95 protein-coding genes and 1 tRNA gene (1 of these 96 running past the window's edge) are annotated in these 115,343 nt (G+C 59.4%); 60 read left to right on the top strand and 36 right to left on the bottom strand.

What is annotated here, in order from left to right; all coding sequences use genetic code 11:
* Positions 1-80: 80 nt before the first annotated feature.
* Positions 81-1,481, bottom strand: a complete 1,401-nt coding sequence (locus LRL22_RS14750) for a DEAD/DEAH box helicase (RefSeq protein WP_270905685.1) — start codon at positions 1,479-1,481, stop codon at positions 81-83.
* A 358-nt stretch (positions 1,482-1,839) separates the two neighbouring features.
* Between LRL22_RS14750 and LRL22_RS14755 the strand changes: the two genes are divergently transcribed.
* On the top strand, positions 1,840-2,670 hold the full coding sequence (locus LRL22_RS14755) for a substrate-binding periplasmic protein (RefSeq protein WP_270905686.1): 831 nt from the start codon (positions 1,840-1,842) through the stop codon (positions 2,668-2,670).
* Between the two features lie 111 nt (positions 2,671-2,781).
* Here LRL22_RS14755 and aroC read toward each other — a convergent pair whose 3' ends face one another.
* Positions 2,782-3,870 carry a chorismate synthase gene (aroC, locus tag LRL22_RS14760; RefSeq protein WP_270905687.1) on the bottom strand — a complete coding sequence of 363 codons (1,089 nt, stop codon included), beginning with the start codon at positions 3,868-3,870 and terminating at the stop codon, positions 2,782-2,784.
* Positions 3,871-3,882: 12 nt separating this feature from the next.
* The gene (prmB, locus tag LRL22_RS14765; RefSeq protein ID WP_058051987.1) at positions 3,883-4,818 is read right to left on the bottom strand and encodes a 50S ribosomal protein L3 N(5)-glutamine methyltransferase; all 936 of its coding nucleotides are present in this window, start codon (positions 4,816-4,818) and stop codon (positions 3,883-3,885) included.
* Positions 4,819-4,900: 82 nt separating this feature from the next.
* Between prmB and smrB the strand changes: the two genes are divergently transcribed.
* A complete protein-coding gene (smrB, locus tag LRL22_RS14770) occupies positions 4,901-5,425 on the top strand; it encodes an endonuclease SmrB (RefSeq protein WP_005333198.1) in 525 nt (174 codons plus the stop codon).
* Between the two features lie 57 nt (positions 5,426-5,482).
* A complete protein-coding gene (locus tag LRL22_RS14775) occupies positions 5,483-6,778 on the top strand; it encodes a sensor domain-containing diguanylate cyclase (RefSeq protein WP_042083013.1) in 1,296 nt (431 codons plus the stop codon).
* A 127-nt stretch (positions 6,779-6,905) separates the two neighbouring features.
* On the opposite strand, the gene LRL22_RS14780 is transcribed toward LRL22_RS14775, so the two are convergent.
* From LRL22_RS14780 to LRL22_RS14795, 4 genes are all read right to left on the bottom strand, one after another.
* Entirely contained in the window at positions 6,906-7,508 is a 603-nt protein-coding gene (locus LRL22_RS14780) for a histidine phosphatase family protein (protein ID WP_270905688.1), read from the bottom strand.
* Positions 7,509-7,539: 31 nt separating this feature from the next.
* Entirely contained in the window at positions 7,540-7,926 is a 387-nt protein-coding gene (locus LRL22_RS14785) for a GFA family protein (protein ID WP_042083008.1), read from the bottom strand.
* A gap of 468 nt (positions 7,927-8,394) precedes the next feature.
* Complete coding sequence (locus LRL22_RS14790; protein ID WP_081042913.1) at positions 8,395-9,858, bottom strand: chitinase; 1,464 nt, start codon at positions 9,856-9,858, stop codon at positions 8,395-8,397.
* A gap of 308 nt (positions 9,859-10,166) precedes the next feature.
* Positions 10,167-11,387 (bottom strand): methyltransferase, encoded by a 1,221-nt coding sequence (locus tag LRL22_RS14795; RefSeq protein WP_270905689.1) that lies wholly within the window; start codon positions 11,385-11,387, stop codon positions 10,167-10,169.
* A gap of 184 nt (positions 11,388-11,571) precedes the next feature.
* On the opposite strand from LRL22_RS14795, the gene LRL22_RS14800 reads away from it, so the two are divergent.
* A complete protein-coding gene (locus LRL22_RS14800; RefSeq protein WP_270905690.1) occupies positions 11,572-12,150 on the top strand; it encodes a PhnA domain-containing protein in 579 nt (192 codons plus the stop codon).
* Between the two features lie 204 nt (positions 12,151-12,354).
* On the opposite strand, the gene LRL22_RS14805 is transcribed toward LRL22_RS14800, so the two are convergent.
* Complete coding sequence (locus tag LRL22_RS14805) at positions 12,355-13,881, bottom strand: fumarate hydratase (RefSeq protein WP_270905691.1); 1,527 nt, start codon at positions 13,879-13,881, stop codon at positions 12,355-12,357.
* A 294-nt stretch (positions 13,882-14,175) separates the two neighbouring features.
* On the opposite strand from LRL22_RS14805, the gene pabB reads away from it, so the two are divergent.
* The 3 genes from pabB (at position 14,176) to LRL22_RS14820 (ending at position 17,583) form a co-directional block, all read left to right on the top strand.
* Positions 14,176-15,459 (top strand): aminodeoxychorismate synthase component I, encoded by a 1,284-nt coding sequence (gene pabB, locus LRL22_RS14810; protein ID WP_270905692.1) that lies wholly within the window; start codon positions 14,176-14,178, stop codon positions 15,457-15,459.
* A gap of 42 nt (positions 15,460-15,501) precedes the next feature.
* Positions 15,502-16,068: a CoA pyrophosphatase gene (locus LRL22_RS14815; RefSeq protein WP_270905693.1), complete on the top strand. Its 567-nt coding sequence runs from the start codon at positions 15,502-15,504 to the stop codon at positions 16,066-16,068.
* 216 nt (positions 16,069-16,284) lie between these two features.
* The gene (locus LRL22_RS14820) at positions 16,285-17,583 is read left to right on the top strand and encodes a serine/threonine transporter (protein ID WP_005351750.1); all 1,299 of its coding nucleotides are present in this window, start codon (positions 16,285-16,287) and stop codon (positions 17,581-17,583) included.
* A gap of 551 nt (positions 17,584-18,134) precedes the next feature.
* Here the strand turns inward: LRL22_RS14820 and sstT are convergent.
* Positions 18,135-19,385, bottom strand: a complete 1,251-nt coding sequence (gene sstT, locus LRL22_RS14825; protein ID WP_158110031.1) for a serine/threonine transporter SstT — start codon at positions 19,383-19,385, stop codon at positions 18,135-18,137.
* 355 nt (positions 19,386-19,740) lie between these two features.
* On the opposite strand from sstT, the gene LRL22_RS14830 reads away from it, so the two are divergent.
* The 4 genes from LRL22_RS14830 to LRL22_RS14845 all read left to right on the top strand — a co-directional run bounded on the left by LRL22_RS14830 (position 19,741) and on the right by LRL22_RS14845 (position 26,996).
* Positions 19,741-21,657 carry a RecQ family ATP-dependent DNA helicase gene (locus LRL22_RS14830; protein WP_270905694.1) on the top strand — a complete coding sequence of 639 codons (1,917 nt, stop codon included), beginning with the start codon at positions 19,741-19,743 and terminating at the stop codon, positions 21,655-21,657.
* A 591-nt stretch (positions 21,658-22,248) separates the two neighbouring features.
* Positions 22,249-24,171, top strand: a complete 1,923-nt coding sequence (locus LRL22_RS14835) for a PrkA family serine protein kinase (RefSeq protein WP_033113275.1) — start codon at positions 22,249-22,251, stop codon at positions 24,169-24,171.
* A 23-nt stretch (positions 24,172-24,194) separates the two neighbouring features.
* The gene (locus tag LRL22_RS14840; protein WP_058058196.1) at positions 24,195-25,466 is read left to right on the top strand and encodes a YeaH/YhbH family protein; all 1,272 of its coding nucleotides are present in this window, start codon (positions 24,195-24,197) and stop codon (positions 25,464-25,466) included.
* 9 nt (positions 25,467-25,475) lie between these two features.
* On the top strand, positions 25,476-26,996 hold the full coding sequence (locus LRL22_RS14845; RefSeq protein ID WP_040065652.1) for a SpoVR family protein: 1,521 nt from the start codon (positions 25,476-25,478) through the stop codon (positions 26,994-26,996).
* A 168-nt stretch (positions 26,997-27,164) separates the two neighbouring features.
* Here the strand turns inward: LRL22_RS14845 and fadJ are convergent, their stop codons facing one another.
* Together fadJ and fadI are read right to left on the bottom strand one after the other, a co-directional pair.
* Complete coding sequence (fadJ, locus tag LRL22_RS14850; RefSeq protein WP_270905695.1) at positions 27,165-29,312, bottom strand: fatty acid oxidation complex subunit alpha FadJ; 2,148 nt, start codon at positions 29,310-29,312, stop codon at positions 27,165-27,167.
* A complete protein-coding gene (fadI, locus tag LRL22_RS14855) occupies positions 29,312-30,622 on the bottom strand; it encodes an acetyl-CoA C-acyltransferase FadI (RefSeq protein ID WP_069526868.1) in 1,311 nt (436 codons plus the stop codon). Before fadI ends, fadJ begins: the two co-directional genes overlap by 1 nt.
* A 182-nt stretch (positions 30,623-30,804) precedes the next feature.
* On the opposite strand from fadI, the gene LRL22_RS14860 reads away from it, so the two are divergent.
* The 11 genes from LRL22_RS14860 (at position 30,805) to LRL22_RS14910 (ending at position 43,069) form a co-directional block, all read left to right on the top strand.
* The gene (locus LRL22_RS14860; RefSeq protein ID WP_270905696.1) at positions 30,805-31,755 is read left to right on the top strand and encodes an AAA family ATPase; all 951 of its coding nucleotides are present in this window, start codon (positions 30,805-30,807) and stop codon (positions 31,753-31,755) included.
* The gene (locus tag LRL22_RS14865; RefSeq protein ID WP_270905697.1) at positions 31,746-32,648 is read left to right on the top strand and encodes a DUF58 domain-containing protein; all 903 of its coding nucleotides are present in this window, start codon (positions 31,746-31,748) and stop codon (positions 32,646-32,648) included. Before LRL22_RS14860 ends, LRL22_RS14865 begins: the two co-directional genes overlap by 10 nt.
* Entirely contained in the window at positions 32,633-33,172 is a 540-nt protein-coding gene (locus LRL22_RS14870; protein WP_270905698.1) for a DUF4381 domain-containing protein, read from the top strand. Before LRL22_RS14865 ends, LRL22_RS14870 begins: the two co-directional genes overlap by 16 nt.
* Positions 33,169-34,161: a VWA domain-containing protein gene (locus LRL22_RS14875; RefSeq protein ID WP_270905699.1), complete on the top strand. Its 993-nt coding sequence runs from the start codon at positions 33,169-33,171 to the stop codon at positions 34,159-34,161. The genes LRL22_RS14870 and LRL22_RS14875 overlap by 4 nt, the downstream gene beginning before the upstream one ends.
* Positions 34,152-35,603, top strand: coding sequence for a VWA domain-containing protein (locus LRL22_RS14880; protein ID WP_270905700.1), 1,452 nt, complete (start codon positions 34,152-34,154; stop codon positions 35,601-35,603). The genes LRL22_RS14875 and LRL22_RS14880 overlap by 10 nt, the downstream gene beginning before the upstream one ends.
* Before the next feature lie 20 nt (positions 35,604-35,623).
* Complete coding sequence (locus LRL22_RS14885; protein ID WP_336296651.1) at positions 35,624-37,135, top strand: BatD family protein; 1,512 nt, start codon at positions 35,624-35,626, stop codon at positions 37,133-37,135.
* A gap of 13 nt (positions 37,136-37,148) precedes the next feature.
* Positions 37,149-37,748: a sigma-70 family RNA polymerase sigma factor gene (locus LRL22_RS14890; protein ID WP_005333245.1), complete on the top strand. Its 600-nt coding sequence runs from the start codon at positions 37,149-37,151 to the stop codon at positions 37,746-37,748.
* Positions 37,741-38,520, top strand: a complete 780-nt coding sequence (locus tag LRL22_RS14895; RefSeq protein WP_270905702.1) for a DUF3379 domain-containing protein — start codon at positions 37,741-37,743, stop codon at positions 38,518-38,520. The genes LRL22_RS14890 and LRL22_RS14895 overlap by 8 nt, the downstream gene beginning before the upstream one ends.
* Positions 38,521-38,922: 402 nt before the next feature.
* On the top strand, positions 38,923-40,209 hold the full coding sequence (locus tag LRL22_RS14900; protein ID WP_236562604.1) for an outer membrane protein transport protein: 1,287 nt from the start codon (positions 38,923-38,925) through the stop codon (positions 40,207-40,209).
* Between the two features lie 252 nt (positions 40,210-40,461).
* Positions 40,462-41,730: an OmpP1/FadL family transporter gene (locus LRL22_RS14905; protein WP_270905703.1), complete on the top strand. Its 1,269-nt coding sequence runs from the start codon at positions 40,462-40,464 to the stop codon at positions 41,728-41,730.
* 115 nt (positions 41,731-41,845) lie between these two features.
* Positions 41,846-43,069, top strand: coding sequence for an EAL and HDOD domain-containing protein (locus tag LRL22_RS14910; protein WP_005333249.1), 1,224 nt, complete (start codon positions 41,846-41,848; stop codon positions 43,067-43,069).
* On the opposite strand, the gene LRL22_RS14915 is transcribed toward LRL22_RS14910, so the two are convergent.
* Positions 43,066-44,241, bottom strand: a complete 1,176-nt coding sequence (locus tag LRL22_RS14915; RefSeq protein WP_270905704.1) for a thiolase family protein — start codon at positions 44,239-44,241, stop codon at positions 43,066-43,068. The two genes, LRL22_RS14910 and LRL22_RS14915, sit on opposite strands and share 4 nt — an antisense overlap.
* A 122-nt stretch (positions 44,242-44,363) precedes the next feature.
* Here LRL22_RS14915 and LRL22_RS14920 point away from each other — a divergent pair, with 122 nt between their 5' ends.
* Positions 44,364-44,756 carry a MerR family transcriptional regulator gene (locus tag LRL22_RS14920; protein ID WP_005360322.1) on the top strand — a complete coding sequence of 131 codons (393 nt, stop codon included), beginning with the start codon at positions 44,364-44,366 and terminating at the stop codon, positions 44,754-44,756.
* A 106-nt stretch (positions 44,757-44,862) separates the two neighbouring features.
* Here the strand turns inward: LRL22_RS14920 and rplY are convergent, their stop codons facing one another.
* From rplY to LRL22_RS14945, 5 genes are all read right to left on the bottom strand, one after another.
* The gene (gene rplY / locus LRL22_RS14925) at positions 44,863-45,150 is read right to left on the bottom strand and encodes a 50S ribosomal protein L25 (protein WP_005333252.1); all 288 of its coding nucleotides are present in this window, start codon (positions 45,148-45,150) and stop codon (positions 44,863-44,865) included.
* Between the two features lie 116 nt (positions 45,151-45,266).
* A complete protein-coding gene (locus tag LRL22_RS14930) occupies positions 45,267-46,154 on the bottom strand; it encodes a hypothetical protein (RefSeq protein WP_270905705.1) in 888 nt (295 codons plus the stop codon).
* Between the two features lie 95 nt (positions 46,155-46,249).
* Entirely contained in the window at positions 46,250-50,149 is a 3,900-nt protein-coding gene (hrpA, locus tag LRL22_RS14935; RefSeq protein ID WP_270905706.1) for an ATP-dependent RNA helicase HrpA, read from the bottom strand.
* Positions 50,150-50,389: 240 nt separating this feature from the next.
* Positions 50,390-50,812, bottom strand: a complete 423-nt coding sequence (locus LRL22_RS14940; RefSeq protein WP_005333273.1) for a CBS domain-containing protein — start codon at positions 50,810-50,812, stop codon at positions 50,390-50,392.
* A 120-nt stretch (positions 50,813-50,932) separates the two neighbouring features.
* Positions 50,933-52,210: an HD-GYP domain-containing protein gene (locus LRL22_RS14945; protein ID WP_270905707.1), complete on the bottom strand. Its 1,278-nt coding sequence runs from the start codon at positions 52,208-52,210 to the stop codon at positions 50,933-50,935.
* Positions 52,211-53,056: 846 nt separating this feature from the next.
* Between LRL22_RS14945 and LRL22_RS14950 the strand changes: the two genes are divergently transcribed.
* The 8 genes from LRL22_RS14950 (at position 53,057) to LRL22_RS14985 (ending at position 62,463) form a co-directional block, all read left to right on the top strand.
* Positions 53,057-54,595, top strand: coding sequence for an arylsulfatase (locus LRL22_RS14950; RefSeq protein WP_223849303.1), 1,539 nt, complete (start codon positions 53,057-53,059; stop codon positions 54,593-54,595).
* Between the two features lie 144 nt (positions 54,596-54,739).
* The gene (locus LRL22_RS14955; RefSeq protein ID WP_270905708.1) at positions 54,740-55,717 is read left to right on the top strand and encodes an AAA family ATPase; all 978 of its coding nucleotides are present in this window, start codon (positions 54,740-54,742) and stop codon (positions 55,715-55,717) included.
* Between the two features lie 8 nt (positions 55,718-55,725).
* The gene (locus LRL22_RS14960; RefSeq protein ID WP_270905709.1) at positions 55,726-56,709 is read left to right on the top strand and encodes a DUF58 domain-containing protein; all 984 of its coding nucleotides are present in this window, start codon (positions 55,726-55,728) and stop codon (positions 56,707-56,709) included.
* Positions 56,709-57,230: a DUF4381 family protein gene (locus LRL22_RS14965; RefSeq protein ID WP_270905710.1), complete on the top strand. Its 522-nt coding sequence runs from the start codon at positions 56,709-56,711 to the stop codon at positions 57,228-57,230. Before LRL22_RS14960 ends, LRL22_RS14965 begins: the two co-directional genes overlap by 1 nt.
* Complete coding sequence (locus LRL22_RS14970) at positions 57,223-58,266, top strand: vWA domain-containing protein (protein ID WP_270905711.1); 1,044 nt, start codon at positions 57,223-57,225, stop codon at positions 58,264-58,266. The genes LRL22_RS14965 and LRL22_RS14970 overlap by 8 nt, the downstream gene beginning before the upstream one ends.
* Positions 58,263-59,993, top strand: coding sequence for a VWA domain-containing protein (locus LRL22_RS14975; protein ID WP_270905712.1), 1,731 nt, complete (start codon positions 58,263-58,265; stop codon positions 59,991-59,993). Before LRL22_RS14970 ends, LRL22_RS14975 begins: the two co-directional genes overlap by 4 nt.
* The gene (locus tag LRL22_RS14980) at positions 59,974-61,341 is read left to right on the top strand and encodes a BatD family protein (protein WP_270905713.1); all 1,368 of its coding nucleotides are present in this window, start codon (positions 59,974-59,976) and stop codon (positions 61,339-61,341) included. Before LRL22_RS14975 ends, LRL22_RS14980 begins: the two co-directional genes overlap by 20 nt.
* Positions 61,342-61,527: 186 nt before the next feature.
* Complete coding sequence (locus LRL22_RS14985; protein WP_270905714.1) at positions 61,528-62,463, top strand: LysR family transcriptional regulator; 936 nt, start codon at positions 61,528-61,530, stop codon at positions 62,461-62,463.
* On the opposite strand, the gene LRL22_RS14990 is transcribed toward LRL22_RS14985, so the two are convergent.
* From LRL22_RS14990 to LRL22_RS15000, 3 genes are read right to left on the bottom strand one after another with little or no spacing between them, the layout of a single operon-like run.
* Entirely contained in the window at positions 62,460-63,260 is an 801-nt protein-coding gene (locus LRL22_RS14990) for a formylglycine-generating enzyme family protein (RefSeq protein ID WP_270905715.1), read from the bottom strand. The two genes, LRL22_RS14985 and LRL22_RS14990, sit on opposite strands and share 4 nt — an antisense overlap.
* Positions 63,261-63,294: 34 nt before the next feature.
* Positions 63,295-64,410, bottom strand: a complete 1,116-nt coding sequence (locus LRL22_RS14995; protein WP_270905716.1) for a tetratricopeptide repeat protein — start codon at positions 64,408-64,410, stop codon at positions 63,295-63,297.
* Between the two features lie 3 nt (positions 64,411-64,413).
* Positions 64,414-65,727 (bottom strand): anaerobic sulfatase maturase, encoded by a 1,314-nt coding sequence (locus tag LRL22_RS15000; RefSeq protein WP_270905717.1) that lies wholly within the window; start codon positions 65,725-65,727, stop codon positions 64,414-64,416.
* A gap of 340 nt (positions 65,728-66,067) precedes the next feature.
* On the opposite strand from LRL22_RS15000, the gene sbcB reads away from it, so the two are divergent.
* Positions 66,068-67,495, top strand: a complete 1,428-nt coding sequence (gene sbcB, locus LRL22_RS15005; RefSeq protein WP_270905718.1) for an exodeoxyribonuclease I — start codon at positions 66,068-66,070, stop codon at positions 67,493-67,495.
* 155 nt (positions 67,496-67,650) lie between these two features.
* Entirely contained in the window at positions 67,651-68,151 is a 501-nt protein-coding gene (locus LRL22_RS15010) for a hypothetical protein (protein ID WP_005360277.1), read from the top strand.
* A 65-nt stretch (positions 68,152-68,216) separates the two neighbouring features.
* Here the strand turns inward: LRL22_RS15010 and LRL22_RS15015 are convergent, their stop codons facing one another.
* Positions 68,217-69,926 (bottom strand): glycoside hydrolase family 36 protein, encoded by a 1,710-nt coding sequence (locus LRL22_RS15015; protein ID WP_270905719.1) that lies wholly within the window; start codon positions 69,924-69,926, stop codon positions 68,217-68,219.
* Between the two features lie 160 nt (positions 69,927-70,086).
* Between LRL22_RS15015 and LRL22_RS15020 the strand changes: the two genes are divergently transcribed.
* From LRL22_RS15020 to cdd, 3 genes are all read left to right on the top strand, one after another.
* A complete protein-coding gene (locus LRL22_RS15020; protein ID WP_270905720.1) occupies positions 70,087-70,443 on the top strand; it encodes a CidA/LrgA family protein in 357 nt (118 codons plus the stop codon).
* Entirely contained in the window at positions 70,440-71,126 is a 687-nt protein-coding gene (locus LRL22_RS15025; protein ID WP_108541154.1) for an LrgB family protein, read from the top strand. The genes LRL22_RS15020 and LRL22_RS15025 overlap by 4 nt, the downstream gene beginning before the upstream one ends.
* A 208-nt stretch (positions 71,127-71,334) precedes the next feature.
* On the top strand, positions 71,335-72,219 hold the full coding sequence (gene cdd, locus LRL22_RS15030; RefSeq protein WP_005345271.1) for a cytidine deaminase: 885 nt from the start codon (positions 71,335-71,337) through the stop codon (positions 72,217-72,219).
* Between the two features lie 132 nt (positions 72,220-72,351).
* Here cdd and LRL22_RS15035 read toward each other — a convergent pair whose 3' ends face one another.
* On the bottom strand, positions 72,352-73,737 hold the full coding sequence (locus LRL22_RS15035; protein ID WP_270905721.1) for a tryptophanase: 1,386 nt from the start codon (positions 73,735-73,737) through the stop codon (positions 72,352-72,354).
* A 460-nt stretch (positions 73,738-74,197) separates the two neighbouring features.
* On the opposite strand from LRL22_RS15035, the gene LRL22_RS15040 reads away from it, so the two are divergent.
* The 4 genes from LRL22_RS15040 to asd all read left to right on the top strand — a co-directional run bounded on the left by LRL22_RS15040 (position 74,198) and on the right by asd (position 78,822).
* On the top strand, positions 74,198-74,362 hold the full coding sequence (locus LRL22_RS15040; RefSeq protein WP_270905722.1) for a DUF2256 domain-containing protein: 165 nt from the start codon (positions 74,198-74,200) through the stop codon (positions 74,360-74,362).
* Complete coding sequence (locus LRL22_RS15045; protein ID WP_270905723.1) at positions 74,362-75,882, top strand: cryptochrome/photolyase family protein; 1,521 nt, start codon at positions 74,362-74,364, stop codon at positions 75,880-75,882. Before LRL22_RS15040 ends, LRL22_RS15045 begins: the two co-directional genes overlap by 1 nt.
* A 157-nt stretch (positions 75,883-76,039) precedes the next feature.
* Positions 76,040-77,347: a D-amino acid dehydrogenase gene (locus LRL22_RS15050; protein ID WP_336296652.1), complete on the top strand. Its 1,308-nt coding sequence runs from the start codon at positions 76,040-76,042 to the stop codon at positions 77,345-77,347.
* A 362-nt stretch (positions 77,348-77,709) separates the two neighbouring features.
* Entirely contained in the window at positions 77,710-78,822 is a 1,113-nt protein-coding gene (gene asd / locus LRL22_RS15055; RefSeq protein WP_005345266.1) for an aspartate-semialdehyde dehydrogenase, read from the top strand.
* Between the two features lie 101 nt (positions 78,823-78,923).
* Here the strand turns inward: asd and fdhD are convergent, their stop codons facing one another.
* From fdhD to LRL22_RS15080, 5 genes are all read right to left on the bottom strand, one after another.
* The gene (fdhD, locus tag LRL22_RS15060; RefSeq protein ID WP_270905725.1) at positions 78,924-79,793 is read right to left on the bottom strand and encodes a formate dehydrogenase accessory sulfurtransferase FdhD; all 870 of its coding nucleotides are present in this window, start codon (positions 79,791-79,793) and stop codon (positions 78,924-78,926) included.
* Complete coding sequence (locus LRL22_RS15065; RefSeq protein WP_041207586.1) at positions 79,790-81,907, bottom strand: sigma 54-interacting transcriptional regulator; 2,118 nt, start codon at positions 81,905-81,907, stop codon at positions 79,790-79,792. The genes fdhD and LRL22_RS15065 overlap by 4 nt, the downstream gene beginning before the upstream one ends.
* A 419-nt stretch (positions 81,908-82,326) precedes the next feature.
* A complete protein-coding gene (locus LRL22_RS15070) occupies positions 82,327-82,569 on the bottom strand; it encodes a hypothetical protein (protein ID WP_270905726.1) in 243 nt (80 codons plus the stop codon).
* A 252-nt stretch (positions 82,570-82,821) separates the two neighbouring features.
* The gene (gene fdhF, locus LRL22_RS15075; protein WP_081376060.1) at positions 82,822-84,966 is read right to left on the bottom strand and encodes a formate dehydrogenase subunit alpha; all 2,145 of its coding nucleotides are present in this window, start codon (positions 84,964-84,966) and stop codon (positions 82,822-82,824) included.
* 46 nt (positions 84,967-85,012) lie between these two features.
* Positions 85,013-85,612: a 4Fe-4S dicluster domain-containing protein gene (locus LRL22_RS15080; protein ID WP_270905727.1), complete on the bottom strand. Its 600-nt coding sequence runs from the start codon at positions 85,610-85,612 to the stop codon at positions 85,013-85,015.
* Positions 85,613-85,813: 201 nt separating this feature from the next.
* Between LRL22_RS15080 and LRL22_RS15085 the strand changes: the two genes are divergently transcribed.
* The 19 genes from LRL22_RS15085 (at position 85,814) to hypA (ending at position 107,348) form a co-directional block, all read left to right on the top strand.
* Positions 85,814-86,095 (top strand): hypothetical protein, encoded by a 282-nt coding sequence (locus LRL22_RS15085; protein ID WP_270905728.1) that lies wholly within the window; start codon positions 85,814-85,816, stop codon positions 86,093-86,095.
* A gap of 167 nt (positions 86,096-86,262) precedes the next feature.
* Positions 86,263-87,714: an AAA family ATPase gene (locus LRL22_RS15090; RefSeq protein ID WP_270905729.1), complete on the top strand. Its 1,452-nt coding sequence runs from the start codon at positions 86,263-86,265 to the stop codon at positions 87,712-87,714.
* Positions 87,715-88,233: 519 nt separating this feature from the next.
* Positions 88,234-90,102, top strand: a complete 1,869-nt coding sequence (kup, locus tag LRL22_RS15095) for a low affinity potassium transporter Kup (RefSeq protein WP_024944982.1) — start codon at positions 88,234-88,236, stop codon at positions 90,100-90,102.
* Between the two features lie 480 nt (positions 90,103-90,582).
* Positions 90,583-91,248, top strand: a complete 666-nt coding sequence (locus tag LRL22_RS15100) for a 4Fe-4S dicluster domain-containing protein (protein ID WP_270905730.1) — start codon at positions 90,583-90,585, stop codon at positions 91,246-91,248.
* Entirely contained in the window at positions 91,248-93,131 is a 1,884-nt protein-coding gene (gene hyfB / locus LRL22_RS15105) for a hydrogenase 4 subunit B (protein ID WP_270905731.1), read from the top strand. The genes LRL22_RS15100 and hyfB overlap by 1 nt, the downstream gene beginning before the upstream one ends.
* A 1-nt stretch (position 93,132) precedes the next feature.
* Positions 93,133-94,086: a respiratory chain complex I subunit 1 family protein gene (locus LRL22_RS15110; RefSeq protein ID WP_270905732.1), complete on the top strand. Its 954-nt coding sequence runs from the start codon at positions 93,133-93,135 to the stop codon at positions 94,084-94,086.
* A gap of 80 nt (positions 94,087-94,166) precedes the next feature.
* Positions 94,167-95,885 (top strand): hydrogenase large subunit, encoded by a 1,719-nt coding sequence (locus LRL22_RS15115; protein WP_270905733.1) that lies wholly within the window; start codon positions 94,167-94,169, stop codon positions 95,883-95,885.
* Between the two features lie 9 nt (positions 95,886-95,894).
* Positions 95,895-96,452 (top strand): formate hydrogenlyase complex iron-sulfur subunit, encoded by a 558-nt coding sequence (locus tag LRL22_RS15120; protein ID WP_005345227.1) that lies wholly within the window; start codon positions 95,895-95,897, stop codon positions 96,450-96,452.
* On the top strand, positions 96,452-97,267 hold the full coding sequence (locus LRL22_RS15125; RefSeq protein ID WP_270905734.1) for an NADH-quinone oxidoreductase subunit B family protein: 816 nt from the start codon (positions 96,452-96,454) through the stop codon (positions 97,265-97,267). Before LRL22_RS15120 ends, LRL22_RS15125 begins: the two co-directional genes overlap by 1 nt.
* Positions 97,260-97,673: a formate hydrogenlyase maturation HycH family protein gene (locus LRL22_RS15130; protein WP_270905735.1), complete on the top strand. Its 414-nt coding sequence runs from the start codon at positions 97,260-97,262 to the stop codon at positions 97,671-97,673. Before LRL22_RS15125 ends, LRL22_RS15130 begins: the two co-directional genes overlap by 8 nt.
* Positions 97,673-98,164 (top strand): hydrogenase maturation peptidase HycI, encoded by a 492-nt coding sequence (hycI, locus tag LRL22_RS15135; RefSeq protein WP_270905736.1) that lies wholly within the window; start codon positions 97,673-97,675, stop codon positions 98,162-98,164. Before LRL22_RS15130 ends, hycI begins: the two co-directional genes overlap by 1 nt.
* Positions 98,165-98,377: 213 nt before the next feature.
* A tRNA-Sec gene (locus LRL22_RS15140) sits at positions 98,378-98,469 on the top strand.
* 314 nt (positions 98,470-98,783) lie between these two features.
* Positions 98,784-100,238, top strand: coding sequence for an L-seryl-tRNA(Sec) selenium transferase (gene selA, locus LRL22_RS15145; RefSeq protein ID WP_270905737.1), 1,455 nt, complete (start codon positions 98,784-98,786; stop codon positions 100,236-100,238).
* A 4-nt stretch (positions 100,239-100,242) separates the two neighbouring features.
* Positions 100,243-102,138 carry a selenocysteine-specific translation elongation factor gene (selB, locus tag LRL22_RS15150; protein ID WP_270905738.1) on the top strand — a complete coding sequence of 632 codons (1,896 nt, stop codon included), beginning with the start codon at positions 100,243-100,245 and terminating at the stop codon, positions 102,136-102,138.
* Positions 102,135-104,573, top strand: coding sequence for a carbamoyltransferase HypF (gene hypF, locus LRL22_RS15155; protein ID WP_270905739.1), 2,439 nt, complete (start codon positions 102,135-102,137; stop codon positions 104,571-104,573). Before selB ends, hypF begins: the two co-directional genes overlap by 4 nt.
* Before the next feature lie 5 nt (positions 104,574-104,578).
* The gene (locus LRL22_RS15160; protein WP_017784111.1) at positions 104,579-104,830 is read left to right on the top strand and encodes a HypC/HybG/HupF family hydrogenase formation chaperone; all 252 of its coding nucleotides are present in this window, start codon (positions 104,579-104,581) and stop codon (positions 104,828-104,830) included.
* Positions 104,824-105,936, top strand: coding sequence for a hydrogenase formation protein HypD (hypD, locus tag LRL22_RS15165; RefSeq protein WP_270905740.1), 1,113 nt, complete (start codon positions 104,824-104,826; stop codon positions 105,934-105,936). Before LRL22_RS15160 ends, hypD begins: the two co-directional genes overlap by 7 nt.
* On the top strand, positions 105,933-106,937 hold the full coding sequence (hypE, locus tag LRL22_RS15170; RefSeq protein WP_270905741.1) for a hydrogenase expression/formation protein HypE: 1,005 nt from the start codon (positions 105,933-105,935) through the stop codon (positions 106,935-106,937). Before hypD ends, hypE begins: the two co-directional genes overlap by 4 nt.
* Positions 106,938-107,006: 69 nt before the next feature.
* The gene (gene hypA / locus LRL22_RS15175; RefSeq protein WP_270905742.1) at positions 107,007-107,348 is read left to right on the top strand and encodes a hydrogenase maturation nickel metallochaperone HypA; all 342 of its coding nucleotides are present in this window, start codon (positions 107,007-107,009) and stop codon (positions 107,346-107,348) included.
* On the opposite strand, the gene LRL22_RS15180 is transcribed toward hypA, so the two are convergent.
* The gene (locus LRL22_RS15180; protein ID WP_270905743.1) at positions 107,326-107,700 is read right to left on the bottom strand and encodes a hypothetical protein; all 375 of its coding nucleotides are present in this window, start codon (positions 107,698-107,700) and stop codon (positions 107,326-107,328) included. The genes hypA and LRL22_RS15180 overlap by 23 nt on opposite strands.
* On the opposite strand from LRL22_RS15180, the gene hypB reads away from it, so the two are divergent.
* Positions 107,581-108,465, top strand: coding sequence for a hydrogenase nickel incorporation protein HypB (gene hypB, locus LRL22_RS15185; RefSeq protein WP_270905764.1), 885 nt, complete (start codon positions 107,581-107,583; stop codon positions 108,463-108,465). The two genes, LRL22_RS15180 and hypB, sit on opposite strands and share 120 nt — an antisense overlap.
* Before the next feature lie 351 nt (positions 108,466-108,816).
* Here the strand turns inward: hypB and LRL22_RS15190 are convergent, their stop codons facing one another.
* From LRL22_RS15190 to hybC, 8 genes are all read right to left on the bottom strand, one after another.
* Complete coding sequence (locus LRL22_RS15190) at positions 108,817-109,458, bottom strand: ATP-binding cassette domain-containing protein (RefSeq protein ID WP_270905744.1); 642 nt, start codon at positions 109,456-109,458, stop codon at positions 108,817-108,819.
* Complete coding sequence (locus LRL22_RS15195; protein WP_270905745.1) at positions 109,458-110,246, bottom strand: ATP-binding cassette domain-containing protein; 789 nt, start codon at positions 110,244-110,246, stop codon at positions 109,458-109,460. The genes LRL22_RS15190 and LRL22_RS15195 overlap by 1 nt, the downstream gene beginning before the upstream one ends.
* Positions 110,240-111,055, bottom strand: a complete 816-nt coding sequence (locus LRL22_RS15200; protein ID WP_270905746.1) for an ABC transporter permease — start codon at positions 111,053-111,055, stop codon at positions 110,240-110,242. The genes LRL22_RS15195 and LRL22_RS15200 overlap by 7 nt, the downstream gene beginning before the upstream one ends.
* Entirely contained in the window at positions 111,045-112,055 is a 1,011-nt protein-coding gene (locus LRL22_RS15205) for an ABC transporter permease (protein ID WP_270905747.1), read from the bottom strand. Before LRL22_RS15205 ends, LRL22_RS15200 begins: the two co-directional genes overlap by 11 nt.
* Entirely contained in the window at positions 112,040-113,650 is a 1,611-nt protein-coding gene (locus LRL22_RS15210; RefSeq protein WP_270905748.1) for an ABC transporter substrate-binding protein, read from the bottom strand. Before LRL22_RS15210 ends, LRL22_RS15205 begins: the two co-directional genes overlap by 16 nt.
* 131 nt (positions 113,651-113,781) lie before the next feature.
* On the bottom strand, positions 113,782-114,297 hold the full coding sequence (gene hybE / locus LRL22_RS15215) for a hydrogenase-2 assembly chaperone (protein ID WP_270905749.1): 516 nt from the start codon (positions 114,295-114,297) through the stop codon (positions 113,782-113,784).
* Entirely contained in the window at positions 114,279-114,809 is a 531-nt protein-coding gene (locus tag LRL22_RS15220) for a HyaD/HybD family hydrogenase maturation endopeptidase (protein WP_042053838.1), read from the bottom strand. Before LRL22_RS15220 ends, hybE begins: the two co-directional genes overlap by 19 nt.
* Positions 114,809-115,343: the 3' end of a hydrogenase 2 large subunit gene (hybC, locus tag LRL22_RS15225; RefSeq protein ID WP_270905750.1), read on the bottom strand. It continues 1,169 nt past the right edge of the window; 535 of the gene's 1,704 nt are visible here — the last part of the coding sequence; its start codon lies off the right edge, out of view; its stop codon occupies positions 114,809-114,811. Before hybC ends, LRL22_RS15220 begins: the two co-directional genes overlap by 1 nt.

The raw sequence follows: 115,343 nt of genomic DNA on the forward strand, positions 1-115,343 counted from the left end.
TGAAAAAACAAAAAGCCCTGCCAGATTGGCAGGGCTTTTTAGATCAACCGATCAGCTGGGGAGAGAGGCTCCCGAGCCGCTTACTGGTTGTGGGTAGAGCGACGGGGGCGACGGGCCTGAGCCGGTTTGCCAGCGCCATCAGCCGGACGCTGACCACCTTGCGGCTTGGGCTTGCCACCGTTACCGGTACGTGTACCACCCGCATTGCCATTGGAGGCTGAACGACCGGCGCCTTGACGCTGGCCTTGACCTTGCTGACGCGGCGCACGGCGCTGCTCACTCGGATCGCGCGGCTCTTTGCGCAGCGGCGCGCCGATACCACGGGCGATGTTGTCGAGGGTCTCACGGGAGGCTTCAAAACCAGCCACCTGCTCGCAGGGGATGTTCTGCTTGGTCAGACGCTCGATGGCTTTGATCAGTTTGCCTTCATCGGCCGCAACCAGGGAGATGGCGTGACCGGCCGCGCCGGCACGACCGGTACGACCGATACGGTGCACGTAATCTTCCGCCACGTTCGGCAGCTCGAAGTTCACTACCTGCGGCAGCTTGTCGATATCGAGGCCACGGGCCGCAATGTCGGTCGCCACCATCACGCGCACACTGCCATCCTTGAAACCGGCCAGCGCGCGGGTACGGGCGCCCTGGCTCTTGTTGCCGTGAATGGCGGCAGCACTGATGCCGTCTTTTTCAAGCTTCTCGGCAACGCGGTTGGCGATGTGCTTGGTACGGGTAAAGACCAGCACCTGCTGCCAGTTGTTGCTGGAGATCAGGTGGCTCAGCAGGGCAATCTTGTTGGCCTTGTCGCACGGGTGCACCAGCTGCTCGATACGCTCGGCGGTACTGTTGCGCGGGGCAACTTCAATGACAGCCGGGTTGTCCAGCAGGCCAGTGGCCAGCTCGCGAATTTCATCGGCGAAGGTGGCGGAGAAGAGCAGGTTCTGGCGCTTCTTCGGCAGCAGGGTCAGGATGCGGCGGATGTCGCGGATAAAGCCCATGTCGAGCATGCGATCCGCTTCGTCCAGTACCAGGATCTCCACCTCGTCAAACTTGACGGCGTTCTGGTTGTAGAGATCGATCAGACGGCCCGGACAGGCCACCAGCACGTCCAGACCACGGCGAGTCGCCATCATCTGCGGGTTGATGCTCACGCCACCGAATACCACGTGGCTGCGCAGGGGCAGATGCTTGCCATAGTTGCGCACGCTCTCGCCCACCTGGGCGGCCAGCTCGCGCGTCGGGGTCAGTACCAGCGCACGGACGCGGTTCGGAGAGACCTTGCGCTTGCTCTCCATCAGACGTTGCAGCATCGGCAGGGTAAAGCCTGCGGTCTTGCCGGTCCCTGTTTGGGCCGCCGCCATCAGATCGCGGCCAGCCAGAACGGCGGGGATCGCTTGTTGCTGAATGGGAGACGGGGTGTCGTAGCCTTGTTCGGCAACGGCACGCAACAAGGGTTCGGCCAGACCGAGGGAAGTAAAACTCATAGTTACCTGCTAGGGATAGGGGCGCCGACAATCCGGGATGGGGCTCCTCTGCTGAGCCGATGCCATCTCGCCAGACTCGGGCCTGTTGAGAACACAACGATTTCCCCGGGGAGCAGAGCAAAGGGGAAAGAATAGGGGCGCAGTCTAACGGAGTTGTGCCGGATAAACGAGAAAAATGTGATGCTCATCCCAGCACGCACAGAAAAGCCCTCTGCTCTCCACCGAATAATCCCGTTGACCAGTGAAGCACGCACCACACTATTAACTGATAACTTATTACCTGTCCCGCCATCGTGATGCGCGGGTCGCAGGCGCACGGGATAGCAGAGAACAAAAAGCAGAATAACGAGGTTAAGCTATGAGCACGCAATATCGTCCCCACGGCAACTGGCAGGCCAAGCTCTGCCTGCTGCTGCTTTTGCTGACCCCTTCCCTGCAGGCCAGTCAGACCCTGACCGTGGCCTGGAGCCACTGGCCCCCCTTCAGTCAAATCAACAACCGGGGTGAGCTGGACGGGCTGGATGTCAGCCTGACTCGCCAGATCCTCACCCAGGCGGGCTTTGCCCCCAAATTTCGTGAGATCCCCTGGGCGCGGGCACTCCATCTGGTGGAGCACGATCAGCTGGATGTGGCGATGGCCGCACTACCACTACCGGAGCGGCAGAAGTATGCCCGCTTCTCTGCACCCTATCGCCAGAGCGCCTATGTGCTGTTGAGTAATAACCCGATTCCAGGCCATCAGGATCGCTGGGGAAAGCTCGATACCTTGTCCAAACTGTGCCACAACAAGGATCTCAAAATTGGCAAACTGCGCGGTACTCGCCCCATTCATCAAATGGACGAGTGTCCTGCCCTCAAGGGGGCGACCGAGTACAATGCCGATGATCGACTAATCGAACTGCTGCTGGCCCGCCGTCTCGATGGCATCATTATGGAGTGGCAATATGCACGCTATCGGCTCTCCCAATTGGGCGCCGAGGGGTTTATCAGTTGTCAGCTGTTGCTGCACCATCAGCCGGTCAGCCTGATGTTTGCCAAAAACAGCATGAGCGAAGAGCAGATCCTCAAAGTCAACGAGGCCATTCATGCCTTGCCCAAACCCCACAACAAGTTCTCGCCTCCCAGGTGTCGCCTCAATGCCGATCCGGGCGCCGCGGATCTGCTGACCCGCACCCTCCGCAAGCAGTGACGGGATAAGCCGCCACCTGAAATAGCAAAGGCGACCCGAAGGTCGCCTTTTTGGTATTGTCGAACTTGTTCCCCGAACAGGGAGCGATCAGTCGATGAGCAGCAATAGCGATCAGCGCAGCTGCGGGGTATGGGTCAACACCCCCTGATTCTGGGCGCGATGGCGCAGCAGGTGATCCATCAACACCAGCGCCAGCATGGCTTCGGCGATGGGTACGGCGCGAATGCCGACACAAGGATCGTGACGACCCTTGGTGATCATCTCGATGGCCTCGCCTTCGGTATTGATGGTCTTGCCCGGCACAGTGATGCTGGAAGTCGGTTTGAGCGCCATGCTCACCACGATATCCTGACCCGACGAGATCCCACCCAGAATGCCGCCCGCATGGTTGCTGGCAAAGCCTGACGGGGTCATCTCGTCACGATGCTCGGAGCCTTTTTGCTCCACTACCGCAAAGCCGTCACCGATCTCCACCCCTTTCACCGCATTGATGCCCATCATGGCGTGGGCAATGTCGGCATCGAGACGATCAAACACCGGCTCACCGAGACCCACCGGCACATTGCGCGCAATGACCTGCACCTTGGCACCGATACTGTTGCCCTCTTTTTTCAGGTCACGCATGTATTGATCGAGCTCTTCCAGCTTGCCCGCATCGGGGAAGAAGAAGGGATTCTGCTCGATCTGCACCGCGTCAAACGCCTCAGCCTTGATGGGGCCGAGCTGGGAGAGAAAACCGGTGATCTCAATGCCATGCACCTGTTTGAGGTACTTCTTGGCAATGGCACCCGCAGCCACCCGCATCGCGGTCTCGCGTGCCGAGGAGCGACCACCGCCGCGATAGTCCCGCTGACCATACTTCTGGTGGTAGGTGTAGTCAGCGTGACCCGGCCGGAACAGATCCTTGATGTCGGAGTAATCCTTGGAGCGCTGATCGGTGTTCTCGATGAGCAGCCCGATGGAGGTGCCGGTGGTCTTGCCCTCAAACACTCCTGAGAGGATCTTCACCTCATCCGGCTCACGGCGAGGCGTGGTGTAGCGGGAAGTGCCCGGCTTGCGCCGATCCAGATCCCCCTGCAGATCCGCTTCGCTTATCTCCAGCCCCGGCGGGCAGCCATCGACCACGGCGCCCAGCGCCAGGCCGTGGCTCTCGCCAAAGGTAGTGACCCGAAAGAGTTGACCAAAACTGTTCCCTGCCATGCGCGCTCCTGCTTAGTTCTTGTAGATGGCGAAATGATCCTGATACTGCACCAGCTCGTCACGGGTCATCACAAAGACGCCGTGACCGCCGTTTTCGAATTCAACCCAGGTAAAGGGGATCTCGGGGAACTGGGCTTCCAGATGGATCATGCTGTTGCCCACTTCGACCACCAGCACACCGTTATCCTTGAGGAAATCTGCCGCATGGGCCAGCAGACGCTTGGTCAGCTTGAGACCATCGGAGCCGGACGCCAGCGCCAGCTCGGGCTCGTGACGGAACTCGTCCGGCAGATCCGACATATCTTCGGAGTCCACATAAGGCGGGTTGGAGACGATGAGATCGTACTTGTCGCCCGCCGGCAGATCGCGGAACAGATCGGAGCGGATCGGAATGACCTGCTGCTCCAGCCCGTGATCGTTGATATTGCGCTCGGCCACGTTCAGCGCATCAACGCTGATATCAATGGCATCCACTTCCGCTTCCGGGAACTCGTGGGCCATGATGATGGCGATGCAACCGGAGCCAGTGCACAAGTCCATGATCCGGGTCGGTTCATGTTTGAGGAAGGGTGCGAAACGGTTGGCCACCATCTCGGCAATGGGGGAACGGGGAATGAGCACCCGCTCGTCCACGTAGAACTCCCAACCGGCATACCAGGCCTTGTTGGTCAGGTAGGCGGCCGGTACCCGCTCCTGTACGCGGCGGATAATCAGCTCGGCGATGCGGTGACGCTCGCTGCTGGTCAGACGGGAGTGGCGCATCGCCGGGTCTACATCCGGTGGCAGATGTAACGCGGGCAGTACCAGCTGCACAGCTTCATCCCAGGCGTTGTCGGTTCCATGACCGTAAAAAATCCCGGCGTCGTTGAAACGACTCATGGCCCAACGCAACATGTCCTGGATGGTGTGCATCTCGGCAACCACCTCATCGATAAATATCTTGTCCAAATCCACCTCCAAGTCGAGTAATATCCGGCCCGAGCCCCGTTTACGTTGCGGGCAAGACGCATACCTAATACATGAGCATCTGATGAAAAAAACGCCCTCACCGACAGACGAGGAAACCCTGCTGTTCCGCGATGCGATAAAAGGTACCCGGAAAATCAAGCAAGATACCATAAGGGCCGAGTTACGCCCGGTCAAGCAGAAACGCGAATTGCGCGAAACCCGCGAAAAGCTTGGGGTTGACCACTATTTCAGCGATGAGTATCAGCCCCATCTCGACGATGATGGGCCGACCCGTTACGTGCGGGAAGATGTGTCAAAATTTGAGCTGAAAAAGCTCAAGCGGGGCATTTATCCGCCGGAGATCTATCTCGATCTGCACGGCATGAACCAGCAGCAGGCAAAACAGGAGCTGGCGGCCCTGCTCACCCTCTGCCAGAAAGAGAACATTCACGTCGCCTCGGTGATGCACGGTATCGGCAAACATATTCTCAAGCAGCGCATTCCCAGCTGGCTGGCCCAGCACCCCAATGTTCGCGCCTTCCATCAGGCTCCCCGCGAATGGGGCGGCGACAGCGCCATTCTGGTGTTGCTGGATATCGAAGAGTAGTTAGCCAAACGACCACACTATACTGAATATCAATATGTTATTCGCCGTGGAGGTCGCATGTTTACACAGGGTTCCCATGCCGACATAAAGTCATCTCTCGACGCCATCGGCGCCGCCGTGGCGGTGTTCAGCCTCGACAAGGATGATCACTTTGTGCTGGTCTCTGCCAACGATACCTTTGCCAAGGCGTTCGAGCTGGATGTCCTTGGCAGCATTGGCAAACAGCTGAGCGAGATGTTTCCCCGCTACATCACCAATACCATCGAGCCGCCAATGCACGAGTGTGTGCGCATGCAGACAGGGCTCGAGAGCGAGCTGCCAATCGACAGCCTCTCGCGCACCAGTTGGTGGCGCTTTATTCTCTCCCCAATCATCCCCGAGCAAGCCCGGATCAACCGGATCATCGTCACCGCCATCGACATCACCGCCAGGATGCAGCTGGAAGAGGCGCTCACCACCAGTCGCCGTCGCTTCGAAGCGGTGGTCAACTCCGCCTATGACGGCATCATCAGTGTCAGCAGCGAATCACGCATCGAGCTTATCAATACCGCCGCCTGCGAGATGTTCGGGATCGACGAGAGTTATCTCGGCAAGCGGCTGGAAACCCTGCTGCCACAGCGTTTTCGCGCCAATCACGAGACCTATTTCAAAGCCTTCAGCAGCTCCCCCATCAATTCGCGCCCGATGCACGCCCGCGCCTCGGTGATGGGTCTGCGCCGAGACGGCAGCGAATTTCCGCTGGAGGTGACCATCGCCAAGATCAATCTGGGCCCGACCACCGAGATGACCGCCATCTTGCGGGATATCTCGGAGCGAGCCCGACTGGTGGAGGAGTTGAAGGTCGCCGCCACCACGGATCCCCTCACCGGCATTGCCAACCGGCGCCGCTTCAACGAGCTGGTCAACGCCGAGATGCAGCGCTGTCAGCGTTTTGGCCATACCATGAGCCTGCTGCTGATCGATATCGACCACTTCAAGGAAGTCAACGACACCTTTGGCCATCAGCAGGGAGATCTGGCGATCCTGAGTCTGGTGAAACGGATCAGCAAACAGCTGCGGGAGGTGGACATGCTGGGTCGCTGGGGTGGCGAGGAGTTTATCGTACTGCTACCGGAAACCTCCCTCGAGCTCGCCTGGGCCAGCGCCGAGCGGATCAGGCTAGCCATCGAATCCCAGCACCATGCACTGGACGGGGCTCTTGAGATCTCCCTCACCATCAGTATCGGGATCAGCGCCAGCAAGGGCAGCCATGACACTGTAGAGAAGATGGTTAGACGAGCCGACACCGCCCTCTATTTGGCCAAGAAACAGGGGCGCAACTGCTGCCGCAAAGAGGAACCGGAGCCGACCTGATGGCGCACGCCCCTGCCCTCTGGTGACACTGCTAACCTTTGCCTGCAGAGATAACCAACCGCAACGTACACAAAAAGCAGCGCTACTCTCTTCGGTAGCGCTTTTTTTCGTCCTGCTTTTGGTGGACTCAAGCATCAAGGGGACGGCTAAAGCGCAGTGGGTCACCATCAGCCAGAGAGAGCCTCACCGACAGCATGCCGCCGTTGGGCAATTGCCACTCGAAGAAGTCATCAAATCCGGCAATCGTTACGGCGCGGATCACCTTGGCGACTACACCATGTGCCACTAGCAGTATCCGCTCCCCTTGCATGGTCGAAGCAAGTTCCGTGAGTCCCTGCGAGACCCGGGCAATCACCTCATCAATGGTTTCACCACCGGGAGGAGCGTCAGCCCAGCGCCGGGTGATATTGCGCGCCCACAGTTCGGGATAGCGATCCCTCGCTTCTGCCTGCGTCAGCCCTTCAAACAGGCCGACATCCCGTTCACGAAAGGCCGGCACAAGCTCCACAGGCAATCCCAACTGACGAGACAAGATGGTAGCGCTCTCCCTTGTTCGAAGCAGAGGGGATGCCAGCAACCGATCAAACGGCTGCTGTGCCACAGCCACCTTCTCAGCCAGACAAGAGATCTGGCGCACGCCATCGTCATTGAGCCCGATATCCAGCGCGCCCTGATACCGTCCTTCCGCATTGGCTTGCGTCTCGCCATGGCGGATAACTACCAGCTCCATGCCAACCTCCTTTGTTGGGGCTACCTTGGTTTTACTTCCCTTTACGATAACGGGGATGCTCGTCCTGGATCGACAACCAGGGCAGCTGGCTGTCAGTATGGATGTGATAGGTTGGCGCAATAGCCTCTGGATTATCGAGAGAGGCGATAGCCAACGTGAGATAGTCAGGGTACTGGGTGCTGCGATACGTGAGGGTGGAGCCACACTCGGCGCAAAATCCCCGTCGGATAAAATCTGAAGACGCATACTCGGTCGGTTTGCCGCATAACCACTGCACCTGTTCGGCGTGAAAGTCCATCCAGGCCCCGACCGGTGCCCCCGTGGTGCGCTGGCAATCCCGACAGTGACAAAAATCGGCCGCAAAAGGTGCAGTCAGCATCTCATAACGGATCGCCCCGCAATGACAACCCCCCTTCATCTCTCCCCCTCGTTGCAATTTTGCACAAGCCAAAGAGATTACCAATATAAACCTGCCGTTTACATCTATTTTCTCAAGGGAATAAGCGACAATGTACCGAGATAAAGCTGAGTGATATAGCAAGACCTCACCATTTCAGGTGATAAATGACAGTTTACCAATAGAGAAGATACTCCTCATATTCTCAATGAGATGTTTCATTTTATGGTGGAAAATGAATTCGCAAGTAACGCACTACGCTCATCATAAGACGCTAGTTTATGGTGGCTAACGAACCTGAATATAAACTTTATTCTTAACTTTGATTCAACACTATTTCATTTCAATTTTCAGATAGAAACTCACCTTATCAGTTAGAACATAAGCACCATTAAAAACACAAGATAATATTCAGTAATGCACTGTTGATAATTAACGAGGAGAAGGAGTTATCCGCCCTCTCCTCTTTGGGAGTGAAATTACGCCATCTTATTTGGCAGGAACTACAACCCAGGGGCCGCCTTTGGCGGGATCATCCCCCTGTGTCCACCATTTGGCCTGATAGACGGCTCCCTTGTAGCTCACCTTGCTGCCCGCGGTGTAGACCTTGGTCGCTTCCCATGCCGGGTTGCCACCGATGGGGGGTTCGCTCGGATCGACCGGCGGTGGAGTCAGTTTGTCCACGATCCGCACTTTCGGCCAGTTGGCGTGGGAGCCGTAGAAGTTGGTCACGCACTTCTCGTAGTCACCCGGCACCAGCGCAGAATAAGCGGTCTGAAAGCCCACCAGCTCGCACTCGAAGGAGTAACCGCCCGGGCGATCCGGATAGTACTTCCAGTTGCCATCCCAGTTGGTGTAGAGCACGTCGGTAGCGCCGTTGAGATTGAGACTGCCATAGGGAGTCTGCTGCCAGCAGGTGTTCTTCTCATCCGCCTTGATCGGGATCTGGTAGTGGTTGGCCAGCCCTTCCCAGTAGCGGATACGATTGACCGGCTGCCCCTTGTCCTTGTTCTGCTCGCCACACTCGATGCCGCCGTTGATGACGTTGATGGTGGTGCCAAAACCATAGCCGATACCGGCGTCAGCTTCCCGTTTGGAGGGTACCCAGGTGCGATCAATCACGTGCAACATGGCCGGTTTCGGGGCCTGCGGGGTGAGGAAGAACCAGATGGCAGAAGCGAGGTTGAGCCAGGAGTCCGCCACCAGCCCCGGGTTGTTGAGCAGCACAGAGGCATCGCCATCGAACATCGCCTCGGAGAAGGCGCCGTAGTTGAAGTGGTAAGAAAGCTGCTTGGCGCCGCGGCCGAAATACCCCTGACCCGTGCTGCAAGGCCACTTCTTGTTCTGCCAGTCGTTCTGGCCACAGCCGGTGGTATAGCCGGTCTGTCCCTCTGACCAGCCCATCTCCCGCACATGCACCAGCGCCTGTTGCCACTCCTCCAGCCCCAGCGGGTTATCGGAGACGTTCTCCTTGGCAATATGGCCACCGGTCTCCTGAGAGAAGTGGGCAAAGGCCGTCACAATAGATTTTTTACAGATCGCATCAGAATCACGCCCGTCAGTATATTCACCACAGAACGCAGGGAATTTACCAATGGCTCGCAAGAAGCGGACATAAGTATATTCCGGCGCTGCCATCTGGGTTAAATATTCCCATTCAGATTGGGGAAATACCCGTTCAACCCGTTTTACGTTGTCAGGATTGCTTGCCAAACCCGGTTCAATGGCATCAACGATTTTATTGGACCGAGTGGCCAATGCCTTGGCCCATATTGCATACATGGGATTGGCCGTCTTGGCTTTTTCCATGGCTGCCAGATCCGGGGCCGCAATGACATATCCTCCCGCATTTTGCGGATCGGGTTGAATATTCATGGCTGCACTCATTGCGGCATAGCTTGGCAATGCGCAGGCGGCAGCGATCAGCCAGGCACAACGCTTGGGTTTGAACATGTTTATCGTCCTTGTTTGAATTAATGCGTTCCAAGAGTAGGTGTTTCAACAACTAAATTCACGATGAGAATTAAGAAATAAGCAGAATTTGTGAGCCATTTCACCTTGTGATATTCAGTGCAGCTGAAACAAAGGAAAAGAACCCAAACGAAAACGTCAGAGCATGATCTGTCGCCCATTTTTAGAACAGTTGAGACGGCCAGGTGGCCTGCCATACGATCATTGTTCGTGATGAAAAAAAATGGCTGACAGGCTCAACCTGTCAGCCATCATCAATGTTCAAGAAAAATGCTCAAAATAGCCGGATGTCAGGCACGCACGGCACGGATCAGGATATTGCGCGGGGTCAGGGGTTTGGCACAAAACTCCCCCACTTCGACCCGATAGCCCTGCTCTTGCAAAAAGAGCGCGCGATCCAGCGCCAGCCAGATCTCGAGGGGACGGCGAAACAGGTGGCGCACCAGCTCCATGCGGGCGACATCACCAAAGCGGCGCTCCCCGTGTTCCAACCAGGCGGGATAGTCGAGCCCTGTTGGCAGCACAATCCCTTTGCGCTCGGCAGCCCAGCCGCAGAATGCCTCAAACGTGCCGGTCAGCAGGCTCTTTTGCATATTGGGCACCGGCAGATACTCATCCACCCCGCGCACCTGACGCTGCAGGCAGTCAAACCCGAGCCGCCACACCACTTCCTGCTCTCGCAGGCGGGCGATCCGCGCACCGCCAGTCACCGTCTCCTGTAGCGGCAACTTGAGATCCGCCTTGCTCAACACCAGCTCGCTGGCGCTGGCCGCGGCTGACAGCGGGCGATAGTGGCTGGTACGGATCAGGTGGTAACAACAGGGAGAGATGGTCACTCCGCGGGCACCGCGCTCGGCCACCCGCTCCAGCAGATGGGTGTGCAGCTCGCCGCAGGCATGGAGTGCCATGGCGTGATGTTCGGGGGCGATCAGCACCGCCGATTCGGGTGCAAAGACATCGGCGCAGGTAAAGGTCATATTGGCACCATCCCGCTCGGCCAGCAGCCGACCATCGTCACAAAGCTGATCTTGCAACTCCAGACTGAGGATCGGAGCCTGTCGATGAAGTGATACCAGCCGCCCAAGGTGGCCCTTACCGGCACACCACTCCAGATAGGGGCCCTGATGGGCAGGCAGACAGGCGGTGAACGACTCGATCTGGGCCTGCTTGCGCCCCGGCATATGCAGTGCCATCTCCTTGCTGCAAGTGATGGGCTGCGGGGTAAACGGGGCAAGCTGGCTGAGTTGCTGCAGCTCGGCTCCCTCGGCAATCCAGGGGGCAAGCAGCGTGCTGAGTGCATCCATATCCGCATCGAGCTCTGCCAACTGGCCGAGCGTCAGCCCATTGAGCAGCGCAGCCAGTTCGGGCGCCTCATCGGCAAAGGCCATGGTCAAATGATGATATGGCTGATATTGCCACCAGCGTCGGTTGCGGGTGAGCAGTCGATCCAGTTGTTGAAAACGTTGAGCCAGCACGAATGCCCCTGCCTTGCAGTCAAAAAGGAGGCTCATTCTAGCGATCCCGCTTCAAATTGCACTCTCAATACCTGACGATCAGCGCCACGCAACAGCACAGCCAACCTTGTGAGCCAGGGCAGACCTGACAAAGTGCGGGGTTTTATGCTATATTCCGCCCCCTCTTTCACGCGCCCCGCCCAACGCGGGTCGCTTTACCACTAGCTATGGGACCAACAACATGACCATCAACGCCATTCTGCAAGCGCGCGCGGGCGCCAAGTGTGAACTGTGCAGCGCCGAGCAGGCGCTGACCGCCTTCGTGGTGCCTCACTCCCCCGCCAGCGACGATGATCACAGCGTTGCTATCTGTGACACCTGCCGTGGTCAGCTGGAACAACCGGATACCCTGGTGGTCAACCACTGGCGTTGCCTGAGTGACAGCATGTGGAGCCAGGTGCCTGCGGTGCAGGTGATGGCATGGCGCCAGCTGAAAGCACTCTCCGGCAAGGGTGAAGTGTGGGCTCAGGATCTGCTGGACATGATGTACATGGAAGACGAAGCCAAGGCCTGGGCTGAAGCTGGTATTGCTGACGAAGATGACGACAGCGTACCGACCGTTGACTCCAACGGCGCCGTGCTGCAAGAGGGCGACTCCGTTACCCTGATCAAGGATCTGGACGTGAAAGGCGCCGGTTTCACCGCCAAGCGCGGCACCCTGGTCAAGGGCATCCGTCTGACCAACAACCCGCTCCATATCGAAGGCAAGGTCAACGGCGTGCAGATCGTACTGGTTGCTACCTACCTGAAAAAGGCCTAAGCCAAGGGCGATTGCTCTGCTGTCTGCTGCCAGAGCACAAGCACAACGGAAAAAGGATGGCGTCACGCCATCCTTTTTTATACCCGCTTGCCGCAAACGGCCAACTTGAGCCCATAACAGGCCAGCCAAAGCAAAAAGGCGCATCCGGATGGACGCGCCTTCTTTACAGGGCCGATACCGTTAACCGGCAGCGGAAACGGTCACTCAGGAGGAGAGTTTGCCATCCAGCTCGGCAATCTTGGCCGACCAGTAGGCCGGGCCGGTTTCGTGGATATTGTTACCCTCGGAGTCGACCGCTACGGTCACCGGCATATCTTCCACTTCAAACTCGTAGATCGCTTCCATGCCGAGATCGGCAAAGGCCACCACGCGCGCCTTCTTGATGGCCTTGGCCACCAGATAAGCGGCGCCACCAACGGCCATCAGATAGACGGCCTTGTGCTGCTTGATGCTCTCAACGGTTTTCGGGCCCCGCTCGGATTTGCCGATCATGCCGATAAGGCCGGTTTCACCCAGCATCATGTCGGTGAACTTGTCCATCCGGGTAGAGGTGGTGGGACCTGCCGGGCCGACCACTTCGTCGCGCACCGCATCGACCGGGCCAACGTAATAGATGAAGCGGTTGGTGAAATCAACCCCTTCCGGCAGCCCTTCGCCATTTTTCAGCATGTCGGCGATACGCTTGTGGGCGGCGTCGCGACCGGTGAGGATCTTGCCGGAGAGCAGCACGGTATCACCGCTCTTCCAACTTGCCAGTTCGGCCTTGGTGATGCCATCGACGTTGACGCGGCGCACGTTGCCACCCGCTTCACGGGTGATCTCCGGCCAGTCGCTCAGTCTCGGCGGTGTCAGTTCGGCGGGGCCTGAACCATCCAGCTCGAAGTGAACGTGGCGGGTCGCGGCGCAGTTGGGGATCATCACCACCGGCTTGGAGGCGGCATGAGTCGGCGCAGATTTCACCTTCACATCCAGCACGGTCGTGAGGCCGCCCAGCCCCTGGGCACCGATCCCCAACTTGTTGACCTTGTCGTAGAGCTCGACCCGCAGCTTCTCTTCGGTGGTTTGCGGGCCACGGGCGATCAGCTCCTGAATGTCGATGTGCTCCATCAGGGCCTCTTTGGCCAGCACCGCCGCTTTCTCGGCGGTACCGCCGATGCCGATGCCCAGCATGCCGGGTGGGCACCAGCCTGCGCCCATGGTCGGCACGGTTTTCAGTACCCACTCGACGATATCGTCAGAGGGGTTGAGCATCACCATCTTGGATTTGTTCTCGGAGCCGCCGCCTTTGGCCGCGATGCTCACTTCTACCTTGTTGCCGGGGATCATGTCGATATGCACCACGGCAGGGGCGTTGTCTTTGGTGTTTTTGCGACTGCCGGCCGGATCGGCCAGCACGGAGGCGCGCAGCGGGTTGTCAGGATTGGTGTAGGCACGACGGGTCCCTTCGTCTACCATCTCCTGCACCGTCATGTCGCTGTCCCACTGGACTTGCATGCCAATTTTGACGAAACAGGTCACGATGCCGGTGTCCTGGCAGAGCGGACGATGACCTTCGGCGGACATGCGGGAGTTGATCAGGATCTGGGCAAGCGCATCTTTGGCGGCCGGGTTGGCCTCACGGTCATACGCCGCTTTGGCAGCCTGAACAAAATCCAACGGGTGGTAATAGGAGATGTACTGGAGGGCATCTGCGATAGAATCGATGAAATCCTGTTTTTTTATAATGCTCATATCATCCTCACTGGTCCTTGTCTCTGCCACAGAGCAGGGCAAGGGCTTCCATATGATGGGCCGTGCTGACGTGCTGGCTAAAAACTATCAACCAGCAAAAAACGAACGACACGGCAGTTTTTTCTTAAGTCACCGACACCTATGATACGCTTGCCCACCAGCACCGACTAGGGTTCGGGAACCAAACTGTTGCCTGTGTAACATAAAATGACGCCAACACTTCATATCCATCATCTAGACCATAGTGCTGAACTCCATCAGCTTTTTGCACGCCTGCAACATCAGCCGTGGGCCATGTTGCTGGAATCGGCGGGGCCACTCGGCGCCGATAACGGCTTTGATATCATCACTGCCGATCCGCTGGCGACCCTCGAAACCCGTGGCCAGGTTACCACTCTGCGTGTCGGGGTGAATATCAGCAAACACAGCGAAGATCCCCTCACCCTGCTGGCCCATACCCAGCAACAGCTGCTGGGGGAGCTGGAACTGTGTGCCACTCAGCTGCCCTTTATTGGTGGCGCCCTCGGCCTGTTTGGCTATGATCTCGGCCGCCGCTTCGAGCGACTGCCAGTGCAGGCTGCCGCCGATATCGCGGTGCCGGACATGGCGGTGGGCATCTACGACTGGGCGCTGCTGCGCAATGTGGCGACCGGCGACTGGCAACTGGTGCACTGGGGGGATGAAGCGGGACTTGCCAAGCGGCTGGCCTGGCTTGAACAGCAGCAGACCAAACCGGCCCCCGCTTTTGCCTTGCAGGGGTCGTGGCAGAGCAATATGAGCCGCGCCGAGTATGGCGAGAAATTTGCCCGCATTCAGGCATATCTCGCCGCGGGGGATTGCTACCAGATCAACCTGACCCAGCGTTTCAGCGCCCCCTATCAGGGGGATGAGTGGCAGGCCTATTGCCTGCTGGCAACCGCCAACAAGGCCCCCTTCTCAGCCTTTATCCGTTTGCCTGAGAGCGCGCTGCTGAGCCTCTCCCCCGAGCGCTTCCTGCTGCTCGATGGCCGCCATATCGAAACCAAACCCATCAAAGGCACTCGCCCTCGCCACCCTGATCCGGCCACCGATCGGCAAGTCGCGCGGGAGCTGGCGCAGGCCGACAAGGACAGATCAGAGAATCTGATGATCGTTGATCTGCTGCGCAACGATATCGGTCGGGTCAGCCGGCCTGGCTCGGTCAGCGTGCCTCATCTCTTTGCGGTGGAGTCGTTTCCGGCGGTACATCATCTGGTCTCCACCATCCACGGTGAGCTGGATGCACGCTGGCAAGGGGTCGATCTGCTGCGGGCCTGTTTCCCGGGTGGCTCCATCACCGGCGCACCCAAGATCCGGGCTATGGAGATCATCGAAGAGCTGGAACCCCAGCGTCGCAACGCCTATTGCGGCAGCATCGGCTACCTCAGCCAGCATGGCCGGATGGATACCAGCATCTGCATTCGCACTTTGATTGCCGAAGCGGGTCGCCTGCACTGCTGGGCCGGTGGCGGCATCATCGCCGACTCCGATGCCGACAGCGAATATCAGGAGACCTATGACAAGGTCGCCCGCATCCTACCGCCGCTGTCGGCGCTTTAACCCTCCCCACTGTCAGGTCAACGCACAGGAGAGCTCCCCGCCATGGATCGCCACGAACTGCTGACCCGCTTCCAGTTGCAGCGACCCGCCCCGGCCCATCGCCTCGCCATTGGCGGGCTCAGTCCAGCGGCGGTGTTGATCCCGGTGGTGATGCGCGACGAGGGGCTCAGCGTGTTATTGACCCGGCGCAGCCCCCGGCTGCGTCATCATGGGGGGCAGATCAGCTTCCCCGGCGGGCGACAGGATCCCGGCGACGAGAACCTGATTGCCACGGCGCTGCGGGAGACCGAAGAGGAGCTCGGCATTCCGGCCCGACTTATTGAAGTGATCGGCACCCTCAACCCGCTCAATACGGTGTCACGATTCGAGGTGCTGCCGGTGCTGGGGCTGCTCGATGGCAACTATCCCCTCATTCTGAGTCCGAATGAGGTGGATCACGCCTTTGAAGTGCCGCTGACCCATCTGCTGGATCGGCGTAACCACATCCCCCTGACCCTTTACAGAGGGGGGAAAGCACACACCATCTACTGGATCCCCTGGCAACAGCACTTTATCTGGGGGGCTACCGCCAGCATGATCAACCAGCTAGCCCAGCATCTCGCAAAATAACAATTTCCCCACATTTGACTGAGCGAGATTTAATCATTAACACTAAAATAACGTGCTAATTGATAAACAATAATTGAATTTTTCTTGTTTTGATCACATTTCCATAAGAAAGTGCGGTTTTTCGTGCCGTAAAGATGAATTTGATCAACATTTTTGATTAGAAAAACCGTATCCTTGCGCCGACTTAATAAGAACCACACATTCGGGGTGAGATAGATGTCAAACACAGTCACTGGCACGCAGGGAGTTGCGGCGTCAACAGAGCAAGGGATCCGCTCTACTCAAACCACTCGTTGGGAAAAACGCGACTCTACCTGGGTCATCAGTCTGTTCGGGACCGCGGTTGGTGCGGGTATCCTGTTCCTGCCGATCAACGCGGGTATGGGCGGTTTCTGGCCGCTGGTCGTCATGGCGCTGCTGGTAGGTCCCATGACCTATCTGGCCCACCGTGGTCTGGCCCGCTTCGTGCTCTCCTCCAAAAAGCCAAACGCAGACATCACCGAAGTGGTGGAAGAGCACTTTGGCGTGGGTGCCGGTAAATTAATCACCCTGCTCTACTTCTTCGCCATCTACCCCATCGTGCTGATCTACGGCGTGGGCATCACCAACACCGTGGAAAGCTTCATGGTCAACCAGCTGCAGATGAGTGCCCCGCCGCGCTGGATCCTTTCCATCGTGCTGATCATGGGCATGATGTCGGTGATGCTGGCCGGTGAAAAGCTGATGCTGAAAGTGACCGAGCTGCTGGTTTATCCGTTGATCGCCATTCTGGCCGGTATCTCTTTGTACCTGATCCCGGACTGGACCGGTGCCGCGCTGGAGCAAGTGCCCTCTGCCAAGGATTTCGCCACTACCCTGTGGCTGACCATCCCGGTACTGGTTTTCTCCTTCAACCACAGCCCAGCTATCTCCAGCTTCTCCCTGGCTCAGCGCCGCGACCACGGTGATCAGGCTGTCGAGAAAGCCGATGCCATCCTCAAGCGTACCGCCATGGTGCTGCTGGGCTTCGTGATGTTCTTCGTCTTCTCCTGCGTTATGAGCCTGACACCGGCTCAGCTGGCAGAAGCCAAGGCTCAGAACATCGCCGTGCTCTCCTATCTGGCTAACCAGCATGCCAGCCCCATCATCTCCTACTTCGGTCCGTTGGTTGCGTTCGTAGCCATCGTATCCTCCTTCTTCGGCCACTATCTGGGTGCCCGTGAAGGCCTGAAGGGGATGATCGTTCAGAACATGCGCAAGTCTGGCAAAGAGCCGAACGCCAAGAAAGTCGAGATGTTCATCATCGCCTTCTTCATCCTGACCCTGTGGGGCACTGCCATTGCCAACCCCTCCATCCTGGGCATGATTGAATCCTTGGGCGGCCCGATCATCGCCACCATCCTGTTCATCATGCCGATGTACGCCATCAAGCGCGTACCGGCCATGGCGAAATATCAGGGCCATATCAGCAACGTATTTGTCGCTGTGATGGGGATGATCGCCATCTCCGCCATCCTCTATCAGCTGGTCGGTTAATCCCCCACCTGCCACTGATAGCAAAAAGCCAGCCGAACACTCGGCTGGCTTTTTTTTCTCTGCAATCTGTGCCTCCGCGATTGCCCTGCTCTCCTTATTACTCCCCCCACCTTGTTGGATATCTGCATGCTCACAAGCACCATGACTGAGCACGTCGGGTATCAACATGATTAACCCCCCATGCCCGCAGCTCAATATCGCCAACACGTTTACTCCCCCTCACCAAACCATGATGGCGTATCTGATAGGACGGGTTCATCTGCCGCAGCCAGCCACCTCCATTCTTCTGTGATGCTGTGATTGTCTTGAAGATCTGGGGTAAGCCATAGCAACCGGCTGTTAGCAGAACAGACAAAGATGTGTAACGCACAACAGAAGGAGGAAGCACGACTCAAAGGGATAAAGATAAGGCAGCGCCCTGGACAAGGGCGACAGAATGTCCGGCACATCAGCCAATGAGATTGATCAAGGAGGAAAAGAGAGCAAAGCCAACAATAAAAAGCGCCCTCCGAAGAGGGCGCAAGTGTGTTGCGAAACTGAGCGTTACGAGATCAGGCTTCGCGGCTCGGTATCGGAGCCACATCCAGCAAGGTTTCATCTTCGGCCATGCAAGCTGCGGCAGTGAACAGCACGTCGGTGGAGCTGTTAAGGGCTGTCTCGGCAGAATCCTGAAGTACGCCGATGATAAAGCCGACAGCCACCACCTGCATGGCGATGTCGTTGCTGATACCAAACAGGCTGCACGCCAGCGGGATCAGCAGCAAGGAGCCACCGGCGACACCGGACGCGCCACAGGCACTGACGGTGGCAACCACGGAAAGCAGCACGGCCGTTGCCATGTCCACTTCCATCCCCAGGGTATGTACCGCCGCCATGGCGAGCACAGTGATGGTGATGGCCGCACCGGCCATATTGATGGTGGCACCCAGCGGGATGGAGACCGCGTAGGTATCTTTGGGCAAGCGCAGTTTTTCACACAGCGCCATGTTGACCGGGATGTTGGCGGCAGAGCTGCGAGTAAAGAAGGCTGTCACGCCGCTCTCTTTGAGGCAGGTAAGCACCAGCGGATAAGGGTTGCGCTTGATCTTCCAGAAGACGATCAACGGGTTGACCACAAAGGCGATAAACAGCATGCAGCCGATCAGCACCACCAGCAGTTGAGCATAGCCAAACAGGGCGTCAAAGCCGGTCTCTGCCAGCGTGGAGGCAACCAGACCCAGGATCCCGAGCGGAGCACAGCGGATCACCGCTTTCACGATGGCGGAGACACCGTGAGACAGGTCAGTGATGAGCGCCTTGGTGCTCTCGTTGGCATGGCGCATAGCGATACCCAGACCGATGGCCCACGCCAGGATCCCGATATAGTTGGCATCCATCAGCGCCTTGACCGGGTTGGTCACCACGTTGAACAGCAGGGTCTGCAGCACCTCGGTGATCCCGCCTGGCGGGGTGATCTCGGCAGTATTGGCCACCAGATGGAGGTTGGAGGGAAACAGGAAGCTGGCAATCACCGCGACCACGGCCGCAGAGAAGGTACCAAACAGATAGAGCAGCAGGATCGGTCGCATATTGGTCTTCTGACCCTGCTTGTGACCAATGATGGCCGCCATCACCAGTACGAATACCAGCAGCGGGGCTACTGCTTTCAGTGCGCCAACGAACAGACTGCCGAGCAGACCAGCCGTTTTCGCCCACTCGGGGGCAAACATCGCCAGCAAGATACCGAATACCAGACCAACCAGGATCTGGCTGACCAGACTGGTGCTATTGACCAGCCGAAGGAGGGGGTGTTGTTGTGTCATCAAAAAAGTCCCTAAGCACCGTAGTGCATGAATCATGAGTCCTGTCTGCAACCACTCATCGGGAGACCCCTGTCGCCCGAATGTGGTGTCTGTGGCCAGCCTTCTGTCGGGCCGATCCGCCAGTCACCGGATTGCATGACGGAATATCCCATTCGCCATCTTTTTTTTCCAGAGACTCACCAAAAAATATCCCGTTTCCATCACAAAAAACCGCAACAAAACCTTAACCACAGCGCAACCACCCATTTTTGTACGTTTTATCGACACTCTCTGCCCTTACCCTCACGACCATTCCTGTGTCACCCGTGACCGGCGTCGCTGTGCTATCATCCCCGATTTGCCGCGGAGCCTTGCCATGATCCCATCCCTGCTCAACCAATATTTTGGTTTCTCCGCACTCAGGCCAGGTCAGGAGGCGGTGATCAGCCGGGTGCTGGCAGGTCAGAGTGCCGCAGCCATCTTTCCCACCGGCTCCGGCAAGTCCCTCTGTTATCAACTGCCTGCCCTCGCCCTGCCTCACCTGACCCTGGTTATCTCGCCGCTGCTGGCGCTGATGCACGATCAACTCGCCTTCCTCAAAAGCAAGGGAATAAGCGCCGCTACCCTCGACTCGAGCCAGAGCCCGGAGGAGAGCCGACGAGTGATACAACAGGCGCTGGATGGCCAGCTCAAGATCCTGATGATTTCGGTGGAACGGCTCAAAAACGAGCGTTTTCGCCGCTTTATCCAGCAAGTGCCGCTCTCGTTGCTGGTCGTCGATGAGGCGCACTGTATCTCGGAGTGGGGCCACAACTTTCGCCCCGACTACCTCAAGCTGCCGAGCTATCGCCATGACCTGAAGATCCCGCAGGTATTGCTGCTGACCGCTACCGCCACGCCGGCGGTGATTCAGGATATGCAGACCAAATTCGGCATCGCGCCAGAGGGGGTCGTGGTCACCGGTTTCTACCGCCCCAATCTTGATCTGGCGGTCATTCCCCTGGCGCCCGACGCGCGGGATGGCTGGCTCGCGCAGGAGTTGGCCAACGATCCGGCGGCCCCCACCATCGTCTACGTCACCTTGCAACACACCGCCGAAGCCTGTGCCGAGCAACTCGTTAGAGAAGGGATCAACGCCCGTGCCTATCATGCCGGACTCGACTCGGCGCTGCGCAGCCAGATCCAGCACGACTTCATGGCGGGCAAGGTGGCTTGCATCGTCGCTACCATCGCCTTTGGCATGGGGATCGACAAAGCGGATATCCGGCGAGTCATTCACTACGATCTGCCCAAATCCATCGAGAACTACAGCCAGGAGATTGGCCGCGCCGGACGGGATGGCCAGCCATCGCACTGTATTGTGCTGGCCAACCAGAGCCAGCTGCCGGTGCTGGAGAACTTCGTCTACGGCGATACGCCGGATTTGAGTGCCATCCTCCAGCTCCTTGCCATCATCAAGCAGAGCGGGAACGAGTGGGAATTCACCCTGCTGCGCCTATCCAACGACACCAATATACGCCAGTTGCCCCTTAAAACCCTGCTGGTCTATCTGGAGATGGCGGGCATCATCACCCCGGCCTACAGCTACTACGCAGATTACCGCTTCAAGTTTGTGCTGGATAAAGGCGAGATAGTGAGCCGCTTCAATCCGGAACGCCGCCAGTTTCTGGAGCAGCTGTTCGCCTGTGCCCCGCAAGCCCGCAGTTGGTGCACCATGGACTTTGACGCCCTCTGGCAGGGCTATCAGGGGGAGCGACAGCGGGCGGTTGCGGCGCTCGACTACCTGCAGCAGCAAGGCTGGATCGAGCTTGAAAGCAAGCAGATGACCGAGGTCTACCGGATCACCCGTCAGGAATGGGACAACGAGCAGGAAGCAAATGCCCTGCATGCCCTGTTCCTGCAAAAAGAGCAGAGCGAGCTGGCCAGACTGCAAGCCATGCTCGACTTTTTCACCTCGGATGAGTGCCTGAGTCACCGCCTCGCACGCTATTTTGCCGATGAGGTGGCGCCGGTTCATTGTGGCCACTGTTCGGTTTGTCGCGGCGAGGTGGCACATCTTCCTCCCCTGCCCCAACTGACCATGCCAAACGAGGCGGGGATCCGCGCCTGGTGCGATCCGCTCATTGCCAAGACAGGTTCGGTGGATGCTCGTGTTCTGGCCCGTTTTTTGTGTGGTATCGCCACACCGCTGACCAGCCGGGTCAAGGCCAAATCGCTGGCAGGCGCAGGCCAGTTGGCCGCCCACCCGTTTGCCCGCGTCCTGGCGGCAGTGCAACAAGCCTACCCTTGCTAGATGAGTTCTGGCGGCGTCAATAGCCACCAGCAGAAACAAGCGTTTACAGACACAGAAAAAGAAGACCCTCGCGGTTGCGAGGGTCAAGCCAACGGAAACGTGCTTAAACAGAGCTTGGTGAGGCAACAGTCAACTCTCTTGCTAAAGCGTCTTGCTGCTCACACATCGCCAATCTATGGCACTCAAAATGTAGCGTCAATGTAAAAATTAGAGTCCAAACTCCAAACAAAGCAATTTACGTTGACGCTCATGTAATGGTATTTCTATTCATAACCCCGCCAACCCGCAGCCCCATTGCCTTTCGTCAAACCCCTTAATCTTTTCGCAATAAGTTCCCTCTTTCCCATAAACATTTATTTTTTATGTCTTTGACATTTACCTCACTATCGTGGCAAAAATAATTTAACAGTCAGTAACATAGCGGTGTTGTTGACTGACCCTCCCCGCACAAGGATCGGGCAGGTTTCTTCAGAATTTAACCTATCAACCGTGATGGATTACTGGAGTCTGTTGACTAGGCTTTAAAAGCGCACAACACAAAAGCAGTCATCCACTTTTTTCAGGGTAAGCGACTATAACGAGGGCAAAGTTATGGGCATATTCGAGCATTACCAACAGCGATATGAAAAAGCGAGAGAAGAGGAATATACCATTCAGGAGTTCCTGGATATGTGTAAGCAGGACAAAGCCTGCTACGCCTCTGCCGCCGAACGTCTGCTGACCGCCATCGGTGAGCCAGAAATGGTAGACACCTCAGCCAACCCCAGACTGAGCCGACTCTTCTCCAACCGTGTCGTGGCACGCTATCCCGCCTTCAAAGATTTCTACGGGATGGAAGAGGCCATCGAACAGATCGTCTCCTACCTCAAACACTCCGCCCAGGGGCTGGAGGAGAAGAAACAGATCCTCTATCTGCTGGGCCCCGTTGGCGGCGGTAAATCATCGCTGGCAGAGAAACTCAAATCCCTGATGCAGAAGGTGCCCATCTATCGCATCAAGGGCTCACCGGTCAACGATCACCCCTTCTGCCTGTTCGATATCGAAGAGGATGGTGAGATCCTGGAAAAAGAGTACGGCATCCCACGCCGCTACCTGCGTCCCATCATGTCCCCCTGGGTGGCCAAACGCCTGCACGAGTTTGGCGGCGACATCACCAAGTTCAAGGTGGAGAAGGTCAACCCCTCCATCCTCGACCAGATCGCCATCGCCAAAACGGAACCCGGTGATGACAACAACCAGGACATCTCCTCACTGGTCGGCAAGGTCGACATCCGCATGCTGGAGCACTTCGCCCAGGATGACGCCGATGCCTACTCCTACTCAGGTGCGCTGTGTAAAGCGAACCAGGGGGTGATGGAGTTTGTGGAGATGTTCAAGGCCCCCATCAAGGTGCTGCACCCGCTGCTGACAGCAACTCAGGAGGGGAACTACAACGGTACCGAAGGGCTCTCCGCCCTCCCCTTTGACGGCATTCTGCTGGCCCACTCCAACGAATCCGAGTGGCAGCAGTTCCGCAACAACAAGAACAACGAAGCTTTCCTCGACCGGGTCTACATCGTCAAGGTGCCTTACTGCCTGCGCGTCTCGGAAGAGGTGAAGATCTACGAGAAGCTGCTGGTCAATAGCGAACTGACCGAGGCCAAATGCGCCCCGGGTACCCTCGAACTGCTGGGCCAGTTCTCGGTGTTGTCACGGCTGAAAGAGCCGGAAAACTCCAGCATCTATTCCAAGATGCGGGTCTATGATGGCGAAAGCCTGAAAGACACCGATCCCAAGGCGAAGAGCTATCAGGAGTATCGCGACTACGCCGGTGTGGACGAGGGGATGAATGGTCTCTCAACCCGCTTCGCGTTCAAGATCCTCTCCCGCGTCTTCAACTTCGACCATGCGGAAGTGGCCGCCAACCCGGTGCATCTCTTCTATGTGCTGGAGCAGCAGATCGAGCGCGAGCAGTTCCCGCAAGAGCTGCACGATCGCTACCTTGAGTTCATCAAGGGCTATCTGACCCCGCGCTATGTGGAGTTCATCGGCAAGGAGATCCAGACCGCCTATCTCGAGTCCTACTCCGAGTACGGTCAGAACATCTTTGATCGCTACGTCACCTACGCCGACTTCTGGATCCAGGATCAGGAGTACCGTGACCCCGAAACCGGCCAGCTGTTTGACAGAGCGTCCCTCAACAGCGAGCTGGAGAAAATTGAAAAACCCGCCGGGATCAGCAACCCGAAAGATTTCCGTAACGAAATCGTCAACTTCGTGCTGCGTGCCCGGGCCAACAATGCAGGCCGTAACCCCAACTGGACCAGTTACGAGAAGCTGCGCACCGTGATCGAGAAAAAGATGTTCTCCAACACGGAAGAGCTGCTGCCGGTTATCTCCTTCAACAGCAAAACCTCGGCCGAGGAGCAGAAGAAGCACGATAACTTTGTCGAACGGATGATGGAGAAAGGCTACACCCGTAAACAGGTGCGACTGCTCTCCGAATGGTATCTCAGGGTACGCAAGTCATCCTGACCCTGACTGTTCAAGGGGGAGTTATGGCGCATTTTATCGACCGCAGGCTCAACGGCAAAAACAAAAGCGCTGTCAATCGGCAGCGCTTCATCCGCCGCTACAAGAAGCAGATAAAACAAGCGGTCTCGGATGCTGTCTCCAAGCGCAGCATTCAGGACGTAGACAAGGGCGAGAGCATCAGCATCCCGACCAAGGATATCGGCGAGCCCCATTTTCATCAGGGGCACGGTGGTAAACGGGAGATGGTGCATCCCGGCAATGACCAGTTCGTCTCCGGCGACAAGATTGACCGTCCCAAAGGAGGGGGCGGCGGACAGGGTTCCGGCGAGGGACAGGCATCCAATCAGGGTGAAGGGGCCGATGATTTCGTGTTCCAGATCTCCAAGGATGAGTATCTCGATCTGCTGTTTGAAGATCTGGAGTTGCCCAGGCTACAGAAAACCCAGCTCAATCAGCTAATGGAGGTGAAAACCTATCGGGCGGGCTACACCTCCAACGGGGTGCCCGCCAACATCAACGTGGTGCGTTCCCTGCAAAATTCGCTGGCGCGTCGCATGGCGTTGCAAGCTGGCAAGAAACGCCAGTTGCATGAACTGGAAGATAGGCTGGCCCTGCTGGCCGCCGATCCCAACGAGCACTTTGCAGAAATCGCCCTGCTCGAGAAGGAGATCCGCGAGCTGAAGCGGCGGATCGATGCGGTTCCGTTTATCGACACCTTCGATCTCAAGTTCAACAACTTCGTCAAACGGCCCGTTCCCTCCAGCCAGGCGGTGATGTTCTGCCTGATGGACGTCTCGGGCTCCATGGATCAGGCCACCAAGGAGATGGCCAAGCGTTTCTATATCCTGCTCTATCTGTTCCTGAGCCGGACCTACAAAAACGTCGAGGTGGTCTATATCCGCCACCACACCCAGGCCAAGGAGGTGGACGAGCACGAGTTCTTCTACTCCCAGGAGACTGGCGGCACCATCGTCTCCAGCGCCCTCAAGATGATGAACGACATCATCAACGAGCGTTACCCCGCCAACCAGTGGAACATCTATGCGGCGCAGGCGTCGGATGGAGACAACTGGGCTGATGACTCACCGCAGTGCAGGGAGATCCTGGCGCGGGACATCATGCCAAGGGTGAGGTACTACTCCTACATCGAGATCACTACCCGTGCCCACCAGACCCTGTGGCACGAATATGAGTCGGTAGCCAGCCAGTTCCCCCACTTTGCGATGGAGCACATTCGCAAGGTCGAGGATATCTATCCGGTGTTCCGCGAGCTGTTCAAGAAACAAGCGGCGTGAGGAGGTCACATGATCGAAACTGAAAAACGTGTAGCGCCACTGGATGACGGACCAGACTGGAACTTCGATCTGCTGGAGACCTATCACCAGGAGATCGCCCGGGTCGCCCGTTTCTACAAGCTGGATACCTACCCCAACCAGATCGAGGTGATCACCGCCGAGCAGATGATGGATGCTTACTCCAGCGTTGGCATGCCCATCGGCTACCAGCACTGGTCGTTCGGCAAGCGCTTTATCCATACCGAGCGCAACTACAAGCGCGGCCAGATGGGGCTGGCCTACGAGATCGTCATCAACTCCGATCCCTGTATAGCCTACCTGATGGAGGAGAACACCATGCCGATGCAGGCACTGGTGATGGCCCACGCCTGCTACGGTCACAACTCCTTCTTCAAGAATAACTACCTGTTCAAGGCCTGGACCGATGCCTCCTCCATCATCGACTACCTGTTGTTCGCCAAGAACTACATCACCCAGTGTGAAGAGAAGCATGGCATCGAGGCGGTGGAACAGCTGCTCGACTCCTGCCATGCCCTGATGAACTTCGGGGTCGATCGCTACAAGCGGCCCCAGAAGATCTCGATGGCCGAGGAGAAGCGGCGCCAGAAGGCGCGGGAAGATTATCTGCAGACTCAGGTCAATGAGCTGTGGCGTACCCTGCCCAAGCAGCATAAAGCGGCTGGCGTGGAGGACAGGCGCTACCCCGCAGAGCCCCAGGAGAACATTCTCTACTTCATCGAGAAGAATGCCCCCTTGCTGGAGCCCTGGCAGCGGGAAGTGGTGCGCATAGTGCGCAAGATAAGTCAGTATTTCTATCCACAAAAGCAGACCCAGGTGATGAACGAGGGATGGGCCACCTTCTGGCACTACACCATCCTCAATCACCTCTATGACGAGGGCAAGCTGAGCGATCGCTTCATGATGGAGGTGCTGCACAGCCACACCAACGTGGTCTATCAACCGGCTTACAACAGTCGCTACTACTCGGGGATCAACCCTTATGCGCTGGGGTTTGCCATGTTTACCGACCTGCGCCGCATCTGCGAGAACCCGACCGAGGAAGATAGATACTGGTTCCCCGACTATGCCGGCAGCAACTGGGTCGATACCCTCCACTTTGCCATGCAGAACTTCAAGGACGAGAGCTTCATCAGCCAGTTCTTAAGCCCCAAAGTGATGCGCGACATGAAGCTGTTCGCCATTGATGACGACGATCTGAAGAACTACCTGAAGGTCTCCGCTATCCACAATGACGAGGGGTACCGTCAGGTGCGCAACACCCTGTCAGCTCAATACAATCTCAGCAATCTGGAGCCCAATATTCAGGTCTACAACGTCGCCGTGAAGGGGGATCGATCCCTCACCCTGCGCTATGTGCCCCACAACCGCATCCCCCTTGGCGACTCACGCCATGAGGTGCTCAAACACCTCCATCAGCTGTGGGGGTTTGATGTAGTGCTGGAGCAGGATAACGGCGAGCTGCCGCCCGATATCATAGGTCGTTGCCCGGAGCGCAAACCGGGGATCTGACCCGTGACCCGATATCTCGACGGCCCACTTCGGTGGGCCGTTTTTTAATCGGTTGCTTCTGCCAGCATGAGCGCTGCCCAAGCCGTACAACCCGAACAAACCACAACATAGAAGGAGGCCCGCATGGTGTGCGGGCCTCTTTGCCTTGCGGTCACTCTGCAGCGATTATCAGTAGAAGGTCTGCTGCTCCGCGGCCATCGCCTTGAGGCGGGCACAGGGGGCAAACCGGTCGCCGTGGCGCTTCTGGTAATACTCCAGACGACCAACCAGATGATCGATCCCGAGTGTATCCATATAGCGGAACGGACCGCCGAGGAACGGCGGGAAGCCGATGCCGAAGATGGCCCCGATATCGCCATCACGGGCCGAGGCCACCACACCGCTATCCAGCGCCATCGCCGCTTCGTTGAGCATCAGTAGCACGCAGCGCTCGGCGATTTCCTGACGAGCCAGCTTGGCAGACGGCTTGATGCCGAGCACGCCATAGACGCTCTCGTCCACCATCTTCTTGCCCTCTTTGCCAGTCAGCTTGTTGCGCGGTGCCGCCTTGCCATAGAGGTAGAAGCCCTTTCCGTTCTTGCGCCCCTTGCGATCGTTTTGCAGCAGCTTGTCGAAAGCCTTGGGTGCCTGGAACTGTTCGCCACCCAGCTCTTTCTCGAGGATGGGGGAGATCTTGGCCCCCACATCGATCCCCACCTCGTCGAGCAAAGTGATGGGGCCAACCGGGAAGCCAAAGTCCAGCAGTGCGCTATCCAGCACTTCTACCGGCTCCCCTTCCAACACTAGACGAGCAGCTTCGTTCATGTAGGGAGCGAGGATGCGGTTGACGTAGAAACCGGCTTCATCCTTCACTACGATGGGGGTTTTGCCCTGGGCGCGGGCAAAGGCCAGAGTGGTGGCGACCGTCTCGGCACTGGTACCAGCGTGGGGGATGATCTCCGCCAGCGGCATCTTGTCCACCGGACTGAAGTAGTGCAGCCCCACGACTCGCTCCGGGTGCGCCGCCTCTGCCGCAATCTGGTTGATGGGCAGGGAAGAGGTGTTGGAGGCAAACACTGTGTGCTCACCGCACTCACGTTCCACGTCCTTCACCATCTGGTGTTTGAGGTTGAGATCTTCAAACACCGCCTCCACCACCATGTCCACCCGGTGGAACCCAGAGTAGTCGAGGGTGCCGGTCAGCAGGCTCATCTGCTTTTCCAATTCGCTGCGCAAGATGTGACGACGCTTGAGCTTCTTGGCCAGAATGTCATAGCTGTAGCGCATGGCATTGCCAATCCCGGCGCTTGCCACATCCTTGATCCGCACCGGCACGCCCGCCTTGGTGGCAGTGACGAATGCTATGCCGCCCCCCATCAGACCACCGCCCAGCACGGCCGCGTGGCCCACCTTGCGCGGCTCGGCCCCCTGATAGGTGACCTCTTTCTTCATCTCGGTGGTGGCAAAGAAGATGGAACGCAGGGCGGCAGACTCGGCAGTCATCACCAGCTCGCCAAAGTGGCGGGATTCAGCGGCCAGGCCGGCCTTCATCCCCTCCTCCACGCCAATGCGCACCACCTCGAGGATCCGCTCCGGTGCCGGATAGTTGCCGCGGGTCTTGGCTTTCACCCCCTTGCTGGCCTGATCGAACAGCACCTTGCGACCCAGCTTGTTGGTCTCCAGCACCTTGCCCTGCAGATCCCGTTTCAACTGATGGCGCGGTTTGCCCTTCTTGGCCAGCTTGATGGCAGCATCCAGCAAGATTGACGGCGGCACCACATCGTCCACCAGCCCCAGTTTTTTGGCTTGTTTGGCCCGGACCTGCTTGCCTGTCAGCATCAGATCCAGCGCCTTGGCCACCCCGATGAGGCGCGGCAGACGCTGGGTACCGCCAGAGCCCGGCAGCAAACCGAGCTGAACTTCCGGCAATCCCAGCACAGATTTGCCATGATCGGTCACCACCCGACCATGACAGGCCAGCGCCAGCTCCAACCCGCCACCGAGGCAGGGGCCATGAATGGCGGCGATCACCGGAATGGTCAGCCCCTCGATCTCGGCGAAAATCTCCTGCCCTTCCCGAGACAGGGTCTCGGCATCCTTGGCACTGGTGCAGGCGGCCAGCATGGTGATGTCAGCTCCGGCGATGAAGGAGTCCTTCTTGCCGGAGGTGATCACCAGCCCGATCAAATCCTTGTTGCGTTTCACCTCGGCCAGCACGGTGCGGATCTCCTCCACAAAGGCGGCTTTCAGGGTATTCATGCTCTCGCCCGGCACATCCATGGTGAGAATGCCGATGCCATCATGGCGAACATCCAGGGAAAAAGTCTTAGCGCTCATTATTCAACCTCCAACACCATAGCCACGCCCAATCCACCCGCCGCACAGGCGGTGTTGAGCCCCAGTCCCCCACCGCGACGACGCAGCTCATGCAAGGTCTGGGTGATCATCCGCGCACCGGTCGCGGCAAAGGGGTGGCCATAGGCCAGCGAACCGCCGAGGACGTTGAACTTCTCCATGTCCACCTCGCCGATGGCCTGATCGCGGCCCAGCTTGTCACGGGCAAACTCGTGGCTGGCAAACATCTTGAGGTTGGCCAGCGTCTGGGCGGCAAAGGCTTCGTGCATGTCGATCAGGGTCAGATCGCTGAGCGTGATGCCGGCTCTGTCCAGCGCCAGCGGCGTGGCATAGGAGGGGCCCATCAGCATGTCTTGCCAGACATCGATGGCCGAGAAGGCGAAGCTGCGGATATAGCCAAGCGGTTCGAGGCCAAGCTCTTTCGCCCGACCTTCCCGCATCAACAGCACGGCAGCAGCGCCATCGGTCAGCGGGGTGGCATTGGCAGCAGTGACTGTGCCATGAACCCGGTCAAACACCGGCTTGAGCTTGGCGTAACTCGCCAGATCCGAGCTCTCACGGATATTGTTGTCCCGCTCCAGCGGTGATTTGTAGGGCGGCACATGGGCGGTAAACACCTCGCCGCTGAGCTTGCCATCAGCCCAAGCCTGTGCGGCCAGAGTGTGGGAGCGATGAGCCAGCGCATCTTGCGCCTCGCGGCTGATCTGGTGGCTCTTGGCCATCTGCTCGGCGGTCTGTCCCATGGAGAGACCGGTCGAATATTCCGCCACCGCAGGCGGCACCGGCAGCAGATCCTTGACCCGCAACTGGCGCAAAATGTTGAAGCGCTGCTGCAGATTGCGCGCCTTGTTGAGATCCACCAGGGCGCGGGCCAGCTTCTTGCTCACCCCGATAGGCAGCACGGAGGAGGAGTCCGCACCACCAGCGATGGCGATGTCTACCGTACCGGCCATGATGGATTCGGTGACGTTTGCCACCGCCTGAAAACTGGTGGCGCAGGCGCGGGAGACGCTATAGGCATCGGTATTGACGCTCATGCCGGTACCGAGCACGATCTCGCGAGCAATGTTGGGGGCTTCCGGCATCTGAACCACCTGACCAAACACCAGCTGGTCGATAAGCTTGGGATCGAGATCGGTACGGGCAAGCATCTCGCTCACCACCAGTTTGCCGAGATCGACTGCTGGCACGCCATGAAAGGCGGTGGCCTGCTTGGCAAAGGGGGTACGCAGCCCCGCCACGACGGCAATCCGTTCGCCCTGGCGAGTCGTCAGTTTCAATGGCTGTTTCATCCTGGCTCCTTGGTTTAAAAGGCAGAGGTCTGACCTCATTGCGCCACATCTTAACAATCCAATCACAAGTTTCATACAGCTGATTGAAACTAAATTAAGCACGGCAAGGCCCCTTTGCTCGCCCTTGGGGAGCAACTGGAGTATAAAAAGATCAACTTCCATAAAAACAACGGGTTTATCGCATGGCAGCGGCGGAGTTCAGAGCGCTTAGGGACTATCTTGGCAGTCAGATCCTGGGGCAGGAGGAGCTAATTGAAGGGCTCCTGATTGCCCTGTTATGTGAAGGACATGTGTTAATCGAAGGGGCTCCCGGGCTGGCCAAAACCCGCGCCGTCAAGGCGCTCGCTGGCGTCGTCGAAGGGCGCTTTGCCCGTATCCAGTTTACCCCCGACCTGCTTCCTGCCGATCTCACCGGCAGCGAGGTGTTTCACCCGCAGGATGCCAGTTTTGTTTTCCAGCCAGGCCCCCTCTTCAACCATCTGGTGCTGGCAGACGAGATCAACCGGGCACCGGCCAAAGTGCAATCAGCACTACTTGAAGCCATGGCTGAACACCAGATAACCGTGGGCAAAAAGAGCTGGCGGCTGCCGCCTCTCTTTATGGTGGCCGCCACCCAGAATCCCATCGAGCAGGAGGGAACCTATCCCCTGCCGGAGGCCCAGCTCGACCGCTTTCTGCTCAAGCTGATGGTGGATTACCCGAGCCCCACTATGGAGCTCGCCATCTTGCAGCTCAACGCCAGCGGCGAACAGCTCGGTGCGGCGCCGGTGACCCTGAGCCAGACCACCTTGCAACGTGCCCGCAGCGAAGTGCTGGCGGTGACAATGCAAAGCAGACTGGAGCACTATCTGGTGGAGCTGGTCTGCGCCACCCGCCCGGGCAGCGGTCTTTGCCCTGCCCTTGAGCCATTGATTGCCGTAGGGGCCAGTCCCCGCGCCACACTTGGGCTGGCTCGCTCCGCCCTCGCCCGCGCCTGGCTTGCCGGACGAGATTATGTGCTGCCGGAAGATATCCAGCTGCAAGCCTATCCGGTGCTGCGCCACCGCCTTATACCCAGCTATCAGGCACTGGCCGACAATCTTGATAATGACATCCTGATCGCCCAACTGCTGGATCAGGTGCCATGTCCCTAACGCCGGACCTCCATCCCGATATCGCCCTGTCGCTGCCACGGCTGCTCAATATCCGGCTCTGGGCCAAGGCCAGGAAGCCACTTCACGCAGGCAGAAGCAGCAGCGAACGCGGCAAACTGGGCCGCTCTCCCGGACTCACGTTTCGGGAGCTGCGCGCCTATCAGGCTGGTGACGAGGTACGCCATATCGACTGGCGAGTGACCGCACGCCTCGGTCGTCCCTATACCCGCCTCTATAGCGAGGAGCTCGATCAGGCGCACTGGCTGCTGCTCGATCTCTCTCCTGCCATGTATTTCGGCTCCACGCTGCAGCTCAAGGCGCGTCTGGGGTGCGAGCTGGCAGCAGCCCTGATTTGGCAAGGTGAGAAGCAGCACAACACCCTGATCTGCCACGAGCTTATCCCCCATCACCAGAGCCAGCGCGGCAGCGTGCTGCCCCTGCTCGAATCCCTCTGCCATCACTATCAGCAAGGGCTGGCCCGCCGGGCGCTTTCTCACTCTCTGGCCGACACCTTGTCCGGCGTGAAGCTGCCTCACGGTGCCAAGCTGACGATCATCACCGATCACAGACCCTGCGAGTCGGCGCTCTGTCAGCAATTGCAACTGCTCTCCCACCGCCACGATATTCACTATTGGCAGATCCGTGACCCCCTCGAGGCAGCCCTTCCCCCTGATGGCCAGCTGCCAGTGGCCATCGATCGGCCTGGGCAGCACTATCAGGGCTGGCTGGATGGAGGCCATGCCGGTTTCTCCCAGCGCTACCGGCATGCCGCCGAGCAGCAGCTGGCCCACGGCAAGCAGTTGCTGTTGCCATTGGTGCAGCGCCTCTATCTGCTCGATAACAGCCAGACGCTGCAACAGCAGTGGCAGGAGGGGTTATGTCATCAGGGATGAGCTCGCCCGCCGAACTCGACAGCGCCAGTCCCGCCTCCGAGGCCATCACTCCGCCGCTGGCCGCCCTGATGCGAGACATCCACCCGGGGCCGGATCTAATTGAACAGAGTCTTGACCCCAGAGTGCAGGCGCTATTGTGGCTATTGATCACAGGGTTATTACTGCTGCTGATCGTCCTGATTGCCAAGAGGGTGATACGTTACCGCCGCTGGTGTCGCCAGCTGGAAGGAGATCCGGCGCTGCTGGCGGCACGCATACAGGAGGCCCTGCGTCATGAAGCACTGCAACGCTGGCCCGAGGCGCGCCAGCTACAGGGAGAGGCGTGGCTCGCCTTCGTCGATCGTCACGGTGGCAGCGATTTTAGCCAGTTCTCGTCTCACTGGAGCAGTTGGCTCTATGGCAGCCAGAACCCGACTAGCGAGCAGTGCGAACAGCTTCAGCAACATTATCGCCGTTGGGGTCAAACCCTCCTCTTCCAGCTCTCCCCCCGCTCGAGGCGTAAAACCGCGCGGAGGCATTCATGATCCTGGCCTGGCCCTGGTTTGCGCTGGCGCTGGTGCTGCCCTTGCTGGTGCGCTTCGGCTTGCCACCCCTGCGCCGCGGCTATCTGGCTCACCCCGGGTTTGCGCTATTGCGTCCTCAGGCCGGATTGCCGCTCTGGCGCGCCATACTGCTCTGGTGCGCTCTTATTCTTGCCCTCTGCCGCCCCCAGTGGTGGGGAGAACCGGTTATCCAATATGAAGGGAGTCGGGATCTGCTGCTGGCGGTGGATCTGTCAGACAGCATGCGCACCCCTGATATGCTCGATAACGGTGAGCAACAAGCACGCTTGACGGCGGTGCGCCTGCAGATCAAGGCGCTGATTGCCAAACGGGCCGGAGACAGGGTGGGCCTCATCGTATTTGCCGATCACGCCTACCTGCTCTCTCCCCTCACTCAGGAGATCCCGGCGCTGTTGACCTTGAGCGACGAGCTCGATTTTGATCTGGTCGGCCGAACCACCGCCCTTGGCGAAGCCATCCAGCTGGCACGTCAGCATGGGGATCCTGGTCGCCCCACCGCCCTGCTGCTGGTCACTGATGGCCGCAATACCGCAGGCAATGCCGACCCGCTGCAGGAGGCCAAACTCGCCGCGGCACAGGGAATACGGATCTACACGCTGGGGGTCGGAGCCGATCCCGATACCTTTATCCAACCCTATGATGAGGCGGGCAGCGGTCAGGCCGATCCCAGCAGCGAACTAGACGAGCCGCTCCTGAAAGAGCTGGCCGAGACAGGCCAGGGGCGTTACTTTCGGGCACGCACCCAAAGCGATCTCGATGCCATCAACGCGACTCTCAATGCCCTTGAACCTGCCCCCATGCCCGTTGCCCACTACCAGCCGGTGATCGAGCTCTACCCCTGGCCGTTGGCACTGCTTTGTGGCCTGCTGCTTCTGCCGTCAGGGCGCGGCAGGCTGGAGTTTCGCATGGTGCGTAGCTGGCTGACACGAGGTGCACGCAGATGGATCTGATCTTGCTCCGCCCCCTGTGGCTGATCGCACTCATCCCCTGGCTCTGGCAAGGGTGGCGCCGTCGCCGCCAGCCCCCGCTGCTCGCACCTGCTATGCAGGCTTATCTGCTGCCAGCATCTCGTCCTCAGCGCCCCTGGCTCTGGCTGGCAACCCTGCCCGTCATTTTGGCCCTGAGTGGTCCCGCACTGCACGGCGAGCTGCAACAGCAGCCTGCGGCGCCGCTCGATATCTGGCTGCTCGACTTGTCACGCTCGATGACCGCCACCGACCTCAAACCGGATCGGGCGACCCGGGTCAGATGGCAGTTGCAGCAGCTGCTGAGCCGCGCCAAGGGCGAGCGTATTGCGCTGATCCTCTACGCAGGCGACGCCTACCTCGCCATGCCGCCAACCCGTGATCATCAGGCCCTTTCGCTGCTACTGCCCGACTTGCGCCCCGATATCATGCCGCTGCAGGGCAGCAACCCGGCACTGGCGGTGGAACTTGCCATGAAGCAGCTCGCCTCTGGAGAACAAGCGCGTCTACTGCTGATCACCGACGACCTCACCCAGAATCAGATGGCCCAAATCGCTGCTCTGTGGCCCTGCCAACAACGCCTTCTCTGCCGCGACACCCAGTCAGCACGCCTCGATATTCTGCTCGCCAGCAGCGGCCAACCGGCCCCCATGCCCGCCATTCCGGCCAATGAGTTGGGGTTTGCCGCCCGCATGCCCGCGCAGTTGCCCGCCCCCGATAGTCAGGCCATAGCCGCACTGGCCAATCGCCTCGGCGGTGAGCTGCAGTGGCTTGGCAGCGACATCCCTCGCTTTGCGCCGCTGCCCACGACCACCTCGGCCCTAACCCCGGCACCACTGGATCTTGGCCCCTGGCTGCTGATCCCCTTGTTACCACTGGCCTTGCTGGCCAGAGTCGGCGCCCGGTTGATGATGGCGCTGATGGTGGGAGCTCAGCTGCTTGCGCCACAAGATCTGCAAGCAACAGAGAGGGGGGATCTGCAAGCGATGCAGGATTATCAACAGGGAAATTTTCAACAGGCCGCCCGCACTTTCGACGATCCGATCTGGCGCGGCAACGCCTGGTATCGGGCCGGAGCCTACCGACAAGCCATCGCAGCCTATCAGGAAGCGACGAGCGTCACCGCCCACTACAACCGCGGCAATGCCCTGCTGCAACTGGGGGAGTTTGCGGCCGCCAAGGAGGCCTATCTGGCGGCCCTGGCACTGGATCCCGGCCATGAAGATGCGCTCTATAACCTCTCTCTGTTACAGGGTGGAGCGACCGCCGCTCCCGATACCAGCAATAGCAAACAGCCCGAACCATCGGCAGCTCAGCAGGCAGCAACAATGCCCTTGCCACCCTCTCCCCCAGTGTTGCTGCTGGAGCAGCGACTGCGCAAAGAGGCGCTGCGCAGAGACCTTATCAAGGTGGAGGAGCCCTGGTGACGCAGGCTGGATGGGGGCTGTTGCTCGCACTCGCGAGTCAACTTTGCTGGGCTTTGCCCCCTAGGGCAGAGCTGCTGCCGGGGGCTGACCCCAGCGATTGGCTGCTGATCATCGAAGCGGATGGCGAGCGCCAGATCAACGAACTGGAGATCACCCCATTACTGCGCCAGTTTGCAGTAGGCAGAGTGACCATGAGCCGGGTCACGACCCCGGTACAACAACTGACTCGCTGGCAGATCCCGCTGCACCAGAGCAACTCCCCCGCAAATACAGAGGTGGTGATTGCCCCGCTCAAGCTGGGAAATGAGTTCACCCCCTCGCTCACCCTACCATTGAGAGAGGTGAAAACAGCGGCGCTGCCACAGCCCGAGGCACCCTCGCCCCTTGAGATGCAGGCCAGCCTTGATCATCAGGGCCCGCTCTATCCCGGCCAGCCGGTGATCTACCGGCTGACACTGTGGCTGCCTACCAGCATGCAAAACCCGGCCCTGAGCGAGCTCAGCTCTGCCCACTTCACTATCCGTCGCCTCGGTAGCGACGAGTGGATCGCCCCCGCTCAGGCTGGTCTGCCCGGCAGGCTCACCCGCAGCTGGCTTATTCAGGCAAAAGCGCCGGGACTCTGGTACCTCGACTCACCCCGCTTGCAGGGGCAGCTCACGCAGCAAGGGAACAAGCCGCAAAAACTCTCGGCCCGCGCGGCACCACTCGAGGTTCGGGTCGACAAAGCCCCCGCCACGCCGGTGGCCACCCGGCTGACCCTGAGCCAGCGGCTTGAACCGGCCACCATGGGGGAAGTGGGTGAACCGCTGATCCGGATCCTCACCCTGACCATGGAGAATGGTGACAGCGGCCAGATACAGCTTGCCCCCCTGATGGCCCATCAACAGCCAAGCGGCATACAGGCACATCCCGATGGCGAGCAACAGCAGGAGCGTTACCGAGATGGCAAGCTGCTGTTTGAGCGACAGTGGCGCCAGACTCTGGTTGCGGAGCAGAGCGGTGACTACCAGCTGCCCCCCATTGATCTACCCTGGTTTAATACCCAAAGCGGCCGGATTGAGCAGGCCAGCCTGCCCGCCATCACGCTAACGTTTCAGACAACGACAAATCGGCAACCTGATCAGCAGACATCGCAGGTGGCACTGCGAGAGAGCCTTTGGTGGGTCGTGCTGGCCATAACGCTGCGTGCGCTATGGCGCCACTGGCCCCGCTGGCGCGCCTTCTATCAACTGCAACGTGCCCTTGCCCGACACCAGCCGGACGCTAGTCGCAAGGCACTGATCCGATGGGCGACCTTGCGCTGGCAGGTCTCCTATTATCAATTAGGCCAGTTGCCCGACGCTGGGCATAATCGGCTCGGCAACGCACTCGCCGCACTCGAGCGAGCCTGTTTTGCACGACGCTCTTCTGGCCCGCCCATCGAGTGGTGCGCTCTGGCGCGTACCCTCAGGGCTGATGAAACGGACGGTATTGCGCATCTGATTTACCTGCTGGCGCACGGGAGTTCCCGCTCCCGCCGCTACGCGCCCTGACAAGGATTGCCCTATGGCACTGCTGTTTTTTAGAAAAAAACGTGCTCAGCAGCATATTGGTGGAAATGATCCGGCCACTTCGCCGGTCTCTGATCCCATGGCTGACAAACAAACCAAATTTGAAGCACTGGTTCATGCTCTGCATGGCGATCTCTACCGGTATGCCTACTGGCTGACCCGCGATCCCAACGTAGCGGAAGATCTGGTGCAAGAGACCTTCCTGCGTGCCTGGAAGGCTATCGACACCCTGCAGGATGACAAGGCAGCCAAAGGGTGGCTGATCACCATCCTCAGACGGGAGAACGCCCGCCGCTTTGAACGCAAACAGCTGGAGCTGGTGGATCTCGACGATCACCCTCAACCCCAGCACGATGCGCTGCACAGCGAGCAGGAGATGGAGAACGAGTGGTTGCACCGTCACATCGCCCGGTTGCCCGAGGAGTATCAGGAGCCACTGCTGCTGCAAGTCGTGGGAGGATTCAGTGGTGAGGAGATTGCCGAGATGCTCGGCCTCAACAAGAACACCGTCATGACCCGACTGTTTCGCGCCCGCAACCAGATCAAGGAGGCGATGGAGCAGAAGAACCAAGCAAGAGGACACGGACATGGATGAACTCGAATTTCGCCGCAACGCCATGATCCAGCCCAACGATAAACTGCCGGATTTTCTCAAAGCCGCTGACGCCAGCCAGGCCAATCGGAACTATCTCGACGAGATGAAGCAGTTCGACAGAAGCCTCAAGCGCACCATGCAGGTAGAGGTTCCCGCCGGACTGGCCGAACGGATCCTGCTCAGGCAAGCCATGCTGCAAGACAGCGACGCGCAAGATGAGATGCCGCCATCCCGACCCCTTGGCACGGCGCCAGTCAAGCTCCGGACATCAACATCCTGGCGCCAGATCGCCCTGGCTGCATCGGTCGCCTTCCTGCTGGGAATGAGCACCCGCTGGATCACGCTGCCAGAAACGGCTCCTGCGGCCCTCTCCCTCGCACAGGTGGCGATGGCTCATGTCTATGGCGAAGAACCCTTTATTGAAGGTGTCGATGAGCAGGTCAATCTGCATAACATCAATGCCAAGATGGAGAAGTATGGCGCCACCTTAAGCGGGATGGATGGGCTCAAGGTGACCTATGTCAATCACTGCTCGTTTTATCAGGGACCGGCCTTGCACATGGTGATCCAGGGAAAGATGGGGCCAGTCACTCTCTTTTTAGTGCCCAAACATGTGCCATTAACCCTGCAACAGGCCACCTTTGAAGATGGCACCCTCAAAGGGGAGATCGTCCAGCTCAAAGGCGCCAATATGGTACTGATTGGCGAGATGAGAGAGCCACTTGCCCCCGTTGCCAACGCCCTGCAGTCACGTCTGCAGTGGGACATTTAACATCGCTGGTTAACAACCTCAGATCCATCCTCAATAGCAGGCGGCGGTCACGAGCCGCTGCCTGTTCCCTCCCTGTTTACTCCCCTTTGTCACTCATTTGCCTCAAGATTTCGAAAAATTGACAAAATTATTTTTGTGACGGAGATCGGCAATCCAGGTCAATATTCCGCCTTTAGACCCTGAAAATGATGAATTAAACAGCAAGTTAAAACAAATGATTAACACATCGATCACTTTTATGTATTCTGCTGTCACTGGTCTGATTTCTTACCTCCTACCAGATCCATAGAATCACGCCAGAATTGATTGGGAAGAAGCTGAAATAAAAACGGATTTTGTCGAGGTTTGCATTGAACGTGCAGCCAATATCGGCAAAAAAATCTGCCTACAAGAGAGAACACCATGACGACAACTATTTTCAAGAAGAGCCTGATTGCCGCCACCATCGCGCTGGCCACCGGTCAAGTCCATGCCGCGGCATTCCAGTTGAACGAGCACTCGGCCTCCGGTCTGGGTCGCGCCTATGCCGGTGAAGCAGCTATTGCCGACAACGCCTCCGTGCTGGCCCGTAACCCGGCCGCCATGACCACCTTCGACAAGATGGCAGTTTCTGTCTCCGGCACCTACATCAAACCGGATGTGGATGTGGATGGTGCTGTTTACGCTGGCGCTAACAAAATGGCTCCAGCCAGCGAAAGTGGCATTGCTCCGGCAGCCTTCGTTCCCGCCTCCTACTTTATTCAGCCGCTGAATGACCAGTGGGCTTGGGGTATTGGCATCTTCTCCAACTACGGTCTCTCCACCGAATACTCCAAAACCTTCCCGGCTGGTGCCGGTGCTGGTGATACCGAGTTGATGACCTTCAATATCAACCCGAACATTGCCTATCGTGTCAACGAACACTTCAGTGTCGGTGCTGGTATCAACGCCGTTTACGGTGCCGCCGAACTCAACCGCTATGCCGGTCTGCTGGGCCCGCTGAACCCACCTAGCCAAGGTGGCCCGCTGCCGACAGATACTCGTCTGGCTCACCTGAAAGGCGACACCTGGGGCTTTGGCTGGAACGTTGGTACCCTGTATGAAGTCAATGAAAACCATCGTTTCGCACTGACCTACCGTTCACAAGTCGATATGAGCTTTGACGGTGACTTCCAAGGCGCGAGCTCTCGGAATCGCACCGTGGATGGCAACCTGAAGCTGGATCTGCCTGCACAAGCCGAGTTTGCCGGTTACCATCGCCTCAGCCCGCAGTTTGCTGTTCATTACTCTGTAAACTGGACTGACTGGAGCGCCTTCCAGGAGCTGAAAGCAACCAGCAGCCAATGTGCTGGCGGCGTATGTCTGCAAAAAGATGAGAAGTTCAAAGATTCTACTCGCTACTCCATCGGTGGTACCTGGTATATCAACCCGGCATGGGAAGCTCGCATGGGCTTTGCCTATGACAACACCCCGATCGAAGCTGACTACCGCAGCCTGAGCATCCCCGACTCAGACCGTATCTGGTACAGCGCCGGTGCCACCTACCATATCAACACCGATATGAGCGTTGACTTTGGTATGGCTTATCTGGACGGTAAAGAAGTTGACGTCAACGAAGGTCTGCGTAGCCACTCCGACAGCCTGCGTTGGAAAGGTACTTCCCACGGCAACGCCTTCCTGGCCTCTGCCCAGTTCAACATGAAGTTCTGATTATTGATAGAATTGAAAGAGCGCCGTCAGGCGCTCTTTTTTTATCCGAAATAGCCATTTCAGCGCACACATGTAGCACACACGTGTTTATTTTTCTTTTCTAATCAATCTATTAGAGTGCATCATCCCAGCATTTAATCTTGTTTTATCCTGATACTGGCCATTACCGTTGTCTTACTGGTCATACCATATAAAATCCTGCCTCCATTCATATGACCGATTGAACCTTCGGGTAACAGCAAGGATTTTGCCATGCATCCCATCATCAAACCGTCCGCCATCGCCCTGCTGGTGATCGCGGGCCAGACTCATGCCGCCGGGTTCCAGCTGGCTGAACAGTCCACTACAGGACTGGGACGCGCCTTTGCCGGTGAGGCCGCCATCGCGGATAACGCCAGTGTGCTCTCCCGCAATGCAGCAGCCATGACCCGCTTCGATCAGATGGCGCTCTCTGGCGGAGTCATCTATGTCAGTCCTGACGTCAATATTGAAGGCAACACCCGCTTGCCGACCAAAGCCGGTATCGTCACCTCCGATGCCAGTGCACACGATATCGCCGCCGCAGCCTGGGTACCCAACGCCTATCTCATCATTCCACTCAATGAGCAGTGGCGACTAGGCTTCTCGGCAACCTCTTACTACGGCCTTGGCGTCAAGATGCCGGATAACTACAGCGCGGGACACTTTGGCAATGTCTCCGATATCAAGACCATGGATCTGGGTACCTCACTCGCCTATCGCATCAATGAGATGTGGTCAATTGGTGCCGGGATCTCTGCTATTCAGGGCGAAGGCGAAGTCGGTGGCACCTTCCCTTCTCGCAACCTGATCGCAAAACATTTGCAAGGGGATGGCTGGGCATGGGGCTGGAATGTCGGCACCTTGCTGGAGTTGTCCGAACAAACCCGAATTGGCCTCTCCTACCGTCACGATGTCACTTTGACCCTCTCGGGAGATGCTATCGTGGGCCGACCCAATGCAGATGGCTCCGTTACCGAGATCAGAGATACCGGTAGTCTGGATCTGCCGTTGCCAGCGACGGCAGAGTTGGCGGCGTTCCATCAGCTGACTGACAAGCTGGCTCTCCACGGCAGCCTGAACTGGACCAACTGGAGCAAATTCGTTCAGTTGGAAGCTGATCTCAACAATTTGCAGAACATGCACATCAAGGACGAGCACTGGGAAGATAGCTGGCGCTACGCCATCGGTATGACCTATCAGGTCACTCCCAAGTGGCAACTGCGCTCAGGTGTGGCCTATGACGCCAGCCCGGTGCCAGCCGATCGTCGTACCATTTCCATCCCGGATGCCGATCGGCTCTGGTACAGCCTGGGAATGGGGTATCAGTTCACGCCCAACCTGACCGTGGATCTGGGGCTGACCCTGATCGATGGCAAAAAGGTGGATGTCACTGAAAAAATGGAGCTGCAACCGGGTAATCCGATGACGACCTCCACCTTCCAGGGCACTTCTGAAGGGGATGCCTGGCTGGCTGGTGCACAATTGAGCTATCTCTTCTAAATTCCTTCCCTGCAAAAAACGCTATGCCAATTATTGCCTTACTCAATAAGGTGAACACTGGCATAGTGTTCTGCAACACCATAAAATCAACCCAGTACCTTTACTGGAGCAAGGCATGTATTCCTACGTAGCAAGACAGCCGATCCTCGACAGAGACCTCAAAACTCATGCCTATGAGCTGCTCTTTCGCGATAGTCTGAATAATGTCTTCCCGAGCATCTCCTCCCAACAGGCGACGTCACGCCTGGTGGTCGAACAGTTCCTGCAACAAAATATCGATCAGCTCTTGGGCGGCCGCCCCTGCTTTATCAACTTCCCCCACTCACTGCTGCTGGAGGGATTGGCAGAGTGCCTGCCGCCCGAAAAAGTGGTGATTGAGATCCTGGAAGATTCCCCACCAGATGATGCCCTGCTGGAAAAGGTGAAACAGTTGCACAAGCTGGGATATCAACTGGCACTCGATGACTTCACCATGTCGCCGGATTGGGAGCGCTTCCTCCCCTTTATCCACATCATCAAGTTTGATCTTCGTGCCACCCCCCTGATGCAGATCAAAGTGTTTATCCAGCGGCATCAGACGCTGGGGCTCACCTATCTGGCGGAAAAAGTAGAGGACAAGGCGGAGTTCGAGCGGGTCAAACAGCTGGGGATCCAGCTGTTCCAGGGCTTTTTCTTCAGCAGACCCGAGATGGTCAAGCAAGCCACCATGGAGCCAGCACAAGTCGTGGTGATGCAGTTGCTCAACGTGGTCAACGAGGCAGAGCCTGATATTAACAAGATTGAGCAGCTACTCGGTCAGGATATCTCCCTCTCTCTCAAGCTGTTGCGCTATGTCAACCATCTCAAAGGTCACACCAACCCTATTTCGTCATTTCGCCAGGCTGCCATCTATCTGGGCAACACCCAGCTAAAGCGCTTTGTCTCGCTGGTAGCCGCGACTAGCGCCGGCAAGGGCAAGAGCGCCGAGCTCTACCAGATGTCGATGATCCGAGCCCGATTCTGTGAACTGCTGGCCCACGCCCACGCCCCGAGCCAGCAGGCACAACAGGCCTTTATCACCGGTCTCTTCTCCCTGCTGGATGTACTGATGGAGCAGCCGATGGACAAACTGCTCGGCACTATCCCTCTTATCGACGATATTCGGCTGGCGCTGCTGGAGCGAAAAGGCAATCTCGGTTTCTACCTCGCGTTTTGTGAAGATTACGAGAGCGCCAACTGGTCACGGGTAACGGCCAGAACAGCCCGCCTGGGGCTGAGCGAGGATAAGGTGAGTCACCTCTATCTGGCCGCCACCACCTGGGTCACGGAACAACTGCTGGCGATGGAAGCCACCAATTAATTCGTCTCGTCATTCACCTCGACCGCGATAGCGGTCGCCTCCCCGCCCCCGATACAGAGCGCGGCTACGCCTCGCCGCAGACCCCGTTGCCGCAGCGCGGCGATCAGCGTCACCAGAATACGCGCGCCACTCGCCCCCAACGGATGACCGAGTGCACAGGCCCCACCATGCACATTGACCTTGTGATGAGGGATGCCGACCCCGCTCATGGCCAGCATGGTGACCATGGCGAAGGCCTCGTTGATCTCAAAGAGATCCACCTCTTCCACCGACCATGCCAGACTCGCCAGCAAGCGTGAAATGGCGCCAATGGGCGCAGAGGTAAATTCGGCGGGCAATGCCGCGTGACTCTGATAACCGACGATCCGTGCCAGCACTGGTACCTGCCAAGCTTGCGCCGTGGCGCCATCCATCAATATCAGCGCCGCCGCACCGTCCGAGATGGAGCTCGAATTGGCCGCCGTAATAGTGCCCTCCTTGCCAAAGGCAGGCTTCAGGGTAGGGATCTTCTCCGGTCTGCCCTTGCCGGGCTGTTCGTCTTCGGCCAGCAACAAGCGCTCACCGCGATAGACGCTTGTCAGCTCGGACACAAACGCACCGGCGTGCTGCGCATCGCGGGCACGCTGCAGCGACGCAAGGGCAAACTCATCCATGGCACTGCGGGTCAAACCGGCAAGATCGGCACTGCGCTGAGCATGTACCCCCATCAGCTGGCCATCATAGGCATCTTGCAAACCGTCGAGGAATAGGTGGTCCAGCACCTTTTGATGCCCCATCCGAAAGCCGCTGCGGGCATTATCCAGCAGATAGGGGGCACGGCTCATACTCTCCATCCCCCCCGCGACCACTACCCTGTTGTCACCAAGGCGGATGGTATCCGCCGCCAGCATCACTGCTTTCATGCCGGAGCCGCACACCTTGTTGACCGTGGTAGCAGGCACACTATCTGGCAACCCTGCTTTCAACAACGCCTGCCGGGCTGGCGCTTGCCCCACGCCCGCCGCCAGCACATTGCCCATAAACACTTCATCGACCTGCTCCGGACTCAACCCACTTTGCTGCAGTGCCGCCTCGATGGCACAGGCTCCCAACTCAGGCGCAGTGACCTCTGCCAATGCCCCCTGAAACGCCCCCATCGGAGTCCGTTTTGCCGCCACAATTGCAATATCCATTTGCCTGCCTCTGTTTGTTACATGGCCATAACATAGGGGTTCTGACGCGATGGAACAAGAGTTGCAGTGCAGTTTACGTTTAGGTAAGGTGCAAACAGGATTTAGTTCGCCAAGAAGTCTGTATGAACAACAAGGATGAAGGACGGCGCTTCAGCATCAGTGAGCTGGCCCGGGAATTTGATATTACGACACGCAGTATCCGTTTCTACGAGGATCAGGGGTTGCTCAATCCCGCCCGAGAGGGACAAACCCGCATTTACAGCAAGCAGGATCGGGTTCGCCTCAAGCTCACCCTGCGCGGCAAGCGGCTCGGATTCAGCCTCGCCGAGATCCGCGAGCTGTTTGATCTCTATGATGCCGACAAGAGCAGCCGCACCCAGTTACAGACCATGCTGGGACTGGTTGAGGAGAAACGGGAGACACTGCAACAGCAGATGGAAGATATCAGGATGGTACTGCTGGAGCTGGATGCTGCCGAGCAGCGCTGCCAACAGGCCCTTAGCCAGCTGGGATAACCGCCTCGTTGGCTTATCAGGTAAGTCCTTTCCGCCCGCTCACAAGATGCCAGATAGCAAAAAGCCACTCCTGAGAGTGGCTTTTCTTCAACCTGACGGTTCGCAATTAAACGCGAACGAAGTCCAGGTGGATCAGCTTGTAACGTACCGGGTGACGCTGGATAGCTTTCACTTTTACGTTAACTTCTTCACCGTTGATAACCAGAGTCAGTACAGACTCATAGAATTCCGGCTTCTCTTGAGCCAGGATCATTTTCTTGTGGTCAACAGTGATGGACAGGGCTTCTTTGCCTGCACCGTAAACGATGGCAGGAACTTGGTCAGCTTGACGCAGGCGGCGGCTCGCACCTTTCCCCAGGTCAGAACGGACTTCAGCTTGGAATACGAAAGACATAGTATGTATCTCTTTTGGATGAATTTATGGTGCTAACTGCGACCGGTCAACACCTCGCAAAACGAGCGCGAATACTACCACGGGCCAAATTCGGATACAAGGTACCGACTCTGCATTTAGCGCCCCTGCTCCAACTGGGCGAATTGCTGCTGACGCTGGGCCGGGCTCAGGGCGTCAAACCGCGCCAGGGTCTCGGCGCGCGGGCAGTAGAGTCCCTCCCCCGTTCTGACCCGAATGCTCTTGCCAAGCCGCGGCTTATTCTCTGCCACCAGCGCCAGCAAATAGCTGTAGGTATCGGCTCCCCGGGCGCTGGATAACTGATTCGCTATACGCCACAGGGTCTCCCCTGCTGCGACCTGATGACACACAGTTTGTGGACCGCCTGCCGCAGGAGCCGAGAGGGTAAGCATGGCGTCACTGCCTGCGGATAAGCTAGCCGTGTGGCTGACGAGCGCCATATCGGCGCTCGCTACTCCCTCATATCCTTGGGTACCACTCATCCCCGCCGTGCGAAAGGTCACCCCCAGCTGAGCCAGTAGAGGTTCGCTCTCGTCGGGGTCGCTGGGCATATCAACACCACCGAACGCGTCTTGGGGTGTGCGGAACTCGGCAATAAAGGGCGCGACAGGTTGCGCGTGATAAGCAGGGAATCCACTCCCCTGCTGCACGATTGCACCAGCCGCAACAGCCTGCCTGGGGACAACCCCGTAAGCCATCTCGTCGATGCGCCGCAGCCTTGCCAGATAGGTTTTGGAGAGCTGCGCCTCCCCCTCGAACAGATCGAAAGGGGGGACCAGCCGGGCTGGAAAGAGGATCTGCCAGCGACCGTGCTTTTGCTTTTGGGCCAGCGGCGGAAACTGATTGCCACGCCAGGCCACAAACATCGCTGGCGGCGTGCGCGCCAGCGGGTAATATTCCGGGTTCAACTGCACCCAGGTTTGTTCCGCGATGGGTTGATAACCGCTGATCACCACCTGCGCCACACTCAACCAGATCCCCAGCATCCTTGCCTCCCTGACTTGCGGTTTGAAGGGGCTACCTGTCCGGCAACCCCTTCTCAGCACCCGCGATCATGCTGTTAAAACAGTTAGATAGCAGCTTAGCACTGAGCGATGGCGTTAAGCACACGTTTATCTGAGACCGGATAAGGGGTCCCCAGATTCTGGGCAAAGAACGACACCCGCAGCTCCTCGATCATCCAGCGGATATTGGCCACCTCGGTGGGAACAAGCTGGGATTTGGGGATCTTGGCCAGCAGCGCCTTGTACTCCGACTCCACACTGTGCACCTTGAGCATGTAGACCCGATCCCGGTTGGGATCGATGGCAAGCTTCTCCAGGCGACGCTCGATGGCCCGCAGATAGCGCAGCAAATCAGGCAACCGCTGCCAGCCGGTCTCGGTGACAAAACCTTTGTGAATAAGGTTGCCGAGCTGCTGCTGGATATCCGACATGGCAAAAGCGGTGTCGAGCTGCATCTTCCCCTTGAGCCGCTTCTTGATCTCATGGGAGAGGGTCAGCACGGCTTCCACCTGCTTGGCCACCTCCACTACCGCATCGTTGAGCTCGGCGCGGACAAACTCCTTGAGCGCCTCGAAACCGGCCTCGTCCCAAGCCAGCCCGCCATGCTGCTCGATCAGCTTGTCGCAGCCACAGGCGATACAGTCGTCAATCAGCTCCGCCACCTTGCCAAACGGGTTGAAATAGAGCCCGAGCTTGGCCTTGTTGGGCAGCTTCTCCTGCAGATACTTGATGGGAGATGGCACGTTGAGCAGCACCAGCCGGCGCTGACCGGCCCACATCAGCTGCTGCTGCACCACCGGGCTCTCCACCAGCTGAATAGCAACCGAGTCCTTCTCGTCCACCAACGCCGGATAGGCTTTCACCTCGAAGCCGCCACGCTTCTGGCTGTACTCCTGCGGCAACTCGCCAAAGCTCCACAGGGTGAGGCCAGACTGCTCGATATCATCATCCGCCACTTGCGACAGGGTCTCCTGTACCTTGCCACGCAGGGACTCTTTCAAGGCTTCCAGATCTTTCCCTTCCGCCACCTTCTTGTGCTTGTCGTCCACCACCCGGAAGGTGAGTTTCAGGTGATCGGGCACAGCAGTCCAGTCCCAGGATTCACGAGGTACGGTGACGCCGGTCATGCGGCGCAGCTGACGCTCCATCTCGTCCAGCAGCGGTCCCTGCTCGGGGTTGATGCTGGCAAGCAGCGCATCGGCGTAGTTCGGCGCCGGCACGAAATTCTTGCGCATCGGCTTGGGCATCGACTTGATAAGGGCCACCAACAGCTCGTGGCGCAGCCCGGGGATCAGCCACTCAAACCCCTTCACCTCCACCTGATTCAGGAGCGGCAGCGGGATATGCAGGGTCACGCCATCGGCGGCCTCCCCCGGCTCGAACTGATAGGTCAGCTTGAGCTTGAGGCGCCCCTGCTGCCAGAAGTTGGGGTAGTCGAGATCGCTAATGTGGGCAGCATCCCCCTTCATCAACATCTCTTTCTCGAAGTTGAGCAGTTCGGGATCCCGCTTTTGCGCCTCTTTCCACCACTTGTCGAAGTGACGGGAGGAGATCACCTCCTCCGGCAAACGAGCATCGTAGAAGCGGAACAGGTCCTCGTCATCCACCAGGATGTCGCGCCGACGGGACTTGTGCTCCAGCGCCTCCACCTCGGCCAGGAGCTTGCGGTTATCGCTGAAGAAGCGGTGACGGGTCTCGAAATCCCCCTCCACCAAGGCGCGGCGGATAAAGAGCTCGCGGCACAGCGCCGGATCGATACGGCTGAAGTTGATGGTGCGCTCGTTGACCAGAGTCAGACCATAGAGGGTCACCTTCTCCTTGGCCATTACAGCGCCGTTTTTCTTCGACCAATGTGGGTCGCTGTGGTGCAGCTTGATGAGGTGGCCTGCCAGCGGCTCCACCCACTCGGGCTCAATCTTGGCATTGATGCGAGCGTAGAGGCGCGAGGTCTCCACCAATTCTGCGGCCATCACCCACTTGGGCGGCTTCTTGAACAGACCCGAGGCCGGGAAGAGGTGGAAGCGGCCGTTGCGGGCGCCAAGGAACTCGGGCTTTTCCAGATCCTTGTTGCCGATGTGGCTCAAGAGGCCGGTCAGCAGGGCACAGTGCACCGTCTTGAAATCCGCCGGTTCATGGTTGGCTTTAAAACCCAGCTCCTTGACCGTCTGACGCAGCTGGAAGTGAATGTCCTGCCATTCACGCACCCGCAGGTAGGAGAGAAACTCCTTCTGGCACATGCGGCGGAACGGGTTGCTGCCAAGGGCATCCTGCTGCTCTTTCAGGTAATTCCACAGATTGACGAAGGCAAGGAAATCGGAATCCTTGTCCTCAAAGCGTCTGTGCTGCTCGTCGGCGGCCTGCTTCTTCTCCATGGGCCGCTCGCGGGGATCCTGAATGCTGAGGGCCGCGGTGATCACCATCACCTCGCTCAGACAGCCAGTCTGCGCCGCGCTGATCACCATCTTCGCCAGACGCGGATCAAGTGGGATGCGCGAGAGCTGGCGACCGATCTCGGTCAGTTGCAGTTTGGCCTCGCGATCGCCGGTGGCGGGCAGCTCGCGCACCGCCTCCAGCTCTTTCAAGAGAGTCAGGCCGTCCTTGATATGGCGCGACTCTGGTGGCTCGACGAAGGGGAACGCCTCCATATTGCCAAGGCCGAGCGCCAGCATCTGCAGGATGACGGAGGCCAGGTTGGTGCGCAGGATCTCGGGGTCGGTAAAGGCGGGACGGCTGTTAAAATCCTCCTCCGAGTAGAGGCGGATACAGATGCCGTCCGCCACCCGACCGCAACGCCCTTTACGCTGGTTGGCGCTGGCCTGGGAGACCGGCTCGATGGGCAGGCGCTGCACCTTGGTACGCCAGGAGTAGCGGCTGATGCGGGCCGTACCCGGGTCGATGACGTAGCGAATGCCCGGCACCGTCAGCGAGGTCTCTGCCACGTTGGTAGCAAGCACGATGCGCCGACCGGCGTGTTGCTGGAACACCTTGTTCTGCTCGGCGTTGGAAAGGCGGGCGTAGAGCGGCAACACCTCGGTATCGCGCAGATTGAGCTTGCGCAAGGCATCGGCGGTATCGCGTATCTCCCGCTCGCCGTTCATGAAGATAAGGATGTCCCCGAGCCCCTCGCGGGCCAGCTCTTCCACCGCGTCGAAGATCCCCTGCAGTTCGTCGCGCTCTTCCAGCCCTTCGCTCTTGTCACTGGTAAGTGGACGGTAGCGCACCTCCACCGGATAAGTGCGGCCGGAAACCTCGATCACCGGCGCCTTGTTGAAATGGCGGGAGAAACGTTGCGGGTCGATGGTGGCCGAGGTCATGATCACCTTGAGATCCGGGCGCTTGGGTAGCAGTTGCTTGAGATAGCCCAGGATGAAGTCGATATTGAGGCTGCGCTCGTGGGCCTCATCGATGATGATGGTGTCGTACTGGGTGAGCATCCGGTCGTTCTGGATCTCCGCCAGCAGAATACCGTCAGTCATCAGCTTGATGTGGGTCTGCTCGCTCACCTGATCGGTAAAGCGCACCTTGTAACCCACGTAGTGGCCGAGTTCGGACTCCATCTCCTCGGCAATACGGGCCGCAACGGTGCGGGCTGCCAAACGGCGTGGCTGGGTGTGGCCGATAAAGCCCTTCACCCCGCGCCCGAGCGCCAGACAAATCTTGGGGATCTGGGTGGTTTTGCCCGAGCCTGTTTCCCCTGCAATGATCACCACTTGATGTTCTTGAATGGCCTTGGCGATCTCAGCCTGCTTCTGGCTGACCGGCAGGTTGTCCGGATAAGTGACCTTGGGCACTCCGGCCAGACGGGTTTGATAACGCGCTTGCGCGGCATCCAGATCGGCGGCAATGGTCTCCAGCACGGCGGCCTGTTTGCCTTCAGGCAGCTTCTTGACCCCGTGCAGGCGGCTGGAAAGGCGGCGGGCGTCGAGATTCATGCAGGCAGAGAGACGGCGGCGCAGCGCCTCGATAGAGAGAGACAAGGTACGAATTCCTTAAATAGGTGCCCAGAGGGGCCATATCGATTAGCTGCGAGCGATCCTAAAGAGCGAGCGGGAACGGTGCAAGCCTTAACGTAGCGTCATCTATGGGAAGACAGAGAGACTGGCCGATCCTCATATATGGCAAAACAATTATTGTAAGATGGCATAACACGAATAAATGGCAGCATATGAAATAGCCAAGGCAAGCCGAAGCTTGCCTTGGGAGAGAGAAAAACAGGGTTAACCATGGGTGTGATGGACAAAACAGGTGGTGAGCTGAGCGTGAATGGCCTGCATGACATTGTGACGATTGATGACACCGAGCAGACGCCCCTCCTCCACTACCGGATAGATCTTCGGCTTTTGCCCCATCATCATCTCCGCCAGGCTCAAAATGCTGGTATCGGGTCCCACCGACAGCACCTCCTTGCGCATCACATCCTTGACCTGCGCCACCTGTTCGCAGTGATAGGCCTCCTTAAGCAGCACTGCGATGCAATCCTGCTCGGAGATCCAGCCAATCAGATGGCCCTGCCCATCCACCACCGGGCCACCGAGCTGATGACTGTTCAGAAATTTCTCGACCGCAGCTTGCACCATCATGTCGGCAGTGAAGGTGATGGGTCTGCTCTGCATATAATCCTTGGCTTTTAGCGATTCCATATCTGCTCCCCTACGGTAGTCCATCAAGCTGGCGTCTTGTGCGCCGGTACCGGCACCATGCTCGGCTTGTTCCAAGCATAGCTGGCTCGCGGCGGTATGAGTCAGCGGCCAGCCTCTCCCTCAATTGATGGCATGATCCGGCTCGCGATCCGGAATAGCTGCCATCATCATCTGCGGCAGGTGATCGGCCAGCACCGCCACCACTGCGGGATCAACCCGCCCCTGATCCGCCAGTTGCTGCATAAAGGTCAATGCGTCACGGGCAGGCAGGCCGCGCCGATAAGGTCTGTCCTGCACCATGGCCTGAAAAATATCGGCGACCCGCAGTATCCGCGCTTCGAGCGCCATGGCGGATGCCGGCAGGTGGAACGGATAGCCCTCCCCGTCAGGCTCCTCATGGTGATAGGCCGCCCAACAGGCAATCTCTTCAAACCCTTCGATATGGCGCAGGATCTGGTAAGTCTCGAAGCTGTGGGTATTGATGATTGCCCGCTCCTCTTTCGTCAGACTGGCAGGCTTGTCGAGGATCTCGTCCGGCACCCTGAGCTTGCCCAGATCATGCAGCAAACCGGCGATCTCCAGCATGTCACAATGGATGGCACTGACTCCCATCTGCTCGGCCAATGCCCGAGACAACCTGCTCACACCGAGTGAATGCGTCATCGTGAATGGGCTTTTGGCGTCGACAATGCCGGAGAAGATCTGCGCCAGCGCTTTTAGCTCCCCGTTGAAGGTCAGACAAGGCTCCCGCACCTGCAGCATCTCCAGCATGTAATCATTGATGGAGCGGGCTTCCAGCTGCAGCCAGAATGCCTCAGAGCGAGACGCCTTGAGGAAGGCATCCACCAGCTCGGGGGCAAAGAACTCGTCACGGAAATCCTGCAGGCGTGCGCGGATCTCGTTGGTATGCATCAACAATGAACCATCGCCATAGTAGGGCGCCGCCAACGCATCGCAGCGATCCACCAGAAAGATAAGATTGGCCAGACGGGCCACATTGGGGTCCACATCGGCCATCTCGCGCAACAGGTGCCAGTGGGTATGGTGATAACGGATAGGCAGGGCCAGTGGGGCCAGCAAACGGAAATCCTTGAGCAGCTGATATCCCACCTCGCAGTGGCGCTGGGAGGACTCCCAATCGAACTCGCTGACCAGATGATGATGGGTGATGGTCGAGGAGACACCGATATCATGCAGCACTCCGAGCTCGAACAGCAGACAGCGTTCGGCCTCACTCATCCCCAGCTCCCGGCTGCACTCGGCAGCCATAATCCCGACCCGTTTACCGTGGGCCACATCGCCAATGCCCACCAGATCCAGCGAGGCTGACAGGGCATACACCACCTGCCTTAGATCCACTTGCAACGAAAAGGGGGCTGCGCCCTGCGCTCTGTCCATGATCCGGGTCCCATGCGATGTTGTCGTATCAAACTGGCGCTGTTTTATGCTTCGCCTTCTATCAACTTAGTCAATAGCCGAGCCTTTTACCTTGTTTTTATAGGTATTTATGAACCTGCGCACCTTGAAAAGACAAAGATCACAGCTGGATTTATTTGGCCACTCCCATTCAAGTCATATTTATCCGTTCAAAAATATGCGAGCAGACTTTTTAAATCTCGCGTAGAGATTGTGAGCAATTTTAAAAATTCATATCTGAGCGAAACAATCAACACCCCAACTTTACTTAATTATGACTTAATCAGAATTAAAGAATGCTCGGTTTGCCAGTAAGAATTTTGAATAAAGGCACACCACAACGCTCATAACAGCTCTCATCCCCTAAATTGATTAGCCGAACTGTGAACTCCATCACCCATTTATTCGCCTTATCGCCATCGATAGCGGTAGACACCTCCGCCTTCTGGACACAGCTTCCCATGCTCGCTCGCAGCCCGCCCGATAGCCTGCGACCGAAGGGTTGGAGAAAAAATAACGGATAACCAGCGGTTATATTCGCTATAAGGCGACAAGGATAAACGGGATTTATAGAGTGAAACTGTTGAAAGCTGATTTTCAAGCTGCGGTTAACTCGGGCTATTCAGGTCATATCACTCTTTGCAGGTCATAACGACAGCGATAAAGGGGAATGTGCCCATCCGGGTATTCCATCCCCTCCAACAGCCTGCACGGGATGATATTTCCACCGCGTTAAACGCACGCTGCTTTCATCGCCCATTTTGTGTACCAATTCACATCAGATTAGGAGTGGAGCCAATAATGGCCATTCAAATAAACAAAATAGCCATGAGCCTTGCCTTAATGGCCACCGCTGGTAGTGCCACAGCAGCCGCCAAGCCCAATATTCTTGCCATCATGGGCGATGACATCGGCTACTGGAACATCAGTGCCTACAACCAGGGGATGATGGGCTACCAGACCCCGAATCTGGACAGGATCGCCAATGAAGGGGCCCTCTTTACCGATCACTACGGTCAGCAATCCTGCACCGCCGGCCGCGCCGCCTTCATTACCGGTGAAGAGCCATTCCGTACCGGTCTGCTGACCATCGGCATGCCCGGATCCACCCACGGCATTCCGGATTGGGCCCCCACCATCGGTGATCTGCTCAAAGAGCAGGGTTACATGACGGCTCAGTTCGGCAAAAACCATTTGGGCGATCAGAACCAGCACCTGCCGACCAAGCACGGCTTCGACGAGTTCTTCGGAAACCTCTATCACCTGAACGCGGAAGAGGAACCGGAAACCTACTACTACCCGAAAGATCCGGAGTTCAAGAAGAAGTTCGGCCCACGCGGCGTCATCAAATCTTCTGCCGACGGCAAGATTGAAGATACCGGCCCCATGACTCGCAAGCGCATGGAGCATGCTGACGAAGAGTTCCTCGAGTCCTCGCTGGCGTTCATGGAGAAAGCAGTCAAGGCCAAGAAGCCCTTCTTCATCTGGCACAACGCCACCCGCATGCATGTCTGGACCCGTCTGCAAGAGAAGTATCAGGGTAAATCCGGCGTCAGCATCTATGCCGATGGCATGCTGGAGCACGATGATCAGGTGGGGATCCTGCTCGACAAACTGGACGAGCTGGGGGTCGCCGACAACACCATCGTGATTTACACCACTGACAACGGCGCCGAGACCGTCAGCTGGCCGGATGGCGGCACCACCCCCTTCTATGGCGAAAAAGGCACCACATGGGAGGGCGGGATGCGGGTTCCGCAACTGGTTCGCTGGCCGGGCGTGATCAAGCCAGGCACCAAGGTCAACGCCATGATGGCCCATCAGGACTGGATGCCGACCCTGTTGGCCGCTGCCGGTGTACCGGATGTGAAAGAGAAGCTGGCCAAGGGCTACAAGGCCAACGGCAAACAGTGGCGGGTGAAACTGGACGGTTACAACTTCATGCCATACCTCGCCGGAAAAGCCGACACCTCCCCACGGAACTCCATGCTCTACTTCTCCTCAAACGGCGAACTCAACGCCGTGCGCTGGAATGACTTCAAACTGAACTTTGCCACCATGGAGGGCAACATCACCGACGCGGCGCGTGTGACTCCGAACTGGCCGCAGATCATCAACCTGCGCGCTGATCCGTTCGAGAAGGCACCGCATGAGTCAGGTATGTATCTGCGCTGGATGGCAGACAACATGTGGCTGTTCGTACCTGCACAGGGGATCCTGAAAGAGTTCTTCGACACTCTGCCCAACTACCCGATGCAGCAGAGCTTCCAGATGAACCCTGCCAGCATTAGCTCCCAGAGCCTGATGCTCAAGGGCAAACTGGCAGAGCTGGATGCACTCAAGCAAAAAGTCGCCACCATCAAGTAAGGCGGTGACTCCAACGCCCATCACTCTCTGGTGGGCGTTTTCAATTTCCAGCCGGCTCGCCCCGTGCCGGCTGGAAATTGAAAACCCGTTGGCCCCCTCCTAGCCCTATCTCTGTCTCGTTAAATGTACCCTATGGAAAACCCTATGAACCCCTTGCAACAACAGATCTCGCAACTCATCGAACAGGTTGGTCACAGTGTGGTCGGCCAGTCCCATGTGATCCGCGCCCTGGTCATCGGCCTGCTGACCAATAGCCACGTGCTCCTTGAAGGTTTGCCCGGCACCGCCAAGACCCGCTCGATCAAGGCGCTGGCAGAAGCCCTCAATACCTGCTTCGGCCGCATTCAGTTCACCCCCGATCTGCTCCCCTCCGATGTGACCGGCACCGAGATGTATCAGGAGCATGACGGAGCCCACCAGTTGCGTTTCCAGCCAGGCCCCATCTTCAACAGCATCGTACTGGCCGATGAAGTGAACCGCGCCCCCGCCAAGGTACAAGCGGCGCTGCTGGAGGCGATGGCAGAAGGCACCGTTACCGTCGGTGACAAGAGCCATCGCCTGCCCGAGCTCTTTATGGTGCTGGCCACCCAGAACCCCATCGAGCAGGAGGGGACCTACCCGCTGCCAGAAGCCCAGATGGACCGTTTTGCCCTCAAGGTCTCGGTCGCCTACCCCGATGATGAGACAGAGCTTGCCATCATTAGGCTGATGCGAACCGAAGAGCGCGGTACCCGCCAGCAGAACGAGGGGTTCGCCCCCCTCTCCCCTGAACTCATCTTGCAGGCCAGATCAGAGCTCTCGGCCATGACGGTCTCACCGCTGGTGGAGCATTACATCATTGCGCTGGTCATGGCGACCCGACACCCCGATCGCTACCCGGCTACCGGGCTGCCACAGTGGATTGCGGTCGGCGCCAGCCCCCGCGCATCCATTGCTCTGGACAAGTGCGCCCGCGCCTATGCCTGGCTGCAAGGGCGCAACCATGTGCTGCCCGACGATGTGCGCGCCATGGTGCCCAGCGTGCTTGGCCACCGCTTTACCCTCAGCTATGACGCGCTGGCAGATGGGGTGGATCACCAGCAGGTGGTGATGACTCTGCTCGATCACGTCGTCATCGGGTAAGCGATACCATGACACCTCGCTCCTTATCCCATGACAGGCTGACACAGGGCGGGCAACCGCCCAGTGGTGACCCCCGCATCCACTGCGACTACCTGACACTGGTCCGGCTTCAGGGGTTGGTCGGCCAGTTTTCACTGCTGCCCCGACTAAACAGCGGCAACCTGCTGTGCGGCCGTCACCCGTCACGCTTTCGCGGCCGTGGACTCAACTTTGAAGAGCTGCGCCACTATCAGCAAGGGGATGATATTCGCACCCTGGACTGGAAAGTGACCCTGCGCACCGGCCGCCCCCATGTACGCAGTTACAGCGAAGAGAAAGATCGTCACGTGATCCTCTGCGTTGATCAGCGCAGTTGCATGTTCTTCTCCTCGGTGGAGGTGATGAAGTCGGTGGTGGCCGCCGAAGTCGCCGCCCTGCTCGGCTGGCAAGTACTCAAAGAGAGCGATCGGGTCGGGCTCGCCATTTTGCACTGCGATGGCGTGGCGCGGCTGCGCGGCCAGCGCTCCCATGGCCACTGGTTGGCAGGGCTGCGCCAGCTCTGTGCCGCCAATCATGCTCTCTCGGCCACCAGCCGCGACAGCGAGGCGACCGGTCTGGCCCCCCTGCTGGCGATGCTGGGCCGCCTCAAGTTGAAAAATACCACCCTGATCTTTCTCAGCGACTGGGCTGGCGTCACCGAGGCCGACCTGACCCGCCTCAGTTACTTGCAGCAGCACAACGATGTGCTGGCACTGCACATCGCCGATCCACTCGAATCGACCCTGTCGACCACAGCCGCAGACGCCAGCTGGGTAGTCGGCGATGGCCAGTACCAGCTCAATATTGCTCCCCACCAGATCCCTGTGCTGGATCAGGGGCTAGCCCACCAGCAGCAGCTGAAAAAAGATCAACTGCTGCGACTGATGGCCCTCAAGGGATTGCCGCTTATCACTCTCGACACCGGTGGCCACCACCTCGCCCGCCTCATTACCGCATTGGGAGGAGATCACTGATGAACCACAAGCTGCCCGGCACCTATATGCTGCGCGAATTGCAGGACGTGACCGCCCCCCCCACCATCAGCTGGCAACCGCAAACCGCAGGCTGGCTGCTGCTGGCGCTGAGCCTAGGGGCGCTGGCGCTGCTCTGGCTCTATCACCGGGCACAGCGCTGGTGGCAACAGCGTTACCGCCGTGAAGCGCAGGCGGCCCTGCGCACGATCAACTGGTCTGATGCCGGGGCCAGTCTGGCGCTGTTTCACCTGATCAAGCAGGTATTGACCCACCTAGATCCCCGGCACGGCAAGCTGTTTGGCATGGCTTTGCTGCAGACCCTCGACAATGCCATGGCTGATAGGCAGCCCCGTTTCGCGACCGAACTGGGGGAGCGCTGGCTGGTATCGCTGGTCTGTGATCAGGTGGTGTTAAGCGTCAGTGATCAGCTTTGCCTCGTTTCCCTCTGCAACGACTGGCTTGCCCACCACCAGACTCCAATACAAACAGCCTCGTTGGCGACGGAGGCCCATCATGCTTGATGCCGGTCTCGAGTTTGCCCACCCCCACTGTTTCTGGCTACTGCCCCTGCCGTTGCTGGTGTTTCGCCTTATTCCGGCCTATCGCACTCGGCAGAGTGCCATCAAGGTGCCCTTCTTCGATCTGCTGATCGACCTGCTGGATGAGCCACCGCGTGAGGGGGCAACCCAGTTGACTGCCAGCTGGTGGCAACGGATCGCCCTGATCACCGTTTGGCTACTGGCGGTGCTGGCGCTGGCCAAGCCCACCATCTATGGCCCGCCTCAGGTACGCGAGCGGTTCGGGCGGGATGTGATGATAGTGCTGGATCTCTCCGGCTCCATGGCAGAGACCGACTTCCCCCCCGACCCCGGCAAGTCCCTCAGTCGGCTCGACGCCGCCAAAGAGGTGCTTAAACAATTTGCTGCAACGCGCGAAGGAGATCGGCTCGGGCTCATCCTGTTTGGGGATGCCGCCTTTCTCCAGGCGCCGTTTACCGCCGATCTCGACACCTGGCAAACCCTGCTGCAGGAGACCGATGTCGCCATGGCAGGCCAGAGTACCCATCTGGGGGATGCCATCGGTCTGGCAATCAAAGTGTTCAACAACAGTGATCGCCACGGGCAACTAGACCAGAACAGCGCCAAGCGGGAGAAAGTCGCCATCATCCTTACCGATGGCAACGACACCGGCAGTTTTGTCAGCCCGCGGGATGCGGCCCGGGTAGCCGCGGTCAACGGTGTGCGGCTGCATACTATCGCCATGGGGGATCCGGCCACCGTCGGCGAACAGGCACTCGATCTCGATACCCTGCAACAGTTGGCGACCCTGACCGGCGGCCAGTTGTTTCAGGCTCTTGATGAGGCGCAGCTGACGCGCGCCTATCAGGTGATCGGTGAGCTGGAGCCACAACGCTACGAAAGCACCCGCTTTCAGACTCGCGAAAGCCTGCACCATTACCTCATCGCCGCCAGCGTCGGCCTCTATCTCACCCTCTTTTCCCTGTTGACCCTCAGGCGCTACCGCCTGCGCACTGCTCTCTCAGGAGACACGCCATGATGGATCCTCTCTACTGGCAACAGCTCTGGCTGAATGCCCACTTTCTGCGCCCCTGGTGGCTGCTGGCCTTGCTCCCCCTTGTCGCCATCCTGCTGCTGCGCTGGCGCATGGATGAAGCAAACCGCTGGCAACAGCGGCTGCCGCCCCATCTGCGCGAGGCGTTGACGCTGGGGGACACCGGCTGGAAAAAGAACCTGCCCCTCAAGGTGCTGGGGCTGCTGATGGGGCTCGCCATCCTGATCTGCGCAGGGCCGACCTGGAGCCGTGAACCCTCTCCCTTTGGCGAAGATCAGGGCGCCCTGCTGATCCTGCTCGATAACAGCGACTCCATGCTGGAAACGGATATCGCCCCCAACCGCTTGACGCGGGCCAAACAGAAGATCAGCGATCTGCTGGCGACCCGCGATGGCGGGCGCAACGGGCTGGTGGTCTTTGCCGGCTCGGCCCACACCGCCATGCCGCTGACCCGTGACAATGCCGTCTATGACCCTATCCTCGCCGCCATCCGTCCCGAGATCATGCCTAAAGCGGGCAAGCGCACCGAACAGGTGATCCCGCTGCTCACCGAGCTTCTGGCCGATGAGACAGGCAGCACAGTTTTGCTGGTGAGTGATGGCATCAGCCCCGCCGCCATCGCCCCCTTGGCTGACTATTTCCGTGGTCAATCCCGTCAGCTGCTGATCCTGGCTGCTGGCGACCCGGCCCTGAGTGGCAAACGCCCGCTGGAGCTTGCCTCACTACGGCGACTGGCCAGTGACAGCGATGGCACCCTGCTCACCATGACGGTGGATAATGGCGACGTAGAGCGCATCAACCGGGGGATTGAACGCAACTTTTTGATCCACAACGACTCCCTGATGCCCTGGCGGGACATGGGTTACTACCTGCTCTTTCCGGTCGTCGCCCTGCTGCTGCTCTGGTTTCGCAAAGGCTGGCTGGTGCAGTGGGGTCTGGTGGCAGCCATCGGTCTCTCCCTGCTACAGACGACGCCTGCGCAGGCCACCACCTTCTCGCTGGCGCCCGCAGAGCCGACAGAGCCTGCGATCAATCACTGGGCACAGGAGCTGAAACAGCAGTGGTTCAACCTCTGGCTCACCCCGGATCAGCAGGGGCAATGGTACTTCCAGCAGGGGGACTATCTGGAGGCGGCTAAACACTATGAAAATCCCTTCTACAAAGGTGTGGCCTACTACTATGGTGCCGAGTTTGCGCTGGCCCAGTCAGCATTCCTGCAAGCCGACTCAGAACGGGCTCTGCTCTATGCCGGCAATGCCCTCGCCAGACAACGTGAGTATCTGGCCGCCCGCCGGCTGTTCCGGAAACTGGCTAACGAGGCCAGCGACCCGAGCGTGCGTCAATCAGCCGCCCACAACTATCAGGTGATGAGCCGGATTGTTGACGAGATCAACCGCGCCAGTCAGAGCCAGACCGGCACGCCGGATGGACCTGATCACTCCAGTGAACTGCCCGATGATGAGCCACGCAGTGCCGACGGAGCGGAAGAGACCGTAGCTTCATCCCTGATGGCGCGCGAAACCCTGACCGCAGATCAGATCCTGGCCAATCCGGCGCAGGCCGAAAAGTGGCTGCGCCGGGTGGAGTCTGATCCCGGTGACTTCCTGCAAGCCAAATTCCGCCTCCAGCTACACGCACAGCAAACGGGCGCAACCGCCCGTCCTCGTTCTGCCACCCACAAGGAGCCTACCCATGTGCAACCGGCGCAATAAACTCCGCCACTGGCTGTGCGGATATGTGGCGACCGCTACCCTGCTCGGGGCCGTGCTGCTCACGGTCGAAGCACAGGCTGCCGAGGCCGCTGATGCGACTGACGCCACTCAGGTAACCCTCAAGAGCTGGTTGAAAGATCAGGGGGAGGAGAAGCGCCCCTATGCCGTCAACCAACAGATCACCCTCTATCTGGAGCTGGCCACCAACCGCTGGTTTACCGCGGGTACCCGCATCGGCCAGTTCGAGCTGCCGGGGGTCATGATCAAGCAGCGCAGCGAGCTGGCGACCAACTTCACCCAGCGCCGCGATGGCGAGACCTGGTCGCACCAGCGCTGGGAGCTGACGCTCTATCCCCAGCAATCCGGCCAGTTCGAGATCCCCGCCATCGTGGTGCGGGCCACCGTGGCGCGCCCTGAAGGGGGCTCCCGGCAGATCACCCTCACCACCCACCCTCAGCGTTTTGCCGCCGCTCTGCCCGACCCAGCCCTGACGGTCGGCGGGCGTTGGCTGAGCGCCAGCAATCTCACCCTGAGCCAGCGTTGGCAGCGCTCTGCGGATGACCATGCTGACGGCGAGCTGCGGGTGGGGGATGCTATCACCCGCACCGTGACCGCCAGCGGGCAGGATACCCTCTCGGTGCTGATCCCGCCGCTGATCATTCCGCTTGCAAGCGATGGGCGGGTACAGGCCTATCCGACGCAAGCCCGACTGAACGATACCCAGGAGCGAGGGGAGTACCTCTCGACACGGGAAGATCAAACTACCTATATCGTGCAGCGCGGTGGTGAGTTGACCCTGCCCGCGCTGGAGCTTGCCTGGTGGAACAGCCAGACTGGCCAGCTGCAAACCCTGACCCTCCCTGGGCAGACCCTGCAAGTGCGCCACACTCCCGCCTCCTGGCTGGCAGCCTACTGGCATCGGTTGCTTGGAGTAGCCAGTGGTGTAGCCCTGCTGGTGCTGGCACTTCTGGCTATGGTCCGTTACTACCGTCACCACCCTCGCCCGCTCGGCTGGCAATATGGGGCCGCCATCTGGTGCAGGCAGTGGGGGGCGGTGCGGGTACTGGCCTATCGCTATCTGCGGGCCAAGAGGGGTTGGCTGGAACTTAGCCGTGTCAGTTCCGATCCGGCTTGGCAGCAACAACAGGTTGTATTCCAGCAAGATCCCCTTGATCGGGCTGATGCGCTAAAGATGGGCTGGCGCCTGCTGGTGCACCTGCAAAGGCGACGGGGCGCCAGTCTTGGCAACATCCGTTCACGGTTGGGCCACATTATCGGCTGGCAAGCGGCCCCCCTGACTGGCAAACCGACCTCAGCGGGTCAATCATCCTGCAACGCAAACAGATAAATAAAGTGCGCCACGCAGCAACCAGCCCTGCGCTGGTTGTCCCACTTTGCCCACTTCATTACACTGCCAAAGTGGGATACCCGCTGGCTGCCACGCCACCTGACTGGCGTGGCAGGTTCTCCCCTCCGGCTACCCGGCAGTGCCAAGGCAGTGTGATTTTTCCACGAACATGTGACGAGGCCTCTCTTGTTAGACATCAGAAGTACCGAGCTGAACCTGATCCCGATCTTTGTCGCCATCTATGAAGAGCGCAGCCTCTCCCGGGCGGCGACACGCATGGAGATCAGCCAACCCGCCGTCAGCAAGGCCCTCAAGCGACTGCGGGAGATCTACGGTGATCCTCTGTTTAATCGCAAGGTCGTGGGGATGGAGCCCACCTCATTTGCCATCGACATCTATCCGGCGATGGCTGCCGCGCTGAAAAACTTCAGCTCTACCCTCTCGACCTCGCGCACGTTCAATCCGCGCACTTCCCAGCGAGTCTTCTCCATCGCCTGTGTCAGACTGGTCAGCGCCCAACTGGTCCCAGCACTGCTGGGCAAGATCCGGGCACTCGCCCCGGGTATTTCGCTCGAGGTGCATCCCCTCTTTACCGAAGATATGGAGAGTGACCTGCGGATGCAGCGTTATGATCTCATCATCGACATGACCCAGAGCGGGCGCAGCATGCTCAAGAGCGAGGTGCTCTATGGCGAGCAGGTGAAGGTGGTGTGTGCCAGCAACCACCCGCGACTGGGCAGCAACTTGACGGTGGAGGCCTATTTTACCGAGGAGCATGTGGCGTTGGCCCAGTGGCAGGTCAGAGGCAGCATGATCACCGCCGAGCACCTGCCGCAAATGGCCAACCGCAATATCGTGGTGCGGGTGCCGACCGCCATGGAGATGCTGCCCATCATTGCGTGCAGCGAGATCATCGGGGTCTTGCCCACCTCCATCATAAATACCTTTGCCGGCATGTATGATGTGCGGGTACTCCCCTTCCCCTTCGAGGAATCAGTATTCAGCCTGTCGGCCATCTGGCACCCCAGCCGGACCACCGAGGCGGGCCACCGTTGGCTGCGCCAGCAGTTGTTCGAAGTGGTCAGCGAGCTGGGGCTGAGCACCTCCATCGTTCAGTCCTAACGGGCATCTCGCACCAGTCGCAATCCCATGTCTGCCATCATCACCGACTGGCTGGCGAAATCACGCCGGAAATTTTCAGACAATTCAGCCTCATAGGCGTAGCTGCCGCCTCGCACCGACTTATGGGCGAGGTGGCTCTTGCTCTCCTGGGCATTGTTCGGGTTCTCTTGAGGACTGTGGCGATAGAAGGTCTCTTCATAGGCATCAGCCACAAACTCCCCCACATTGCCGGTCATGTCGTATAGCCCCAGCTCGTTGGGTTTTTTCAGCCCCACCGGATAGGCGCGATTCTTGGCGTTGCCGCTGTACCAGGCCACTTCGTCAATCTGATCGGAGCCGCTGTAACGATAGCCTTTACTCAGCTTGCCCCCCTTGGCTGCATACTCCCACTCAGCTTCGGTGGGCAGGCGGTAGTAAGCGCCGGTCAACTCATTGAGCCTTGTCACAAACAGATTGGCCTGTTGCCAGCTGAGGTTGTTGACCGGTACATCCGGTGCCTGGAAATAGCTGATGGAGGGGCCCATCACCGCCTCGAACAGGGCCTGGGTCACCTCGAATTTTGCCATGTAGAAGCTGTTGAGCGAGACCGTATGCTGTGGCCCTTCGCTCGCTTTGGCGGCAAGGTCGTTGGAACCCATCTCAAAACGGCCCCCTTCCACCAGCACCATGTCCGCTTCAATCTTCTGTCGCAGCGGATGGAGCGGCTGGTTGCCCTGTTTGACCGAGAGGGTGCAGCCGGCCACCAGCAGGGTGGTCGCCAGCAACGGAATTGCGAATTTGAACGGTATGATCGTCATAACCTGACCTGTGCAGTAAGAGAAGTGGCAGCCATCACTGGCCAGCGGAAACCGGCGGCGTGCTCGTCTTGCTCGCGCGCTTGCTATTGAGCTCGGCCAGCACCTCGGGGGGCGCTATCTTGCCAAGTTCACTCATGCAGGCGTCGCTCTTGGGGTGATCGTGGCGAAGGTAGATATCGCACACCGCATAGAGCTGCTCCGGCGCGCCGGAGATCCGGTAGGCAAGCTCGAACGAGCCGATGGCTTTCTCGAGATCTAGCGGCTCTTGCAGCACCCCGTTGAGATACCAGAAGTAGCTGTTATTGCCAGCGAGCTCCGCCGCCTGTGCCATGGTGACTGCCGCTTCGCTCTTCTGATCGAGGCGCACCTGGGTCAGCGCCTTGGCGTAATGGAGGTTGGCATTCTGCGGCAGCGCAAGGATCCCCTTGTTGAGCAAGGCCAGCGCCTCGGCATCCCGTTGCTGGGCCCGCAAGTTGTCAGAGAGACCAAGCCAGATCAGGGGATTATCGGGCTGATTGGCCAGCAGTTGTTCGTAGCTTGCCTGCGCCTTGTCCCACTGCCGGGTCCAGCGATAGAGATCTGCCTGCAACAGCTGCTGCGCAGGGTCCTGCTGCCGGGCGAGATACTCGCTCACCTCCGCCAGCGGCTGGCCAATGGCGCTCAGTTGCCCCTCATTCATGACACCATAATCGCGCGCCAGATTGAGGGTTGCGGCGTGGCGAACCTCGGCACAGCTGTCAGCCAGCAGCGGTGAGAGCAGCCGCCAGCGGTGCGCAAACTGATAGGGATCGGCTGCAATCACCGCCGCTTCGCGCACCAGTGCGTGCTCATCACGCAGGCTTCTGGCCACCGCCACCAGACTGTTCTGGTTCGGATAAGCCGCCAGCTGACGCAGGGCATCGGCCCGCTCCACCGCTGGCAGGGAGATATCCTGCGCACTGTAGGCCCACTGCTGGATCTGGGCGGCTGAGGGCGCACTGGCCGCCACGGATGCGGTGGGTGCCCCATTCGCTGATGTGGTGACCGGCGGCGCAGGGCTGGCTACCGCCAGCGCTGGGCCAGACAGGGTCATGCCAAGGGCCAGCCACAAGGCGCCCATGGTGCCGGAGCGGGTGTGACGGAACTCGTGGCGACTCAACATGCTCTGCATCGCTTATTTCCTCTGACCATGTGTCATGACGCCGTTATTTATCCCCGCATCACGGTACTTGCCATGGGCCACCGGATAACCGGCGCGGCGCAGGATATAGGCCATCCACTGATCGATATGGCTGAAAAACTTGTACCAACCGGCACAGAGGTAATTCAGACCTGCCTCCCCTTCGTGGGTGCGAATAAAGCGATTCTTCGGGCACTCCCCATAGCAGGCAAACTGGTAGTCACACTGCTGGCATTGGCGGGTCAGGCTGCGCGATTTGGCAAAGCCGAAGGCTTGCTGGGCGGGCGAATACGCCAGCTCACTGAGCGGCTGATGGTGGATATTGCCGATCTTGTACTTGGGATAGACATAGTGGTCACAGGCAAACACATCGCCGTTGGGCTCCATCGCCAGCCCCTTGCCGCAGATCTCCCCCAAGGTACAGAGGGGGTTCTTGCGCCCCATCCAGGTCTCGACACTCGCCTCGAAATATTGCACGAAGACCCGTCCCAGATCCCGCTGCACCCACTCATCGAAAATGGTGATAAGAAAATCCCCCCACCCCTCGGCTGAGACGCACCAGGGCTCGACCACCGAATTTTTGTGCCAGGGATTGAGGCGCTTGTCCCCCTGCTTGTGTTGCTCCTGCGGTTGCCAGGTCTGGGGCGCGGTGGTGCGAAAACTCTTCTGCTCGACGATGGGGATAAACTGCATCTGGGGCGACTTCACCTCATCACGCAGGAAGCGATAGACCTCCAACGCATTCTTGCTGGTGAGGTTGTTCACGCAGGTCAGGGTGGCAAACTTCACCTTGTATTTGTGCAACAGCGCCACCGCCGTCATCACCTGATTGAAGGTACCGCGCCCGGCTCGGTTGACCCGATAGGCGTTGTGCAGCAGCTCGGGGCCATCAATGCTCAAACCGATGAGAAAGTTGTTGGCGGCCAGAAATTCACACCACTCATCGTTGAGCAGGATGCCGTTGGTCTGCAGATCGTTAGCGATCACCACCCCTTGCGGCTGGTATTTGCGCTGCAACTCGACCACCTTGCGAAAATAGTCGAGCCCGAGCAACGTCGGCTCGCCCCCCTGCCAGGAGAAGATGATCTCGGGGGTATTCTGCTCCTCGATATATTGACGGATATAGGTCTCAAGGGTCTGCTCATCCATCTGGGGCGAACACCCCTTCTTGTATTCCAGCAGATCCTGCTTGCTGAGGTAGTAGCAGTAGGTACAGTCGATGTTACACACGGCCCCGATAGGTTTGGCCATCACATGCATCCGCTTGGATGCCTTGCCGTTGAACTGTGGACCCTGAGTAATCACCATAACTGCACCACCTGCAAAATTGCTGTTTTGAGGCCTGCAGTCTAAAGGCTCCCGCTGTCACACGCTGGTTATACCCCTTATAACCAGCGGATATGGGACCAGGCTAATATTCTGATGTCATAAAAGATCATCGCATCCTACGAGATAAATTGGTCGTATAGTCCCGGTGAGCAAGACAGAAGTGCCTAAGATGTCGGGAGCAACCGCCCAATAAACCGCCACCTGCACGGCTCGCCCTTCGTTCTGCCTGCGCTATGGTTTACCATGCACACAATTGTGGTGCCTGGCACCGCCCACCCAGGCGCTAGCCGCCGTCATCGGATACCTCATCTCGAGCAACATGAGCAAAACAGCACACGCGGGCAACGAGCCAACATTCTATTTCCACGACTACGAGACCTTCGGCATCAGCCCCGCCAAGGACAGGCCGTCGCAGTTTGCCGGTATTCGTACCGATGCGTATTTCAACATCATTGGCGAGCCGCTGGTCATCTACTGCAAGCCGCCGGCTGATTATCTGCCAGATCCGGAGGCGTGCCTGATTACCGGTATCACGCCACAAAAAGCGATGAAGGATGGGCTGTGCGAGGCGGATTTCATTCGCCAGATCCACGAGCAATTCGCCACGCCGAATACCTGTGTGCTTGGCTACAACAGCATCCGCTTCGATGATGAAGTGACCCGTTACACCCTCTATCGCAACTTCTATGACCCCTATGCCTACAGCTGGCAGAACGGCAACTCCCGCTGGGATATTCTCGACATGCTGCGGGCCTGCTATGCCCTGCGCCCGGAGGGGATCGAGTGGGCGTTTGACGATGAGGGCAAGCCGAGTTTCCGGCTGGAGAAGCTGACAGTCGCCAACGGCGTCGCCCACGCCAATGCCCACGACGCACTCTCTGACGTACTGGCCACCATCGAGATGGCCAAGCTGGTACAAAAGGCCCAACCCAAGCTGTTTGGTTATCTCTTTGATCTGCGTAACAAAAACAAGGTGAAGGCGCTGATTGACGTGGTGACCATGAAACCGCTGGTGCATGTCTCCGGCATGTTCTCCCCCTGGCAGGGTTGTGCAAGCTGGGTCTCGCCACTCGCCTGGCACCCCACCAACCAGAACGCGGTGATCATGGTGGATCTGACCCGTGACCCCACCCCGCTCATTGAACTCTCCAGCGAGGAGATCCGCGAGCGCCTCTATACCAAAAAAGAGGAGCTGGGGGATCTGGCGGGCATTCCGGTGAAGCTGGTGCACATCAACAAGTGCCCGGTGCTGGCGCCGGCCGCCACCCTGACGGCGGAACGCGCCGACGAGCTCGGCATCAATCGGGAGCAGTGCCGCAAGAGCCTGGATCTGCTGCGCGCCCACCCCGAAGTGCGGGAAAAACTGGTGGAAGTGTTCAATCAGGAGTTCGCCGGCAGCAATGAGAGCGACCCCGATACCCAGCTCTACGCCGGATTCTTTGGCCATGGCGACAAGTCCACCATGGATCTGGTGCGTGCCACCCCCGCGGATCTGCTGGGTGAGCGGGAGTTCGCCTTTACCGACTCCCGGCTGCCGGAGATGCTGTTCCGCTACCGCGCCCGCAACTGGCCGCACACCTTGAGCGAAGCGGAGCAGAAACGCTGGCGCCTGCACTGCAGCGACTACTTCAGCCGCCGTCTGCCGGACTATGTGCCCCGTCTCGAGGCGTTGGCCGAGCAGAACCAGAGTAACGAACGGAACTTTGCGATTCTTAAGAGTCTCTACCACTATCTGGAAGATTTATGAGTTGTGAGTAGTTTCACAATAAATCCTTCCCGCCCATCCCCTTCTTCAGGTCATAATGACGAAGGGGATTTCCCCAAAAACCAATATCTTGCAACATCCTGAGCGGATGTCTCCCAAGCAAGAGATCTCTTTGGCCGAACGGAAGCCATTTGCTGATGCCTCGTCACCACGCACTGCTCGGATTACTGGCCCTGCTGCCGCTGGCAGCCAACGCCGCATACCGGTTCGATGTGCCGGATTATCTTGCTCGCCTGCCCGAGCAGACCTATCGCATCGTAGAACAGAACTTCAATACCCTTTATCAGCAGACTGATTTCACTCCCCTGATCACCAACAGCTACTTCAACGGCTCTCATCTCTACAAGTTTGTCGGGGTACCGCTGGCCATCAGCGCCCAGTCAGGTTTCCAGCTGGAGGTGTTTGGTCAGGTCTATAACCGCGCTTCGCAAGCCTATATGCACCTGAGCGAGGACATGTCCCTTTATCGAGTGATGCGGGTCGATCTGATGGGGAACCCCAATGATCAACTGGCCATCGGTTTTGGTCTGGGGGTGCCCATCACCCCGTTGCTGACCCTCAAGGCGATCGCCTCCGGCAGTGATATCCCGGGCTATGGCTCAGCCAAATACGCCGTCGGTTTTGAGTGGCGTTACTGATAACAGCTGGTTGAAACAATTCAGGCTCCGTAATGGAGCCTGAATTGTTTATGGTGAGGCTGTGATCAGGCGTAGCGGATCACCCGCCCTTCGCCCCCTTGCAGGGTGACAGCCGTACCGACAGCCTGCTCCTGCCAAAAATCGGTTCCCCCTTCCGGCAGCAGAAACTCCTGTGGTTGCTCCTCCCAGTTGAACAAGCAGAGCAGAGTACCCCCCTCGGGCAGCCCCACTTCACCGCAGGCAAAGTCCATCGACTCGAAACGGGCCGAGGGTGCCCGGGCGGCGCAGAGCGCCAGCAACTTGCACAGTTGCGCAGCCTGCTCCTCATCGAGATCTTGCAGCCGATCACCGGCCAGCATCATGCCACCGCTCGCCACCAGTGCAGCCAGATGGAAACTGTATTCAGCTTTACTTGCCTGCTGGCTCGGTAAATCCCGCAGGCAAATGCAGTCGGGGTCGAGTGCCCAGAGCTTGTCGTTCTGCCAGGCACGGCAGAAGGCCTCGCGAGCGATCTGGCGATAGCGATGACCACTGCGCTCCACATCATCGCTCACCCGCATGCCGTGCACCAGCCCGAGGCTTGGCCAGATGGGGGCGTTGCAACCGAGCAGGAAAGCGCCTTCACCAGCACCGCGCAGGATGGCCGCCATACCGCGTCGATAAGCTTCAACCCGGGTGGCGGCCGGATCGTGGAAACGGCCACCGTGGATGGCCCCCCAGAAGTTGGCATCGAGCTTGAAGTAGTGGATTCCCCACTGCTCGCGCAAGGTACGGAACACCTGTTCAAGGTGCGCTTGCACCTCGGGGTGGGTGCCGTCCAGCACATACCAGGGGGTGCAGCGCCAACCGCCATAGGTGACCCGCTCGGAGGGCAACGGCAGGCCGTCATCCCCCTTCACAAACCAGTCGGGGTGATCCTGAAACACCTGCGAAGTGGGTTCGGCAATAAAGGGAGCGACCCAGAGGGCAGGCTCGCAGCCAGCCTGTTTGATCTCGGCAGCCAGTGAGGCTACACCTTGCTCGAACTTGGCCGACGGAGTGAGCCAGTCGCCCATCTTGGCCTGATAGCCGTCGTCAATCTGCACATAGCGCAGGGCCGGGAAGCGCTCGGCACGCACCTGCAGGTTCTCGCGAATATCGGCAGCGCTCACCTCGGCGTAGTAGTGATACCAGGAGCACCAGCCGCTCGGGCGCTCACTCACCTTGCCGATCAGCGAGCCGTGCTCGGCCTCGATCAGCCGTGCCAACTCGGCCAGCAGATCCTCGCGCTCAGCCCCTTCGAGGCAGATCAGCGCCTCGCTCTGCCAGTGCTCACCGGCTGCAAGTTTTCGCCCTTCGCAATTCATCAGGATCTGCAGGCGCCCATCAGGATAGAGGCGAAACTCCCCGCCAAAACGGTGGCAGCTGGCAAAGGCGAGCAGCAGCCACCCCTTGCCATGCTCCACCAGCAACAGGTTGTGAATGGTGTGATAGCCATTGTCATCGGTGATGCGATAAACGCTGGCATCGGGGCAACGGCCGACATGTTGTGGTGATTGCCAGCTACCCATGGTCTGGGCCAGCATCTGGAATCCTTCGCCATAGATGGCGCTCTCCACCGGCAGGCCAAGCTTGCCATCAAACAGCACCCAGCGCTCAACCGGGGTGGCATCAGCGCCGGTGTTGTCGAGTCGCACCCGACACAGGGGCCCTTCCCACTGACGGGTTTGCAGCAGATGGGGTGGCAACGCAGTATCGTTCGCCAGCTGGCGAACTCGGGACAAGAGGGATGTCATCACAACTCCTTGTAGTTCGAAAAGGGTTCTATCAGGCACTTTTCAAAAAATGCCAATCAAATCAGCTTCAAACGAACTGATTTCAGTTGTTATTGTTTTAATGCCGCGACCCGGCCTCTCTGGTAAACTGCGATTTTTCTTCCCAGTCGATGAGGTTCACGTGATCGCGCAACGCGCCTTGCTGTACTTTCGTGACTTTATGGTCATCGTCGCCTGCCTGCTGGCAGGCAAATCCGTGGCAGCCATCCTGCCTTTCGCCTTTCCCGGCAGCATCATCGGCATGCTGTTGCTGTTCGTACTGCTCTCCCTGCAACTGATCAAGCTACATTGGGTCGAGCTGGGGGCAGGCCTGCTGCTGCGCCACATGGGCGTGCTGTTCGTGCCGGTTGCAGTCGGACTGGTGGCCTGGCTTGAGCCCCTGCGCCAATCCTTCTGCGTCATCATGCTCTGCATCGTGCTCGGGATCGTGCTGATCCTCGCCACCGTCGGTCGGCTCTACCAGAGGATGAACAAATGATCTTCTGGCTCGCCATCCCTCTGACCCTGGCGCTCTATTTCGCCACCCGCGCCCTCTATCGCCGCCTGCCCTGGCCCATCATCAATCCGGTGCTGGTGCCGACCGCGGTGATCATCGGCCTGCTGCTCTGGTTCAACCTGCCCCTTGAGCAGTACGAGCGCGGCAGCAGCCCCATTACCATGCTGCTGGAGCCCGCAGTAGTGGCGCTGGCGCTGCCGCTCTATCAGCAGGCGCGCCAGATCCAGGCCAAGCTCAAGCCCATCCTAATCTGTACCCTCGCCTCCGTCTTGATCTCGGTGTGTACAACCCTGCTGATCGGTCACTTTATGGGCACAGATCCGGCGCTGCTCGCCTCATTGGCGACCAAATCCATTACCACCCCGCTCGCCATGAGCGTCAGCCAGTCCATCGGCGGCATTCCCGCCATCGCGGCCGCCGTGGTGGTGGTGGTGGGGATTGTCGGTGCCCTGATCGGCTACCCGCTGCTCAAACTGCTCAAAGTGACCGATCCGGAAGCGCAAGGGCTCGCCATGGGGGCCTGTGCCCACGCCATCGGCACCGCCACCTCCGCCGAGAAGGGGATCACCCAGGGTGCCTTTGCATCGCTGGCCATGGTGGTGTGCGGGATCCTCACCGCGGCCGTCGCCCCGCTGCTGTTTGCCATCTATCACTGGCTGATTTGATCGTAGTGTTGACTACAGACTGCCCACCGATTGAGCACCCCGAGGGGCCTGCTGGCCTCTCGGGGTGCGACCTGCCGCACAATTTGCACAAGACAAACGTTTCCATTACCATCCCCCTCCGTTTGCCCGTCAGGGCGTGAGCCTGCTCACACATTTACCCGAGCTTGCTCCCTACAATGGCCGCCCAATTGGCCTTTGAGGACACACTATGCATCCCCGTTTTGCCAAGCCATTCGATACCCTCTCTGCCCCGCTCAAAGCAGCCGTGCAGCCCATGCTGGATAGTGCCGACTTCAACGCCCGCTTCACGCCGGAGCAAGTCGCCACCCTGAAAGCCGCCACAGGTCTCGATGATCGCGCCCTGCGCCTCGCCCTGTTGCCACTGGCAGCCGCCTGCTCGGTGGCGCCCATCTCCAAGTTTTATGTCGGTGCCATCGCCTGTGGCCTGAGCGGCAGCTGGTACTTCGGCGCCAACATGGAGTTCGCGGGGCAAGGTCTGTTCCACTCGGTCCACGCCGAGCAGTCCGCCATCTCCAACGCCTGGCTGGGTGGCGAGACTGGGATCAGCGAAATCACCGTCAACTACACCCCTTGCGGCCACTGCCGTCAGTTTATGAACGAGCTGAGTACCGCCAAGATCCTGAAAGTCTCTCTGCCCGATGACCTGAGCGCCCTGCAATCCTTCCTGCCCCACTCGTTTGGCCCGGCGGATCTCGACATCACTGATGCGCTGATGAGCCCGCAGGATCACGCAGAGCTTGAACTACAAAGCGAAGACCCGCTGTGGCAAGCCGCGCTGGCCGCCGCCCGTCAAAGCTACGCCCCCTACAGTCAGGGCTATGCCGCGGTGGCGCTGCAGTTTGCCGATGGCCGCATCTTCTCTGGCCGCTACGCCGAGAACGCCGCCTTCAACCCCAGCCTGCCGCCGATGCAGATGGCCTGCGCCCATGCGGTGCTTAACGGTGAAGATCTCGCCACCATCCGCCGCGCCGTGCTGCTGGAGAACAAAAACGGCCAGATCAGCCAGCGTGACTCCGCCCAGTCCACTCTCAAGGCGCTGGGCTCGGTCGAGCTGGAGTATCAGGCGGTCTGACCCGGTTTGCGTCGATAAACGAAAGCCCCCGCACCTTGGTGCGGGGGCTTTTTTACTGGGCCGTTTAACCGGGAGCGACCGGTGATCTGCACAGTTTGGCGCGGTTGATCACCCAGTCTGACCGGTTGCTGATCAGACAGGTTTCAGCCGCGCAGTGAAGTGGCGCAGCAGCGGCGGCTCGTAATCAAAGGTGAGCCCGCGAATGTCGCTGGCCCGCGCTTTCACCGCGATCAGGCAGTCGGCCACATAGTCCATGTGATCCCGGGTGTAGACCCGACGTGGGATGGTGAGACGCAGCAACTCAAAGTCCGCCGCCTCCTGCTTGCCGGTGGCGGGATCGCGCCCCAGCAGCAGGGAGCCAATCTCCACCCCGCGCACGCCCCCTTCCAGATAGAGCTCGCAGGCGAGTGCATGGGCCGGGAACTGCTCGGCCGGAATATGGGGCAGCAGCTTCTTGGCATCCACAAACACCGCATGGCCGCCAGTGGGGGTCTGGATCGGGATGCCCGCCTCGGTCAGCCGCTCGCCGAGATAGGCCACCTGACTGATGCGGTAGGTGAGATACTCCTCATCCATCCCCTCGCGCAGGCCAATGGCGAGCGCCGCCATGTCCCGTCCGGCAAGGCCACCATAGGTGACAAACCCCTCCATTGCCACGCAGCGCACCTGCACCGCGCGGAACAGGTCGAGATCCTCTTTAAAGCAGCAGAGCCCGCCGATATTGACCAACCCGTCCTTCTTGGCCGACATGGTGAAGATGTCCCCCAGCGCGAACATCTGGCGCACTATCTCCTTGATGCTGCACTTCGCATAAGCCGGATCCCGCTCCTTGATAAACCAGGCGTTCTCGGCAAAGCGGGCGGCGTCGATCACCACCGGAATATGGTGACGACGGGCCAGCTCAGAGACTGCCTCCATATTGGCCATGGAGACCGGCTGACCACCGGCGCTGTTACAGGTGACCGTGATGATGATGCCGGCCACGTTGTCGGCCCCCAGGGTCTCGATGGTGTCGCTCAGGCGAGGGAGATCAAAATCCCCCTTCCAGGCATAAGGGGCCGTGGTGTCGAGGGCTTTCGGGGTGAGCAGGTTGATGGCCCGCGCGCCAGCCAACTCCACGTGAGCCTTGGTGGTGTCGAAGTGGTAGTTGGAGATAAACACTGGCGCCTTGCCCTTGCAGCGCTTGACCAGCTCGGGGAAGAGGATCTGCTCGGCCCCGCGCCCCTGGTGGGTGGGCATCACATGCTGGTAACCAAAAATGTCGCGCACCGTGCGCTCCAGCTCGACGAAGTTGCGGCTGCCCGCATAGGCCTCGTCCCCCATCATGATGCCGGCCCACTGGCGATCGGACATGGCACCTGTGCCGCTGTCGGTCAGCAGATCGATATAAACATCTTCGGCCAACAGCAGGAAGGGGTTCCAGCCAGCGGCCTCGAGGGCGGCGCGGCGCTCGGCGCCAGTGGTCTGTTTGATGGGCTCGACCATCTTGATACGAAACGGCTCGGGTATACGACGCATATAAGACTCCTCACCGGCGCAAGGCCAGTGTGTTTGAAATTGGAATTGGCAAAGAGGCCGGGACGATCAGGGTCGTCCGGCTGACAAATTCAAACGGCGGGTGCCGCCAATCAGCGGTGAGGAAAGTCGAAGGTGAGAATGGGATCCCGGGTATACCAGTGGGCGAGCAGGCAAGCTGCCCGGGGCGTAGCTGTCATGATTGGCATCACTCCCCTCCATATCGGTTGTAGACAGTCGATGGCCAATAAGATCCGTTGATGGATGCTGCCAACGGGCAGCCTCGCCACGTTAACGGCTGGTTAATTTGCAAACAAGGAGTGCACCGACGGGCTGTGCGCCCGCTCACAAAGTGCACATCTGCGCGGCAAACTGGCAGTGAGGTTGATCCGTCCACCCCCCCGGTTCGTTATTCTCCCTACCCACACGCCACATCCCCCATCAGCCAAGGCCGGAAGCCATCATGCATCGCAAACCCCATCTGCCCGAGAAGATCTGCCCCGTCTGCCAACGCCCCTTCAGCTGGCGGCGCAAGTGGGCGCGCAGTTGGGAGGCGGTTCGCTACTGCAGCGAACGCTGTCGCCACGCTCGTCACAGCAGGCAGCAACCTGAGGAGGCGCGAGTCTGATGGAGCTGCGTCTTATTCTTGGCGATCAGCTGAACGCCGGTCACAGCTGGTTTCGCACCCCGGATCCGGCAATCTGTTATCTGATGGCGGAACTGCGTCAGGAGACCGACTACTGCCGCCACCATCGCCAGAAGGTGCTGGCCTTCTTTGCCGCCATGCGCGCCTTCGCAGCGGCACTCACCCAAGCGGGCCACCGCGTCTGTTACCTGACCCTCGATGAGAGCGCCCGCTGGCCCGACTTGCCCGGCTTGCTGGAGGCTCAGCTCGAAGCACATCAGGCCAGCAGCTTTGCCTGGCAGAGCCCGGACGAGTGGCGCCTTGCCAGCCAGTTGAAAAGCTGGGCGGTAGGACTTGCCATCCCTGCCACCGAGGTGGAGAGCGAACATTTTCTCACCCCCCGCGATGGCTGGCAGCGCTACCCCCACAGCCGGATGGAGTTCTTCTACCGCGCCTTGCGCAAGCAATATCAAGTGCTGCTCGATGAGCGCGGCCAACCCCTTGGCGGGCGCTGGAATTTTGATGACGAGAACCGAGCCAAACTGCCGGCTAGCCAGCCAATCCCGACGCCCCTCACCTTTGCCAATGAGGTGAGCGAGATTGACGCCATGCTGACCCGCCACGGGGTCAGTACCATCGGCGAGGCGGATGCCAGCAGACTGCCGTGGCCCATCACAAGGCGCCAGAGTCGTGAGCTGCTGGCCCATTTTCTGGCCCACTGCCTGCCCCACTTTGGCCGCTATCAGGATGCCCTGAGCGAGCGCGGCTGGAGTCTGTTTCACAGCCGTTTGTCGTTTTCCCTCAACAGCAAGATGCTTCATCCGCTTGAGGTGATCCGCGCCGCCGAGACCCACTGGCAGGCCAATCAGGCCACCATCACGTTGGCGCAGGTGGAGGGGTTTATTCGCCAGATCCTCGGCTGGCGCGAGTTTGTCCGCGCCCTTTACTGGGAGAAGATGCCCGACTACCAGCAGACCAATTTTCTCGGGGCCAACCGGCCGCTGCCCGGTTTCTTCTGGAGTGGCGAAACCAGGATGGCCTGCGTGCGTCACGCCATTGGCCAGTCTCTGGAGCACGCCTACGCCCACCATATCCAGCGGCTGATGGTGACCGGTAACTTTGCCCTGCTGGCGGGGATCGATCCTGACGAGGTGGATCAGTGGTATCTCGGCATCTATGTGGATGCCATCGAGTGGGTGGAGCTGCCCAACACCCGCGGCATGAGCCAGTTTGCCGATGGCGGCCTGATGGGCAGCAAGCCCTACGCCAGTAGCGGCGCCTATCTCGAGCGAATGGGCCACTACTGCAAGGGGTGCCACTATCAGGTCAAAGCCCGCCACGGCGACGGGAGCTGCCCCTTCAACAGCCTCTACTGGCACTTTCTTTGGCGCAATCGGGACAAACTGGGCGGCAATCCCCGCCTCGCCCTCCCCTATGCCAACTGGGATGGCCAACCGGCAGCGCAGCAGCAGGCAATTCTGGCGACGGCGGAACAGTACCTAATCCAGCTGGAGCAGTTGTAAGCGGGCCATGTCCCTTGGCACATTCACACTGACAACAGCGTAGCGATTTACGCTGGCAATCAGCCTCACCATCGCACCAAACACCAGCCTGTGACAGGCAAGCAGACGGAGATCCCAATCCTGCGCAGAGCGGTTGAATATCCTGTGGCGGCTGATTATGGTGGTGGCCACATCAGGAGATCAGTCAAGGAAAGACGATATGGAGATAGTGGTTCTCGGTGGCGGCGTGATAGGGGTAACCAGCGCCTGGTATCTGGCCAAAGCGGGTCACAAAGTAACCCTGCTGGAGCGACAAGGTGGCGTCGCCCTTGAAACCAGCCATGCCAACGCCGGGCAGATATCCCCGGGTTATGCGGCCCCCTGGGCGGCCCCCGGCATTCCCCTCAAGGCGGCAAAATGGATGTTGCAAAAGCATGCCCCCTTCACCGTGCGCCCCACTGCCGACCCCTTCCAGCTGCGCTGGATGCTCAGAATGCTCGCCAACTGCACCCCGACCGCCTATGCCACCAACAAGGGGCGCATGGTGCGTCTGGCCGAATACAGCCGCGACTGCATGAAGCTGCTGCGCGACGAGTTGAGCATCGATTACGAAGGGCGCCAGCTCGGCACCCTGCAGCTGTTTCGCAGCCAATCCCAACTCGATGCCAGTCAGCGCGATATCGAGGTGCTGGAGGAGTATGGCGTCCCCTACCAGTCGCTGGATGCCAGCGGCTGCGAAGCGGCAGAGCCTGCGCTGGCGCGGGTGCGCGGCAAAATCGTCGGCGGCCTGCGTCTGCCCGGCGACGAGACCGGCGACTGCTTCCGCTTCACCAAGGCCCTGGCCCTTGAAGCCGAGAAGCTCGGGGTCAAGTTCGTCTTCAACTGCGACATCGACGAGATTGAGCAAGCCCGCGGCCGCGCCGTGGCGGTGCGGGCGGGCGAGCAGCGCTATCGCGCCGATGCCATCGTCTGTGCGCTCGGCAGTTATGCCACCGGTTTTTTGCGGCCGCTGCTGCGCCCGCTCGGACTGGAGCTGCCGGTCTATCCGGTCAAGGGCTACTCCCTCACCCTGCCGATGAGCAATGCCGAGGCCGCGCCGCGCAGTACCGTGCTCGACGAGACCTACAAGGTGGCCATCACCCGTTTTGACGAGCGGATCCGGGTCGGCGGCATGGCGGAGCTGTCTGGCTACAACCTCGCCTTGAATCCGAGACGCCACGACACTCTGGCAATGGTGGTCGGCGATCTCTTTCCCGAAGGGGGCGATATCAGCCAAGCCGAGTTCTGGACCGGCCTGCGCCCCATGACGCCGGATGGCACCCCGTTGGTGGGGCCAAGCCCCATTCCCGGCCTCTGGCTCAATACCGGCCACGGCACATTGGGCTGGACCATGGCGGCCGGTTCGGGTCAGCTATTGTGCGATCTCATCAGCGGCAGCGAGCCCGCCATCAGCGATGAGGGGCTCACCCTCGCCCGTTACGGCTAGACGCCCACACAGTCGGGCTTTTTCTCTCGCCAACTGCGCCCCCAGACAACAGCAGAGGACGTCCTCAACCGCTTTATTGACAGGCCACCGCCATAAACGGTGGCCTTTTCGTCTGATGTTGACCTTCTCGCTCCCCGTCTGCCTGAGCGGTGCGCTGGCTGCCGGTTAATGCAGCAAACGGCACAGAATATTGCGCAATTCGACTTGCGCAAGCCGTCACAATCCGTAATGTGGATAGACGCATTTTTCGCAGCGCATATTTTTTAAATGGCCTGTAAACCGCTTGTAAACAGGCGTCGCCAGACAAGGGGGTTACGGGTGTCACCACGAGTTTCTTTAGCAGCAATCCAGGGTAGGACAATATGAAAAAAGTAGGTTTGGTCGGTTGGCGTGGCATGGTGGGATCGGTTCTGATGAGCCGGATGCAGGAAGAGCAGGATTTCGCCCATATTCAACCCACATTCTTCACCACCTCCCAGGCCGGTGAGGCCGCTCCCAACTTCGGCGTCGATGCCGGTACTCTGCAAGACGCCTTCGATATCGAAGCGCTGGCCAAGCAGGATATCATCATCACCGCCCAGGGCGGCGACTACACCAAGGATGTCTATCCGCGCCTGAAAGCCGCTGGCTGGCAGGGTTACTGGATTGACGCCGCCTCCTCCCTGCGGATGGAGAAAGACGCCGTCATCATTCTGGATCCGGTCAACGGCGACGTCATCGAGCAGGCCCTGAACGATGGCATCAAGACCTTCGTCGGCGGCAACTGCACCGTCAGCCTGATGCTGCTGGCCCTCGGCGGCCTGTTCAAGGCCGACCTGGTGGAGTGGGTGAGCGTGGCGACCTATCAAGCCGCCTCCGGTGGCGGTGCCCGCCATATGCGCGAGCTGGTCACCCAGATGGGGATGCTGCGCGATGAAGTGGCGGTCGAGCTGGCGGATCCCGCCTCCGCCATTCTCGATATCGAGCGCAAGATCACCGAGAAGACCCGCTCCGGCACCCTGCCGGTGGACAACTTCGGCGTACCGCTGGCCGGTGGCCTTATCCCCTGGATCGACACCAAGCTCGACAACGGCCAGAGCCGCGAAGAGTGGAAGGGTCAGGCCGAGACCAACAAGATTTTGGGTATCGAAAACGCCGTCATTCCGGTGGATGGTCTCTGTGTGCGGATCGGCGCCCTGCGCTGCCACAGCCAGGCATTCACCATCAAGCTGAAAAAAGATGTGCCGCTGGCGGAGATCGAAGCGCTGCTGGCAGCCCACAACGACTGGGTGAAAGTGATCCCCAACGATCGCGACATCACCGCCCGCGAGCTGACTCCGGCGGCCGTTACCGGCACCCTCAGCATTCCGGTGGGCCGTCTGCGCAAGCTCAATATGGGCCCGGAGTATCTGGCCGCCTTTACCGTGGGTGACCAGCTGCTGTGGGGCGCCGCCGAGCCGCTGCGCCGCATGCTGCGTATCCTGCTGGCGCGTTAATCCGCCACAGAAGCAGATACAACAAGGGCGGGGAGTCACACTCCCCGCCCTTTTTTATTGCCAGTTTTCATGACCCGTTTAGCGAGTTCACGGCCTTGCCATTACTTGAGCAGGATACGCTGGCACCCGCTGTAGATCTCGGCCCGCCCGGGGCGGCAAAAACCCACCAGGGTGAGCCCGGTCTGCTCGGCCCGCTCGACCGCGAGCTCGGTGGCAGCCGAGATGGCGAGCAAGATCTCGACCCCGGCGCAGGCGCACTTTTGCACCATCTCGAAGCTGGCGCGGCTTGTCACCAGAATGGCACCGTCACGGCGACCAGCGCGGCACAAGTGCCCCACCAGCTTGTCCAGCGCAATATGGCGCCCCACATCCTCGCGAATGGCGAGAATGTTGCCCTCACCATCCAGATGCACTGCCGCATGGGTGGCGCCGGTGCGCTGGCCCAATAGCTGGAGCGGGCGCAGCGCGGTCAATACCTTGTCGATATGGCCCACCGCCAGACGCTGACTGTCGGGCAGCTCTGGCTGGGTGCGGATCACCTGATCCAGACTCTCGCTGCCACAGATGCCGCAACCGGTACGGCCCGCCAGGGTGCGCCGCTTCTCTTTAAGGCGATGGACGCAGCGGTTGGCCAGGGTGATATGCAGCTCAATCCCCTGACAGCCGTCGATCTGCTCGATGTCATGGATATCGAGCAGGCTGTCGATGACCCCCTCGGATAGCGAGAAACCGATGGCGAAATCCTCCAGATCGGAGGCCGAGCACATCATCACGCTGTGGGCGATGCCGTTATAGACCAGCGCCACCGGCGTCTCGGAGGGCAGCTCCATCTCGCTGTCGCAGGTCAAGGTATCGGCGCGGTAGTGCACCACCTCGCGGTGGATGGCGCAGCGGGCCAGCTCGTTCTGTTCGCTCTGCTCGCTCTGTTCTCTCTGCTCGCCCCGCGCCTCAAGCTCAAGTAGCTCTCTCATGGTGCGACCCCGTCAATGATCTCGGGATCCCGGGCCGAAATGCCGAGCCGCTTCATCTTGGAGAGCAAGGTCGTGCGCTTCATGCCGAGGCGGTTGGCCGCCCCCCGCTCACCAGCGACTATGCCGTTGCAGTCGCGCAGGGCGGCGATGATCGCCTCGCGCTCATCCTCCGGCCCCTCGGCAAAGAGCGGTGTGGCGGGTTCGTCATAGACCAGGGTCTCAATCTTGTGGTAACCCTTGAGGGGCATCAGCTCCTCCGGCGAGAGGTTGAGCACGTGACCGCGGGTCATCACCACGGCGCGCTCGATGACGTTCTCCAGCTCGCGGATATTGCCGTACCACGGCAGCGACACCAGCATCTTCATCGCATCGGCGGGGATGGCGGTGATGGTGCGGCGCATCCGCTTGGCAATCTTTCTGACGAAGAAGTTGACCAAGAGCGGAATATCCTCGCGCCGCTCGCGCAGGGGCGGCAGCTCGATGGGAAAGACATTGAGCCGGTAGTAGAGGTCGCTGCGAAAGCGCTTGTTCTTGACCATGGAGAGCAGATCGCAGTTGGTGGCGGCCACCAGCCGCACATCCACTGCGATGGGGTTGCTGTTGCCGACCCGCTCCAGCTCGTGCTCCTGCAATACCCGCAAGAGTTTGGGCTGCAGATCCAGCGGCATATCCCCCACTTCATCGAGGAACAGGGTACCCTTGTGGGCCCGCTCGAAGCGGCCGATGCGCTGGGTCAGGGCGCCGGTAAAGGCCCCCTTCTCGTGGCCAAACAGATCGCTTTCGATTAGGCCGGTCGGGATAGCGGCGCAGTTCACCTTCACCATCTCGTGATCGTGGCGGGCACTCAGGGCGTGAATGGCCTGGGCGATCAGCTCCTTGCCGGTGCCGGTCTCGCCGAGGATCAGAACGGTGCTGTCGCTCTCGGCCACCAGCCGCACCTTCTCCAGCACGTTCGCCATCACCGCACTCTGGTAGATGATGTGGGGGAACTCCCCCTGCATCTGCGGCTCGTTGATGCGAATGGTCTTCTCTTTGGCACCGTTGGTGTTGGAGATCTCCTGCTGCGCCTGCACGTTGTTCATGGCAATGGCCGTGCGCGCTGCCACCTGCTCCAGCAGGGAGATATCGATATCGGCGAAGAAGTTGGCCTCTGGGTGAGAGAGGATCAGCACCCCCAGCAGATTGCCCTGATAGCGCAGCGGCAAAATACAGGAGCTGTCGGCATCGGGGGGCAGGATCTGGGAGGTAAAGCGGCAGCTCGACTGGCAGCCGTGGCCCTGCTCGCGGTAAACGAAGAAGGGCTCGCTGTGGCGCAGCGCCCCCTGCAAGCAGTTCTTCTCAAAACACGAATGATCGATGATCCCCGGCTGCTCGCTCTGCTGCTGGTTGACCAGATAGCTCTTGAAGCTGTCGGAGGTGGCGTTGTACTCGGCCAGACAGAGGCTGCTGATGCCAAAGTGGTGGTGCAGGATGGCAAACAGGCTCTTGGGCAGCTCGGCGATGCGCACTAATTTAATCACCGCATTAGTCACATCCACCAGAATTTTGCAGCTGTCGCGCTCAAGGCGCAAGGAGTTGGCCTGCTCCAGAGTGCGCTCCTTGTCCTGCACGTTCTCCAGCGCAATGGCGATGATGGCGGCAAGCTGGGTCAGCTTGGCCAAGGTCTCCATGGTGAAGCTGTCGAGGCGGGTATTGATGAACTCGACCCCGCCCAGATGGCTGCGGGCGGTGGTGATGGGGAGCTGGCAGTAGGAGCGCAGCCCCTCATAAATCCCTTCGGCAGCAAGGGGGGCACAGCGGTTGGCAAAACGGGCGGCAGGCAGGATGATCGCCTGCTCGGTGCCATCAGTGGGAGCGTGCAGGTCTGCCTTGCGGCAGACAAGGTGCTTTGGGCCGCTCTCTCCCATATAACAGAAAGTGGCCTCCTCGCCGGATCCCCGGTTGAGGATCAGGTTGACCCGGGTTACGCCGCCAAAGCCGGCATCTATCTTGTTGAGTTTGTGGATAAAGTCATCGAGCGTCACGGCCGACAGGAGGGATTTGGAGAGCAGGAGGAAACCGTCGTCCCAGATGGGAGATATCTCGTCCAGGGGGATGGCACTCACAGTAAGCATTGCGGCCTCACGTTATATCAATTTCAGTCACCAGTCAGGCTGTCCATGCCATCGCATCGCGACACAAGCGTTTCACCAGAATTAATAGCCGCAGCGCACTATCCACGCTGCCAAAAGGAAGGCGGTGACGACACTTGTCGCATGTTGCAATTCCACCGTTGTTATTAACGAACGATAACAAAAAATAACATTGTCATCGGGTGATTATTATTGGAATGGCGACTCATCATAGATGAGCTCAAATTTCATTACAATCCGATTTAATATATCTGGTTGCCATATTCAGGCAATAATTACATCGCAGATTGAATAATGGATTGGTGGCCGCACAAGGGGCCATTGTCAACTGTCAGATCTCTCTGTTGCCTCCCCTTTGCTGTGCAATAAAGGCATCATTCGAAACACCGCTCGGTGGTCACTCACGAGGTGACAAGTCGGGTGTGGCAGCACTTCAAACCGCCCAGAATAAAGAGCGCGGAGAAGCCCTGAAAGGCGAGCAGCAGCCAGCTGGCGTTGTCGGCAAGCTCAACCGAGACGCACTGGTGAGTGAGGTAGACCAGCAGGGTGATCACCCCCAACAGCAGGCCGTTGATCAAGGTGGTGGAGATAAACCCGATCAGCCAGGCACTGGAAATACTCAAGGCAGAAAATACGCTGCTCATGGCGAGCCTTGCTGCCATAAAACAGCCGAAAAAACCGAAGCCCAGCAGAAATATCATCTCGTCGCGCCAAATATAGCAACCTATTCCCAGCAATATCGCCGCCAGATAGGTGCCAATATAGAAAAGTCCGAATAAGCGACCAATTTCATGTTGCATCATTTACTCCCCTTTCTTTGGGTAATAAAAGGGTGCCCGACTCGATAAATCCGAGTCGGGTTCCCTTATTTGTGCAGAACCTCGTTTTTAGGGCGATCAGCCCTTGGCTGCGCTGCGCAATTTCGCCTTGAGCGCGCTGTATTCAGTCTGGACGTACACTTCCGCCTCAGGCTGATTGTCAATGCGCTCGATCTTAACCGCGCAGTACTTGTACTCCGGCGTATGGGAGACGGGATCGACGTGCTCGATGGTGAGCTCGTTGCAGGCCCCGATCCACCACTGGTAGGTCATGTAGACCACCCCGGCGTTGACCCGGTCGTTGTAGTTGGCCCGGGTAATTACCTTGCCACGGCGCGACGAGATCCAGACCAGCGCCTGATCCTTCACCCCAAGCTTTTTGGCATCGCTCGGGTGGATCTGCACATAGCCCGGCTCATCGGCCAGGGTTTGCAGCGCCGAGCAGTTGCCGGTCATGGAGCGGCAGGAGTAGTGACCTACCTCGCGCACGGTGGAGAGCACCAGCGGGTACTCGGCACAGGGCTGCTCCAGCGGCGGCCGCCACTCGGAGGCGATCAGCTGACCCTTGCCGCTCGGGGTGGTGAACACATTCCCCTCGAACAGAGTGCTGGTGCCCGGGTGATCCTCGGTCGGGCAAGGCCACTGCACGCTCTTGAGATCGGCCATCTTGTCGTAGCTGACCCCGGCATAGAGCGGACAGAGCGCACGCATCTCGTCCCAGATCTCTTCGGTGTTGTGGTACTCCATGGGATAACCCATGGCGGTCGCCATCAACGAGAAGATGGCCCAGTCCGGTTTCACGTTCTCGGGGGGCGTCACCGCCTTGTAGAAACGCTGGAAGCCGCGATCCGCCGAGCTGTAGACCCCTTCATGCTCGCCCCAGCTGGTGGCGGGCAGAATAACGTCGGCCATCTCGGCAGTCTGGGTCATGAAGATATCCTGCACGATCACCAGCTCCATCCCCGCCAGAGTGCGGCGGAACTGACCGAGATCTGCCTCGGTCTGGGCCGGATCTTCACCGAAGATGTAGAAGGCCTTGCACTTGCCCTCCTCCACCTTGTGGCCAAGCTCCGTCAGGCGATAGCCGGGCTTTTGGGAGAGTGACTCCACGCCCCACGCCTTGGCGAACTTGGCGCTGATGGCGGGATCGGCCACCGACTGATAACCCGGGAACTGGTGCGGCAGCATCCCCATGTCACAGGTGCCCTGCACGTTGTTCTGACCGCGCACCGGCCCGCAACCGGTGCCGCGGCGACCGAAGTTGCCGGTCAGCAACGCCAGACCCGCCAGCCCCTTGACCACGTCCACCGCCTGACCGTACTGGGTCACCCCCATGCCCCACAGGATCATGGACGCAGGCGACTCGGCATAGGTGCGAATGGCGGCGCGGATATCGGCGGCTTTGAGGCCAGTGATCCCCTCCACATATTCCGGGGTGTACTTGGCCACCGTCGCCTTGAAGGTCTCGAACCCTTCGGTGTAGTTGGCGACAAATGCCTTGTTGTAGAGCCCTTCGTTAATCAACACGTTGGCGAAGGCGTTAACCAGCGCCATGTTGGAACCGTTTTTGAGCGGCAGCCACTGATCGGCGATACGGGCGGTCTCCACCATACGGGGATCACACACAATCACCTTGGCCCCGTTTGCCTTCGCCTTGAGGATATGGCGAGCGACGATGGGGTGAGAGTCAGCAGCGTTGTAACCAAATACCAGCAGGCACTTGGTCTCTTGAATTTCGGGAATGGCGTTGCTCATGGCGCCGTTGCCTACAGTTGTCTCCAGACCGGAGACTGAGGGTGCGTGTCACACCCTCGCGCAGTGGTCGACGTTGTTCGTCCCAATCACTGCACGGGCAAATTTCTGCATCACATAGTTGGCTTCATTGCCGGGGCCACGGGCAGAGCCGGTGGTCATGATGGCGTCCGGGCCATATTTCGCCTTGATGGCAGAGAGACGGCTGCTGGCGAACTCGATCGCTTCATCCCAGGAGACTGCCTCGAACTTGCCACCGCGCTCGCGGCGGATCATCGGGCTCTTGAGACGGGGGGTCAGCAGGTTGGTGTCGTTCAAAAAATCCCAACCGTAATAGCCCTTGAGGCAGAGCTGCCCCTCGTTGGTCCGGCCGTTGGCGCCTTCGGCCCCCACCACCTTGTCGTTTTCAACCAGCAGGTTGATTTTGCAACCGGTGCCGCAATAGGGGCACACGGTAATGACTTTTTTCATGACTCACACTCTTGTTTGTTAACGAAAAACGGCTCGGCAAGCCCGCTCACACCCGCGCCGGCATCGCCAGCAGTGCCTCGGCACTGGCCAGCTGCTTCTGCCGGTTCAGGTTTTCAAGATGCTCCGGCGTGACCAGCCGCAGCGCCTGGGTCGGACACACCTCGACACAGGCCGGGCCCGCCTCGCGGTGACGGCAGAGATCGCACTTGAGCGCCTGCGCCTTGGTCTGCGGACGCTTGAAGAGCGGATCGCCAGCGGGTGCCACCTCTTTGAGCACCACCGCCATGGCGCCGTAAGGACAGGCCACCACGCAGGACTTGCAGCCGATGCAGCGCTCCTGCAACACCTTGACGCAGCCATCCTCGCTGACGATGGCATTGTTCGGGCAGGCCATGGCGCACGGCTTGTCTTCACACTGGCGGCAGAGCACCGGCGTGGTCACCTTGCTGCCCACGATCACCTTCAGGCGCGGCTGAAAGTAGCAGTCCTTGGAGACCAGATGTCCATCCTCGATGGCAAGATGCAGGCCGCCCTCCCGCTCAAGGGTCCCGCTGCAAGACCCTGACTGGTGTGAAACGGCGCAGGCCACCTCACAGGTACGACACCCAATACAGAGACTGGGATCTGCAATCACGAAGCTGTTCATAGAGAGGGATCCTAAATGGTTCGTTACACCGGGCCGCCCGCCGACAGGCAAAGAGGCGGCCAGCCCCCCACAAAGCATTTATCAGACCAAAACGGGAGAATGGCGCGATAAAAAATCACAACCAACTGAAAATAAAGAAGTAATCAGAAAAATTTTCGTGCTGATTGCCATCCCTGACGAGGGTGACGACGGGTGGGAAGTGTGATCGACACGACAAAAGTGACGAGCTCGACACCGGCTGACCAGACCCTGCCCCAGCCGCATAAGGAGCAGTTCGAAGGCGTTTGCAGCCAGGATCGGCCGCCCCAAACCGGGCAAGTGGAGGAAGGAAACTCAGGGAGAAAAGCCATAGCAAGGGCCAAAAATGGGCTGTGCAGCATGCAAAAAACGCTTGCGGCGGTGGCCAAGTTGTTTGGTTTTGCTATCGAGCTGGCAGGTGATCATCAAGTCAAATCGAACAAAAATAGGCCGCCCATTGACTGATTTGTTGAGCCAGATCAGGTTTCCAACGCATCCCACTTCTATTTTTTAATCTACTGGATAGCATGCTCTATATTGCAATCAATTACCGATAAAATCATTACCATAGAATAGCTAGAACAATTGAAAACAATTAGAACATGTTTCTTTTTACATAAACAGGAATAATAATGAACACATTAGAAATGAATGAAATTAAAATTGATGGATTGAAAAAGATTAACGTATTGATGGGAAGAAATGGTGCTGGTAAAAGTCGTTTGTTACGAGCAATTGATGAATACTCAACTAATAATGGTGATTATTATGTTAGATATATTAGCCCAGAACGAGCTGGCGTATTCAAAAGAGATGGCAATATATTAACAAACATGGAGAATAATCCTGACTGGATTAAATATGCAAGGAGAATGAACCAAGCTCAAAATTTCAAAGCAGCTTCAGCCAACCTTCTAAGAGAAGTTGAAACGGCATACTTAAGAAAACTACAAGACAACCCTGAAATAAGACTTGATAGTTCAAGAAACTTCCGTACAGAAAGGCTAGATAGCATCAATAGGCTTTTATTAAATCTTACAATACATTTAGAAGGCTCAGATTTTATCTTTAAAAACCACGATGGGGATATTATCCAACCGGATAATATAAGCAGTGGTGAGTCAGAGTCTGTTGCTCTTGCAGTAGAAATAATGTACTTCTTTGATAATCTGAAAAAAGAAAAGAAAAACATTCTCTTGCTAGATGAACCAGATGTTCATTTACATCCAGACTTACAAGCAAGGCTTGCAAAGTTCATTATTAATTTAGTTGAAAACTTAAATGAACAACCTAATACAAGCGTATCAATTATATTGGCAACTCACAGCACTCCTTTGATTTGTGCACTCTCCCAGTCGAATCAGGCTACTATAGGTACAAAAAACTTTGGTTCTCATCATGTTTTATTCAAAGATGTCAGTCACCAAATAAAGAAGATTGCACCTTTCTTTGGCCATCCATTATCATTAAGCCTTAATCAAGATATCATGCTTATTATTGAAGGGGAGGATGATGAGCGAGTCTGGCAACAAGCCGCTAGAACATCCCAAGGTAAAATAAAGCTATTTCCTGTTATTTCAACATCAGTTGATCAACAAACACAACTTGAAAATTTTACAGCAGATATGATCAACTCTCTATATGATGAGCCTAAAGCATACTCTCTCCGAGATGGCGATGGAATAATAGATGACTTACCACCTATTAAGTCGCTCACTAGGTTCAGGCTGAAATGTTATGCTGTCGAAAATTTATTAGTAACTGACCAAGTGTTGCAAAGAATGGGAAAAACATGGGACTCTTTTAAAGATTCCGCAGATAATTGGATTAAACAAAACCCGCATCATAGTTGTGTAAACAAAATTCAAGAATTGATCACTTCGCAAGACAGAATGAGAAATATAAAAATAAAAGAAATCAGACAATTAATTTGTGCTATTTGTGATTACAATAAACCATGGGAGGTGATTGTTGGCCAATCCATTGGATCAATTGATATTTCCGATATGCCTAGCGGAGAATTTGATTTGCCAACATTCATTGGCATTGATGCAACTACAGCCTTACTCTCCACAGTATCGTAGGGTGTAATAAGCGCAGCGCATTGCACCTCTGCATTTTTAATTAGAGGTGCAATTCACTTCGTTCATTGCCCCCTACCTTTTCCTCCTTTAGCAAATAAAGACTCCATTGCTACCCACCACCTCCCCTTTGCCATCCTGCCAGCATTTAATTAGCGATTACTTTATCGTCTATTTATTATCCATTTTGGAAAAAGATTTTAGCCAAACCACTTCGCTAGATAAAACAAACAGTTGTCTGCATTATCGCAGCCCATTTCAATCACCGGATAATTAATTCTCTTACTCAAATTGAACTTTTGATTATTTATAACTGAGCATAGTCCCGCAGAGTGTGTGTCATTATAAGCTTAATGACAGATGAACAGACTGTGTTCCATGACAAGCAGCTCACTATTCCGTTAGCGCCCTTTCCCATCGCAATCCATTAATTCTCTCCCGATTAAATATCACGACTTTCCTGGTAGGTCGGGCAGCGGTGCGTTGGCAAACGTGTAAACATCAAACTGACAAGATGAACTCATGAACTGTGATAAACAACAAGCCATGTCCGGCGTCATGCTGGCGGCGATTGGCGTAGTCTATGGCGATATCGGCACCAGCCCGCTCTATACCTTGCGCGAGTGCCTGTCAGGTCAATTCGGGTTCGGCGTCGAGCCGGCCTCCATTCTCGGCTTTCTCTCGCTGATCTTCTGGCTGCTGATCCTGGTGGTGTCGGTCAAGTACCTCTCCTTTGTGATGCGGGCCGACAACGCCGGTGAGGGTGGCATTCTCACCCTGATGTCGCTGGCGACCCGCAACGCCTCCACCCGCTGGACGCCGCTGCTGATCATCCTCGGCCTGATTGGCGGCAGCTTCTTCTATGGCGAGGTGGTGATCACCCCGGCGATGTCGGTGATGTCGGCCATCGAGGGTCTGAGCATTCTCACCCCCGCCCTCGACCCCTATATCGTCACCCTCTCAGTGCTGGTGCTGACCCTGCTGTTCGCCATCCAGAAACATGGCACCGCCATGGTGGGCAAGCTGTTTGCCCCCATCATGCTGATCTGGTTTATGACGCTGGCGGTGCTGGGGCTGCGCGGCATCATCCACAACCCCGAGGTGCTGGGTGCGCTCAACCCCATCTGGGCGGTACGCTTCTTTATCCAGTACCAGACCACCTCCTTCTTTGCCCTCGGCGCCGTGGTGCTGGCCATCACCGGGGTGGAGGCGCTCTACGCGGATATGGGCCACTTCGGCAAGAATCCAATTCGCCTCGCCTGGTTTATCGTGGTGTTGCCCTCTCTGGTGCTTAACTACTTCGGTCAGGGGGCGCTGCTGCTGAGCAATCCTGCCGCCATTGCCAACCCCTTCTTCCTGCTCGCGCCGAAATGGGCGCTGGTGCCGCTGCTGCTGCTGGCAACCATGGCGACGGTGATCGCCTCCCAGGCGGTGATCTCCGGGGTCTTTTCCCTGACCCGTCAGGCAGTGCGGCTCGGTTATCTCTCCCCCATTCGCATCGTTCATACCTCAGAGCAGGAGTCCGGCCAGATCTATATTCCGGTCATCAACTGGATGCTCTATATCTCGGTGGTGATCGTCATCATGAGCTTCGAGCACTCCAGCAATCTGGCGGCGGCCTACGGCATCGCCGTGACCGGCACCATGGTGCTTACCTCCATCCTCTCCTGCTCGGTGGCCAAGAACAGCTGGCACTGGAACAAGTATCTGGTGGCCATCCTGTTTGCCGCGCTGCTCTGTATCGACGTGCCGCTGTTTGCCGCCAACCTCGCCAAGATCTTCTCCGGTGGCTGGCTGCCGCTCACTCTGGGCGCGGTGATGTTCACCGTGATGACCAGCTGGAAGAGCGAGCGTTTCCAGCTTATTCGCCGCCTGAACGAGCACGGCAACTCCCTTGAGCCGATGATCGCTTCGCTGGAGAAATCCCCGCCGACCCGGGTGGCCGGCACTGCCGTCTATATGTCGCGGGTGGTCAATGTGATCCCCCATGCGTTGCTGCACAACCTCAAGCACAACAAGGTGCTGCACGAGCGGATCATCCTGCTCACCCTGCGGGTGGAGGATGTGCCCTACGTCCACAATGTGCGCCGGGTCTGCATCGAGCAGCTCTCCCCCACCTTCTGGCGGGTGGTTGCAAGCTATGGCTGGCGCGAGACCCCGAACGTGGAGGAGATCTTCCACCGCTGCAACGCCGAGGGGCTGAGCTGCCGGATGATGGAGACCTCGTTCTTTATGGCCCACGAGTCGCTCATCATGAAAGACCGCCCCTGGTATCTCTATCTGCGCGGCAAGCTCTTTATGCTGCTGCAGCGCAACGCCCTGCGCGCCCCGGATCAGTTCGAGATCCCGCCCAATCGGGTTATCGAACTTGGATCCCAGGTGGATATCTGATGGCGGGTTGATGGCATAGAAAACGTCAGCAAATAGAGAGGGAGGCATTGGCCTCCCTCTCTTGTTTCCGTTAACCCCAATGACTGGCCCCCTCATCCCCAACCCTTCTCCCGCAAGGGGAGAAGGGAGCAAACCACGGCAAATCGAACCAGCTCATTTCCCCTCACACAACAGCCGTAGGGTGCAACAAGCGCAGCGCCGTGCACCGCACACATATGTTGGAGAGCGGTGCAATGCACTCCGTTCTTTGCACCCTACTCATGCTGCATTTTCCGGGGTGACGAACCCTCCGGGCGGCTTCGTCACAAGTGACGAACGTCACAGTTCGACAGCCATACCAGCCCTTTCAACCAATCCCATGGAGATTTTTATTTATTTAAAAACAGCCACTTAAAACCAATTTCGCTGCAAAAACCAATCTGGCCCGTATCTTGCCAACCAGCCCCTACTTTCTCCGTTCGCGACACGACAAGGTAGGCTATGAACCGCTTCGTTATCGCTGACCCCAAGCTTTGTATCGGCTGTGGCACCTGTATGGCGGCCTGCAGCGAGGTACACAAGGCGCAAGGTTTGCAGCAAGCCCCCCGTTTAACCGTTATGCGACACGAGCAGGCGACCATGCCGGTTCAGTGCCGTCACTGTGACGATGCCCCCTGCATCAAGGTGTGCCCGGTCGAGGCAATTCGCCAAACCGGCGATTGCGTGCAACTCAACGAGTCACTCTGCATCGGCTGCAATCTCTGCGCCGTGGCCTGCCCCTTTGGCGCCATCCAGAGCGGCGGCAGCCGTCCGGTGGCCATGGCTACCAGTTACGACACCTATATCCCCTGCTCCATCCGCTCCAGCAACCCCTCCACCTCTGCCGGCCTGCGCTGCTTTGGCGAGGATCTGCTGAGCTGGGAGCCGGGCGTGCGCAGCATCGCGGTCAAGTGTGACCTGTGCGAGTTTCGCGCCGAAGGCCCCGCCTGTGTCGGTGCCTGCCCCTCCCAGGCGCTGAAGCTGGTCAATGACGGCGACACCGAACGCGCCGCCCGTATCCGTCGCCAGCAAGCGGCCGACACCAACCCGCAAGGGGCCTCTGCCTTCTCTGCGCCTGCCACGGCGCTCCCTGCATCCGATTTATCCACCACAGAGGGAGTTCGCTGATGTTGTCCCCCCTTGTTATGGCCACGCTCCTGCTCTTTTTGCTGGGCGCTGCCGCCGGTTTGCTGCTGCAAAAGCTGCCCGTACTGGCCAACCGCCTCAATAGCGGCCTTGCCCTGCTGGGCTCGCTCGCGGGCCTCATCGCCGCCATCCAGATCTTTGCCCAAGGCGCCCCCGTCGATGGCCAGCTCTGGCTGCTGGGTTCGGTTCACCTCGATATGCTCTCCGCGCTGATGCTGCTGGTGATTAGCACCGTCGGGGTCGCCGTCGCCCTCTACTCCTTTGCCTATATCCGCGAATATCAGGGCAAGGGGGATGTGGCCATCGGCGCGCTGATGAACCTCTTCCTCTTTGCCATGGTGGGCATGGTGCTGGCCGACAACGCGCTCGGTTTCTTGCTCTGCTACGAGCTGGTGACCCTCACCACCTACTGGCTGGTCAAGACCAACCCGGAAGCCGCCAAACAGAGCCGCCTCTATCTGGTGATGAACCATATCGGCATGGCACTGGTGCTGATCGCCTTCTGGCTGCTCTGCCGCGAAAGCGGCTCGCTGGAGTTCGCTGCGCTGCGCGAGCACCATCTGGCGGGCGCATTGGCCTCTCTGGTGTTCCTGCTCAGCTTCTGCGGCTTTGGCCTGCGCGCCGGTTTCGTGCCGCTGCACGGCTGGCTGCCGGTGGCCGAGCCCGTTGCCCCCTCCCATATCTCGGCGCTGATGTCCGGCGTGATGGTAAAGCTGGGTCTCTTTGGCATCTTGCGGGTCAGTATCGATTTTCTCGGCGCCAGCCAGCTCTGGTGGGGCTATGTGGTGCTGATCTTCGGCGCCTGCTCGGCAGTGCTCGGGGTGCTGTTTGCGCTGGCCGAGCATGACCTCAAGCGGCTGCTCGCCTACCACACTGTGGAGAACATCGGCATCATCCTGATGGGGATGGGGATCGGCATGATCGGCATCGCCAACCAGCAACCGGCACTGGTGGTGCTGGGGCTGCTCGGCGCCCTCTATCACCTGCTCAACCACGCCATCTTCAAGAGCCTGCTCTTTATGGGCACCGGCTCTGTGATGTTCCGCCTGCACACCCGGGATATGGACAAGATGGGTGGTCTTGCCAAGCTGATGCCCTGGACTGCGCTGGTGTTCCTCATCGGCGCCATGGCCATCTCGGCGCTGCCGCCGCTCAACGGCTTTGTCAGCGAGTGGTTTATCTACCAGTCGCTCCTTTCCATGACCAAACTCGGCACCTCTGTCGTCGCGCCGCTCGCGGTAGTGATGCTGGCGGTGACCGGCGCCATGGCGGTGATGTGTTTCGTCAAGGTGTATGGCATCTGCTTCTGCGGCGCACCGCGCAGCGAAAAAGCGAGTCAAGCCCGTGAAGTACCGGGCGCCATGGTGGCTGGCACCCTGCTGCTGGCTGCGGTCTGTCTGGTGCTGGGTCTGGGCGCCCCCTGGATTGCCCCCCATATCGCCAGCTATGGTCAGGCGCTGGTTGCCAGCCAGATGAGTGTCGCCACCGGCGCCACCCTGCTGCCACTCGATAGCAGCCAGGCGATCCTCTCCCCGCCCGTTATCGCCATCACCCTGCTGGGGCTGTTCCTCATCCCGCTGCTGGTACTGGCCATCTTCAAGGGCCCCAAGCTGGGTCGTCGTCACGCTGGCACCCCGTGGGCCTGTGGTTACGCCTATGAGGAGCGCATGAGCCTCACCTCCGGCGGTGTCACCCACACCTTGCGCCAACTCTGCGCGCCGCTCTATCGCAAGCAGCCGCAGCTCGATCTGGCCAGCGCCCTGCACGGGGTGAGCGATACCAGCGGGACGACCGGCTGGCCGCTGCTCTCTTTAATAAATGGCCTTGTGCTGGCGCTCTTTATCCTGATGGCTGTAGGAGTCTGATATGCCTGTTCTTGAAATGCCGAGCTGGGGCATGGTTGCCCTCGCCCTGACCCAGGCCATCGCCATGCTGGCGCTGGCGCCGCTCGCCACCGGTTTCAACCGGGTGCTGCGGGCCAAGATGCACTCCCGTCAGGGGCCGGGCCTGCTGCAGGATTACCGGGATATCGCCAAGCTCCTGCGCCGTCAGGAGGTAACTCCCGAGCCTGCCGGCATCATCTTCAACCTGATGCCTGCGCTGCTCATCGCCGCCCTGTTGCTGGTGGGGATGGCGCTGCCGACCCTGACTCACAAGTCCCCCTTCCCCATCGCCGGGGATCTCATCACCGATATCTATCTGTTCGCCATCTTCCGCTTCTTCTTCTCCCTCTCGGGGCTCGACAGCGGCAGCATGTTTGCAGGGATCGGCGCCCGCCGCGAACTGACCCTCGGCATTCTGGTGGAGCCCATTCTGGTGCTCGCCTGCTTCATCATGGCGATGATGGTGGGCAGCTCGGATCTGGGCAACATCAGCAGTTATGTGGCGACCCAGCCGCTGGCCGCGCCGGTTGCAACACTGCTGGCCGGTGCCGCCTGCGCCTTCGCGGTGTTTGTCGAGATGGGCAAGCTGCCCTTTGACTGCGCCGAAGCCGAGCAGGAGTTGCAGGAGGGGCCGCTCACCGAGTACTCCGGTGCGGGGCTGGCCCTGCTCAAGCTCTCCATCGGCCTCAAGCAACTGGTGGTGGTGCAGCTCTTTCTGGTGATTTTCCTCCCCTTCGGCAAGGCGGCCAACTGGAGTCTGCCTGCGCTCATCGGCGCGGCGCTGATCCTCGCCTGCAAGCTGCTGGTGGCCTTTTTGCTGGCCGGCATCATCGAAAACGCCATGGCCCGTACCCAGTTCGTGCGCACCCACAAGCTCACCCGCTACGGGTTGGGGCTGGCTCTGCTGGCGCTGCTCGCCTATCTGGTCGGGATCTGAGTCATGCCCGCCAGCACAGCAACTTTTTCCGATTTCATCATTTGTGAATGCTCATTCCCGAACATTAAAGTGAGAACTGCATGACCATCGCCATTTCGGATCGCATCGGCTGCGACTACATCCAGCAGGTGCGAGCACAACTGCCCCACGCCATCGTCGACGAGGAGTGGCAAACCGCCGATCAGGCCACCATTACCGTCAAGCCCACCAGTCTGGTCGAGACGGCCAGCCTGATCTTCCATCAGCTGGGGGGCTGGCTTCCGCTCTCCTTTGCCAATGACGAGCGCAGCCTCAACGGCCACTTCGCCGTCTACCACGTCTTCTCCATGGAGGGCGACACCAAGTGCTGGATCACCGTCAAGGTGCTGGTGGATGCCGATACCCAGGAGTACCCCTCCATCACCCCGACCATTCCGGCGGCGGTGTGGGGCGAGCGGGAGATCCGCGACATGTACGGCCTGCGCGCCATCGGCCTGCCGGACGAACGCCGTCTGGTGCTGCCGGACGACTGGCCGGAGGACATTCATCCCCTGCGCAAGGATGCCATGGATTACCGCCAGCGCCCGATGCCCACCACCGACACCGAGACCTACCCCTTCGTCAATGAGCTGGGCAGGGATGCCAACCGCATCGTGCCGGTCGGCCCGCTGCACATCACCTCGGATGAACCGGGCCACTTTCGTCTGTTCGTCGATGGCGAAGACATCATCGATGCCGACTATCGCCTCTTCTATGTCCATCGCGGCATGGAGAAGCTGGCGGAAACCCGGATGGGCTACAACGAAGTGGCGTTTCTGACCGACCGGGTCTGCGGCATCTGCGGCTTTACCCACAGCGTCGCCTACACCACCTCGGTAGAGAACGCCATGGGTATTCCGGTGCCGGAGCGGGCCAAGATGATCCGCGCCGTGCTGCTGGAGGTGGAGCGCCTGCACAGCCATATCCTCAACATCGGCCTGTCGAGCCACTTCACCGGTTTCGACACCGGCTTCATGCAGTTCTTCCGGGTGCGGGAAAAATCCATGACCCTGGCCGAACTGCTGACTGGCGCCCGCAAGACCTACGGCCTCAACCTGATTGGCGGGGTACGCCGCGACATCTTCAAGGAAGATCGCATCAAGGGTGCCCAGCTGGTGCGCGAACTGCGTGATGAGCTCAAACCCCTGGTGGCCATGCTGCTGGATACCGCCAACATCTCCTCCCGCCTCATCGGTATCGGCAAGCTCGAGCCGCAAATTGCCCGCGATTTCAGCTGCGTCGGCCCCATGGTGCGGGCGAGCGGCTTCAAGCGCGACGTGCGCCGGGTCCACGACTTTGCCGGCTACCGCGAGCTGCCGATGGAGATCCAGACCAAGGCGGGTTGCGACGTGCAATCCCGGGTGCTGGTACGGATCCACGAGCTCTACGACTCCCTCGACATGATTGAGTTCGGCCTTGAGCACCTGCCGGAAGGGCCGCTTTTGACCGAAGGGTTCACCTACCAGCCGGGCAAGTTTGCGCTGGGCTTTACCGAGGCGCCCCGCGGCGAGAACGTCCACTGGAGCATGACCGGGGACAACCAGAAGCTGTTCCGCTGGCGCTGCCGCGCCGCCACCTACGCCAACTGGCCCGCTCTGCGCTACATGCTGCGTGGCAATACCGTGGCGGATGCGCCGCTCATCATCGGCAGTCTGGATCCCTGCTACTCCTGTACCGACCGGGTCACCCTGGTCGACCCCAAGAAGGGCAAATCCACCGTGGTCTCCTACAAGGAGATCGAGCGCTACGGCATCGATCGCAAAAACTCTCCGCTGAAATAAGGGGTCATCATGATCAAGCTGTTCAAGACCATCCTCAAGGCTGGCACCCCGACCGCCAAGTACCCCTTCGCCCCTTACGAGGTGAACCGGGATTTTCGCGGCAAACCCAAATATCAGGCGGATCAGTGCATCGCCTGCGCCGCCTGCACCAAGGCCTGCCCGGCCAACGCGCTGGTGATGGAAGTGGATATGGAGACCGGCGAACGGCGCTGGGAGATCTCCATGGCGCGCTGCATCTTCTGCGGCCGCTGCGAGGAGGTCTGCCCGACCCGCGCCATCGCCCTCTCCCCCGAGTTCGAGCTGGCGGTGACCAACAAGGCGGATCTCTATGAGGAGGCCCGCTTCGCGCTGGCCCCCTGCACCCTGTGCGGCACCTACTTTGCCCCGAGCAAGCTGGTGGCGCTGGTGGAGGATACCCTCAAGCAGGCGGGCACACCGCTCGCGACCCCGGAGCGGCTGCACCACTGCCCCGACTGCAAACGAAAACAGAGCATGCTGAGCCAGCCTGACTCGGCCCTGATCACACCGATAGCCACACCGATGGCCGCACAAAAGGAGTGGATGTGATGAGCAAGATCAAAGGCATAGAACCGGTTGTCGGCCATGCCCATACCCGCGCCGTGCCGCTGGCACAGGCTCCCGAGATCACCAAACTCAAGAAGACCCTGCTCAAGGACATTCGCCGCTCGGCCTATGTCTACCGGGTCGATTGCGGCGGCTGCAACGCCTGCGAGATTGAGATCTTCGCCACCATCACCCCGCTGTTTGATGCCGAGCGCTTCGGCATCAAGGTGGTCGCCTCCCCCCGCCACGCCGACATCCTGCTCTTTACCGGCGCGGTGACCCGGGCGATGCGGGTGCCGGCCCTGCGCGCCTACGAGGCGGCGCCCGATCCCAAGATCTGCATCGCCTACGGCGCCTGCGGCTGTGACGGCGGCATCTTCCACGACCTCTACTGCGTCTGGGGCGGCACCGACAAGATCGTGCCGGTGGATGTCTATATCCCCGGCTGCCCTCCGACACCGGCGGCAACCATCTACGGCTTTGCGGTGGCGCTCGGTCTGCTTGAGCAAAAACTCAAAGCCACCAGCCACGAGGCGCAACCGGGTGAGCGGGTCGAGCTGCGCCACACCGGCATCCCCAATGAAATTCGGGTGATGATCGAGCGCGAAGCGCGCCGCATGGCCGGTTATCGGCAGGGGCGGATCATCGCCGACGAGTTTATGGCCCTGCTCGAAGGGGCGACCCAACAGGATGTGGATCTGCGCATCCAGAGCTACCTCGATCAGCACGACGATCCCCGCCTGGCGGAGATAGTCAACAACCTCGCAAACGCCTGCCTCAACCGGGCGGCCGGCAAGGGAGAGGCGGTGCATGGCTGACGAGGTTTTTTTCTACCGCCTCTCGCGCAAGTTCGTCGACGAGCAGTTCGACGTGCCGGAAGAGGCCAAAGAGGTGATGTACTACAGCCTCGCCATCGGCCACCACCTTGGCATTGTCGATTGCCTGCGAGCAGACCTGGTCTGCTCGCTGACCGGTTATCGCGACTGGGTGGCCAAGCTGCCACAGGGGAGCGAAGCGCGCCGCAAGATGGAGGGGTTTCTCACCTTTGGCGAGATCACCATCTATCGCGAGCACTGCCATATGCTGGCCTGCGCCTTCGACCGACTGCGCAAAGCCGACAATCTGCTCGATGAGCAGGAGCTGGGCTGGACCAACACCTTTATGGATCAGCTCACCGCCCTCTATAACGACCCCCATATGTACTTGATGGTAAGGAGCCGCTGATGGGCTGCAATCTCGTGTTGACCGTGGGCAATGCCATGATGGGGGACGACGGTGCCGGCCCCTATCTTGCCGACAAACTGCAAGCCGCCCCCCTGCCCGGCTGGATCCATATCGACGGCGGCATCGCGCCGGAAAATGTGGTCTACAAGGTGCGGGAGCTGCAACCAGATCGGGTGGTGCTGGTGGATGCCGCCGAGATCGGCGAGAAGGCGGGTACCCTGCAGGTGATCCCCCCCGAGACCATCGCCGAGATGTTTATCTTCTCGACCCACAACATGCCGCTCAATTTTTTGATCGACGAGCTCAAGACCTTTGTGCCCGAGGTGATCTTTGTCGGGGTACAACCGGCCATCGTGGCGTTCTCCTTCCCGATGACAGAGATGGTGAGCGAGGCGATGGATTATCTTTATCAGCATCTTGATGCCGCCAGGGATACCGGTCTGTTAATAGATAAACTGGATCAGTGGAATATTGCCAACGCCAAGCGGTGATTATTTATCGAGTTGTTAACGACCGTTATTGACTGACGGTTCCGGCAATGTGATCGAGGCCCGATGTTAAATTAAAAACATCGGGCTAATTGTGCTGAACTTGATATAAAACAAGGTTCTTTGATTTTTTCAAAAAATCGCTAACTCTCGCTTTTTTATGACAAAAAAAGCGTTGCCAGTCACAGAAATTTGCCACAAAATGGCGACCATTACGGAAGTTGATGGGGTCTGGTGGCCTCCTCGGTCTTCAAAACCGATGTGAGCCGAGAAGGCTTTGGCAGGTTCGATTCCTGCCTCTTCCGCCAAATTTATCTATTGAACAAATACTCTCTCGCTGAATTTTTCGGCCTGGATGTTATTTCCATTGTTTGTTCAATATGTATGAAATAATACCTTGAAAAAGGTGCTTGCCGTTTGCCAATATAATCCGAACTCAGGTTATCTCGCTGGCCAAAAATTAATTTATCAGCATCGATGCAGCATTGATTTATACCCGCTCATTGATGCACCCAGTTTGCAGTCATCCGCAAATCGCCAGCAGTGCCATAACCCGTCAGCTCGGCCTCTCTATCGGCAAACCGGTGCGCATCCCGAACCCACGCACTGCACTGGTAATCCCATGCCGAACTCGTCTCACGCGCCAGCCATCCCCCATCGCCAGCCCGCATCAGGTACGGCTGCCGATGATTCACTGCCAGATTCACAGCAACAAACCCGCCGTCTGCCGCAAGTGGAACAGCTACTGCAGCAACCCTTTCTCGCCGGGTTTATCGAGGCACTGAGCCGCCCGCTGGTGACTCAGGCGGTGCGCGACATCCTGAGCGAGCTGCGCCAGAGCGAAGATTTTCGCCAGCATGGCGTTGCCCCCGAGCAGATCGAGGCGCTGATTGCCAAACGCTGCCAACAGCAGTTGCGCCAGCGTCAAACCCGGGTGATCAACGCCACCGGCACCCTGGTGCATACCAATCTGGGGCGTTCGCCGTTAAGTGCCGATCTGTGGGACGAGGTACGTGACCTCAACACCGGCTACAACAATCTGGAGCTGGATCTCGCCACCGGCAAGCGCGGCGGGCGCAAGGGGCTGATCGCCCCCCTGCTCCGTTGCCTCACCCAGGCCGAGGATTCGCTGGTGGTCAACAACAACGCCGCTTCGCTCTTTTTGCTGCTGCAAGAGGTGGCCAAGGGGCGCGAGGTGATCGTCTCGCGCGGCGAGCAGATCCAGATTGGCGGCGGCTTTCGCATTCCCGATATTCTGGCGCTCTCCGGCGCCAAACTGGTGGAGGTGGGCACTACCAATATCACTACCGCCAAAGATTACCTTGATGCCATCACCGATCAGACCGCGCTGGTACTGATGGTGCACAGATCCAATTTCGCCATTCGCGGCTTTACCGAATCCCCCGATATCGGCGAGGTGGCCCGCGCCCTGCCCGAACATGTAGTGCTGGCGGTGGATCAGGGCTCCGGCTTGACCACCGAAGAGTTTGCGCCGGATGAAACCTCGGTGCGTCAGTACATCAAGGCGGGGGCGGATCTGGTCTGCTTCTCCGGCGACAAGCTGCTGGGTGGCCCGCAAGCGGGCATCATCAGCGGCCGCAGCGACCTTATCAAGCGGCTGGAAAAGCACCCCATGATGCGCACCTTCCGCCCGAGCCGCATCGTCTACTCCCTGCTCGAACGCCTGCTCATCCACAAGCTCAACAAGTCCCCCATCGGTGAAGGGATTGCCCAGCGCACCTTGAGCAACCCGGCCGCCATGCAGGCGAGAGCCGACCAGCTGATGACCGCCCTGCCCGGCTGCTTTGTGCCGGTCCCCGCCCAGCTGGTGGTGGGCGGCGGCACCTTGCCGGACGAGTTCTACCCGGCCCCTGCGCTGGAATGCACCGACCCGCGACCGGCTCAGCAGCTGCTCGATGATTTGCGCGAACTGCCGGTGCCGGTCATCGCCACCGTGCGCCAGCAGAAGGTGCTGCTCAATATGGCCACCCTGCTGCCGACCGAGATGGAACTGCTGATCGCCCAGCTACACGAGCTTCTGCTACCTGCCTCGCTCAATGCAACTGAGGAGTCCTGACCCCATGACCCCCTATCGCGCCGTTATCGGCCTTGCCGGCCACGTGGATCACGGCAAGACCCTGCTGATCAAGGCCCTCACCGGCATCACCACCGCCCGTGCCCACGAGCAGGCCATCGGCATGACCCAGGATCTCGGCTTTGCCCACTTCGACGACGGTCAGGGCAACACCATAGGCGTCATCGACGTCCCTGGCCACGAGCGCTATATCCGCAATATGGTGGCAGGGCTCTGGAGTCTGGATCTGGTGCTACTGGTCATCGCCGCCGACGAGGGGTGGATGCCGATGACCGGCGATCACCTGCGCCTGCTCAAAGCGATGGGGGTACCACGCCTCTTGGTCTGCATCAACAAGTGCGATCTGGTCTCCCCCGACGAGCTTTTACTGCTTGAAGAGAGCCTGCTGGAGCGGGTAATGGACGAGAGCGGCATGGTGCCCGATATCGTCAGCGTCAGCGCCAAAACCGGCGCCAATATGGCTGCCCTGCACGCCGCCATCGTCTGCCAGCTGGGAGATATGGCTGAGCATCATGCTCCCCGCGTACAGGCCGCGCCGCGCCTCTATGTAGACCGGGTCTTTACCGCCAACGGCACCGGCACCGTGCTTACCGGCACCTTGCAGCAGGGCAGCCTCAAGGTGGGGGACAAGCTGCGCCTCTACCCCGCCGATCGGGAGGTGCAGGTGCGCTCCCTGCAGGCCTATCACCAGAGCGTCGACGAGATCGGCGCCGTCTGCCGGGTGGCGGTGGGCCTGAAAAAAGTGCCCCACAAGGAGGTGGCTCGCGGCCACTGCCTGACCAGCGCAGCTGGCCAGTGCGAGGCGGCGACTCACCTCATCGTGCGGCTCAACACCGAGAGCCTGAGCGGCAAGGCACTACGCCCCTCTCTGCACAACAAGGAGGTCGAAGTAGCCCTCGGCAGCTGGCATGGCCGGGCCCGTTTCGTGCCCATCAAGGACTCCCGGCTGGCGCGGCTGATCTTTACCAGCCCCATCCCCTGCTTCTTCGGCCAGCCGCTCGCCATCATTCGCCACGGCAGCAGCGAACTGCTCCACGGCGCCCGCATCGTCTGGTGCGGCGACATCCATCCCGCCAGACGCAAGGCGCTGCACACCCTGCTGGGCGAGCTGCCAGATGAGCTCGAGCACTACAACCCGGCCACCCTGCAGCTGGGGCTCAATGGCTATGTGCTGGCCAGCCGCTTTGACCAGCAGCCCGAGCAGGTCACCCCCCTCGGTGAATGGTTGCTGGACAACCACTGGCTGGCTCAGAGCCGTGATCAGCTGCTGGCTACCCTGGCAAACGAACCGCTGAGCGCTGCGGAGCAGGCGACCCGCTTTGGCATCGCCCTGCCGGTCACTCAGGCCCTGCTCCAGCAGCTCAAAAGCGAGCAGCTTGTTCGCCTGCACCATGACAAGTGGCAGCTGGGCAGCGGCGAGTCGGAAGACGATTTGGGAGAAGAGGCGCAGCTGGTGCTCAAGGTGGTGCGAGATCAAGGCAAGGAGGGTTACGAGCCCGGTAAACTGGGCCCTGGCGGCGTGGAGCTGGATCCCTTTATCACCCGCAAGCTGCCCGCCGCCCTGCAGCAGGGCTTGCTACAAAAAGGCGCGTTGCAAAAGCAGCTGCGCAATCTGGCGCGACTCAAGTATCTGGTGCAACTCGATGGCCCCATCTACTACGACGCCGAGCTTTACAACCAGATGGTCGCCGCCGTGCTGGCGGGCCAGCAGGTGGGAGATCTGATCGACATGGCATCCCTCAAGGAGATCACCGGTTTGTCGCGCAAATACGCCATTCCGTTCTGCCTGCGCATGGAGATGGATGGCTGGGTGCGGCGCGAGGAGAACGAGCGCCGGGTGCTGCGTTTGCCGCAGACTCAAGATGAGATGGAGCCGGCATGAGCGCCACCATCGCCCCCTCTGGCTCTTCCAATCCTGTGGCCAACCGGCTGCGCCGCGAATTTCATATCGACGGCATAGTGCAGGGGGTGGGCTTTCGCCCCTTCGTCTATGGGCTGGCGTTGCGCCACGGCCTTGCCGGCTATGTGTTGAACGATGCCAACGGCGTCACCATTGGCGCCGAAGGATCGCCCGAGCAGCTCGCCAGCTTTGCCCGCGAACTGCGGGAACTGGCGCCGCCGCTGAGCCGCATCGATCATTTCAGCGAGCGGGAGCTGCCCCTCGCTCATGATCCCGACTTCGATGGCCAATTTCATGGCCAGTTTCGAATTAAAGCGAGCCAACAGCAGAGCGCCGCCACGGTCGCCATCTCGCCGGATCAGGGGATGTGCGAGGCGTGCGCCAACGATGTGGCCAACCCTTCGGATCGCCACCATCGCTACCCCTTTACCAACTGCACCCACTGCGGCCCGCGCTACACCATCATCCGCCGCCTCCCCTACGACCGCCCCCATACCGCCATGGCAGGCTTTGCCATGTGCCGGCGCTGTGCGGCGGCCTATGAAAACCCGCTGGACAGACGCTACCACGCCCAGCCGGTGAGCTGCCCCGAGTGCGGGCCCCATCTCAGCTGGCGCAGCGGTCGCGGCGATGCGCTGGCCGAGCGCGAGGATGCCCTGCAAGCAGCTGCAAGCGCGCTGCAAGCAGGCAAGCTTATCGCGGTCAAAGGGATGGGGGGTTATCACCTGATATGTGATGCCCGCAATGAACAGAGTGTTGCCAGATTGCGAACGCTCAAGCGGCGCGCGCGCAAGCCGCTGGCGGTGATGATGGACTCCCTTGCCGAGGCCAAACTGCATGTCACCGGCTGCGAAGACGAGTGGCAACTGCTCGCCTCTCAGGCCAGACCCATCACCTTGCTGCACAAGCGCATTAACGATGATCGGCTCTCAGAATCCCGACTGACAACCGCGCCGCTGGCCGAGGGGATCGCCCCCGGCATCCCCTACCTTGGGGTCATGCTCCCCTATACCCCGCTGCACCAGTTGCTGCTGGACGCCTGTGCCATGCCGCTGGTGGCCACCAGCGCCAATGGTCGCGGCAGCCCAATCCTTATCGAGTGCGAGGCGGTGGTCAGGGAACTCGGCAGCGAGATTGACGGCATCCTGGATCACAACCGCCCTATCCTGCACCCGTGCGACGACAGTCTGGTGCAGTGGGCGGGCGGGCGGCGCCAGACGTTGCGCCTCGCCCGGGGCTATGCCCCCTGCACCCCCAGCCTGCAAGAGGCTGTCGGGGTGCCGCTCTTGGCTGTCGGGGCGCAACAGAAGAACCAGCTGGCGCTCGCCTTCGGCCGCCAGCGCATCTACAGCCCCTATATCGGCGATCTGCACAGCCTGCCGATGCAGGAGCACTTCGAGCAGACCCTGGCGACCTTTCGCGATCTCTACGATCTCAAGCCAGAACTGCTGGTCTCGGATCGCCACCCCGGCTACCTCAGCCATCAGTGGGCCAAGGGCTATTGCCGCGATCAGGGTGCGACCCACCTCGAGGTGCAGCACCATCACGCCCACCTGCTGGCAGTGATGGCCGAGCACAACATCACAGGCCCGGTGCTGGGTGTTGCCTTCGATGGCACCGGCCTTGGCGATGACGGCACCCTCTGGGGCGGCGAGCTGCTGATCGCAGACGTTCAGGGATTTGAGCGGGTTGCCCACCTTGCCCCCTTCAAGCTGATCGGCGGCGAGGCGGCCATCCGCGAGCCGGTACGTCAACTGCTGGGGCTGCTGTTTGAATCGCACAGCCCTGAGCAGATCGGTGCCCTCGATATTCCGTTGATCAAGCAACTGCCCCTTAAGCGGATCAGCAACCTGCACCAGCTCTGGCAGCTGGGTCGCAACACCCCCTACACCAGCTCCATCGGTCGGCTGTTCGATGCGGTGGCGGCACTCTTGGGGGTGATTGATACCCCCGATTACGAGGGCGAAGCCGGGCTCCTGCTGGAGGCAGCAGCCTTGCAGCTGGCCCCCGATGAACAGCCCTTCCCCCTCGCCTTTGATCTCAGCCAATCAACAGGGGAGCCACTGCAGATCCAGTGGGCCGAGCTGATCCATACCCTTGTCAGCGAGGGGTGCAAAGGCACCTCAACTGCCAGCCTGGCCGCCGGTTTTATCCGCGCCATCAGCAAGCTGGTGGTTGCCCTGGCCGAGCGCTTCCCCGGCTATCCGGTGGTGCTCGGGGGCGGCGTCTTTCAAAACCGGGTACTGATGGACCAGCTGGTGCCCGCACTCGAAGGCGCTGGCCGGCAGGTATTGACCAGCGAGACCCTGCCGCTCAATGACGGTGGCATCGCCGCCGGTCAGCTCTGGTTTGCCATCCACCATCTTGCCACGCATCAGCCTGCCACAGCCGGTTGTGCCACCTTGTCGGAGTCCTGAAATTCATGTGTCTATCCATCCCCTCTCAGGTGGTGCAACTGCACCCCGAAGATAACTGCGTCACCGTCGACACCCTTGGGGTGCAGCGGCGCGTCAGCTGCATGCTGCTCGAAGAGCCTCTCCAGGTGGGCGACTATGTGCTACTCCATATCGGCTTTGTGATGAGCAAGATTGACGAAGAGGAGGCGCAGGCCAGCCTCGAGAGCTTCCGCCAGATGGTGGCCCTGATGCCAGAGCAGGATATTTTGCCATGCTGACCTTGAATGACCTGTTCCAGGGCTTTCGCCAGCCCGAGGTGATCCGTGCCCTCGCCGCCCAGATCACCGAACTGGCAAAAGATCTGCCCGAGCCGCTGCGGGTGATGGAGGTGTGCGGCGGCCACACCCACACCATCATGAAATACGGCCTGCACCAGTTGCTGCCGGCCAGCATCGAGTTCGTCCACGGCCCCGGCTGCCCGGTCTGCATCATGCCGAAAGAGCGCATCGATCAGGCCATCGAGCTGGCCCGCCAACCCAACGTCATTCTGGTCACTCTGGGTGACATGATCCGGGTGCCGGGCTCCAAAGGCACGCTGGCCCAGCAGCGGGCCAAGGGCAGCGATATTCGCCCCGTCTATGACCCCCTCGATGCCCTGCGTATCGCCAAAGAGAACCCGGAAAAAACCGTGGTCTTCTTCGCCATCGGTTTCGAGACCTCCACTCCGATGACAGCGGCGCTGCTGGCTGCCGCTGAAGAGCAAGGGGTCGAGAATCTTCTATTTCACATCAACCATGTGCTGGTGCCCCCCGCCATTCACGCGGTGATGGCCGACGGGGTGGCCAAGGTGAACGCCTTTATCGGCCCCTCCCACGTCAGCGTCATCACCGGCGCCGATATCTACCTGCCCATCGTCGATCGCTATCAGGTGCCGGTGGTGGTGAGCGGCTTCGAGCCGGTGGATGTGATGGAGGCGCTCTTGATGATGGTGCGCCAGAAGGTGGAGGGTCGCTACGCGCTGGAGGTGCAGTACAGCCGCGCCGTCACCGCCAGCGGCAATAAAGCCGCCCAGCGGCTGGTCGAGCGCTTTTTCGAGACCCGCGAGCACTTTCGCTGGCGGGGCCTCGGGGATATCAACGCCTCCGCCCTGCGCCTGCGCGATGCGTTTGCCAAACGCGATGCGGAGCGTCACTTCGCGCTCAATCAGACTCCCATCGATGACCACAAGGCGTGCCAGTGCGCCGATATCCTGCGCGGCCTGGCCAAGCCCAACCAGTGCAAAGTCTTTGGCCGGGGCTGCACCCCGACCCAGCCCATGGGCAGCTGCATGGTCAGCTCCGAAGGGGCCTGCAATGCCTACTACCGATATATGGGGATCCAATGAGAGAAATTCAGTTAAGCCATGGCGGCGGCGGCGTGGAGATGAACCAGCTGATCAACCAGCTCTTCTTTCGCCACTTTGGCAACGAGATCCTGTTGCGCGGTGAAGATGCCGCCCTGCTGCCGGTGAACGGCCCCGTCGCCTTCACCACCGACAGCTTTACCGTCTCGCCGCTCTTCTTCGAGGGGGGGGATATCGGCAAGCTGGCCATCGCCGGCACAGTCAATGATCTCGCCATGATGGGGGCCAAGCCCGAGTATCTGAGCTGCAGCTTTATCATCGAGGAGGGCTTCCCCTACGCCGATCTGGCCCGCATCGTCGAGTCGATGGCAGCAGAGCTTGCCAAGAGCGGCGCCCGCATCGTCTGCGGCGACACCAAGGTGGTGCCCAAGGGAGCGGCAGACAAGATCTTTATCAACACCAGCGGGGTCGGTACCTTCCCGCAGCCTGAGCAGAGCCGGGGCATCTCGGTTCGCAATCTCAAGGCCGGTGACGCCATTCTGGTGTCGCGGGATATCGGCAGCCACGGCGCCTGCATCCTGATGGCCCGTGACGCCCTGCAACTCGGATCTGATCTCAAGAGCGACTGCACCACCCTCTGGCCACAGGTCGAAGCGCTGCTAAAAGCGGGCATTACCCCTCACGCCCTGCGCGATGCCACCCGCGGTGGCCTCGCCGCCGTGCTCAACGAGTGGAGCAGCGCCTCCGGCGTTGCCATCGAGCTGGAGGAGTCCGCCATTCCGGTGTGTGATCCGGTGCGCGGCCTGTGTGAGCTCTACGGTTTCGAGCCCCATGATCTCGCCAATGAAGGAACCATGGTGCTGGCTCTGCCTGCCGAACAGGCGCAGGACGCGCTGGGCATCTTGCGGCAGTTCAACCCCGCTGCCAGCCAGATCGGTGTGGTGCAGGCGAGCGAGCGCCACAAGGTGATCCTGAACAACCCCTGGGGCAGCCGCCGCTATCTGGAGCTACCGCAAGGGGAGCTGCTGCCGCGGATCTGTTGAGCAGCCATGCCGTTTCGTCAATTACAGGGAGGAGTCACTGCTCCTCCCCATATCGGTTAAGGAGCCACCATGCACGAAATGTCTCTGGCCATGGCCGCCATCGATCTGGCCGCCGAGCAGGCCACCCAGCGGGGCTTTACCAAGGTGACCGCCCTCTGGCTCGAGGTCGGCAGCTTCTCCTGCGTCGACCCGGAGACCATTGCCTTCTGTTTCGAGGCTGCCGCCAAGGGCACCGCCGTCGAAGGGGCCCAGCTTCACTTTCAACACCAGGCGGCAGAGGCCTGGTGTTACGACTGCAACCAGACGGTCACCCTCACCGAGCGCGGGCAGGCCTGTCCCGAGTGTGGCGGATACAAATTACGAGTCGCGCAGGGTGATAGCCTGCGCATCACCGACATCGAGGTAAGTTGATATGTGTAGCGTATGCGGATGCGGCCAGGCGCGGATCGCCGGCCATGAGCACAATCATGAGCATCATCACGAACATGAACATCACCATGGTCATGAGCACGACCATCATCATGCTCATGACGCCCATCACCATCATGACCACGAGCAGAGCGCACCGCGCACCCTGATCATTCACCACCACTATCACCATCAGGGAGATGTCCATCACCACTACCACGGGGTGCGGGCTCCCATAAGCCACGAGGGTCATGATCACCCCCATGAGCACCATCATGATCACCCCCACGACCATCATCATGATCATGCCCACTCTCATGACCACGGCCATTCCCATGATCACAGCCATGACCATGACCATGACCATGACCATGACCATGACCATGACCATGACCATGACCATGACCATGACCATCAGCAGGGTGATCTGCACTATGGCAAAGGGGAAGCGGGATTGTCGGTGCCCGGCATGGGTCAGCGCCAGCTGATCGCCATCGAGATGGATGTGCTGGCCAAAAACAATGCATTGGCCGCCCACAACCGCGAACACTTCGACGAAGCGGCCCAGCTGGTGCTCAATCTGGTCTCTAGCCCGGGGGCAGGCAAAACCACTTTGCTGTGCGAAACCCTGCGCCAGCTGGCCGACAAGCGCCCCTGCGCGGTGATCGAAGGGGATCAGCAGACCAGCGCCGATGCGGATCGCATCCGTGCTACTGGCGTCCCTGCCGTGCAGATCAACACCGGCAAGGGCTGCCATCTGGATGCCAAAATGGTTCACGATGCATGCCACCAGCTGCCCGCCAATCAAGGGGGCATCCTCTTTATCGAGAACGTGGGCAATCTGGTCTGCCCCGCCAGCTTCGATCTCGGCGAGAAGTACAAGGTGGCGATCCTCTCCGTCACCGAGGGGGAAGAGAAGCCGCTGAAATATCCGGATATGTTCGCCGCCGCCCAGCTGATGGTGATCAACAAGATCGATCTGCTGCCCTACGTCAGCTTTGACGTGGCCCGCTGCATCGAGAACGCCAAACGGGTCAACCCCTATATTCAGGTGATCCAGGTCAGCGCCACCACAGGTGAAGGGATGGATGCCTGGCTCAACTGGCTGGCCAGTGCTTGAAATCAACCGGTTAAACGCCGCTGATAACGGTAGAAAACAAGAGAGGGAGGCTGATGCCTCCCTCTCTTTATCTGCGCGCTTTGCCAACGGTTCTCTCTGTACAGAATGGCCAGCGTTTCATACTCACATCCCCTCACCCTGGCCCTCTCCCCAGGGAAAGGGCATCGGTTTGTGGATGCCGCCGCTATACGACGCCCTCAAACCCCTCAGGGGCGCTTCGAGCATAACAACTAGCCATATTTTCAAACCCCGAGATTTTCCAAACCCTAAACCCTGAGCGTGGCGAGATGGCACCGTCTGCCCCCTTCTCCCCTTGCGGGAGAAGGGCTGGGGATGAGGGGGAACTAACTATCAGGCCGAATTTTCAGCCAATACACCAGTCACGGGCTGCATCTCCCCAAAGCGCAGCACCCGATGGCAGATCTGGCGCAACAGCGCCTGCTGGTGACTGAAGATGACCATACCAAGCCCGCGCTGCTCGCATTCAACCATCAATTCCCGCCAGAGCTGGCGCTGAATCTGCGGATCCAGCTGGGCGGTGACCTCGTCGGCAATCAGCAGACGAGTGTGGGGATCGAGGGCGCGCAACAGCGCGATGCGGGCCAGCTCGCCGCCGGAGAGTTGACCGGGTTTACGACCAAGCCATTCAGGCTTGACCATAAAGCGGGCAAGCATGGCGTCATCGGGGCGCCACACATCCCACAGCGCCTGCCCGGTGGTGCGATAGGGATTGAAGGTGAGCTCCGGGTGCTGGGGCACCAGCTGGATGGGGTTATAACCTTTTATCTGTTCAGGTACTGGCTGCCCATCCAGCAGGATCTGCCCGCCAGCCCCAACCGGTTGCCAACCGGCCAATACCCGCCCCAGCGTGGTCTTGCCATGGCCGCTCGGTGCGGAGATGCCGAGCCGCTCCCCCGCTTTCACCGTCAGCGATAACCCCTGCCAGAGGGGACGTTCCCCCTGGGCGATAGTGAGATTTCGTACTTCCAACATCAGTAAACCTCCGGCACAGAGAAGAGCGCATTGAACTCCGGCAGCGCCTGCCAGTGGGCGCGGAGCATCTCGCTCCCCTGCCCCTGGCGCAGATGGTGGCTGCTCAAGGTGTCGCTCACCTGCCCCTGATGCAGCGCCACGATGCGATCGGCAAAGCGGGCCGCCAGCGCCAAATCGTGGGTCACCCAGAGGATGCCGCTGCCCTGATTGGCCAATTCACGCAACTGGCCGAGCAGCTGGCAGGCCAACCCCTCATCGAGCCAGGCGGTGATCTCGTCCGCCAGAATGTAGCGGGCACCGCCGAGCGCCGCAGTGCAGGCCAGAATGCGCTTGGCCATGCCGCCGGAGAGCTGGCGCGGGAATCTGTCCAGGGTGGTCGCGGGCAGCTGGTAGCGCAGCAGTTGCTCGCCGAGCCGCTCGCGAGAACCGCTCTGGCCGCAGAGACGTGCCGCACGCCCCAGCTGGCGCTCCACCGTCAGCAATGGATTGAGGGCGCTTACTCCCTGTGGCACATAGCAGAGGGTGTGACCGCGCAGACGGGCGCGGCTGGCATCGCACAGAGGTGTGCCATCGAGGGAGATGCTGCCGCGCATCCTCAGGTTGTCCGGCAGCAGGGTCAGGGCGCTTTGCAACAGCAGGCTCTTGCCCTCGCCGCTCCCCCCCACCAGCGCCACTATCTCCCCCGGCGCCAGTTGCAGGCTGATATCGGTCAGCAATGGCTGCCAACTGCGCCGCCCCAGCCAGGAGTAGTGGGCTGCCTCTATGGTCACCTGATCAAAACTCAGCATGGTTCACTCCTGTGCCACAGCAGCTGTTGCAAGGCGCGGGTAGCCTGATCAAACAGCAGAACCAGCAGCAGCAACATCAGCCCCGGGAAGAGCGCCAACCACCAGCCGCCACCGGCCAGATAACGCAACGCATCGGCCAGCAGCAGACCCAGCGAGGCCTCATGGGCCGCCAGCCCAAAGCCGAGAAAGCTCAAGGCCGCGCTGTGCAGCACCGCATGGGGAAACATCAGCAGGGTGCCGATAAACCACTGGGGCAGCAGCCCCGGCAGCAGGTGGGTGCGCCAGCGACGCAGCGCTCCCATCCCCTGACAGCGGGCCAGCACCACATAGTCGCAGCAGGCGATCCGCCGCGCTTCTGCGCAAAGGATCAGCGCCAACTTGGGCCAGTGGGTGAGCGCCACCGCCAGGATCACCCCGCGCATACCGCCCCCCACGGTAAAGCAGATAAGGATCAAGAGCAGCATATGGGGCAGCGCCAGCATGGCGTCGATCACCATTCGCACCGCCGCATCACATCTGGGGTGAATGAGCGACACGCTGGCAGCCACCATGGCCAGCAGGCCACTGCAGAGAGCCGTGCTGATGCCGAGTTCCAGACTGGTGAGGGTGCCCTGAAAGGCCCGCAGCCAGAGATCCCGCCCCATCTGATCGGTACCGAACCAGTGGGTCAGCGAGGGAGGCTGCTGGCGCGCCAGCAGATCCATCGGCACATCCTGATGAGAGAGGCTCCAGCCGTAAGTGGCCAGCAGCGCCAATCCGAGCAGGGCAAAAACCAGCCGTAGTATGGAGGGAAGCGGATTAAACAGCATGCTCACCCTCCCAGCCCCGATTGATGCGGGCCAGCAGCAAACTGGCCACCGTGTTGCCAATAAAGACCAGCAGGGTGCAGAAAAGCACTATGCCCATCAGCAAGGGGATATCGCCCCTGAGCCCCGCATCCACGGTGGCCTGGCCGAGCCCCGGGTAGGAGAAGACCTTCTCGGCCAAGAGCGAGCCGCCAATCAGCTCGCCAAGGGAGGCAAACTGCAGGCAGAGCGCCGGGGTCAGGGCATGGCGCAGCACGTGAAAACGCAGCATGGGCCAGCCGCCATCCCCCTGGGCGCGGGCGTAGCGGATAAAGTCGCTCTCCAGCACCTCGGCCACCCGTCCCCGGGTATGCAGGGCAATATTGCCCACCCCGAACAGCGCCAGGGTAGTCACCGGCAGCAGCAGATGGCGTACTCGCATAACCCAATCTGCCTCATCGGCGGAGAGGCCCGGCGTCCAGGCGCAGCAGACCGGCAACAGCTGCCAGTGCACCGCAAACAGGGCGAGCAGCAAGAGGCCGACCCAGAAGGTGGGCAAGGAGGCGAGCAGGTAGGCGAAGCGGCAGATAAGGCGATCGGGCCAACGATTGAGATAGCGACCGGCGCAGAGGCCCAGCAAAATCCCGAAAAAACCGGATAGCAGCCAGGCGCCCGCCAGCAGCAGGAAGGAGGCGGCAAAGCGCTGGCCTATGACTTCACCCACCGGTGCGTTGTAGAGCATGGAGTAACCGAGATCCCCCCGCAGCACCTGGGTAAACCAGTGCCAGTAGCGCAGCCAGAGCGGCTGATCCAGCCCCCAACGGGCAGCTATGCGGGCGTACTGCTCCGGCGGCACATGGAGCAGATCGTTGCCGATATAGGCCTTGATGGGGTCGATGGGGGAGTAACTCAGCAGCACAAAGGTGGCGACCGAGACCAGACATAACAGCCCTGCCAGACGCAGCAGGGCTTTTAGCAACAAATAACCTGAATGACTCAAGGGCGAACTTAACGGCACGTCCACCGCCAATCCTGCAGGTTGTTGAGGAGTGACCAGCTACCGTGGATTTCCGGCGCCCCCTTGCCAAGATCGATGCAACGGTTGGCGAGATAGGTGTGCTGCACGTTTAGCAGCCAGGCCCAGGCCGCATCTCCCTGCACTCCGGCGCCCGTTTTGCCATCCCACTCCACCTGCTGCCAGAACGGCACGGCCGACTGCCAGTTCGGGGCATCCAGCGCCTGCTTGAGGTGGCTATCCACCACAGGGTTGCTGTAGTAGCCCGGATTGTAGAACTCCACGCCACCGGAGCCGCTCTGGTAGTGGTGATAGAGCTCCATGGGATCCAGACTCCCCCACCCCATCAGCACCGGATTGGCGTGCATCTCCCGCTCCACCTGCTCCCAGCTGCCGGACTTGAGGCTCACCTCAAGGCCAATGGGTTTGAGCATGGCCCGCACCGCTTCCGCCAGATCCCGGCGGGTGCTGTCGCCACTGGTGTACCAGAGGGTAAAGGCTGCGCGCAGATTGCCCTTGTGGCGGATGCCGTCACTGCCCATCTTCCAGCCCGCTTCGTCGAGCAGGGCGTTGGCATGGGACGCATTCCCATCCTTGAAGGCAGTTGCTTTGTTTAGCCAGGGCAACCCTTCCACCGCGCTGTAGGCGGGGATGGCGTGTCCTTCCAGCAGCTGGTCGGCCAGCAGCTTGCGGTCGATGGCGTAGTTGATGGCGCGGCGCACCGCTACATCCGAGGTCACATCGTTGCCGATGGGATAACCCTTGGCATCCTTGCCACCCGCAGGCGGAATAGGGAAGACGATGCCACGGTTCTCCACACTCGGCCGCACCCAGAGCTTGAGGGAAGCAGGCACGGTGGGCGCCAGTGACGGGGCAATGCGCACCACATCGAGCTGGCTACTCTGGGCCGCGGCATAGGCGCTCTCTTCATCGATAAAGACAAAGACCAGCCGTTTGAAGTCATTGTTGCCGCCGGCGTAATAGGGGTTCGCCTCTACCACCAGTTGCTGGCCGGGCAGGAAGCTCACCAACCGGTAAGGGCCGGCACCGACCGGCTTTTGGGCATACGCTTTTGCGTCGTAATCCTGCTTCGACACTATCCCCAAAGATCCCAGCACGTTGACGAAAGTGCTCTGAGGGGCGCTAAGAGTGATGGCAACTTCGGTGGGTGAGATCACCTTGGCCGAGACAAAGTTGCCCATGTCGATCTTGCCGCCGCCTTGGGCTGCGCTGTTGTAGGTAAAGGCCACATCCTCGGCGGTGAGCGGCGCGCCGTTGGAGAATTTCAGGTCAGGCTTGAGGGTAATGATCCACTCCTTGCCATCCTTGCTCGGGGTCACCGACTGGGTAAGCACATTCTGCCAGCTGAGATCGGCGTTCTGTTTGAGCAGCGGGCTATGCAGCAGCAGGTAGCTGCCGTGGCTCCAGCCGAGCAAAGGGTCAAACCCTTCGGTGGGTTCGGCTCCGATGGCGAGCTTGAGCTCGGCAGGCACAGGTTGGGCAGCGGCCAGCGCCGCGTGGGAGACGGTGCCCAGCAGCAGAGTCAACAGGGCGGTAGCGCTGGATCTAGCGTAATGGCGAAGGGAATTGCGTGGAACAGTCATGGGGATCCTTCTTGTTTTGTACCACTCACGGATCATCACTCAAAAAAGAGGTGGAATGCGTGATTTAACATGGGAGTGAGGGGCCAAAATGGCCCCCTATTCTAAACTTGATTTCGCGTGAAACCTAGCGACTATGCCGGTTGACCGCGCCGGGCACCGAATAGCCGTCTGCGACCCAGATCCACGCCGCCAGCCCCTTGCTGCACCGGCAAGGAGCGCAGCATCTTGAGGGTGCTGCTCACCAGTGAGCGCCCCTCCCCGGCACCGAGATGGGGATCGAGCGGCGACATCAGGGAGCAGGCCAGCAGCTGACCACTTTCTGGCAATTCACCCACCATAAAGGTCATGTTGCCGCAGGGGAGCTGCAGGGCGAGCCGATCGCTGCTGCTGCGCACCGGCCAAAGCTGATCCGGCCCCGGCAGCACCACCACGCTCAGCATCCAAGGGGTGAGCACGCAGCCAAGCCACTGGTCTTCAAACAACACGCACTCCGCAACGATTGGCATGGTGGCGTGATAGAAGGGCAGCGCCTGCATCTCTTCACGAGCGATCCGCTCGTACTGGGCTACCAGCAGAGGCGCGGGATTGCTGGCAAAACCGGCAAACTCCTGCACAGCATCAACCTCACTTAAATAGGATTGCGCCATAGGCCCTCCCGCGCTTGTTCAGCTTTCTCCTGCTCAGAGAGCGGAATGGCGGGCGCACCAACGGCAGCGAGCAGGGTCAAAATCCGATCCGTCGCCTCCCCCATGGCAGCTGCCACCACTGGGGTGAGGCCGATGCGGGGTTCGAGGGATTCAGGCTCAATGCCGATCAGAGTGAGCCGCTTCGGCGACTCCCCCGTCATGTGCAGCGCCGAGAGCACATCCGCCAGTCCCAGCTGATGGGGGGATATCTTGCGGCCAAACAGGGTCGGGATCTCCTCATCCTTCAGGGTCACGACGGTGCCCGGCGGATTACCGCTGCGCACCGCATCCGCCAGAATGATGTGATCGCGACTGGCCATCGCTTCGAGCAGCTCCATACCAGCGGTACCGCCGTCGAGCAGCTCGATGCCGGGGGCGAAACGGTAGTTGCGCCCCAGCGCCTCGACGATGCGAACCCCCACCGCCTCATCGCTCAAGAGCAGGTTGCCGACGCCCAGGATCAGGATGTTCATCACAACACCTTCACCTGAGTCGTTTCGCCATTTTGGGTATCCACCACGTGCACCGCACAGGACATGCAGGGGTCGAACGAGTGAACGGTGCGCACCACCTCCAGCGGTTTGGCGGGATCCACCACAGGGGTGCCCACCAGCGCCTGCTCGTAGGGGCCGGGTTCATCGTTGAAGTTGCGCGGGCCCGAGTTCCAGGTCGATGGCACCACCGCCTGATAGTTCTCGATCTTGCCATCCTTGATGACGATCCAGTGGGAGAGCATGCCACGCGGCGCCTCTTCAAAGCCCACCCCGCGAAACTCTTTATCCGCCGGGATCTCGGCCTTGATATAGGCGGTGGTGTCCCCCTTGCCGATGTTGTCCACCAGCGCCTTCCACTGATGTGACAGGGTATCTTTGAGCACGCAGCAACGCACCGCGCGACCGATGATGCGACCCATGGTGGAGTGCAGCTGTTCGGTCTTGATGGCCGAGCCGGTGAGCGCCTTGTAGATGCCGTTCAGCTGATCGAAATGCGCCACCGTCTCCGGGTGT

The organism is Aeromonas sp. PI_26 (assembly GCF_027854445.1).
Classification (GTDB): domain Bacteria; phylum Pseudomonadota; class Gammaproteobacteria; order Enterobacterales; family Aeromonadaceae; genus Aeromonas; species Aeromonas veronii.

Excerpts from the sequence above, each read along its gene's own strand:
- LRL22_RS14750 (WP_270905685.1), bottom strand. The coding sequence starts at position 1,481 with ATGAGTTTTACTTCCCTCGGTCTGGCCGAACCCTTGTTGCGTGCCGTT.
- LRL22_RS14755 (WP_270905686.1), top strand. The coding sequence starts at position 1,840 with ATGAGCACGCAATATCGTCCCCACGGCAACTGGCAGGCCAAGCTCTGC.
- aroC (WP_270905687.1), bottom strand. The coding sequence starts at position 3,870 with ATGGCAGGGAACAGTTTTGGTCAACTCTTTCGGGTCACTACCTTTGGC.
- smrB (WP_005333198.1), top strand. The coding sequence starts at position 4,901 with ATGAAAAAAACGCCCTCACCGACAGACGAGGAAACCCTGCTGTTCCGC.
- LRL22_RS14775 (WP_042083013.1), top strand. The coding sequence starts at position 5,483 with ATGTTTACACAGGGTTCCCATGCCGACATAAAGTCATCTCTCGACGCC.
- LRL22_RS14780 (WP_270905688.1), bottom strand. The coding sequence starts at position 7,508 with ATGGAGCTGGTAGTTATCCGCCATGGCGAGACGCAAGCCAATGCGGAA.
- LRL22_RS14785 (WP_042083008.1), bottom strand. The coding sequence starts at position 7,926 with ATGAAGGGGGGTTGTCATTGCGGGGCGATCCGTTATGAGATGCTGACT.
- LRL22_RS14790 (WP_081042913.1), bottom strand. The coding sequence starts at position 9,858 with ATGTTCAAACCCAAGCGTTGTGCCTGGCTGATCGCTGCCGCCTGCGCA.
- LRL22_RS14795 (WP_270905689.1), bottom strand. The coding sequence starts at position 11,387 with ATGAGCCTCCTTTTTGACTGCAAGGCAGGGGCATTCGTGCTGGCTCAA.
- LRL22_RS14800 (WP_270905690.1), top strand. The coding sequence starts at position 11,572 with ATGACCATCAACGCCATTCTGCAAGCGCGCGCGGGCGCCAAGTGTGAA.
- LRL22_RS14805 (WP_270905691.1), bottom strand. The coding sequence starts at position 13,881 with ATGAGCATTATAAAAAAACAGGATTTCATCGATTCTATCGCAGATGCC.
- pabB (WP_270905692.1), top strand. The coding sequence starts at position 14,176 with ATGTTGCTGGAATCGGCGGGGCCACTCGGCGCCGATAACGGCTTTGAT.
- LRL22_RS14815 (WP_270905693.1), top strand. The coding sequence starts at position 15,502 with ATGGATCGCCACGAACTGCTGACCCGCTTCCAGTTGCAGCGACCCGCC.
- LRL22_RS14820 (WP_005351750.1), top strand. The coding sequence starts at position 16,285 with ATGTCAAACACAGTCACTGGCACGCAGGGAGTTGCGGCGTCAACAGAG.
- sstT (WP_158110031.1), bottom strand. The coding sequence starts at position 19,385 with ATGACACAACAACACCCCCTCCTTCGGCTGGTCAATAGCACCAGTCTG.
- LRL22_RS14830 (WP_270905694.1), top strand. The coding sequence starts at position 19,741 with ATGATCCCATCCCTGCTCAACCAATATTTTGGTTTCTCCGCACTCAGG.
- LRL22_RS14835 (WP_033113275.1), top strand. The coding sequence starts at position 22,249 with ATGGGCATATTCGAGCATTACCAACAGCGATATGAAAAAGCGAGAGAA.
- LRL22_RS14840 (WP_058058196.1), top strand. The coding sequence starts at position 24,195 with ATGGCGCATTTTATCGACCGCAGGCTCAACGGCAAAAACAAAAGCGCT.
- LRL22_RS14845 (WP_040065652.1), top strand. The coding sequence starts at position 25,476 with ATGATCGAAACTGAAAAACGTGTAGCGCCACTGGATGACGGACCAGAC.
- fadJ (WP_270905695.1), bottom strand. The coding sequence starts at position 29,312 with ATGAGCGCTAAGACTTTTTCCCTGGATGTTCGCCATGATGGCATCGGC.
- fadI (WP_069526868.1), bottom strand. The coding sequence starts at position 30,622 with ATGAAACAGCCATTGAAACTGACGACTCGCCAGGGCGAACGGATTGCC.
- LRL22_RS14860 (WP_270905696.1), top strand. The coding sequence starts at position 30,805 with ATGGCAGCGGCGGAGTTCAGAGCGCTTAGGGACTATCTTGGCAGTCAG.
- LRL22_RS14865 (WP_270905697.1), top strand. The coding sequence starts at position 31,746 with ATGTCCCTAACGCCGGACCTCCATCCCGATATCGCCCTGTCGCTGCCA.
- LRL22_RS14870 (WP_270905698.1), top strand. The coding sequence starts at position 32,633 with ATGTCATCAGGGATGAGCTCGCCCGCCGAACTCGACAGCGCCAGTCCC.
- LRL22_RS14875 (WP_270905699.1), top strand. The coding sequence starts at position 33,169 with ATGATCCTGGCCTGGCCCTGGTTTGCGCTGGCGCTGGTGCTGCCCTTG.
- LRL22_RS14880 (WP_270905700.1), top strand. The coding sequence starts at position 34,152 with ATGGATCTGATCTTGCTCCGCCCCCTGTGGCTGATCGCACTCATCCCC.
- LRL22_RS14890 (WP_005333245.1), top strand. The coding sequence starts at position 37,149 with ATGGCACTGCTGTTTTTTAGAAAAAAACGTGCTCAGCAGCATATTGGT.
- LRL22_RS14895 (WP_270905702.1), top strand. The coding sequence starts at position 37,741 with ATGGATGAACTCGAATTTCGCCGCAACGCCATGATCCAGCCCAACGAT.
- LRL22_RS14900 (WP_236562604.1), top strand. The coding sequence starts at position 38,923 with ATGACGACAACTATTTTCAAGAAGAGCCTGATTGCCGCCACCATCGCG.
- LRL22_RS14905 (WP_270905703.1), top strand. The coding sequence starts at position 40,462 with ATGCATCCCATCATCAAACCGTCCGCCATCGCCCTGCTGGTGATCGCG.
- LRL22_RS14910 (WP_005333249.1), top strand. The coding sequence starts at position 41,846 with ATGTATTCCTACGTAGCAAGACAGCCGATCCTCGACAGAGACCTCAAA.
- LRL22_RS14915 (WP_270905704.1), bottom strand. The coding sequence starts at position 44,241 with ATGGATATTGCAATTGTGGCGGCAAAACGGACTCCGATGGGGGCGTTT.
- LRL22_RS14920 (WP_005360322.1), top strand. The coding sequence starts at position 44,364 with ATGAACAACAAGGATGAAGGACGGCGCTTCAGCATCAGTGAGCTGGCC.
- rplY (WP_005333252.1), bottom strand. The coding sequence starts at position 45,150 with ATGTCTTTCGTATTCCAAGCTGAAGTCCGTTCTGACCTGGGGAAAGGT.
- LRL22_RS14930 (WP_270905705.1), bottom strand. The coding sequence starts at position 46,154 with ATGCTGGGGATCTGGTTGAGTGTGGCGCAGGTGGTGATCAGCGGTTAT.
- LRL22_RS14940 (WP_005333273.1), bottom strand. The coding sequence starts at position 50,812 with ATGGAATCGCTAAAAGCCAAGGATTATATGCAGAGCAGACCCATCACC.
- LRL22_RS14945 (WP_270905707.1), bottom strand. The coding sequence starts at position 52,210 with ATGGACAGAGCGCAGGGCGCAGCCCCCTTTTCGTTGCAAGTGGATCTA.
- LRL22_RS14950 (WP_223849303.1), top strand. The coding sequence starts at position 53,057 with ATGAGCCTTGCCTTAATGGCCACCGCTGGTAGTGCCACAGCAGCCGCC.
- LRL22_RS14955 (WP_270905708.1), top strand. The coding sequence starts at position 54,740 with ATGAACCCCTTGCAACAACAGATCTCGCAACTCATCGAACAGGTTGGT.
- LRL22_RS14960 (WP_270905709.1), top strand. The coding sequence starts at position 55,726 with ATGACACCTCGCTCCTTATCCCATGACAGGCTGACACAGGGCGGGCAA.
- LRL22_RS14965 (WP_270905710.1), top strand. The coding sequence starts at position 56,709 with ATGAACCACAAGCTGCCCGGCACCTATATGCTGCGCGAATTGCAGGAC.
- LRL22_RS14970 (WP_270905711.1), top strand. The coding sequence starts at position 57,223 with ATGCTTGATGCCGGTCTCGAGTTTGCCCACCCCCACTGTTTCTGGCTA.
- LRL22_RS14975 (WP_270905712.1), top strand. The coding sequence starts at position 58,263 with ATGATGGATCCTCTCTACTGGCAACAGCTCTGGCTGAATGCCCACTTT.
- LRL22_RS14980 (WP_270905713.1), top strand. The coding sequence starts at position 59,974 with ATGTGCAACCGGCGCAATAAACTCCGCCACTGGCTGTGCGGATATGTG.
- LRL22_RS14990 (WP_270905715.1), bottom strand. The coding sequence starts at position 63,260 with ATGACGATCATACCGTTCAAATTCGCAATTCCGTTGCTGGCGACCACC.
- LRL22_RS14995 (WP_270905716.1), bottom strand. The coding sequence starts at position 64,410 with ATGCAGAGCATGTTGAGTCGCCACGAGTTCCGTCACACCCGCTCCGGC.
- LRL22_RS15000 (WP_270905717.1), bottom strand. The coding sequence starts at position 65,727 with ATGGTGATTACTCAGGGTCCACAGTTCAACGGCAAGGCATCCAAGCGG.
- sbcB (WP_270905718.1), top strand. The coding sequence starts at position 66,068 with ATGAGCAAAACAGCACACGCGGGCAACGAGCCAACATTCTATTTCCAC.
- LRL22_RS15010 (WP_005360277.1), top strand. The coding sequence starts at position 67,651 with ATGCCTCGTCACCACGCACTGCTCGGATTACTGGCCCTGCTGCCGCTG.
- LRL22_RS15015 (WP_270905719.1), bottom strand. The coding sequence starts at position 69,926 with ATGACATCCCTCTTGTCCCGAGTTCGCCAGCTGGCGAACGATACTGCG.
- LRL22_RS15025 (WP_108541154.1), top strand. The coding sequence starts at position 70,440 with ATGATCTTCTGGCTCGCCATCCCTCTGACCCTGGCGCTCTATTTCGCC.
- cdd (WP_005345271.1), top strand. The coding sequence starts at position 71,335 with ATGCATCCCCGTTTTGCCAAGCCATTCGATACCCTCTCTGCCCCGCTC.
- LRL22_RS15035 (WP_270905721.1), bottom strand. The coding sequence starts at position 73,737 with ATGCGTCGTATACCCGAGCCGTTTCGTATCAAGATGGTCGAGCCCATC.
- LRL22_RS15040 (WP_270905722.1), top strand. The coding sequence starts at position 74,198 with ATGCATCGCAAACCCCATCTGCCCGAGAAGATCTGCCCCGTCTGCCAA.
- LRL22_RS15045 (WP_270905723.1), top strand. The coding sequence starts at position 74,362 with ATGGAGCTGCGTCTTATTCTTGGCGATCAGCTGAACGCCGGTCACAGC.
- LRL22_RS15050 (WP_336296652.1), top strand. The coding sequence starts at position 76,040 with ATGGTGGTGGCCACATCAGGAGATCAGTCAAGGAAAGACGATATGGAG.
- asd (WP_005345266.1), top strand. The coding sequence starts at position 77,710 with ATGAAAAAAGTAGGTTTGGTCGGTTGGCGTGGCATGGTGGGATCGGTT.
- fdhD (WP_270905725.1), bottom strand. The coding sequence starts at position 79,793 with ATGAGAGAGCTACTTGAGCTTGAGGCGCGGGGCGAGCAGAGAGAACAG.
- LRL22_RS15065 (WP_041207586.1), bottom strand. The coding sequence starts at position 81,907 with ATGCTTACTGTGAGTGCCATCCCCCTGGACGAGATATCTCCCATCTGG.
- LRL22_RS15070 (WP_270905726.1), bottom strand. The coding sequence starts at position 82,569 with ATGAGCAGCGTATTTTCTGCCTTGAGTATTTCCAGTGCCTGGCTGATC.
- LRL22_RS15080 (WP_270905727.1), bottom strand. The coding sequence starts at position 85,612 with ATGAACAGCTTCGTGATTGCAGATCCCAGTCTCTGTATTGGGTGTCGT.
- LRL22_RS15090 (WP_270905729.1), top strand. The coding sequence starts at position 86,263 with ATGAACACATTAGAAATGAATGAAATTAAAATTGATGGATTGAAAAAG.
- kup (WP_024944982.1), top strand. The coding sequence starts at position 88,234 with ATGAACTGTGATAAACAACAAGCCATGTCCGGCGTCATGCTGGCGGCG.
- LRL22_RS15100 (WP_270905730.1), top strand. The coding sequence starts at position 90,583 with ATGAACCGCTTCGTTATCGCTGACCCCAAGCTTTGTATCGGCTGTGGC.
- hyfB (WP_270905731.1), top strand. The coding sequence starts at position 91,248 with ATGTTGTCCCCCCTTGTTATGGCCACGCTCCTGCTCTTTTTGCTGGGC.
- LRL22_RS15110 (WP_270905732.1), top strand. The coding sequence starts at position 93,133 with ATGCCTGTTCTTGAAATGCCGAGCTGGGGCATGGTTGCCCTCGCCCTG.
- LRL22_RS15115 (WP_270905733.1), top strand. The coding sequence starts at position 94,167 with ATGACCATCGCCATTTCGGATCGCATCGGCTGCGACTACATCCAGCAG.
- LRL22_RS15120 (WP_005345227.1), top strand. The coding sequence starts at position 95,895 with ATGATCAAGCTGTTCAAGACCATCCTCAAGGCTGGCACCCCGACCGCC.
- LRL22_RS15125 (WP_270905734.1), top strand. The coding sequence starts at position 96,452 with ATGAGCAAGATCAAAGGCATAGAACCGGTTGTCGGCCATGCCCATACC.
- LRL22_RS15130 (WP_270905735.1), top strand. The coding sequence starts at position 97,260 with ATGGCTGACGAGGTTTTTTTCTACCGCCTCTCGCGCAAGTTCGTCGAC.
- hycI (WP_270905736.1), top strand. The coding sequence starts at position 97,673 with ATGGGCTGCAATCTCGTGTTGACCGTGGGCAATGCCATGATGGGGGAC.
- selA (WP_270905737.1), top strand. The coding sequence starts at position 98,784 with ATGCCGAACTCGTCTCACGCGCCAGCCATCCCCCATCGCCAGCCCGCA.
- selB (WP_270905738.1), top strand. The coding sequence starts at position 100,243 with ATGACCCCCTATCGCGCCGTTATCGGCCTTGCCGGCCACGTGGATCAC.
- hypF (WP_270905739.1), top strand. The coding sequence starts at position 102,135 with ATGAGCGCCACCATCGCCCCCTCTGGCTCTTCCAATCCTGTGGCCAAC.
- LRL22_RS15160 (WP_017784111.1), top strand. The coding sequence starts at position 104,579 with ATGTGTCTATCCATCCCCTCTCAGGTGGTGCAACTGCACCCCGAAGAT.
- hypD (WP_270905740.1), top strand. The coding sequence starts at position 104,824 with ATGCTGACCTTGAATGACCTGTTCCAGGGCTTTCGCCAGCCCGAGGTG.
- hypE (WP_270905741.1), top strand. The coding sequence starts at position 105,933 with ATGAGAGAAATTCAGTTAAGCCATGGCGGCGGCGGCGTGGAGATGAAC.
- hypA (WP_270905742.1), top strand. The coding sequence starts at position 107,007 with ATGCACGAAATGTCTCTGGCCATGGCCGCCATCGATCTGGCCGCCGAG.
- LRL22_RS15180 (WP_270905743.1), bottom strand. The coding sequence starts at position 107,700 with ATGGTCATGGCTGTGATCATGGGAATGGCCGTGGTCATGAGAGTGGGC.
- LRL22_RS15190 (WP_270905744.1), bottom strand. The coding sequence starts at position 109,458 with ATGTTGGAAGTACGAAATCTCACTATCGCCCAGGGGGAACGTCCCCTC.
- LRL22_RS15195 (WP_270905745.1), bottom strand. The coding sequence starts at position 110,246 with ATGCTGAGTTTTGATCAGGTGACCATAGAGGCAGCCCACTACTCCTGG.
- LRL22_RS15200 (WP_270905746.1), bottom strand. The coding sequence starts at position 111,055 with ATGCTGTTTAATCCGCTTCCCTCCATACTACGGCTGGTTTTTGCCCTG.
- LRL22_RS15210 (WP_270905748.1), bottom strand. The coding sequence starts at position 113,650 with ATGACTGTTCCACGCAATTCCCTTCGCCATTACGCTAGATCCAGCGCT.
- hybE (WP_270905749.1), bottom strand. The coding sequence starts at position 114,297 with ATGGCGCAATCCTATTTAAGTGAGGTTGATGCTGTGCAGGAGTTTGCC.
- LRL22_RS15220 (WP_042053838.1), bottom strand. The coding sequence starts at position 114,809 with ATGAACATCCTGATCCTGGGCGTCGGCAACCTGCTCTTGAGCGATGAG.